At 69.4% G+C, this 112489-nt stretch carries 102 protein-coding genes, 2 tRNA genes and 1 pseudogene (1 of these 105 running past the window's edge); 38 read left to right on the top strand and 67 right to left on the bottom strand.

Translation table 11 applies throughout. From position 1 onward, the window contains the following. A protein-coding gene (locus tag EU555_RS11625; protein ID WP_135414797.1) for an indolepyruvate ferredoxin oxidoreductase family protein crosses the window boundary here: on the bottom strand, positions 1-3284 show its 5' portion. It extends 208 nt beyond the left edge of the window; only the first 3284 of its 3492 coding nucleotides appear in the window; the start codon lies at positions 3282-3284; its stop codon lies beyond the left edge, outside the window. 224 nt (positions 3285-3508) lie between these two features. Between EU555_RS11625 and EU555_RS11620 the strand changes: the two genes are divergently transcribed. Then, positions 3509-4549, top strand: coding sequence for a cysteine synthase A (locus tag EU555_RS11620; RefSeq protein ID WP_135414796.1), 1041 nt, complete (start codon positions 3509-3511; stop codon positions 4547-4549). 768 nt (positions 4550-5317) lie between these two features. Next, positions 5318-5578 carry a helix-turn-helix domain-containing protein gene (locus EU555_RS11615; RefSeq protein ID WP_135414795.1) on the top strand — a complete coding sequence of 87 codons (261 nt, stop codon included), beginning with the start codon at positions 5318-5320 and terminating at the stop codon, positions 5576-5578. A 222-nt stretch (positions 5579-5800) separates the two neighbouring features. Here EU555_RS11615 and EU555_RS11610 read toward each other — a convergent pair. After that, positions 5801-5876 (bottom strand) — tRNA-Asn (locus tag EU555_RS11610). Positions 5877-5978: 102 nt separating this feature from the next. Beyond that, complete coding sequence (locus EU555_RS11605; RefSeq protein ID WP_135414794.1) at positions 5979-6413, bottom strand: hypothetical protein; 435 nt, start codon at positions 6411-6413, stop codon at positions 5979-5981. 265 nt (positions 6414-6678) lie between these two features. Here EU555_RS11605 and EU555_RS11600 point away from each other — a divergent pair, with 265 nt between their 5' ends. Continuing rightward, positions 6679-7035: a hypothetical protein gene (locus tag EU555_RS11600; protein ID WP_135414793.1), complete on the top strand. Its 357-nt coding sequence runs from the start codon at positions 6679-6681 to the stop codon at positions 7033-7035. Between the two features lie 3 nt (positions 7036-7038). Beyond that, positions 7039-9597 (top strand): PBP1A family penicillin-binding protein, encoded by a 2559-nt coding sequence (locus tag EU555_RS11595; protein WP_135414792.1) that lies wholly within the window; start codon positions 7039-7041, stop codon positions 9595-9597. 68 nt (positions 9598-9665) lie between these two features. Here EU555_RS11595 and EU555_RS11590 read toward each other — a convergent pair whose 3' ends face one another. The 3 genes from EU555_RS11590 to EU555_RS11585 form a co-directional block, all read right to left on the bottom strand. Continuing rightward, positions 9666-10244 carry a hypothetical protein gene (locus EU555_RS11590; protein ID WP_135414791.1) on the bottom strand — a complete coding sequence of 193 codons (579 nt, stop codon included), beginning with the start codon at positions 10242-10244 and terminating at the stop codon, positions 9666-9668. A 90-nt stretch (positions 10245-10334) separates the two neighbouring features. After that, positions 10335-10469 carry a hypothetical protein gene (locus EU555_RS37480; protein ID WP_281041282.1) on the bottom strand — a complete coding sequence of 45 codons (135 nt, stop codon included), beginning with the start codon at positions 10467-10469 and terminating at the stop codon, positions 10335-10337. 143 nt (positions 10470-10612) lie between these two features. Continuing rightward, a complete protein-coding gene (locus EU555_RS11585; RefSeq protein WP_135414790.1) occupies positions 10613-10828 on the bottom strand; it encodes a hypothetical protein in 216 nt (71 codons plus the stop codon). Positions 10829-11066: 238 nt separating this feature from the next. Here EU555_RS11585 and EU555_RS11580 point away from each other — a divergent pair, with 238 nt between their 5' ends. Further along, entirely contained in the window at positions 11067-11312 is a 246-nt protein-coding gene (locus EU555_RS11580; RefSeq protein WP_245524255.1) for a DUF6894 family protein, read from the top strand. A gap of 415 nt (positions 11313-11727) precedes the next feature. On the opposite strand, the gene glyS is transcribed toward EU555_RS11580, so the two are convergent. The 3 genes from glyS to EU555_RS11565 all read right to left on the bottom strand — a co-directional run bounded on the left by glyS (position 11728) and on the right by EU555_RS11565 (position 16050). Continuing rightward, entirely contained in the window at positions 11728-13842 is a 2115-nt protein-coding gene (gene glyS, locus EU555_RS11575; RefSeq protein WP_135414789.1) for a glycine--tRNA ligase subunit beta, read from the bottom strand. Positions 13843-14008: 166 nt separating this feature from the next. Further along, entirely contained in the window at positions 14009-14941 is a 933-nt protein-coding gene (locus tag EU555_RS11570; RefSeq protein WP_135414788.1) for a cyclase family protein, read from the bottom strand. Between the two features lie 179 nt (positions 14942-15120). Next, complete coding sequence (locus EU555_RS11565; protein WP_135414787.1) at positions 15121-16050, bottom strand: glycine--tRNA ligase subunit alpha; 930 nt, start codon at positions 16048-16050, stop codon at positions 15121-15123. Between the two features lie 191 nt (positions 16051-16241). Between EU555_RS11565 and EU555_RS11560 the strand changes: the two genes are divergently transcribed. After that, positions 16242-16457 (top strand): hypothetical protein, encoded by a 216-nt coding sequence (locus tag EU555_RS11560; RefSeq protein WP_135414786.1) that lies wholly within the window; start codon positions 16242-16244, stop codon positions 16455-16457. Positions 16458-16581: 124 nt separating this feature from the next. Here the strand turns inward: EU555_RS11560 and EU555_RS11555 are convergent, their stop codons facing one another. The 3 genes from EU555_RS11555 to EU555_RS11545 form a co-directional block, all read right to left on the bottom strand. Then, a complete protein-coding gene (locus EU555_RS11555; RefSeq protein WP_245524254.1) occupies positions 16582-17481 on the bottom strand; it encodes an SDR family oxidoreductase in 900 nt (299 codons plus the stop codon). 84 nt (positions 17482-17565) lie between these two features. Next, positions 17566-17781, bottom strand: a complete 216-nt coding sequence (locus EU555_RS11550; RefSeq protein ID WP_135414785.1) for a DNA gyrase inhibitor YacG — start codon at positions 17779-17781, stop codon at positions 17566-17568. 19 nt (positions 17782-17800) lie between these two features. Then, a complete protein-coding gene (locus EU555_RS11545; RefSeq protein ID WP_135414784.1) occupies positions 17801-18448 on the bottom strand; it encodes a Maf-like protein in 648 nt (215 codons plus the stop codon). 331 nt (positions 18449-18779) lie between these two features. Here EU555_RS11545 and EU555_RS11540 point away from each other — a divergent pair, with 331 nt between their 5' ends. Beyond that, positions 18780-19676, top strand: coding sequence for a GGDEF domain-containing response regulator (locus EU555_RS11540; protein WP_135414783.1), 897 nt, complete (start codon positions 18780-18782; stop codon positions 19674-19676). A 30-nt stretch (positions 19677-19706) separates the two neighbouring features. On the opposite strand, the gene EU555_RS11535 is transcribed toward EU555_RS11540, so the two are convergent. Both EU555_RS11535 and EU555_RS11530 read right to left on the bottom strand, forming a co-directional pair. Next, the gene (locus tag EU555_RS11535) at positions 19707-21341 is read right to left on the bottom strand and encodes an ABC1 kinase family protein (RefSeq protein WP_135414782.1); all 1635 of its coding nucleotides are present in this window, start codon (positions 21339-21341) and stop codon (positions 19707-19709) included. 383 nt (positions 21342-21724) lie between these two features. After that, positions 21725-23026 carry a hypothetical protein gene (locus tag EU555_RS11530; RefSeq protein ID WP_135414781.1) on the bottom strand — a complete coding sequence of 434 codons (1302 nt, stop codon included), beginning with the start codon at positions 23024-23026 and terminating at the stop codon, positions 21725-21727. 346 nt (positions 23027-23372) lie between these two features. Between EU555_RS11530 and EU555_RS11525 the strand changes: the two genes are divergently transcribed. Beyond that, complete coding sequence (locus tag EU555_RS11525) at positions 23373-25424, top strand: transglycosylase domain-containing protein (protein ID WP_245524253.1); 2052 nt, start codon at positions 23373-23375, stop codon at positions 25422-25424. A gap of 12 nt (positions 25425-25436) precedes the next feature. On the opposite strand, the gene EU555_RS11520 is transcribed toward EU555_RS11525, so the two are convergent. The 6 genes from EU555_RS11520 to EU555_RS11495 form a co-directional block, all read right to left on the bottom strand. Next, a complete protein-coding gene (locus tag EU555_RS11520) occupies positions 25437-26147 on the bottom strand; it encodes an ABC transporter ATP-binding protein (RefSeq protein WP_135414880.1) in 711 nt (236 codons plus the stop codon). A gap of 5 nt (positions 26148-26152) precedes the next feature. Further along, positions 26153-26962, bottom strand: coding sequence for an ABC transporter ATP-binding protein (locus EU555_RS11515; protein ID WP_135414779.1), 810 nt, complete (start codon positions 26960-26962; stop codon positions 26153-26155). Between the two features lie 5 nt (positions 26963-26967). Further along, positions 26968-27807, bottom strand: coding sequence for a branched-chain amino acid ABC transporter permease (locus tag EU555_RS11510; RefSeq protein WP_135414778.1), 840 nt, complete (start codon positions 27805-27807; stop codon positions 26968-26970). 5 nt (positions 27808-27812) lie between these two features. Next, positions 27813-28694, bottom strand: a complete 882-nt coding sequence (locus EU555_RS11505) for a branched-chain amino acid ABC transporter permease (RefSeq protein ID WP_135414777.1) — start codon at positions 28692-28694, stop codon at positions 27813-27815. A 270-nt stretch (positions 28695-28964) separates the two neighbouring features. Further along, complete coding sequence (locus EU555_RS11500; RefSeq protein WP_245524252.1) at positions 28965-30095, bottom strand: ABC transporter substrate-binding protein; 1131 nt, start codon at positions 30093-30095, stop codon at positions 28965-28967. A gap of 213 nt (positions 30096-30308) precedes the next feature. After that, positions 30309-30797, bottom strand: a complete 489-nt coding sequence (locus EU555_RS11495; RefSeq protein ID WP_135414775.1) for an META domain-containing protein — start codon at positions 30795-30797, stop codon at positions 30309-30311. A gap of 257 nt (positions 30798-31054) precedes the next feature. Here EU555_RS11495 and EU555_RS11490 point away from each other — a divergent pair, with 257 nt between their 5' ends. Both EU555_RS11490 and EU555_RS11485 read left to right on the top strand, forming a co-directional pair. Further along, entirely contained in the window at positions 31055-31348 is a 294-nt protein-coding gene (locus tag EU555_RS11490; protein WP_245524251.1) for a helix-turn-helix domain-containing protein, read from the top strand. Between the two features lie 167 nt (positions 31349-31515). Continuing rightward, on the top strand, positions 31516-33201 hold the full coding sequence (locus tag EU555_RS11485; protein ID WP_135414774.1) for a methyl-accepting chemotaxis protein: 1686 nt from the start codon (positions 31516-31518) through the stop codon (positions 33199-33201). 13 nt (positions 33202-33214) lie between these two features. On the opposite strand, the gene EU555_RS11480 is transcribed toward EU555_RS11485, so the two are convergent. From EU555_RS11480 to EU555_RS11460, 5 genes are all read right to left on the bottom strand, one after another. Further along, positions 33215-34441, bottom strand: a complete 1227-nt coding sequence (locus EU555_RS11480; RefSeq protein WP_135414773.1) for an NAD(P)/FAD-dependent oxidoreductase — start codon at positions 34439-34441, stop codon at positions 33215-33217. An 89-nt stretch (positions 34442-34530) separates the two neighbouring features. After that, positions 34531-35541, bottom strand: a complete 1011-nt coding sequence (locus tag EU555_RS11475; RefSeq protein ID WP_135414772.1) for a zinc-dependent alcohol dehydrogenase family protein — start codon at positions 35539-35541, stop codon at positions 34531-34533. Between the two features lie 279 nt (positions 35542-35820). Further along, complete coding sequence (locus EU555_RS11470; RefSeq protein ID WP_135414771.1) at positions 35821-36615, bottom strand: ABC transporter ATP-binding protein; 795 nt, start codon at positions 36613-36615, stop codon at positions 35821-35823. Continuing rightward, positions 36615-37388, bottom strand: coding sequence for an ABC transporter permease (locus tag EU555_RS11465; RefSeq protein WP_135414770.1), 774 nt, complete (start codon positions 37386-37388; stop codon positions 36615-36617). Before EU555_RS11465 ends, EU555_RS11470 begins: the two co-directional genes overlap by 1 nt. A 5-nt stretch (positions 37389-37393) precedes the next feature. Further along, positions 37394-38335: an ABC transporter substrate-binding protein gene (locus tag EU555_RS11460; RefSeq protein ID WP_135414769.1), complete on the bottom strand. Its 942-nt coding sequence runs from the start codon at positions 38333-38335 to the stop codon at positions 37394-37396. Positions 38336-38517: 182 nt separating this feature from the next. On the opposite strand from EU555_RS11460, the gene EU555_RS11455 reads away from it, so the two are divergent. Next, positions 38518-39546, top strand: coding sequence for an SDR family oxidoreductase (locus tag EU555_RS11455; RefSeq protein ID WP_135414768.1), 1029 nt, complete (start codon positions 38518-38520; stop codon positions 39544-39546). A gap of 88 nt (positions 39547-39634) precedes the next feature. Here the strand turns inward: EU555_RS11455 and EU555_RS11450 are convergent, their stop codons facing one another. From EU555_RS11450 to EU555_RS11435, 4 genes are all read right to left on the bottom strand, one after another. Beyond that, a complete protein-coding gene (locus EU555_RS11450; protein WP_135414767.1) occupies positions 39635-39907 on the bottom strand; it encodes a hypothetical protein in 273 nt (90 codons plus the stop codon). A gap of 214 nt (positions 39908-40121) precedes the next feature. After that, a complete protein-coding gene (clpA, locus tag EU555_RS11445) occupies positions 40122-42587 on the bottom strand; it encodes an ATP-dependent Clp protease ATP-binding subunit ClpA (protein WP_135414766.1) in 2466 nt (821 codons plus the stop codon). 21 nt (positions 42588-42608) lie between these two features. Continuing rightward, complete coding sequence (gene clpS, locus EU555_RS11440; RefSeq protein WP_048433572.1) at positions 42609-42986, bottom strand: ATP-dependent Clp protease adapter ClpS; 378 nt, start codon at positions 42984-42986, stop codon at positions 42609-42611. A 293-nt stretch (positions 42987-43279) separates the two neighbouring features. Then, the gene (locus EU555_RS11435) at positions 43280-43741 is read right to left on the bottom strand and encodes a phasin family protein (protein ID WP_135414765.1); all 462 of its coding nucleotides are present in this window, start codon (positions 43739-43741) and stop codon (positions 43280-43282) included. Positions 43742-44049: 308 nt separating this feature from the next. Between EU555_RS11435 and EU555_RS11430 the strand changes: the two genes are divergently transcribed. Further along, positions 44050-45540, top strand: coding sequence for a D-alanyl-D-alanine carboxypeptidase (locus EU555_RS11430; RefSeq protein WP_135414764.1), 1491 nt, complete (start codon positions 44050-44052; stop codon positions 45538-45540). A gap of 459 nt (positions 45541-45999) precedes the next feature. Here the strand turns inward: EU555_RS11430 and EU555_RS11425 are convergent, their stop codons facing one another. The 4 genes from EU555_RS11425 to egtB all read right to left on the bottom strand — a co-directional run bounded on the left by EU555_RS11425 (position 46000) and on the right by egtB (position 49812). After that, positions 46000-46746, bottom strand: a complete 747-nt coding sequence (locus EU555_RS11425) for a DnaJ domain-containing protein (protein ID WP_135414763.1) — start codon at positions 46744-46746, stop codon at positions 46000-46002. A 43-nt stretch (positions 46747-46789) separates the two neighbouring features. Next, positions 46790-47488, bottom strand: coding sequence for a vWA domain-containing protein (locus EU555_RS11420; RefSeq protein WP_135414762.1), 699 nt, complete (start codon positions 47486-47488; stop codon positions 46790-46792). 10 nt (positions 47489-47498) lie between these two features. Next, positions 47499-48488 carry an L-histidine N(alpha)-methyltransferase gene (gene egtD, locus EU555_RS11415; RefSeq protein ID WP_135414761.1) on the bottom strand — a complete coding sequence of 330 codons (990 nt, stop codon included), beginning with the start codon at positions 48486-48488 and terminating at the stop codon, positions 47499-47501. 70 nt (positions 48489-48558) lie between these two features. Then, on the bottom strand, positions 48559-49812 hold the full coding sequence (gene egtB, locus EU555_RS11410) for an ergothioneine biosynthesis protein EgtB (protein ID WP_135414760.1): 1254 nt from the start codon (positions 49810-49812) through the stop codon (positions 48559-48561). Between the two features lie 227 nt (positions 49813-50039). Between egtB and murI the strand changes: the two genes are divergently transcribed. The 3 genes from murI (at position 50040) to rpsD (ending at position 52537) form a co-directional block, all read left to right on the top strand. Then, positions 50040-50906: a glutamate racemase gene (murI, locus tag EU555_RS11405; protein WP_135414759.1), complete on the top strand. Its 867-nt coding sequence runs from the start codon at positions 50040-50042 to the stop codon at positions 50904-50906. Then, the gene (locus tag EU555_RS11400) at positions 50903-51724 is read left to right on the top strand and encodes an alpha/beta hydrolase (RefSeq protein WP_245524250.1); all 822 of its coding nucleotides are present in this window, start codon (positions 50903-50905) and stop codon (positions 51722-51724) included. The genes murI and EU555_RS11400 overlap by 4 nt, the downstream gene beginning before the upstream one ends. A gap of 195 nt (positions 51725-51919) precedes the next feature. After that, positions 51920-52537: a 30S ribosomal protein S4 gene (gene rpsD / locus EU555_RS11395; protein WP_048433566.1), complete on the top strand. Its 618-nt coding sequence runs from the start codon at positions 51920-51922 to the stop codon at positions 52535-52537. A 185-nt stretch (positions 52538-52722) separates the two neighbouring features. Here rpsD and EU555_RS11390 read toward each other — a convergent pair whose 3' ends face one another. The 4 genes from EU555_RS11390 to EU555_RS11375 form a co-directional block, all read right to left on the bottom strand. Continuing rightward, positions 52723-53154 (bottom strand): HIT family protein, encoded by a 432-nt coding sequence (locus EU555_RS11390; RefSeq protein WP_135414758.1) that lies wholly within the window; start codon positions 53152-53154, stop codon positions 52723-52725. A gap of 155 nt (positions 53155-53309) precedes the next feature. After that, positions 53310-54479 carry a M20 aminoacylase family protein gene (locus tag EU555_RS11385; protein ID WP_135414757.1) on the bottom strand — a complete coding sequence of 390 codons (1170 nt, stop codon included), beginning with the start codon at positions 54477-54479 and terminating at the stop codon, positions 53310-53312. A gap of 121 nt (positions 54480-54600) precedes the next feature. After that, positions 54601-55962: a serine hydrolase domain-containing protein gene (locus tag EU555_RS11380; RefSeq protein ID WP_135414756.1), complete on the bottom strand. Its 1362-nt coding sequence runs from the start codon at positions 55960-55962 to the stop codon at positions 54601-54603. Between the two features lie 84 nt (positions 55963-56046). Continuing rightward, complete coding sequence (locus EU555_RS11375) at positions 56047-57297, bottom strand: GNAT family N-acetyltransferase (RefSeq protein WP_135414755.1); 1251 nt, start codon at positions 57295-57297, stop codon at positions 56047-56049. A 122-nt stretch (positions 57298-57419) separates the two neighbouring features. Between EU555_RS11375 and EU555_RS11370 the strand changes: the two genes are divergently transcribed. Next, positions 57420-57797 carry a hypothetical protein gene (locus tag EU555_RS11370; protein WP_245524249.1) on the top strand — a complete coding sequence of 126 codons (378 nt, stop codon included), beginning with the start codon at positions 57420-57422 and terminating at the stop codon, positions 57795-57797. Positions 57798-57803: 6 nt separating this feature from the next. Here the strand turns inward: EU555_RS11370 and EU555_RS11365 are convergent, their stop codons facing one another. After that, a complete protein-coding gene (locus tag EU555_RS11365; protein ID WP_167858515.1) occupies positions 57804-59192 on the bottom strand; it encodes a polysaccharide biosynthesis/export family protein in 1389 nt (462 codons plus the stop codon). Positions 59193-59488: 296 nt separating this feature from the next. On the opposite strand from EU555_RS11365, the gene EU555_RS11360 reads away from it, so the two are divergent. The 3 genes from EU555_RS11360 (at position 59489) to EU555_RS11350 (ending at position 62196) form a co-directional block, all read left to right on the top strand. After that, positions 59489-60277: an exopolysaccharide biosynthesis polyprenyl glycosylphosphotransferase gene (locus EU555_RS11360; protein WP_135414753.1), complete on the top strand. Its 789-nt coding sequence runs from the start codon at positions 59489-59491 to the stop codon at positions 60275-60277. A gap of 303 nt (positions 60278-60580) precedes the next feature. After that, the gene (locus EU555_RS11355; RefSeq protein WP_135414752.1) at positions 60581-61777 is read left to right on the top strand and encodes a glycosyltransferase family 2 protein; all 1197 of its coding nucleotides are present in this window, start codon (positions 60581-60583) and stop codon (positions 61775-61777) included. Positions 61778-61983: 206 nt separating this feature from the next. Next, positions 61984-62196, top strand: coding sequence for a DUF2934 domain-containing protein (locus EU555_RS11350; protein ID WP_135414751.1), 213 nt, complete (start codon positions 61984-61986; stop codon positions 62194-62196). 26 nt (positions 62197-62222) lie between these two features. Here EU555_RS11350 and EU555_RS11345 read toward each other — a convergent pair whose 3' ends face one another. Together EU555_RS11345 and bcp are read right to left on the bottom strand one after the other, a co-directional pair. After that, positions 62223-63476, bottom strand: coding sequence for a M23 family metallopeptidase (locus EU555_RS11345; RefSeq protein WP_245524248.1), 1254 nt, complete (start codon positions 63474-63476; stop codon positions 62223-62225). A 349-nt stretch (positions 63477-63825) separates the two neighbouring features. Continuing rightward, complete coding sequence (bcp, locus tag EU555_RS11340) at positions 63826-64290, bottom strand: thioredoxin-dependent thiol peroxidase (protein WP_135414750.1); 465 nt, start codon at positions 64288-64290, stop codon at positions 63826-63828. 257 nt (positions 64291-64547) lie between these two features. Here bcp and EU555_RS11335 point away from each other — a divergent pair, with 257 nt between their 5' ends. The 3 genes from EU555_RS11335 to EU555_RS11325 all read left to right on the top strand — a co-directional run bounded on the left by EU555_RS11335 (position 64548) and on the right by EU555_RS11325 (position 68801). Continuing rightward, positions 64548-67985, top strand: a complete 3438-nt coding sequence (locus tag EU555_RS11335; RefSeq protein ID WP_135414875.1) for a YhdP family protein — start codon at positions 64548-64550, stop codon at positions 67983-67985. Between the two features lie 63 nt (positions 67986-68048). After that, positions 68049-68123: transfer RNA gene (locus EU555_RS11330), tRNA-Gly, on the top strand. Positions 68124-68273: 150 nt separating this feature from the next. Beyond that, positions 68274-68801: a hypothetical protein gene (locus tag EU555_RS11325; protein WP_245524247.1), complete on the top strand. Its 528-nt coding sequence runs from the start codon at positions 68274-68276 to the stop codon at positions 68799-68801. A 394-nt stretch (positions 68802-69195) separates the two neighbouring features. Here the strand turns inward: EU555_RS11325 and EU555_RS11320 are convergent, their stop codons facing one another. The 7 genes from EU555_RS11320 to EU555_RS11295 form a co-directional block, all read right to left on the bottom strand. Continuing rightward, positions 69196-70203 (bottom strand): hypothetical protein, encoded by a 1008-nt coding sequence (locus tag EU555_RS11320; protein ID WP_135414749.1) that lies wholly within the window; start codon positions 70201-70203, stop codon positions 69196-69198. A 415-nt stretch (positions 70204-70618) separates the two neighbouring features. Next, the gene (locus tag EU555_RS37705; RefSeq protein ID WP_135414748.1) at positions 70619-71629 is read right to left on the bottom strand and encodes a winged helix-turn-helix domain-containing protein; all 1011 of its coding nucleotides are present in this window, start codon (positions 71627-71629) and stop codon (positions 70619-70621) included. Positions 71630-71971: 342 nt separating this feature from the next. Then, positions 71972-72280: a hypothetical protein gene (locus EU555_RS36110; protein ID WP_167858514.1), complete on the bottom strand. Its 309-nt coding sequence runs from the start codon at positions 72278-72280 to the stop codon at positions 71972-71974. Between the two features lie 3 nt (positions 72281-72283). Then, the gene (locus EU555_RS37475; protein WP_281041281.1) at positions 72284-72409 is read right to left on the bottom strand and encodes a hypothetical protein; all 126 of its coding nucleotides are present in this window, start codon (positions 72407-72409) and stop codon (positions 72284-72286) included. A 3-nt stretch (positions 72410-72412) separates the two neighbouring features. After that, positions 72413-72604, bottom strand: a complete 192-nt coding sequence (locus tag EU555_RS11305) for a hypothetical protein (protein ID WP_135414746.1) — start codon at positions 72602-72604, stop codon at positions 72413-72415. A gap of 42 nt (positions 72605-72646) precedes the next feature. Further along, positions 72647-72910: a hypothetical protein gene (locus tag EU555_RS11300; RefSeq protein WP_135414745.1), complete on the bottom strand. Its 264-nt coding sequence runs from the start codon at positions 72908-72910 to the stop codon at positions 72647-72649. Between the two features lie 70 nt (positions 72911-72980). After that, positions 72981-73286 carry a helix-turn-helix domain-containing protein gene (locus tag EU555_RS11295; RefSeq protein WP_167858513.1) on the bottom strand — a complete coding sequence of 102 codons (306 nt, stop codon included), beginning with the start codon at positions 73284-73286 and terminating at the stop codon, positions 72981-72983. Between the two features lie 153 nt (positions 73287-73439). On the opposite strand from EU555_RS11295, the gene EU555_RS11290 reads away from it, so the two are divergent. The 6 genes from EU555_RS11290 to EU555_RS11265 all read left to right on the top strand — a co-directional run bounded on the left by EU555_RS11290 (position 73440) and on the right by EU555_RS11265 (position 77385). Then, the gene (locus EU555_RS11290) at positions 73440-73991 is read left to right on the top strand and encodes a hypothetical protein (protein WP_135414743.1); all 552 of its coding nucleotides are present in this window, start codon (positions 73440-73442) and stop codon (positions 73989-73991) included. Positions 73992-74080: 89 nt separating this feature from the next. Next, positions 74081-75700 carry an AAA family ATPase gene (locus tag EU555_RS11285; RefSeq protein ID WP_135414742.1) on the top strand — a complete coding sequence of 540 codons (1620 nt, stop codon included), beginning with the start codon at positions 74081-74083 and terminating at the stop codon, positions 75698-75700. 14 nt (positions 75701-75714) lie between these two features. Then, positions 75715-75969 carry a hypothetical protein gene (locus tag EU555_RS11280; protein WP_135414741.1) on the top strand — a complete coding sequence of 85 codons (255 nt, stop codon included), beginning with the start codon at positions 75715-75717 and terminating at the stop codon, positions 75967-75969. A 16-nt stretch (positions 75970-75985) separates the two neighbouring features. After that, the gene (locus EU555_RS11275; protein WP_135414740.1) at positions 75986-76456 is read left to right on the top strand and encodes a hypothetical protein; all 471 of its coding nucleotides are present in this window, start codon (positions 75986-75988) and stop codon (positions 76454-76456) included. Positions 76457-76600: 144 nt separating this feature from the next. After that, positions 76601-76972, top strand: a complete 372-nt coding sequence (locus EU555_RS11270; protein ID WP_135414739.1) for a hypothetical protein — start codon at positions 76601-76603, stop codon at positions 76970-76972. After that, on the top strand, positions 76969-77385 hold the full coding sequence (locus tag EU555_RS11265) for a hypothetical protein (protein ID WP_135414738.1): 417 nt from the start codon (positions 76969-76971) through the stop codon (positions 77383-77385). The genes EU555_RS11270 and EU555_RS11265 overlap by 4 nt, the downstream gene beginning before the upstream one ends. Positions 77386-77722: 337 nt before the next feature. On the opposite strand, the gene EU555_RS11260 is transcribed toward EU555_RS11265, so the two are convergent. Together EU555_RS11260 and EU555_RS11255 are read right to left on the bottom strand one after the other, a co-directional pair. After that, a complete protein-coding gene (locus EU555_RS11260; protein WP_135414737.1) occupies positions 77723-78220 on the bottom strand; it encodes a hypothetical protein in 498 nt (165 codons plus the stop codon). Then, on the bottom strand, positions 78217-79989 hold the full coding sequence (locus EU555_RS11255) for a hypothetical protein (protein WP_135414736.1): 1773 nt from the start codon (positions 79987-79989) through the stop codon (positions 78217-78219). Before EU555_RS11255 ends, EU555_RS11260 begins: the two co-directional genes overlap by 4 nt. Before the next feature lie 502 nt (positions 79990-80491). On the opposite strand from EU555_RS11255, the gene EU555_RS11250 reads away from it, so the two are divergent. Then, positions 80492-80998, top strand: a complete 507-nt coding sequence (locus EU555_RS11250) for a hypothetical protein (protein ID WP_135414735.1) — start codon at positions 80492-80494, stop codon at positions 80996-80998. 72 nt (positions 80999-81070) lie between these two features. Then, a pseudogene (locus EU555_RS11245) lies at positions 81071-81580 on the top strand (DUF3780 domain-containing protein); the annotation flags it as partial. A gap of 190 nt (positions 81581-81770) precedes the next feature. Here the strand turns inward: EU555_RS11245 and EU555_RS11240 are convergent. The 8 genes from EU555_RS11240 to EU555_RS11205 form a co-directional block, all read right to left on the bottom strand. After that, positions 81771-83207: an ATPase domain-containing protein gene (locus tag EU555_RS11240; RefSeq protein ID WP_135414734.1), complete on the bottom strand. Its 1437-nt coding sequence runs from the start codon at positions 83205-83207 to the stop codon at positions 81771-81773. Positions 83208-83764: 557 nt separating this feature from the next. Continuing rightward, positions 83765-83941, bottom strand: a complete 177-nt coding sequence (locus EU555_RS36105; protein ID WP_167858512.1) for a hypothetical protein — start codon at positions 83939-83941, stop codon at positions 83765-83767. A 45-nt stretch (positions 83942-83986) separates the two neighbouring features. Further along, the gene (locus EU555_RS37700; RefSeq protein WP_355291264.1) at positions 83987-84184 is read right to left on the bottom strand and encodes a DUF6481 family protein; all 198 of its coding nucleotides are present in this window, start codon (positions 84182-84184) and stop codon (positions 83987-83989) included. 309 nt (positions 84185-84493) lie between these two features. Beyond that, the gene (locus EU555_RS11230) at positions 84494-84703 is read right to left on the bottom strand and encodes a cold-shock protein (protein ID WP_135414733.1); all 210 of its coding nucleotides are present in this window, start codon (positions 84701-84703) and stop codon (positions 84494-84496) included. Positions 84704-85440: 737 nt separating this feature from the next. Next, entirely contained in the window at positions 85441-87483 is a 2043-nt protein-coding gene (locus EU555_RS11225) for an ATP-binding protein (RefSeq protein ID WP_205820884.1), read from the bottom strand. Between the two features lie 2 nt (positions 87484-87485). Then, entirely contained in the window at positions 87486-89006 is a 1521-nt protein-coding gene (locus EU555_RS11220; RefSeq protein ID WP_135414731.1) for an ATPase domain-containing protein, read from the bottom strand. 562 nt (positions 89007-89568) lie between these two features. Further along, entirely contained in the window at positions 89569-89817 is a 249-nt protein-coding gene (locus tag EU555_RS11210) for a hypothetical protein (protein WP_048435260.1), read from the bottom strand. A 147-nt stretch (positions 89818-89964) separates the two neighbouring features. Beyond that, on the bottom strand, positions 89965-90783 hold the full coding sequence (locus EU555_RS11205; RefSeq protein WP_135414729.1) for a transglutaminase-like domain-containing protein: 819 nt from the start codon (positions 90781-90783) through the stop codon (positions 89965-89967). 100 nt (positions 90784-90883) lie between these two features. On the opposite strand from EU555_RS11205, the gene EU555_RS11200 reads away from it, so the two are divergent. Together EU555_RS11200 and EU555_RS11195 are read left to right on the top strand one after the other, a co-directional pair. Further along, the gene (locus tag EU555_RS11200; RefSeq protein ID WP_135414728.1) at positions 90884-91102 is read left to right on the top strand and encodes a hypothetical protein; all 219 of its coding nucleotides are present in this window, start codon (positions 90884-90886) and stop codon (positions 91100-91102) included. Between the two features lie 27 nt (positions 91103-91129). After that, positions 91130-91474 carry a hypothetical protein gene (locus EU555_RS11195; RefSeq protein ID WP_135414727.1) on the top strand — a complete coding sequence of 115 codons (345 nt, stop codon included), beginning with the start codon at positions 91130-91132 and terminating at the stop codon, positions 91472-91474. Positions 91475-91979: 505 nt separating this feature from the next. Here EU555_RS11195 and EU555_RS11190 read toward each other — a convergent pair. The 4 genes from EU555_RS11190 to EU555_RS11175 all read right to left on the bottom strand — a co-directional run bounded on the left by EU555_RS11190 (position 91980) and on the right by EU555_RS11175 (position 93973). Continuing rightward, entirely contained in the window at positions 91980-92312 is a 333-nt protein-coding gene (locus EU555_RS11190; protein WP_135414726.1) for a hypothetical protein, read from the bottom strand. Positions 92313-92488: 176 nt separating this feature from the next. Further along, positions 92489-92755, bottom strand: a complete 267-nt coding sequence (locus tag EU555_RS11185; protein WP_135414725.1) for a hypothetical protein — start codon at positions 92753-92755, stop codon at positions 92489-92491. A 2-nt stretch (positions 92756-92757) separates the two neighbouring features. Then, positions 92758-93216: a hypothetical protein gene (locus EU555_RS11180; protein WP_135414724.1), complete on the bottom strand. Its 459-nt coding sequence runs from the start codon at positions 93214-93216 to the stop codon at positions 92758-92760. 514 nt (positions 93217-93730) lie between these two features. After that, a complete protein-coding gene (locus EU555_RS11175; protein ID WP_135414723.1) occupies positions 93731-93973 on the bottom strand; it encodes a DUF6894 family protein in 243 nt (80 codons plus the stop codon). Positions 93974-94256: 283 nt separating this feature from the next. Between EU555_RS11175 and EU555_RS11170 the strand changes: the two genes are divergently transcribed. After that, entirely contained in the window at positions 94257-94505 is a 249-nt protein-coding gene (locus EU555_RS11170; RefSeq protein WP_135414722.1) for a hypothetical protein, read from the top strand. A gap of 878 nt (positions 94506-95383) precedes the next feature. Here EU555_RS11170 and EU555_RS11165 read toward each other — a convergent pair. Continuing rightward, positions 95384-95635 carry a hypothetical protein gene (locus tag EU555_RS11165; protein ID WP_135414721.1) on the bottom strand — a complete coding sequence of 84 codons (252 nt, stop codon included), beginning with the start codon at positions 95633-95635 and terminating at the stop codon, positions 95384-95386. Positions 95636-96675: 1040 nt separating this feature from the next. On the opposite strand from EU555_RS11165, the gene EU555_RS11160 reads away from it, so the two are divergent. Continuing rightward, on the top strand, positions 96676-98127 hold the full coding sequence (locus EU555_RS11160; protein WP_135414720.1) for a sensor domain-containing diguanylate cyclase: 1452 nt from the start codon (positions 96676-96678) through the stop codon (positions 98125-98127). Positions 98128-98451: 324 nt separating this feature from the next. On the opposite strand, the gene EU555_RS11155 is transcribed toward EU555_RS11160, so the two are convergent. Genes EU555_RS11155 through EU555_RS11145 form a run of 3 tightly spaced genes read right to left on the bottom strand, consistent with a single transcriptional unit; the run spans position 98452 to position 100708 of the window. Beyond that, positions 98452-98835, bottom strand: a complete 384-nt coding sequence (locus EU555_RS11155; protein ID WP_135414719.1) for a response regulator — start codon at positions 98833-98835, stop codon at positions 98452-98454. Positions 98836-98851: 16 nt separating this feature from the next. Further along, complete coding sequence (locus tag EU555_RS11150) at positions 98852-99433, bottom strand: sensor histidine kinase (protein WP_281041280.1); 582 nt, start codon at positions 99431-99433, stop codon at positions 98852-98854. A gap of 9 nt (positions 99434-99442) precedes the next feature. Then, positions 99443-100708 carry a PAS domain-containing protein gene (locus EU555_RS11145; RefSeq protein ID WP_135414717.1) on the bottom strand — a complete coding sequence of 422 codons (1266 nt, stop codon included), beginning with the start codon at positions 100706-100708 and terminating at the stop codon, positions 99443-99445. Positions 100709-101101: 393 nt separating this feature from the next. Here EU555_RS11145 and EU555_RS11140 point away from each other — a divergent pair, with 393 nt between their 5' ends. Together EU555_RS11140 and EU555_RS11135 are read left to right on the top strand one after the other, a co-directional pair. Beyond that, positions 101102-101311 carry a ribbon-helix-helix domain-containing protein gene (locus EU555_RS11140; protein WP_135414716.1) on the top strand — a complete coding sequence of 70 codons (210 nt, stop codon included), beginning with the start codon at positions 101102-101104 and terminating at the stop codon, positions 101309-101311. Positions 101312-101314: 3 nt separating this feature from the next. Continuing rightward, the gene (locus EU555_RS11135) at positions 101315-103369 is read left to right on the top strand and encodes an ATP-binding protein (RefSeq protein WP_135414715.1); all 2055 of its coding nucleotides are present in this window, start codon (positions 101315-101317) and stop codon (positions 103367-103369) included. 123 nt (positions 103370-103492) lie between these two features. Here EU555_RS11135 and EU555_RS11130 read toward each other — a convergent pair whose 3' ends face one another. After that, positions 103493-105907 (bottom strand): hybrid sensor histidine kinase/response regulator, encoded by a 2415-nt coding sequence (locus tag EU555_RS11130; RefSeq protein ID WP_135414714.1) that lies wholly within the window; start codon positions 105905-105907, stop codon positions 103493-103495. A 282-nt stretch (positions 105908-106189) separates the two neighbouring features. Then, positions 106190-108424, bottom strand: coding sequence for a CHASE3 domain-containing protein (locus tag EU555_RS11125; RefSeq protein ID WP_135414713.1), 2235 nt, complete (start codon positions 108422-108424; stop codon positions 106190-106192). A gap of 283 nt (positions 108425-108707) precedes the next feature. On the opposite strand from EU555_RS11125, the gene EU555_RS36100 reads away from it, so the two are divergent. Next, a complete protein-coding gene (locus EU555_RS36100) occupies positions 108708-108983 on the top strand; it encodes a hypothetical protein (protein WP_167858511.1) in 276 nt (91 codons plus the stop codon). 282 nt (positions 108984-109265) lie between these two features. Continuing rightward, a complete protein-coding gene (locus EU555_RS36655) occupies positions 109266-112058 on the top strand; it encodes a PAS domain S-box protein (RefSeq protein WP_205820883.1) in 2793 nt (930 codons plus the stop codon). Positions 112059-112489 lie beyond the last annotated feature (431 nt).

The following is a 112489-nucleotide window of genomic DNA, read 5'->3' as shown; positions in this document are numbered from 1 at the left end:
CGCACGAGGCGCCGCTCCTCGCGCCGCTCCTGCGTGTAGCCGAACGGATCGAAGGCCGTGCCGCGCAGGCGCTTCATCCGGGCGAGGTAGCCGAAGGCCGTCATCATCCACGGCCCGAAGGTCATCTTGCGCGGCCGGCCGGTGGCGGGGTCGCGGCGGGCGAGGAGCGGCGGCGCGAGGTGGAACTCGTAGCGCAAGGCTTCGCCCTCGAAGGTACGGGCGACCTGGGCCTGGAAGCTGCCGTCGGTGTAGAGCCGGGCGACCTCGTACTCGTCCTTGTAGGCCATGAGCCGGAAGAGCGAGCGGGCGGCGGCGTCCGTCAGCGCCGTCTGGCCGGGCAAAACCGCCGCCTCCCGCGCCCGCACAACCGCCACCGCCTTGGCGTAACGCTCGGCGTAGGCCGCGTCCTGGTAGGCGGTCAGGAAGGCGACGCGCTTGGCGATCACCGCGTCGAGGTCCGGCGCCAGGTCCGGGGCCGGGGCCTCGACCGCCCGCATCGTGTCGGGGGCGGCGGCGGCGCGCCGGCCCCAGGCGAAGGCCGCGAGGTTCATCGCCACCGCCTCGCGGTTGAGCTCGATCGCCCGCAGGAGCGCGGCCCGCGACAGCGGCACCCGCCCGCGCTGCCAGGCATAGCCCAGCATGAACATGTTGGCGGCGAGCGCATTGCCGAGCACCGAGACCGCGAGGCTCGTGGCGTCAGTGAAGTCGGCGTTCTCGGCGCCGGCGGCCTCCCGGATCGCCCGCTTGATCCGCTCGGCCGGCAGGGAAAAGTCGGGCCGGCGGGTGAACTCGCCCGGCATCACCTCGGCCGTGTTGACGACGAGGTGGGTGCGGCCCTTGGCGACCGCGGACAGCACCTTGCGGTTGCCGCTCACCACGAGGTCGCAGCCGAGCACGAGGTCGGCGGCACCCGCCCCGACCCGGATGGCGTGGATGTCCTCCTGGCTATTGGCGAGCCGCACGTGGCTGAACACCGCGCCGCCCTTCTGGGCGAGGCCCGCCATGTCGATCATCCCGAGGCCCTTGCCCTCGAGATGGGCCGCCATGCCGAGGATCGCCCCGATCGTCACCACGCCGGTGCCGCCGACGCCGGTGACGATCAGGTTGTAGGTGCCGGCGATCTCCGGGATCGTCGGCTCGGGCAGGCCGGCATCCGGCGCCACGTCGGTCGACACCGGGAGGCCGGCAGGCTTGCTGCGGGGCTTGGCGCCGTGCACCGTCACGAAGGACGGGCAGAAGCCCTTGACGCAGGAAAAATCCTTGTTGCAGCCCGACTGGTCGATGCGGCGCTTGCGGCCGAACTCGGTCTCGACCGGCTGCACCGCGACGCAGTTCGACTGCACCGAGCAGTCGCCGCAGCCCTCGCAGACCAGTTCGTTGATGATCACCCGCTTGTCGGGATCGGGGAAGGCGTTGCGCTTGCGCCGGCGCCGCTTCTCGGAGGCGCAGGTCTGGTCGTAGATCATCACCGAGACGCCCGGCACGGTGGCGAGCTCCCGCTGCACCGCGTCCAATTCGTCGCGGTGATGGATCGTGAGACCGTCCGGCCAGCGGGTGGTCGTCGGGTACTTGTCCGGCTCGTCGGTGACGAGGGCGATGCGGTCCACGCCCTCCGCCCGCACCTGGGCGGCGATGCGGTCGACGGTGAGGGCGCCCTCGTGCGGTTGGCCGCCGGTCATCGCCACCGCGTCGTTGAACAGGATCTTGTAGGTGATGGTGGTGCCGGTATCGACGGCCCAGCGCAGCGCCAGCGAGCCCGAGTGGTTGTAGGTGCCGTCGCCGAGGTTCTGGAAGACGTGGCCGCGCTTGGAGAAGGCGTTCTCGCCGATCCAGTTCGCGCCCTCGCCGCCCATCTGGGTGAAGCCGTCGGTGCCGCGGTCCATCCACTGCGCCATGTAGTGGCAGCCGATCCCCGCATAGGCCCGCATGCCCTCCGGCACCTTGGTGGAGGTGTTGTGCGGGCACCCGGCGCAGAAATGCGGCGTCCGGGTCGCGATGTCGGCCGTCTGCGCCAGCCGCTCCTGCGCTCCCTTGAGGCGCGCGACGCGGCCCGCGAGATCGTCGTTGCGGTGGTAGCGCAGCAGCCGCTCACCGAGCGCCACGGCGATGTCGTTGGGGTCGAGCGCGCCCTTGACGGGGAAGAGCCAGTTCCCGGCCTCGTCGCGCTTGCCGATGCAGACCGGCTGGTTCGCCGTCCCGTACAGCTCCTCGCGCAGCTGCACCTCGATCAGCGAGCGCTTCTCCTCCACCACCATGACGAGGTCGAGGCCCTCCGCGAAGGCGGCGAGCTCGCGCCGCGACAGCGGCCACGGGCAGGCGACCTTGTAGAGGCGCAGCCCCATGTCGTTGGCCTTGACCTCGTCGAGGCCGAGGTCGTCCATCGCCTGGCGCACGTCGAGGTAGGACTTGCCGACCGTGATGATGCCGACCTTCGGCTGGCGCCCGCCCGAGAGCACGATGCGGTTGAGGTTGTTGGCCCGCACGAAGGCCAGCATCGCGTCGCGCTTGAAGTCCTGGAGGCGGGCCTCCTGCTCCAGGATGCCGTCCGGCGTGCGGATGTTGAGCCCGCCCGGCGGCATCAGGAAGTCGTCGGGGAGCTGAATCTTCACCCGGTCGAGGCGGGCATCGACGCTCGCGGTCGATTCGATGTTCTCCTTCACGCACTTGAAGGCGATCCAGGTGCCGCAATAGCGGCTCATCGCGTAGCCGTAGAGCCCGTAATCGAGGATCTCCTGCACCCCGGCCGGGTTCAGGATGGGGCTCATCACGTCGACGAAGTGGAACTCCGACTGGTGCGCGACGGTGGAGGATTCCGCCGTGTGGTCGTCGCCCATCAGCGCCAGCACGCCGCCGTGGCGCGAGGTGCCGGCCATGTTGGCGTGGCGAAACACGTCGCCGGAGCGGTCGACGCCCGGCCCCTTGCCGTACCAGAGGCCGAACACGCCGTCGTAGCGGCCCTCGCCGCGCATCTCGGCCTGCTGCGAGCCCCAGATGGCGGTGGCGGCCAGCTCCTCGTTGAGCCCGGGCTGGAAGACGATGCCGGCCTGGTCGAGGACCGTCTTCGCCCGCACCAGGTTCTGGTCGAGCCCGCCGAGCGGCGAGCCGCGATAGCCGGAGACGAAGCCCGCCGTGTTGAGCCCGGCCGCCCGGTCGCGGGCCTGCTGCATCAGCAGCATCCGGATCACCGCCTGGGTGCCGGTGACGAAGACCTGGTCGCGGGAGAGATCGTACTTGTCGTCGAGGCTGACCGACCGAAGGGACGGGGTGGTCGCGGACGAGCCCATCGCGTGTTCCTCCTGCGCGCGCGGTGGGGGCCGGTTCCGCCGGCCTCTCGGGACCACGCCGATATGTCAGGAATGCTGACATTTTCGGGATCGGCCGTCAACGCGGCCGGGAGGCCTTCCAGCCGCGCGCGGGCCTTGCCCGGCGCGAGCCTTGCCGCCTGCCCGGTTTCGCGGCATCACCGCTTCCCCCGCGGGCACCTGCGCCCGCTCCGGATGCCATCGCGATGATCCGCCCCGACATCCTCGCCGCGATCGGCGGCACGCCGCTGATCCGGCTGAAGCGTGCCTCCGAGGAGACCGGCTGCACCATCCTCGGCAAGGCCGAGTTCATGAATCCGGGCCAGTCGGTGAAGGACCGTGCCGCCCTGTTCATGGTCGACGCCGCCGAGCGCGCCGGAACCCTGCGGCCGGGCGGCACCATCGTCGAGGGGACGGCGGGCAATACCGGCATCGGGCTCGCGCTCGTCGGCGCGGCGCGGGGCTACCGCACCGTGATCGTGATTCCGGAGACCCAGTCGGCGGAGAAGAAGCAGGCGTTGCGCCTCGCCGGGGCCGACCTCGTCGAGGTGCCGGCGGTGCCCTTCGCCAACCCGAACAACTACGTGAAGGTGGCCCGGCGCTTGGCCGAGCGCCTCGCCGCGACCGAGCCCGGCGGCGCCTTCTTCGCCGACCAGTTCGACAACACCGCCAACCGCGAGGCCCACATCGCCACGACCGGCCCGGAGATCTGGGCGGCGACCGGGGGCCAGGTCGACGGCTTCATCTGCGCGGCCGGCACCGGCGGCACGCTCGCCGGCACCGCGGCGGCCCTGCGCGCCCGCAACCCGCGGGTGACGATCGGGCTCGCCGATCCGGACGGCTCTGCCCTTCATCCCTACTACGCCACCGGCGAACTCAAGGCGTCGGGCAACTCGATCACCGAGGGCATCGGCCAGGGACGCATCACCGGCAACCTCGACGGCTTCCGCCCCGACGTCTCCTACGCGATTCCCGATGCGGAGGCGCTGCCGCTGGTCTTCGGCCTCCTGGAGGAGGAGGGCCTGTGCCTCGGCGGATCGTCGGGCATCAACGTCGCCGGCGCGATCCGCCTCGCCCGCCATCTCGGCCCGGGCCACACGGTGGTGACGATCCTGTGCGACTACGGCACCCGCTACGCCTCGAAGCTGTTCGACCCCGACTTCCTGCGCGCCCGCGACCTGCCGGTGCCGCACTGGCTCGAGAGCCCGCGGGCGATCGATCCGGGACTGGTGCCGACGGGGGCGTGACACAGCCTTACCGAAGGCCACATCCCAGCAAGAAGACGCGCCTCTCTCCTCTCCCCGCGGGCGGGGAGAGGGCTGAGCCCCTGTCCAAGGGGCACAGCAAGCCCGCAGGGCGAGGGTGAGGGGGTGTTTCCGGAGGGAGACTCTTCCGGCACCTCCCCCTCACCCCCGGCTATCGCCTCGCTCCGTCGACCACGAGATCGCCGGAGCCCTCTCCCCGCCCGCGGGGAGAGGGGAAGGGCGCCTGAGTTCGAAGAGGTGCCGCACCGCTCTGCGATGCTTCCTTCGGCGGAGCCGGGGACCGCTCCGACCATTGTCGCGTGCCGGAATGCCCTCGGTGCTTTTCGTGGCGTAAGTCTCGCCATCGGCCCGAGCGAGGTGAAGCGGCGATGGGCCGGGCTCGGCGTCGTCCTGCGCTGCCGAACCGTGCCGTGCCGCCGGGGCCGGCGCCGATGTCCGGGCCGCCCGGGCGAGTGGACGGCGGGGGTCGTCACCCCGTGTCTTGGGCCGCCCCGTCGGGTGCATTCCGGCGGTCTGCCATGCCGGCCCGCCGCATCGGGCCGGGTCGCCGCTCGTCCATTCGACGACTTTCCTTCATCTGGCAAAAATTCATCGTATTGCCGCCGATCAACGTCGCGCATCGCAAGCACAAACCCGTGCCATAGCCTCAGGATGGCGTCATTAACGGCCTATTAACCATGATTGCGCAGCTTTTCCGGGTCACAACAACAAGCACGCCCGGGGGCCCTTCGTCACCAGGAGGACAGCAGCATGGCGCCAGCGACCACCCTCGCGGATGCCGAGCGCAAGCTCGTCATCGAGACCCTCATCCGTTGCCGCGGCAACCGCACCCACGCCGCCAAGATGCTCGGCGTCTCGGTCCGCACGGTGCGCAACCGGATCGCCGAGTACCGGAAGATCGGCGTCTGCCTGCCGATCTATCGGGACGTCGTCTGGTCGGACTGGCCGGAGGGGGAGTTCTCCCCGGAGGAGGCCGGGATGCTCACGGCGCCGGCGGAGCCCTGCGCCTGAGCGGGGGGTGATCGCAGCCGGATCCCATCGGTCGGGACACGATGCGACACCCTGGATCGGCCTCCCGCGTTCCCCCGCGTGGACTTGCCGAACAGGCATGTCGAACAGACTTGCCGCGCGGATTTGGGATGCCGATCCGGGAATGCGGACGGCGCGCCCGCAGGACATCGCGGCCGCGGGAGCGTCGACGCCGGGTCCACATCGATGGTCGGAATGAGGGAATGGCTCCCCGAGCAGGACTCGAACCTGCGACAAGGCGATTAACAGTCGCCTGCTCTACCAGCTGAGCTATCGGGGAACGTCGCTGCCGGCGCCCAGCGGGTGCCGACGGGCGCTTCTTAGCCAGTTCACCCCAGGGGCGCAACCCCGGTTCGCCCCATGGGCGCGCGGATCCCACGCCTCAGCGCGGCGGGCAGGCCGGGCCGGCGGGGCCGACCACGAGGTCGCCGTCGCGGGGGTTGTTGAGCACGAAGGGCTCGGTGCCGCCCTGGCCGAAGCCCATCAGGCCGAGATCGTAGTAGCACCGGTCGAGGACCGCCGTGAACGTGTAGCTGTCCTGTGCCACCGGGGGCCCGACCGGGACCAGCCGCCCGCGCCGCCCCCGCGCAGCGCAGTGGGCCGCGATGTCGACCCGGCCCGGCGCCAGCATGCGGATCGAGCGCGAGGAATGCGGCGGGATGCCGACGCTGGGGCCGCCGTTGCGGCTCGCCACCGCGAAGTAGGGCGAGCGGTTGATGACGCGCCGGACGCAGCCGGCCTCCGCCGCGCTGACCGCGCCGGCGAGCAGGGCCGCCGCCGCCGACCACAGGTAAAGCCGCTTCACGCCCGGCCGCATGGCCTCACCTCTCTTCCCCGCGAAGGACCTCGCGACACACGACAACCTAAGGCATCGCCGATGAACGGCCAGGCGCGGGCGAGATCCGGTCCGGGAACGGAACGGCAGAGCTTGGCGTTGAGTTCCGATCCTGCGTGCGGTGACGGCATTTCGGTGCCCGGCCGCCCCGCGTCGTGTCCCGATCGCTCACCGAGACGATTCCCCGCCCAGAAGATCCCTCGCCCAGACGATCCCTTGCCCAGACGATCCCTTGCCCGGAGCCCCGATGCGCATTCGTTCCCTGCTGCTGGCCCTCTTCCTGCTCACCGGCCTCGGCGGTCTCGCCGGCGCCTCGCCGCTGATGCCGAGCGCCGCCGTCACCACCGCGCTGGACCAGCCCTCCACGGTCGAGACCGTGCGCTGGCGCCGTCACCGTCACTGGCATCGGCGGCACTGGCATCGCCGTCACTGGCACCATCGCCGCCACTACCGCCGGCACTGGCACCACCGGCGCCACTACCATCGGCATTACCGGCGTCACCACCATTACCGCGGCCACCGCCACGTGCGGCGGCTGCAGTTCAGCCGCCCGGCCGCCACCCGGCCGGTGCGCTGGATCGAGCCGCGCCAGGCCGGACGCTGAGCCTTGAGCGAGTGGCCGCCCGAGTCCGGACCTGACGGACGCCCTCGCGACTGGCTCGATCTCGGAGGCCCGGCCCGGCCGGCCGCCGAGACCGGAGCCTCGCAGGCCCAAGCGGCATCGGCGCACGTTGCGCCGGCTCACGCCGGACAGGGTCATGCCCCGCAGACGGCCGCCGCGGCGCCGGAGGCCCGCTTCGCGGGCTTTGGCCGTACCGCCGCGGGTTTCGGCGCCCGCCTCGGCCCGGCCCTCAGGGGCGGCGTCCTGCGGGCGCGGGCGACGGCCGGCCGCCTCGCCGGCCACCCGGCCACCCGCCGCGCCGCCGCCGCCACGGCGGCGGCTTGGCGGACCGCTTGGCGCCCGGCCGCCGCGCTCGCCCGGCGGGTGCCGTGGCTGCGGGTGACCGCGGCCGCGGCCGCCCTCGTGGTCGGCCTCCTCCTGACCTACACGATCTATGCGCTCGCGACCCTGCCGGTGAATGGCGGCCTCACGGTCGAGCCCACGGCGTCCGCCCTGGTGGTGCGGGCCGCCGACGGGCAGGCCTTCGCCACCCGCGGCGTGATCAAGGGCGCGAAGCTCGCCCCCAAGGAGGTGCCGCCGGTCCTCGCCAAGGCGATCGTGGCGATCGAGGACCGCCGCTTCTACGACCATTCCGGCATCGACCTGCGCGGGCTGTTCCGCGCCGCCCTGCGCAACGCCGCCGCCGGCGGCACCCGCGAGGGCGGCTCGACCCTGACCCAGCAGCTCGTCCGCATGAGCTACCTGTCGCAGGACCGCACCCTGAAGCGGAAGGTCCAGGAGGCGGTGCTGGCGCTCTGGCTCGAATCGCAGCTGCCGAAGGACGAGATCCTCACCCGCTACCTCAACGCCGCCTATTTCGGCGCCGGCGTCTACGGCGCCGACGCGGCGACGCAGCGGTATTTCGGCAAGCCGGCCAAGGACCTGACCTTGAGCGAGGCCGCCATGCTGGCGGGCCTGGTGCGGGCGCCCTCGCAGCTCGCGCCCCACCGCAACCTCGACGGCGCCCGCGGCCGTGCCGCCCAGGTGCTCGACGCGATGGTGGAGACCGGCGCGGTCACGAAGGCCGAGGCCGACGCCGCCAAGCGCGCGCCCGCCACCGTCCGGGTGCCGACGGAGACGCCGGTCGGCACCAACTACTTCGTCGACAACGTCGCCGATTCGGTCCGCACCCTGATCGGCGCCGGGCCGGCGGATGCCACGGTGCGCACCACCCTCGACCTGACGCTCCAGAACATCGCCGAGAGCGTGATCGCCCGCCGCCTCGACCAGGACGGCGAGCGGCGCAAGGTCTCGCAGGGCGCGCTCGTCGCGATGGCGACGGACGGGGCGATCCTGGCGATGGTCGGCGGGCGCGACTACGCCGACAGCCAGTTCAACCGCGTCACCCAGGCCAAGCGCCAGCCCGGCTCGCTGTTCAAGCTGTTCGTCTACCTCACCGCCCTGCGCGAGGGCTACCGGCCGGATTCGACCCTCGTCGACCGCCCGACGCAGGTCGGCGAGTGGGAGCCGGAGAACTATGGCGGGCGCTACCGCGGCGCCGTCACCCTGCGCAGCGCCTTCGCCCACTCGATCAACACCGTGGCGGTGCAGCTCGCCGAAGCGGTCGGGATGCCGGCGGTGATCGAGACCGCGCGCGGCCTCGGCATCACCTCGGACCTGCCGAACCTCCCGAGCCTCGCCCTCGGCTCGGCCGAGACCACCCTGCTCGAACTCACCCGCGCCTACGCGGCGGTGGCGGCCGGCGCCGAGACCGTCGAGCCCTACGGCGTGCGCCAGATCCTCGCCCGCGAGCAGCCGCTATACACGCGGCCCCAAACCGCCCCGACGCCCGCCCGCGACCAGGCCGCCCGCACCGGGATGCTCGACCTCCTGAGCGCCGTGGTCCGGGAAGGCACGGGCAAGAACGCCCGCGTCTCGGTGCCGGCCGGCGGAAAGACGGGCACCACCCAGGACAGCCGCGATGCCTGGTTCATCGGCTTTGCCGGCGACCTCGTGGTCGGGGTCTGGCTCGGCAACGACGACAATTCGCCGATGGCCGGCGTCACCGGCGGCGACCTGCCGGCCCTGATCTGGCACGACTTCGTCACCCAGGCCCTCGCGGCCCGCGCCAAGGCCGGCAGGCCCGAGACGGCGCGGCCGGCCCCGGCGCCGCCGGCCCCGCGGCCGGAGGCGGCGAGCATCGCCGAGCCGGAGGCCGATCCGCGGGCGAACCGGGATCAGGCCGCCCGGGCGGTGCTGCGGGGCACGCCGGGGGTGATCGATACCGGCACCCTCGACTTCGACGGGCGCACGGTGCGGCTGATCGGGGTCGACGGCCTGTCGGGCCGCAACGCCCGGGAGCTCGGCCGCTACCTGCGCCGGCGCGACGTCGCCTGCGCGCCGGCCGGGGAGGGCGGCGCCTATCGCTGCTCCCTCGACGGCCAGGACCTCTCCGAGCTGATCCTGTTCAACGGCGGCGGCCGCGCCAGCGCCGACGCCACGCCGGACCTGCTCGCGGCCGAGGAGCAGGCCCGCTCGAACCGGATCGGGATCTGGCGGCGCTGACGGGCGTGCCACCCGGCGGGCGTGCGGCGGCTTCTCTCCGCCGCTTCGTCCGGTGCTCAGCCCCGTAGTCAGCCCTTCGGCTTGGCTTTGCCGTCCACCTTCAGGCAGGGCGCGAGCGCGGTCTTGAGCCGGTCGGACTCGGCGGCCGAGATCGACACCGTCACGACGAGCGGGCTGTCGCCCTTGCGTGGGCTCTCCTGACGCCAGCGCAGGCTGCCCGGCCCGGCGCCCGCGGCGGCGACCACGCTCCTGAGCTTCGCCAGCTCGGCCGCCTCGCCGCGCAAGGACGCTCCCGCGCCGAGCGCGAAGGTCGTGCCGTCGACCTTGATGGCGCCGTTCGCCGACACGCGCACAGGTTGCCCAACCGTGATCTCGGTCAGGGGCCTGCGGGTGCCGCTCGGCCCCTCGAAGGCGCCGAAGTCGAACCGCTTCTCCAGCGCCTCGAAATTCGGCACCTCGAAACCGATCGACAGGCTGCCGGTTTCCGTGCGCGACCGCGTGTCGGTGCATGTGAACGCCATCGCGACGTCCCGGCTCTCGGGGCCGACCACCGCCCTGCCCGTTAGGCTGACCGTGCCGTCGGCCGCCAGGGCGGGGCCGGTCCAGGCCATGCAGGCCGCCAGCAGGATGCCTCTGCGTGTCGTCATCACCGGGTCCTCGCGCGAACCGGGGAGGCTGTAGCCGATTCGACGGTCCAGGGCATGACGGGTCACGCCGAAGCGCGTCCCGCCGCGCGTTCAGATCAGGACGGCGTTGAGCGCGACCGTCAGGGCTGCGCCGACGGCGGCGAAGCCGAGCAGCACGAGGCTGCTGACCTGATCTGCGGCGTCGACGTCGTGGCCGACGCGGTGCTCGGAGGCGTTGCTGCTCATGGGGGTTCTCCTGTGTCGGCGTCGCTCGCGCCGGGATGTCCCGGCCAACGCCGCCGCCGCCCGGGCGGATCGGCCGTCCCCCGGCAGCTTTTCGACGCAGGAGATTTCGACGCAGGAGCAGGACAAGGGACGCCTCCGGCGGATCAGCCGGCGTGCGTGCCGCCCTCGTGGCCGTGGCTGGTGCCGATCACGCAGAGCGCCAGGCCGGCGATGCCCCCGAGGGTGCCGATCGGGGTCTGGTACCGCCAGGACGCGTAGTAGCCGGCACTGCCGATCACGACGCCGAGGAGCGTGAGCATCACGCCGCGGGCCGAGACGCGGGGCTTCTCGTGGGGGGAGCGGGCTGCAGCCTGGTGCATCGTCGTGGGCCTCCGCCGCGCCGGGGCCGCTGCCCGGGTGCGGGCAGGGGAGCGGGGGCGGCGGCCCTCTCCCTTCGGAGGAACGCGGCAGGCGCGGATTCGCTCACGGCTCGGCCGCAACTCGCCTTTTCCCTGACATGCCAGCCTGGAACCGCGCTGGTAACGTCAGGGGATCGCACCGCTCACAACCGATCGGCCGCGGGCCGATCGGCGACGCCCCGAGCCGCGCGCCTCGCCCGTGCCGCCCCCGACCGTGGTCAGCCTCATGCCGCAACGCTACTTCTTCAATCTGGTCGGTCCGGTGCGTGCGATCGAGGACCCGACGGGCGTCGAGGCCGACACGCCGGACCAGGCCGAGGCGGAAGCGCGGGCGGTCATCGCCGAGATGCGGGCGAGCGGCGACCTGCCGGAGCTGGGTCCCGGCTGGCGGCTCGAGATCCGCGACGCGGCCGGCCGGCTGGTGCGATCAATTCCGCTCGACTGAGGCGCGGGGTCCGGCCCGCTCAAGCACCTGGCGCACATGGGCGCGGATGTCGGTGCGAACCGCCGCGTCCCGGCGCTCTGCCGTCTGCGCGGAAGCCTCCGGCGTCGGGGGACCTGCCTGCCCCGTGGATTGAGCCTTACCGCCGAGCGACATCGTGCGTGCCTCCTGCCTCAAGTCCCGATCCAGCTTCGGACCGTCACGGAAGTGTACGGACCAGCCGCGACACCTCGCGGTGCGCGGCAGCACAGTCCGCTCCCTTCGCCGGAAACCGGCGCCGATCGTATCCTGATGGAGAGAATCGTACGCGAATCGTTTGTACCGGCTCGCGCCGACCGCAAACAATGAAAATTCCCCTAAAACCGTTCCACAGTAACGTGCTGAGGCGCTTCTGCAACGCATCTTTTGTTAGAGATCATCACCGCCCCTCGCCGCCGATGCGGGAGAAATCGGCCACTTCCCGGGTCGCGACCCGCAGGGCATTGAGCAGGGCGAGGCGGTTGGCGCGCAGGGCCGCGTCGTCGGCGTTCACCGTCACCGTGTCGAAGAAGGCGTCGACCGGGGCCCGCAGGGTCGAGAGCGCCCGCATCGCGCCCTCGAAATCCTCGGCCGCGACCGCCCGGCCGGCCTCGGCGCCGGCGCGGGCCAGGGCCTCGGCGAGGGCCGCCTCCTCCGGCTGGCTCAGCAAGGCCGGATCCGGCGCGGCGTCGTAGGCGCGGCCGTCCTTCTTCTCCTCGATGCGCAGGATGTTGGCGGCCCGGCGATAGCCGGCGAGCAGGTTCCTGCCGTCCTCGGTATCGAGGAAGCGGCCGAGCGCCTCGACTCGGCGCACCACCATCAGGAGGTCGTCCTGGCCGGGCAAGGCGAAGACGGCGTCGATGAGGTCGTGGCGGGCGCCCTGGTCGCGCAGGTAGACCTTCAGCCGGTCGGCGAAGAAGGCGAGGAGGTCGTCCGCGAAGCCGCCTGCCTCCTGCCGGTGCCCGGCGGCCGCTGCGGCGATCTGCGCCCAGAGGGGCAGCCGCGCGGCGCTCGCCAGGATCAGACGGATGACGCCGAGGGCCGCCCGCCGCAGGGCGTACGGATCCTTGCTCCCGGTCGGCGTCTCGCCGATGGCCCAGAAACCCACCAGCGTGTCGAGCTTGTCGGCGAGCGCCACAGCGACCGAGACCGGCCCGGACGGCACCCGGTCGCTCGGGCCGAGCGGCTTGTAATGCTCCTCGATCGCCGCGGCGACCGCCGCGTCCTCGCCCTGCTCGGCGGCGTAGTAGCGGCCCATCAGGCCCTGCAGTTCCGGGAACTCGCCGACCATCTCGGTGACGAGGTCGGCCTTGGCGAGGCGCGCGGCGCGCCCGGCGAGGTCCGGGTCGGCCCCGACCACCGGGGCGAGCGCCCGGGCCAGCGCCGCGATGCGCTCCACCCGTGCGCCCTGCGTGCCGAGCTTCTCGTGGAAGACGATGCTCTCGAGCTTGGGCAGCCGGTCCTCGAGCCGCACCTTGCGGTCGGTCTCCCAGAAGAACGCCGCGTCGGAGAGCCGCGCACGCACCACCCGCTCGTTGCCGGCGACGATCGCCGCGCCGCCGTCGGAGGCGACCAGGTTCGAGACCAGGATGAAGGCATTGGCCAGGCGCTCGCGCCCGTCCGGGCCAGGCGCCCCACGCAGCACGAAGCACTTCTGGTTCGCCCGGATCGTGGCGCGGATCACCTCCGGGGGGATCTTCAGGAAGCGCTCGTCGAAGGCGCCCATCAGGGTCACCGGCCACTCGACGAGGCCCGCCACCTCCTCCAGCAATCCCTCGTCCTCGACGAGGTCGAGCCCGCGCGCGAAGGCGAGGTCGCGGGCGTCGTGCAGGATGATGTCCTTGCGCCGCTCCGGATCCAGCACCACGAAGGCCCGCTCCAGGGCCGGGAGGTAATCGGCGAAGCGGCGCACCTCGATGGCGTCGGGCGCCATGAAGCGGTGGCCCCGCGTCGTCAGCCCCGCCTCGATCCCGTCGACGGAGAAGGGCACCACCTCCGGCGTCTCGGTCTCGGGTCCGAAGCTCGCGACGATCGAATGCAGCGGCCGCACCCAGCGCAGCGAGCCCGGCTCGCGGGATGCGGCGCCCCAGCGCATCGATTTCGGCCAGGGGAAGCTCTTCACGATGGCCGGCAGGATCTCGGCCAGGACCGCGATCGTCTCGCGGCCGGGCCGCTCGATCACCGCGACGTAGAACTCGCCCTTCTTCGGGTCGGAGACGATCCTGGCCTCGTCGAGGCTGGCCAGCCCCGCGCTCTTGAGGAAGCCCTGCACCGCGCCCTCGGGGGCGCCGACGCGGGGCCCCTTGCGCTCCTCGCGCACGTCCTGGCCGCGGGCTGGCAGGCCGGCGACGTGGAGGGCGAGGCGCCGGGGCGTCGCGAAGGCCTTGGCGCCCTCGTACAGGAAGCCGCGCTCGACCAGGGCGTCGGTGACGAGCTTGCGCAGGTCCTCGGCCGCGCGCCGCTGCATGCGGGCGGGGATTTCCTCGGAGAAGAGTTCGAGCAGGAGGTCGGGCATCGTGCGGCCTTGTGGCTCCCCGGCAGAGAGCCGGGCGCTCCCGGAGGGCCTTGGCCCTCCGGAGCCCCGAGCCCCTCCGCCGGAGGGCGCGGGACGGGTCGAGCCGCGGGTGTAGCGCCCGCGGAGGCGGAGCGCTACCTCGCCGAAGACCGGCCGCGTCAGGCCGCTACCGGATCGCCACCGGGTTGATGATCGCCTGGATCGACCCGACGTAGCGCGGGGCGCCGAGCACGAACAGGAACTCGCTGACGCCGTCCCGGATCAGCGCCCGGGTGTCGAGGGTCTCCAGGATGTAGATGCCGTTCTGGGCGAGCAGGATCTGGTGGCCCTCCCAGACCCGGTCGCCCTTGAACGGCACCGCCTCGACGCCCCAGGTGTCGGCGCCGACCGCCACCACGTCCTTGCCGGCGAGGTAGCGCGCGCCCTCCGCGTCGATGCCGGGCTCGCCGGCGCCGAATCGCTTGGCGTCCTCGCCCAGCATCGAGAGCCAGCCGGTATGCAGCACCACGACGTCGCCCTTGCCCGGGGTCACGCCGGCGGCCTTCTCGGCGGCCTTGATGTCGTCGACGGTGACCAGCTCGCCCTCCATCAGCCGGTCCTTGCCCTTGGCCTTGGCGACGTCGAGGAGCACGCCCCGGGTGACGATCGGCGGGATCTTGTGGGCGCCGAGCTTCTTCACGCCGGTCGTGTCGAAGATGTCCTTCATCCGGTTGCGATTGTAGAAGGTCGAGTCGGTGCCGAGATGCGCGAGCCCGTCGATCTGGGTGCCGACCCCGAGCCACCCCGTCACCATGTCGTCGAGGTAGCTCATCTTGTTCGCCCCGAAGGTGACACCCTCGGGCTGGTTGGGCGCCATCACGGTCACGGCGAAGTTGCGCGGCGGGAAGGCCGGGGTGCCCCGGTCGATCGGGATGCCCAGCGCGTAGGTCTTGCCCGTCGTGACGAGCTTGACCGCCTCCTGCACCTTGGCGGGCGAGAGGTGGTTGGCGGCACCGATCTCGTCCTCCGCGCCCCAGCGCGAGACCGGGATCTCCTGCGCGCCGGCGCAGGTCGCGGCGAGACAGCCCGCCGCGGCGGCGAGCGCGATCACGAACCTCATGGCGTGTCCTCCTGGCGGCGCGCCGGGCGGCGCGACCCGTCGACCCCGCATCTGCGCGCGGGCGCCTCCAGGGTAAGGTCGGGCTCGCGGCCTGTCCAGGCGAGCGCGCGCGCGCGACGCCCAGGCGAGGCCGCAAGCCTTTGGTCCGTCGACGCTTTCCAGGCCAGGCCGACCGGGCTTCAGGCGCCGCCGGCCTCCGTGCGCCGCCAGGCCTCGCCGCAGGCCTTGGCGAGCTCGCGCACCCGCAGGATGTAGCTCTGGCGCTCGGTCACCGAGATCACCCCGCGCGCGTCGAGCAGGTTGAAGACGTGGCTGGCCTTGATGCACTGGTCGTAGGCCGGCTGCGCCATGCGGTGGCGGGTGTCGTTCCCTCCCGGCCCCGGCTCGCCGGCCTGGAGATAGGCCCGGCAGGCGGCCTCGGCGTCGCGGAACTGCCGAAACAGCATCTCGGTGTCGGCGGATTCGAAGTTGTGGCGCGAATATTCCTGCTCGGCCTGCAGGAACACGTCGCCGTAGGTGACCGTCTCGTCGCCCTCGCGGCCGTTGAAGTTGAGGTCGTAGACGTTCTCGACGCCCTGGACATACATCGCCAGGCGCTCGAGGCCGTAGGTCAGCTCGCCGGCGACCGGCGCGCATTCGAAGCCGGCGACCTGCTGGAAGTAGGTGAACTGGCTCACCTCCATCCCGTCGCACCAGCATTCCCAGCCGAGGCCCCAGGCGCCGAGGGTCGGGCTCTCCCAGTCGTCCTCGACGAAGCGGATGTCGTGCAGGCGAAGATCGACCCCGATCGCCTTCAGCGAATCGAGGTAGAGTTCCTGGAGGTTCGGCGGGTTCGGCTTCAGGATGACCTGGAACTGATAGTAGTGCTGCAGCCGGTTCGGGTTCTCGCCGTAGCGCCCGTCCTTCGGCCGGCGCGAGGGCTGGACGTAGGCGGCCTTCCAGGGCTTGGGGCCCAGCGCCCGCAGGGTGGTGGCCGGATGGAACGTGCCGGCCCCGACCTCCATGTCGTAGGGCTGCAGGATTACGCAGCCCTGTGCGGCCCAGAACCGCTGGAGCGTCAGGATCAGCCCCTGGAACGAGCGGGTCGGCTGGAGGTCGGTGTCGGTCATGGGCGTGAGGCAGGCTCGGCGGGGCGGTTCTCAGGCCGGACCCTTAGAACCGGCGGCCCCCGAGTCAAGCGCGGGTGCGCCGCCGCACGAGGCCGCCGGGGCGCCGGAACCGGATCACGGTCAAGCTCGTTGACAGTACAGATCCGACAACGACGCTGCCGCAGGCAGCCGAAGACTTGAGGGGACTGACCGTGACCCAGCGCCTGACCCTGGTTGCCGCCGCCGCGCTCCTGTCCCTGGTGGCGACCCCGCTGGTGGTGCGGGCGGGCGCGAACGCCCCGAAGCGCGAGCCGGCCCCGGTGGCCGCCGCCGTCGAGACGCCGGTCGTCGCCGAGGCGGCGGCCCCCGCCTGCCGGTCGGTGCGGGTCGTGTATGCGGGTTATGCGGCGCCGGCCTGCGGCAAGTGAAGCCTGTTATCCCCCACAGATCTGGCACGCTCCGCGTCATCCCGGGCTCCGCTGCGCCGTCCCGGGATGACCCTGTGGGTTGGAGGTCGCCCACGTTATCTGGCAGTCGTCTGCGAACCGCCCCTCACAGCACCGGCATCGCCCCCGCCACCGTGACGAGCGCCCCCGAGGTGTAGCTGCTCTCGTCGGAGGCCAGCATGACGTAGGCCGAGGCGAGCTCCGCCGGCTGGCCCGGGCGGCCGAACGGGACCTGGCTGCCGAAGGATTTGACGGAGTCCTCCTCCATCCCGGCGGGGATGAACGGCGTCCAGATCGGGCCCGGCAGCACGCCGTTCACCCGCACGCCCTTCTCGGCGAGCAGCTGGGCCAGGCTCAGGACCAGGTTGCTCAAGGCACCCTTCGTGGCGCTGTAGGCGAGCAACGACGGCATCGGGTGCTTGGAGTTCACCGACGAGGTGAAGATCACCGAGGCGCCGGGCTTGAGATGGGCGAGCGCCGCCTTCGTCACGTAGAACGACCCGAACACGTTGGTGCGGAAATGGTCCTCGAAGACCTGGTCGTCGATCGCGTCGAGGCCCTGGTTCGGCTGCTGGAAGGCGCCGTTGTTGACCACCACGTCGAGCCGGCCGAAGGCCTCGGCGGTGCGGGCGACGATCTCGCGGCCGTAGGCCCGCTCCTTGAGGTCGCCGGGCAGCAGCAGGGCCCGGCGCCCGGCCTTCTCGATCCACTTCGCCACCGCCTCGGCGTCGCCCTGCTCGGAGGGCAGGTAGGCGATCGCGACGTCGGCGCCCTCGCGGGCATACGCGATGGCGACCGCCCGGCCGATGCCGGAATCGCCCCCGGTGATCAGCGCCGCCCGGCCGGTCAGCTTGCCGGAGCCCCGGTAGCTGTCCTCGCCGTGGTCGGGCTCGGGCTTCATCCGGCCGGTGAGGCCCGGGAAGCTCTGCGGCTGGCCCGCGAAGGGCGGACGCGGGTACTTGGTCAGCGGGTCGGGCAAGTCGGACGGCATAGTATCGGACGACATGAGGGACGGCCTCCGGCTGTCGGTGGGTCAGGCCGCCGTCAACCGGGGAAGCCCCCGGCCGTTCCAACTCTCCCGGAGTATCCCTTACTCCTCCCGCGAGCCGTCGTCCTGGCCCAGGGCATCCTCCTCGCGGCCCGGGATGGCGTAGCGCCCGCTGAGCCAGCGCTGCAGGTCGACGTCGGCGCAGCGCTTGGAGCAGAATGGCGCATAGGCCGGCGCCGGCGGCTTGCCGCAGATCGGGCAGGCGGGGCCGGCCGTCTTCGGTGCGTCGTCCTTCGGGGTGTCGTCGCGCGTCGTCACTCGCGCCTCCTGTCCGATGTCAGGCCGCGTCGCGCCAGGCGCCGCGGACCGGAAAACCCTCGCCCTCGAGCAGCCCGACGGTCTCGTAGAGCGGCAAGCCGACCACGGCGCTGTAGGAGCCGACGAGCTTGACCACGAAGCTGCCGGCGAGCCCCTGGATCGCGTAGCCGCCCGCCTTGCCGCGCCACTCGCCGCTGGCGAGGTAGCCGTCGATCTCCCGGGCCGACAGTCGCTTGAAGCGCACCCGCGTCTCGACCAGGCGCTCGCGCGGCCGGTCCTTGGGGCCCATCACGCAGATCGCGGTGTAGACCCGGTGGGCCCGGCCGGAGAGGAGGCGCAGGCAGGCCGCCGCCTCGTCCGTCACCTCGGCCTTCGGCAGGATGCGCCGGCCCACCGCCACGACGGTGTCGGCCGCCACCACGTAGGAGTCGCGCAGCTCCTCGCCGGCCCGCGCCGCCGCGACCGCCACGTCGAGCTTCGCCCGGGCCAGCCGGCGCACCAGGTCCCGGGGCTTCTCGGCCTTCAGCGGCGTCTCGTCGAGGTCGGCCGGCAGCAGGGCGTCCGGCTCGAGCCCCGCCTGCTGCATCAGGGCGAGGCGCCGCGGCGAGGCCGAGGCGAGGACGAGCTTCGGGCGCGCGGCAGGCGGGATCGGGGAGGTCTCGGTCATGAGGCGCCGTGTCTCGAGGGGGGGTACCGCCCGATGCCCTATCTGGCCGGCGAAATCCAGCATGTCGGTCCAACATGGGGGACCGCCGTCGTGCCGGTCCGCGCCTTCGACGCGGCCCGGCGTGGGGTCGAGAGAACCCGCGATGCAGGCGCGTTTGGCCCGATGCGTTCGGCGCCATCCGAACGAGCGGACGTGCCGAGACAGGTGCCATCCCGCGGCACCGGCCTGATCCGTGACCTTAACCGGCCCTTATGGTCTGGTGTCCTATCCCAGGATGCAGAGCTTCATCGATGGCCGGGCGCGAGCGCGGCTGCGTCCCCTGCAAGGTCCGATGCGCGTCGTCCTCGTCGAACCCGGCCTGATCCTGCGCAAGACCGTCGCCCGGCTCATCGAGGAGGGGGGGCATCAGGTCGATTCGTTTTCCGATTCGGAGCAGGCGCTCGCCCACGTCGCCGCCCACGAGGACGTGGCCTGCGTCATCACCAGCCTCGAGGTCGGGCCGATCTGCGGCCTGGAGCTGTGCTGGTCCCTGCGCACGCTGGCCGGCACGGTGCGGCCGCTCGCCGTGATCGCGATGTCGACGGACCGGGCCGGCCGGGGCCTCGGCGAGGTGCTCGACAGCGGCGCCGACGATTTCATCTCGAAGCCTCCGGAGGCGGTCGAGCTGCATGCCCGCCTGCGGGTGGTCGAGCGGGGCCTCGGCCTGCAGCGCCAGCTGATCCGCGAGGCCGACACCGATTCCCTGACCCAGCTCCTGAGCCGCGGCGGCTTCATGCGCCGGGCCGGCGCCGCCGTCGCGGCGCTCGCCCCGCAGGACCTCCTCACCGCCCTGATGATCGACATCGACAGCTTCAAGGCGATCAACGACCGCCATGGCCACGACAGCGGCGACCGGGTGATCCGCAGCGTCGCCGACGTGCTCAAGGAAACCGGGGCGCTGGCCGGCCGGATCGGCGGCGAGGAATTCGCCGTGCTGATGCCCGGCCACGGCCTCGGCAGCGCCGGGGTGGTGGCGGACCGGATCCGGGCCGGCTGCGCCCGCCTGCGGGTGCCGGGCCGCCGCGGGCCGATCCCGGTCACCTGCAGCCTCGGGCTCAGCGCCTTCGCCGAGGGCGACACGGTCGAGACCCTGCTCGCCCGGGCCGATCACGCGCTCTACGCGGCGAAGGCGGGCGGGCGCAACCAGGTGATGTCGGCGGCCGGACGGCAGCTCGATCGGGTGAGCTGACGGCGGCGGCCGGGCGCGACCACCGGTCGGTCAGCGGTTCCTGGCGAGCAGCAGGATCCAGCCGATCCCGATGGTCAGCACCAGGATGCCGATCGTGGCGAAGGCCGGGGTGCCGTGCTCCATCAGCCGGGGGGCGAGCTGGGTCGCGAAGGCCGCGACCACGAGGCCGACCGCCACCCGGGCGGCCGCGCGCTCGATGCCGCGGGTCAGCTTGTCCATCCCCTTGAGCTCGATCTCCACCGTGACCCGGCCCTGCTTGAGGCGCACCAGCATCAGGTGGATCAGCGTCGGCAGCTCGGAGGCCGCGCCGTAGAGGCCGGTCGCCAGCCCCTGGAACCGGCCCTTCAGGTCCTTCAGCGAGAACTGCGCCCGCATGTGCCGGCGCACGGTGGGGCCGGCGGCCGCGAACAGGTCGAAGGCGGGGTCGAGCTGGCGCATCACGCCGTCCGCCGTCACCAGGCCCTTGAACAGGATCGCGAGGTCGGTCGGCATCGCGAGGTCGTTCTCGCGCGCCATGGTCATGAAGTCGGTGAGCACGAGGCCGAGATTCAGCGTCGCGCCGTTGTGGCGGGTGACGAAGGCCTGCGAGGCGGCTTCCAGCCGGGTCAGGTCCGGGTTGCTGGCGCCGCTCCAGTCGAGCAGCACCGCCATCAGCCCGTCGGCATCCTCCTGCAGCATCGCGCCGATCAGGACCAGGAGCTGCGAGCGCCGCCGCTGCGACAGGCGGCCGACGATGCCGAAATCGATGAAGGCGATCCGGTTGCCCGACATCGCCAGGAGGTTGCCCGGATGCGGGTCGGCGTGGAAGACGCCCTCGATCAGCGCCATCTGCAGGAAGGCGTCGACGCCGCGCTGGGCCAGCACCTTGCGGTCGAGCCCCGCATCCTCCAGGCGCCGGACATCCGTCGGCGGGATGCCGTGGATGAATTCCTGCACCAGCACCCGCTCGGACGTGTACTCCCAGTAGACCTTCGGGAAGACGATGTCGTCGCGGTCGGCGAACAGGGCGGCCAGCATCTCGCAGTTGCGGCCCTCGTTGGCGAGGTCGAGCTCCTCGCGCAGGCCGTTGGCGATGTGGCGCATCTGCTCGGTCGGCCGGTAGCGCGCCATCTCGGGCCATTCCGACTCGACGATGCGCGAGGCGTGCGAGAGCAGGCGCAGGTCCGCCTCGATGATCTTCTGCAGCCCCGGGCGCCGGACCTTGACGATCACCTCCTCGCCGCTCTCGAGCCGGGCCCGGTAGACCTGGGCGATCGACGCCGAGGCGATCGGGTCGGTGTCGAACTCGGAGAAGATCGCGGAGGGCGGCGCGCCGAGATCGGCCTCGAGCTGCGGCCGGATCACGTCCCAGGGCAGGGGCGCGACCTTGTCGTGCAGCTTGCCGAGTTCCTCGGTCCATTGTGGCGCGAGCAGGTCGGCGCGGCTCGCCAGCACTTGGCCGAGCTTGATGAAGGTGGGCCCCAGGGCCTCGATCGCCCGGCGCAGCCGCTCGGGCTGCGACAGCCGGGCGAGGTCGACCGCCGGGGCGCTGCGCCAGGCGAGCCGCGGGATCGCCCGCAGGCCGAGCCGGTCGACGACCTTGTTGACGCCGAAGCCGATCAGGATGCCGGCGATTTCCTGGAGGCGCTGGCGGTCCCGCGCCGCGACGATGGCGGTTTTCAGCATCTGCGCGTCGAATCTGCTCGGCTGGCGTGGGAGGGAAGGCCGGCCGGGGCGACCCGGTCGGGCAGGAGGGCGAGAGCGCCGGCGCCGCGGACGAGGGTCCCGTCCGGACTGGCCATGGGAGGGGGCGCACGCATCGGCTTTCTGGTCCTCCCCTGTCCCGTTCCCCGCGACGCAGTCTGTCGCCCCCATGCGGCGTCAACCGGGCGGGACTGGGGCGGCCGGCGGGCGAGTCAGGCGGTAGCGCATGACCCGGATCGGCACAATCTCAACTGGCCGCCGCAGCCTCGGCGATCGGTCGCGGGCCGTCCCGCCCACGCGAGAAGGCCGGCCCCGGGATACCCGGGACCGGCCTCGTTCGCCGTCAGGTGATGGAGGTTGACGGATTACATCCGGCCGCCGCCATTGCCCGCGCCGCCCGGCTGGCCGGCACCGGCGCCGCCGCGCGCGCCGCCCCGCTCCTGGCCCGGCTGGCCGCCGCGCTGGGTGCTGCCGGTCGTCTCCGGACCGTTGCCGCGGCCGCCCATCTGGCGGTCGCCGGCCTGGCGCTCGTTCATGCCGCGCTCCTGCATGCCGCGCTCCTGCCCGCCCCGGCCGGGCTGGTTGCCCGCCGCCTGCTCGGGCCGGCCGCCGTTGCGCTCGCCCATCTCGCGACGGTCCTTCCCGTCGTTGCGCATGTCGCCGCGGGACATCTCGCGGTTGCGCTCGCGGTCCATGCCGCCGTCGCGGCGCTGCTCGCTGCGGCTCATCCGGTCCTCGCGCTGCTCGCTGCGCACGTCGACGCGGTCGCGGCCCCGGACGCTGCCGGTGACGCTGGTGCGCTCGCTGACCGACAGGCGGCGATACTCGGGCGACCCGTAGAGGACGCGCCGGCCGGCGATCGTGACGTAGCGGTCGGCGCCGCCGCGCTCGGTCACGATCAGCCGGCGGTATTCCGGCGAGCCGTAGAGCACGCGCTGGCCGCGCACCATCACGTAGCGGCCCGGGCCGCTGCGCTCGCGGATCACGAGGCGGCGGTACTCGGGCGAGCCGACGCGCACCCGGCGGCCCTGGATCGTCACGAACTCGACACGACCGGCGCGCACGCCGCGATTCTCGCGCTGCTCGACCACCACGAGGCGGCGATATTCGGGCGAGCCGTAGAGCACCCGCCGGCCGGAGATCGTGACGTAGCGGCGGCCGCCGACGGTCGAGATGCGGTCCTCCCGCGCCTCGCTGCGGAAGCCCGTCCGGCCCTCGCGCTGCTCGAAGCGCTCGGCGCGGTCGCCGCGGCGGTCCATCCGGCGGTCGCCGTCGCGGCGCTCGTCCATCGCCCGGCGGTTGTCGCGGCCCTCTGCCCGGTCGGCATTGCGCTCACCCGGGCGGGTGCCGGTCTCGGCGCGGTCGCGGGTCCCGTTCCGCTCGCCCGCCATGCCCTGGTTCATGCCCTGGCGGTTGCCGTCCGGACGGCCCGACTCGGCGCGGGCGGCGCCGGCCTGCCCGTCGGCCTTGCCCATCTCGCCCTTGCCCATCTCGCCGCGGGCCTGCGCCCCGCCGCCGCCCGGCCCGGCCTTCGGGCCGGACTGGCTCATCTCGCCGCCGCGGCCCGCCGCGCCGCCGGGAGTCCCGCCCGCCGGGCTCCCGGCTGTCTGAGCGAAAGCCGAAGTGCTGAGGAGCAGCGCGGCCAGTCCAACTGTCAGTCTGTTCATGATTCTCTGCCTCCCTGCGCGACGGCACCCGATGGGGCGGCGCGTCGAAGATGCTTCAAAACGCCGATTTCACGTTATCGTTCCGGACTATTCGCTTGCTGCGCGGGACAGGCACCGGTTAATGGTCAAGCTTTGAGCCGAAGACTTGCTGCTCTGTGGCAAGACACAGCGTCTATTGCTACATCCGCACTGGCCGGAACGGCGTCCATCCGGCCCGGGAACCGTTCCCTCGGGGCCCACGTTGCTGGTGACCGTAGCTGTTTGCCGGCCCGGGGCCTCGCCCGCGCCGGGCTTCGGGCTGCGGCCTTGAGACGGGAGACGATCGGGCAGGATGGTAGCGGAGCCGATGACGACGCAGCCCGGACGGGACTGGCTCGACCTCGCCAGCCCGCCGCACCCGCCGCCGGAGGTCCCGGACGGGGCGGGCCCCGCCCGCGTCTCCGCCAGTCACCGGATCGGTGCGCAACTCGCGCAAGTCCGGGCCGGTGCGGCCCGGGCCGGGAGCGCCGCGGCCGGGTACCTCGCGCCGGCGATGGCGGCGGCAGCCGTGCCGCTGCGGCGCGTCGCGCCCGCCTGGCAGGGCGCGGCCGAGCGGGTCGGCGCCCATCCGCTCGCGGTGCGGGCGGCCGGCGCGGCGCGGCGGGCCGGGGATCTCCCCTGGGGCCGCGCCCTCGCGCTCACAGGATTGGCTGGGCTCGGGGCCGCGGCCCTCTTCCTCGTCTGGTGCGCCGCGACCCTGCCGCCGCTCTCCGGACCGTCGCACCAGGCCCGCACCCTCACGGTCCAGGCGGAGGACGGGACGCCGATCGCCCGGCGCGGCACCGCCCGAGGACAGGCCCTGACGGCCGAAGCGGTGGCGCCGGCGATGCGCCAGGCCTTCCTGGCCGCCCAGGATCCGTGGTTCGAGGATCCGTACCGGCTGGACGCGGCCGGAATCGCGGCGGTGATCGGGGGGGCGCTCCGCGACACGATCAGCGACGGCCCGAGGGCCGGCAGCCCGCGCCTGACCCAGCGCCTCGTGCGCCGCGACCTCATCGGGGCGGCCCCGGGCGACGACAGGAGCCTCGCCGACCGGGTGCGGGAGGCGATGCTGGTGCTATGGCTCCAGGCGCGGGAGGACCGGCCGCGGATCCTCGCGCGCGCCCTCGACCTCGCCCCCTTCGGCGCCGGGCTCACCGGCATCGACGCGGCGGCGAGGGCGCTGTTCGGCAAGGAGGCGGCGTCCCTCGGCACGGCCGAGGCGGCCTACCTCGCGGGCCTGACCCTCGCGCCCGACCTCGAGCCGGACCGGGACGTCGCGGCGGCCCGCGCCCGCGGCCGCGAGGTGCTCGACGCCATGGTGATGCGGGGCAGCCTCTCGGCCGCGCAGGCCGCCGAGGCCGCGCAGGCGCTCGACGGCCTCGCCCCGACCGGGACCTCGCCGGTGACCCGCAGCGGCGTCCCGGACCTCGTCCTGGCGGAGGCCGCCGACCGGATCGGATCCGCGCCGCGGGAGGCGGTGGTGCGCACCACCCTCGACCGCGACCTCCAGGCGATGGCCGAGAAGGCGGTCGAACGCCGCCTCGACGCCGCCGGCCGCGGTGCCCGGGCCGGCCTCCTGATCCTCGGGCCGGACGGCGCCGTGCAGGCGGTGGTGGCGGGCGGCGCCCCGCTCACCGACACACGGGCGGCCCGGCGCGCCGCGGCCGCGAGCCTGCGCTACCTGCGCCGCGACGGCCGCCCGGTCTATGACCGGCTCGTCGCCGGGCCGATGCCGGCGGCGGAGCGGCGCACCGCGCTCCTCGGGCTGCTCGCCGACCTCGCCCGGCCGCCCGAGGGCGCCGACGATCCTGGGGTCCGGGACGGGCTCTTCGTCGGCACGACCGGCGACCTCCTCGTCGGCGCCGTCGTCTCGGCCGGGTCGGCGGAGAACGGCGCGGGCGACGGGCCGGAGGCGCTCTTCCAGGACGTCGTCGCGCAGCTGGCCAAGGCCCGTCCGGCACCGCCGGCCGCGGAGGCCCGCGAGGGCGCCCGCGAGACCGGCAGCACGCCCCGCAGCCCGGCGCGGCCCGCCTGGCAGAATCCGGGCGAGCGGTCGCCGCCGGTCGCCGCCTTGCGCGGCGTGCCGCGGGTGATCGACACCGGCCGCCTGCGCCTCGACGGGCAGGCCGTGCGCCTCGCCGGCGTCGAGGGCCAGGGCGGCGCCTATGCCCGCGAGTTCCGCCAGTACCTGCGCCGGCGCGAGGTGACGTGCCAGCCCGCCGGCGGGCCGGAGGTCTATCGCTGCCGCGCCGGCGAGCAGGACCTGTCCGAGGTGGTGCTGTTCAACGGCGCCGGCCGCGCCGCCCCGGGCGCCCCGCCGGAGCTGCAGGCCGCCGAGGCGAACGCCAAGGCGCGCAAGGCGGGTGTGTGGCAATGAGGGCTTCCGCCCTCACACCCCCAGATAGGCCGCCGTGACCTCCGGGTTCCGGGCGATCTCCGCCGCCTGGCCCTGCAGCCGGATGCGGCCGGTCTCGAGCACGTAGGCGTAGTCGGCGATGGCGAGCGCGGCGCTCGCGTTCTGCTCGACCAGCAGGATCGTGCGCCCTTCCGCCCGCAGGGAGGCGATGATGGAAAAAATCTCCTCGACGATCAGCGGGGCGAGGCCCATCGAGGGCTCGTCGAGGAGGAGCAGCACCGGCTCGGCCATCAGGGCGCGGCCCATCGCCAGCATCTGCTGCTCGCCGCCCGAGAGGTAGCCGGCCTGCTGGCGCAGGCGCTCGGCGAGCCGCGGAAACCGCGCCTCGACCGCCTCTTGGCGCCGCGCGGCCTCCGGCGTCGGCACGTGGTAGGCGCCGAGCCGCAGGTTCTCCGCCACCGTCATGTTGGCGAAGACCTGGCGGCCCTCCGGCACCTGCACGATGCCGCGACGGGCGATGCGGTGCGCCGCCTCGCCGGCGATGTCGACGGCGGTGCCGTCGCCGAACAGCACTCGGCCGGCACGCGGCTTCATCAGGCCCGAGAGGCTGCGCAGGATCGTGGTCTTGCCGGCGCCGTTCGAGCCGATCAGCGACACGATGCTGCCGCGCCGCACCGTCAGCCCGATGCCGTGGACCACGTCGGCCCGGCCGTAGCCGAGGCGCAGGCCCTCGACCGCCAGCAACTCGCTCACGAGACCGCTCCCCGGCTGACGCTCACCTCGTGGCTGCCGGTGCCGAGATAGGCCTCGATCACCGCCGGGTGGGCGCGCACCTCCGCCGGGCTGCCGTCGGCGATCCGGCGGCCGAAATTCAGGACCGTCAGCCGGTCGCAGAGGCTCATCACCAGGGGCATGTCGTGCTCGACGAGCAGCAGGGTCAGGCCGCGCTCGTCGCGCAGGCGCCGCAGGAGGCCGAGGAGGGCGTGGGTCTCGGCCGGGTTCATGCCGGCGGCGGGCTCGTCGAGGAGGACGAGGCGCGGCTCGCAGGCGAGCGCCCGGGCGATCTCGAGCCGGCGCTGGTCGCCGTAGGGAAGGTCGCCGGCGCGGCTGTCGGCGGCGTCGAGCAGCCCGACGAAGGCCAGGAGGTCGCGCGCCTTCGCCTTGGCCTGGCGCTCCTCGGCCCGGAAGCCGGGGCTGCGCAAGAGGATGCCCCAGGTCGCGGAGAGCCGGGTATGCAGCCCGGTCATCACGTTCTCGAGCACCGTCATCTCGCCGAAGATGCGGATGTTCTGGAACGTGCGGGCGAGTCCCAGCGCCGTGCGCCGGTAGGGGGCCAGCCCGTCGAGGGGCTGGTCGCCCAGGCGCACGCTGCCGGCGCTCGGCGCGAGCACGCCGGAGACGAGGTTGAACAGGGTGGTCTTGCCGGCGCCGTTCGGGCCGATGAGGCCGTGGACGGTGCCGGGCTGGACCGTGAAGTCGACCGCATCGACCGCGACGAGGCCCTGGAAGCGGCGCGTCAGGCCCTGGACGGTGAGCAGTGCCGAGGAGTGCTGTCCCATGGCGGTCAGCCCGTCCGGGCGATGCGCCAGGGCAGGATGCCCCGCGGCATGAACAGGACGGCGAGCACGATGATCAGGCCGTTCACCATCAGCCGGAAGTCGGCGAGCGGGCGCAGGACCTCCGGCAGCAGGGTCAGGATGGTCGAGCCCAGCACCGGTGCGAGCGGCGAGCCGATGCCGCCGAGGAGCGCGTAGCTCAGGATCGTCACTGCGGCCTCGAAGCCGTACTCGTTCGGGCCGATGAACGAGGAGACGTGGGCCGAGAGGCACCCCGCCACCCCGGCCATGGCCGAGGAGACGACGAGGGCGACCAGCCGGTAGCGCGGCAGGTTCACCCCCATCACCCCGGCCGCCGCCTCGTCCTCGCGCATCGCCTCCATGGCGCGGCCGATGCGGGAGCGCGCCACCAGGGTGAGGCCGACGAGCAGCACCACCAACGTACCGTAGATCGCCGCGACCCCGCCCCGCTCCGGGATGTTGGAGAGGCCGAGCGCCCCGCCGGCATAGTCCCAGTTGAGGAAGACGATGCGGGTGATCTCGCCGAGCCCGATCGTCGCGATGGCGAGGTAGACGCCGGTGAGCCGCAGCGTCGGCCCGCCGACGACCAGCGCCAGCAGCGCCGGCACCACGGCCGAGGCCAGCATCGCGACGCCGAACGGCATGCCGAACTTCACCGAGAGCAGGGCGCCCGTATAGGCGCCGACGCCCATGAAGGCGGCCTGGCCCAGCGAGAGCTGGCCCACCGCCAGCACCACGTAGACGGAGAGCGCCAGGATGCCGTTCACCCCGATGCCGTGGATCAGGCTCTGGTAGGTCCAGTAGAAGTCGTCGAGGGCTTCCCACATGACGATCAGGCCCGCTTGGCGGCGGCGCGGCCGAACAGGCCGAGCGGGCGGAACCACAGGGTGGCGACGAGGAGCGCGAAGGCGATCATGTCCTTGAGGGTCGAGGAGAGGTAGGCGGCGGTGAGCACCTCGGCGAGGCCCAGCAGCAGGCCGGCGAGCAGCGCCCCGCGCAGGTCGCCGAGGCCGCCCACGATGATGACCGCGAAGCCGCGCAGCATCATGTGCTCGCCCATGAAGGGCTGGATGGCGTTGAAGTTGAGCCCGACGAGGACGCCCGCCGCGCCTCCGATGGCGCCGGACAGGAACGACACCACCCGCAGCATCAGGGCGCCGTTGATGCCCATCAGGGCCGCCGCGTCCGGGTTCTCCGCCACCGCCCGGATGGCGAGGCCGATCCGCGAGCCGCGCACGAGCGCCAGCAGCGCCAGCATCAGCACGATGGCGGCGGCGAGGATCAGGAGCTGGGTGGTGGCCACCCGCACGTCGCCGAGGCTGTAGGCGCCGCCGGAGAACACGGCGGCGGGAAAGCGCCGGATCTCGGTGCCGAGCGCCGCCGCCATGCCGGCATAGAGGAAGAGCGTCGCGCCCAGCGTCACCATCAGCGAGGCGAGCTCCGGCGCCTTGGCCTTGCGCAGCCGGGTGAGGAGGAGCGTGTCGAGGACGACCGCCAGCACGCCCGCGATCAGCGCGCCGAGAGGCAGCGCGGCCCAGATCGGCAGCCCCAGCCCTTGCGTCGACCACAGGGCCGCGAAGGCCCCGAGGGCGAAGTAGACCCCGTAGGTGAGGTTGATGACGCCCATCACCCCGAACATCAGCGTGAAGCCGATGGCGAAGAGGGCGTAGGTCGCGCCGAGCACGACGCCGTTGACGAGCTGCTGCTCAAGCATGGGGGGCTTGGGAATTTCGGTGGGCGTCCGACGCCCGCTTCGGCGCGGCCTCAAGGGCCGAACAGGATGGCGATGGCGCGACGTGGCCGATATCGCGCGGCGGGTCAATCGGTGGGGATCGGCGGCATCATTTCAGAATAAGGCGCGTTCCCCTCCCCCCTGTGGGGAGGGGTTAGGGGTGGGGGTGGTGCCGCGTAGAGCTCGACGCTTTTTCCTGCACCACCCCCACCCCCTGCCCCTCCCCACAGGGGGGGAGGGGAGGTGTTCCGATTACTGCAGCAGCTGGAACTTGCCGCCCTTCATCACCAGCACCACCACGCCCGACGTGTCCGCCGGGTCGCGGGTGTCGGAGAAGGAGAACGGGCCCATCACGCCGGTGTGCTTCACCTTGATCAGCGCGTCCTTGATCTTTTCGGAGTCGGGCGCGCCGGCGGCGTCGATCGCCTTGGCGACGATGAACAGGGTATCGTAGGCCTGGGCCGCGAACTGGTCGGGCAGGTCGCCGCCGTACTTGTCCTTGAAGGCGTTGACGAAGGCCTGGTTCGCCGCGTCCGGCTTGCCGATGAACCACGGGCTGCCGACCAGCGTGCCGTCGGCGGCCTTGCCGGCGATATCGCCGAGCTTGGGCGAGTTCAGGCCGTTGCCGCCGATGAAGAACACCTTGTCGGGGATGCCGAGCTGGCGCGCCTGCAGCTCGATGCCGGACGCCGCCTCGACCAGCGCCGACAGCACGATCGCGTCGGGGTTCAGCGCCTTGATCTTGGTGAGCTGGGCCGAGAAGTCGGAATCCTTCGAGCCGAAGGTCTCGGTCGTCAGGGTCTCGATGCCGAGCTTCTCGAGCGAGGCCTTCATGACGTCGTAGGCCGACTTGGTGAAGGCGTCGTCGTTGCCGTACATCACGGCGACGCGCTTGATGCCGAACTTGTCCTTGGCGGTCTTGAGGGTGACCGGGATGACGTCGGATTCCGGCAGCGACGTGCGGAACACGTAAGGCCCGATCGCCGTGATGCCGTTCGCGGTCGTCGAGGTGCCGACGATCGGGACCTTGCGGTCGTTGGCGACCGGGCCGGCGGCGAACATCTCGTTCGACAGGGTGGGGCCGAGGATCAGCGGGACCTTGTCGCGGCCGATCAGCTTGCGGGCGGCGTTGAGCGCCTGCTCCTTGGCGCCCGCCGAGTCCTCGTAGGCGAGGGCGAGCGGCCGGCCGCCGAGCACGCCGCCGGCCTTGTTGATGTCCGCCAGCGCGAGGTCGAAGCCGCGCTGGATCGCGATCCCGTAGCGGCTGTTCGGCCCGGTCAGGATCTCGATCGCGCCGAGCTTCACCGGCGACTTGTCCTGCGCCTGCGCGCCCGCCAGGCTGCTTCCCAGCAGCACTGCCGCCAGCAGCATCCTCCTCGACATCGCCCGCATCCCGCTTCCTCCTCGCATCCGCTGCTTATGGTTCTCGCCGTGCGCCCGCGCCGCGCCTCGCGACGGAGGCCGGATCGTCGCGCTGGATAGGAGAGCGCCATAAAGCACGGGGGAGCGGCGGTAAATCCGTTCCGGCCACCGCGCACATGCGAGAACGGCCCCGCTGGGCAGCGGGGCCGTCCTGCCTTCCGGTCGGGAGGGTCGTCAGAGCGCGCGGTCGAAGCGCAGCTCGCCGGCCTGGCTCTTGATCACCAGCTGCGAGCCGACGAGATCCCACTGGCCCGAGGTGCGGAGTGCCGTCAGGAACTGCATCTCGGAAGCGCCGACCGCCTTGTCGCAGCTGCGCTTGGTCAGCGCCAGCGGCCCGACCGCGAGGTGCTGCTCCTTGAGCGGGAAGGCGGTCGCCGCGAAGGTGTTGCAGCCGCCGAAACCGCGGGCGCGGTACTGCTTGTCGATGATGAAGCTCGGCCGCTCGGCCCCGGCGAACGGCTTGCCGTTCAGGCTGACCGCCGTCCAGGTCGAGTCCAGCGGGAAGACCTTCTCCTGGGCCTTGACCGGCGGAATGTATTGCGGCTGGCTGGCCTTGTCCCGGTTCTTCTGGCCATAACCCAGCATGTTCTGCGCCGAAGCCTGCGTGGCCGACGCCAACAGCGCGACGGCCCCGACGGCCAGCGCAACCCGCATCGCCTTCATCGCATTCCCCATCGTAGTCTGTCGTGTTGGTCGCGGACTCTAGAGAGACCCCCTTGCGCCGGCAACCCTGGCGGTCGGGGATGACGGATCCTTGCGGGCGACTGTTGCAATTTTGCGGCAAGCTTGGCCGTAATGCGGATCGACTCGGGAAAGCTTGCCGGTGTGGCAACGAAAGCCGGGCCTCGCCGTTAGCCAAGGCGCCGCGGGCGACCGCACCCGGCGTTTCGAGGATCGACGAGGAAGGGACGGGCGAGACAGTGAGCGGCGAAGACGACATCACGGCGGCGCAGCTGCGCCGGGCGCGCGACCTGCTCGGATGGTCGGAGGACGACCTGGCCCTGCGTGCCAACGTCGACGCGGGCAGCATCCGCCAGTTCGAGGCGGGCCGCTACCCGCCCTCGCCCGAGCAGCGGGCCGCGATCCGCGGCGCCCTCGTAGCCGCGGGGGTGGAGCTGACCGACGGCGCCTATCCGGACGCGCGACTGCGCCCGGACGACGCGCCGGACAAGGGCATCCACCCGAGCGAGCTCACCACCGAGAACGACCGCTGAGACGCGCGGGACGGTCGCGCAAGTGGCCGCTCCGGCACGCGCCTGCACGACCCGTGCATCTGGGTTGCAATAATATATCGCGCAACCAGATCGCCTCATTGCGTGATTTTTAACAGTTAAGAGCAGACATTTTCCCTGGGGAAGATAACGAACGACCCGAGGGGAACATGGTCTTACAACTGCGCATCGGCGCGAAGATCGCCGTGGTCACGACGCTGCTCAGCCTGATGGCCGCCGGGGCGCTCTGGTATGCGACGCAGCAGATGACCGAGAGCGGCGCGCGCTACCACCACTTCATCGAGCGGGAGGGCCGCGCCGGCACCGGCGCCCAGAGCGCGGCGCGCTACGTGCTTGCCATGAGCTACGCCCTGGACCGGGCGGCCACGGCGCCGGACGCCGCCGCGCGGCAGCGGTTCCTGGCGGAGTTCGACGGGGTTCACCCGAAGCTCCAGCAGATCATGGCCAGCCTTCCGGCCCAGGCCCCGGCCTTCGGGCCCCGGATCGCCGCCGCGGCGGGCGACGTCGAGCGGCTGGTGGCCGAGAGCGTGGCGGCGCGGCGGATGATCGAGGCCCGCGACGCGACCCGCGCGGCCGACCACATCCGGCAGACCGTCGATCCGCTGACCCGGGCGGCCTACGAGACCTGCGGGACACTGTCGGCCGACCTCCTCGCCGGCACGGACGCGACCGTCGCTCGCCTCGCCGAGGACACCCGCGCCGCGCGGAGCACGAGCCTGCTGCTCGGCGTCGGCGCCGTCGCGGCCGGCTTCGTGATCGCCATGGCCCTGTCGGCCTTCGGCATCACCCGGCCCCTCGGCCGCCTCGTCGGGGCGATGGACCGGATGGCGCAGGGCGAGGTCGAGGCGCGGCTCGCGGAGGCGCAGCGCGGCGACGAGATCGGCGCGGTGGCCCGCGCGGTCGAGGGGATCAAGGCCATGGTGGCCCGCAAGGCGGTGGAGGAGACCAGCCGCGGCCACGATGCCGCGAGCGCCGCGTCGCAGGAGCGCCGCCGCACCCTGATCGGCCTCGCCGACGGGTTCGAGAAGGTGGTGGGGGGCATCGCCGGCGAGATCGCGGCCGCCTCGTCCCTGCTCCAGGACGCCGCCCGGACGATGAGCGTCACCGCCTCCGAGACGGCGAGCCAGTCGACGACCGTGGCCGCCGCCGCCGAGCAGGCCGCCGCGAACGTGCACACCGTCGCGGCGGCGGCCGAGGAGCTCGGCACCTCGGTCGAGGAGATCGGCCGCCAGGTCGACGGCTCGGCCCGCCTCGCCGAGGCCGCGGTCGCGGAGGCCGGCCGCACCACCGAGGTCGTGATGGGGCTCAGCCAGGCGGCGGCGCGGATCGGCGACGTGACGGCGATGATCTCGTCGATCGCCGCGCAGACCAACCTGCTCGCCCTGAACGCCACGATCGAGGCTGCGCGCGCCGGTGCGGCCGGGCGCGGTTTCGCGGTGGTCGCCGCGGAGGTGAAGGCCCTCGCCGACCAGACCGCGCGGGCCACCGCCGAGATCGCCGGCCAGGTCGGGGCGGTGCGCAGCGCGACCGGCTCGGTGGTCGACGCCATCGACGGGATCACCACCAGCATCCGCGAGATCTCGGGCGTGGCGACCTCGATCGCCGCGGCGGTGGAGGAGCAGGGCGCGGCGACCCAGGAGATCGTCCGCAATGTCTCCCAGGCCGCGACCGGCACCGGCGAGGTCACGGGCAATATCGGCAGCGTCGCCGAGGCGGCGGAGGGGACCGGCCGCGCGGCGAGCCAGGTGCTCGGCGCGGCCTCCGGGCTGTCGCGCCAGTCCGACCGCCTGAGTACCGAGGTGGCGCACTTCCTGGAGACCATCCGGGCCGCCTGAGCCGCGCCCCTCGTCAGCCCCGGCCGAGCGCCAGGGCCTTGAGGTCGAAGCCGGGATCCGCCGCCTCCTCGGGCGTCGGGCCCCGGCCGGCCTGCAGCAGGCGGCGGGCCACCATGTGGTCGGCCGGGCGGTTGAGCGACTCGACGCCGACGAGGCGGTCGCCCCGGTAGCAGAACACCGAGACGCCGCCGGATTCCGGATCGCCCCGGCGCACCGTCCGGTCGTGCGGCTGGCACAGGCCGGCGATCTGGAGCTTCAGCGGGCCCTGGTCGCTCCAGAACCACGGCACCGCCTCGAAGGCGGCGGGCCGGCCGGTGAGGCGGGCGGCGACGCAGCGGGCGCCGTCGACGGCGTTCTGCACCGATTCGATCCGCACCCGCGCGCCCCCGGCATGGGGGGAGGGGAAGCTGGCGCAGTCGCCGATCGCCGAGATCCTGGCATCGTCGGTCGCCAGCATCGCGTCGACCGCGATTCCGTTCTCGATCCGCAGATCCGCCGCCGCCGCGAGTTCATGGTTCGGGATGACGCCGATCCCGACGAGGACGAGGTCGGCCGGGATCTCGCGCCCGTCCGCGAGCGCCACGGCCCGGGCGCGGTCGGAACCCGTGATGCCCGCGACCGCGCTGCCAAACAGGAAGCGCACGCCGGCCCGGACGTGGGAGGCCTCGATCAAGGCCGCCATGCCGCTCGAGACCGAGCGGGCGAGGGGACGCTCGAGCCCCTCGATCACCGTGACGGCGAGCCCCTTCTGGGCGCAGACCGCCGCGAATTCGAGCCCGATGAAGCCGGCGCCCACCACCGCGACCGCCTTCGCCTCGGCGAGGGCCGCCTTGAGGGCGTCGGCATCGGCGAGCGTTCGCAGCTGGTGCACCCCCGGGAGATCGGCGCCCGGGACCGGGAGCGGGCGGTTGCGCGAGCCCGTCGCCAGGACGAGGTGGTCGTAAGGCAGCACCTCCCCGGAGGCGAGGCGGAGGATCGATGCTCCACGGTCGATCGCCGCCGCGCGCTCGCCGGCCCGCATAGTCAGCCGGTGCTCGGCGAAATACGCCTCCGGCCGCAGGGCGAGGCCGGCCGCATCGGTCTTGCCCAGCATGTAGGCCTTCGACAGCGGCGGCCGGCCGTAGGGCAGGCCCGGCTCCTCGCCGACGAGGGTCACCGGCCCGGCATAGCCGTTTTCCCGCAGGGAGGCCCCGAGCTGAAAGCCGGCCTGGCCGGTGCCGACCACCACGATCCCGTTCATCGCCAGGGCATACTCCCCACGCCGCGCCGCCGTCGAGCTTTCGCGTCGAACGCGTCCCGGCGCAAGCTCCGCGCCGCGGGCCGGGATCGCTACCAGGCGACGCAGAGCTTGCCGAAATGGCTCCCGCTCTCCTGGTGGCGGAAGGCGTCGGGCAGCTCGGCGAAGGCGTAGGTCCGGTCGATCACCGGGCGGATGCCGGACCGGCTCAGCGCCGCGACGTAGTCCTGCTGCTGGCGCCGGCTGCCGACGATCAGGCCCTGGAGGCGGGCCTGCTTGGCCATCAGCGCCGAGGTCGGCACCTCGCCGGCCCGCCCGGTGAGCACGCCGATGAGCGCGATGTGGCCGCCGACGCGCACCGCCTCGATCGACTGCGCCAGGGTGCCGGGTCCGCCGACCTCGACGACGTGGTCGACCCCGCCGCCGGTCCAGTCGCGCACCTGCCGGCCCCAATCGGGATGGGTGCGGTAGTTGATCGTGTGGTCGGCGCCCAGCGCCCGCACCCGCTCGAGCTTGGCGTCGGACGAGGAGGTGACGATCACGACGGCGCCCATCCGCTTGGCGATCTGCAGGGCCGCGATCGCGACGCCGCCGGTGCCGAGGGCCAGCACGGTGTCACCGGCCTTCAGGCCGCCATCGCCGACGAGGGCCCGCCAGGCGGTGAGGCCGGCGGTGGTGATGGTGGCCGATTCGGCATGGCTCCAGCCGCTTGGCGCGTGCGTGAAGGCGCCGACCGGCCGCACCGCATGGGTGAGCGCGAAGCCGTCGACCCCGTCGCCCGGCACCTGCGCGAAGTTGCCGACCGGCGTCCGCGGCGACCCATCGGCCCAGTGCGGGAAGAAGCAGGAGACGACCGCGTCGCCGGGGGCGAACTCGGTGACGCCGTCGCCCACCGCCTCGACGATGCCGGCCCCGTCCGACATCAGGATGCGGCCGTCCGCGGCGGGCGAGCGCCCGCTCGCCACCAAGAGGTCGTGGAAGTTGAGCGAAGTCGCCCGGATCGCGACCCGGATCGCGCCGGGGCCGGGCGGGCCGGGATCGGGCCGCTCGGCGATCTCGAGACGGTCGAGGCCGCCGGGGCTGCGGACGACGAAGGCCTTCATGCTGTCCTCCTGACCAGTCGCGCCGGGACGCGGGCGACGGGGTTCGGTGAGGGACGGAGATAGAACCGGAGGCGGGGGATTCGAGGCGGGGGAATTCGTCACCTGCCTCATCCTACCTGCGCCCTCATCCTGAGGTGCCGGGCGATCGAAGATCGCTTGGCCTCGAAGGAGGACTCCAGAGATCGCGGAGGCTTCTGGAGCCCTCCTTCGAGGCCGCTACGCGGCACCTCAGGATGAGGGCGTGAATAGGAAGAGGTGAAGCAATCCGTTTATTGCTTCTCAATGCTCCCGCGCCGCCAGCACCGCCTCGGCCCGGATCTCCTCGGTGAGCTGCGCCTTCAGCCGCGAGAATTCGGGACTCGTCTTGACCGTGTAGTGGCGCGGATGGCCGAGATCGACGGGCATGTCGGCCTTGATCCGTCCGGGCCGGGCCGTCATCACGATCACCCGCGAGGCCATGAAGATCGCCTCCTCGATGTCGTGGGTGACGAAGATCACGGTCTTGCGCTCACGCTCCCAGATGCCGAGCAGCAATTCCTGCATCAGCCCGCGGGTCTGGTTGTCGAGCGCGCCGAACGGCTCGTCGAGGAGCAGGATGGCGGGGTCGTTGGCGAGCGCCCGGGCGATGGCGGTGCGCTGCTGCATGCCGCCGGAGAGCTGCTTCGGGTAATGCCCCTCGAAGCCGCGCAGGCCCACCTTGTCGAGATAGGCCGAGACGATCTCGCGGCGCTCCGCCGCCGGCACGCCGCGCTCGCGCAGGCCGAAGCCGATATTCTCCGCCACCGTGAGCCACGGAAAGAGGGTGTAGGACTGGAACACCATGCCCCGGTCGGGGCCGGGCCCGCGCACCTCGCGGCCCTCGACGAGGACGCGGCCGGCGCTCGGCCGGTCGAGCCCGGCGACGATGCGCAGCAGGGTCGACTTCCCGCAGCCGGAGGGCCCCAGGATGGTGATGAAGTCGTTCTTGGCGACCGTGAGGTCGGTGGGGCTGAGGGCCTGGACGGGCTTCGCGCCGCGGTTTCCGGGGAAGGTCCGGGCCACCCCCTCGACCGCCACCTCGATCGTGTCCCGCATCAGGCGAGCTTCCAGGGAAACAGGAGCCGGTTGCCCGCCTTGAACAGGAAGTCCGAGACGAGGCCGATCAGCCCGATGACGATGATGCCGAAGATGATCTGCCCGGTGGCGAGCAGGGCCTGGCTCTCGATGATCATGTGGCCGATGCCCGACGAGGAGCCGATCAGCTCGGCGACGATGACGTAGGTCCAGGCCCAGCCAAGCACGAGGCGCAGGATCTCGGCGATCTCCGGGGCCGTCGCCGGGATGAGCACCCGGCGGATGATGCCGGAATCGCGCGCGCCCAGCGTATAGGCCGCCTCGACGAGGTCGCGCCGGACGTTGCCGACCGCGACCGCGATCATCAGGATCAGCTGGAACACCGAGCCGATGAAGATCACGAGAAGCTTCTGCGTCTCGCCGATGCCGGCCCACAGGATCAGCAGCGGCACGAAGGCCGAGGCCGGCAGGTAGCGGGCGAAGGACACGAAGGGCTCGAAGAACGCCTCGATCGGCTTGTAGGCCCCCATCATCACGCCGAGCGGCACCGCCACGAGTGCCGCGAGCAGGAAGCCGCCGACGACGCGCCACACCGTGATCCCGATATCGGAGGCGAAGTCGAACCGGGTCAGCAGCAGCCAGCCGTCCTGGACCATCGTCACCGGATCGGCCAGGAAGGTCCTGGGCACCAGCCCCCCGAGGGTCGCGGCGGCCCAGGCCGCCACGAACAGCACGAAGAAGCTCAAGCCCAAGGCGGCCTTGGCCGGGCCGCCGACCGGCTGCAGTGGACGCAAGCGGTTCACTGCGCGAAGCGGGCGTCAAAGAGCCCGGCGATGTCGGGCTTCTGCCGGATCACCCCGATCTCGAGCAGCAGGTCGGCCGCCTGCTCGGAGAACTTCTGGATCTCGCCGCTGAAGAACGCCTTGTTGGCGGCGCGGTCCTGCCAGCGCAGGAACTTTGCGGAGTTGCCGAAGGCCTCGCCGGTCTGCTTCACGTCGGCGCCCATGATCTCGTAGGACTTCTGCGGGTCCTTGGCGATCATCTCGAGCGCCTCGAAATAGCTCTCGGCGAGCGCCTTCGCGGCCTTCGGGTTCTGGTCGAGGAACTCGGGCGTGCAGCCGAAGGTGTCCATCACCATCGGGTAGTCGAGGGTGGTGGCGATGATCTTGCCAGATTGCGGCGCGGCGCGGACCGACGACAGGTAGGGCTCGTAGGTCATCGCGGCGTCGTTCTGGCCGGCGATGAAGGCCTGTGCGGCAGGTCCCGGCTCAAGGTTGACGACCTTCACGTCCTTGAGCGAAAGGCCGTTGGCCTTGAGGATCCAGGCGAGCCCGAAATACGGCGCGGTGCCGGGCACCGAGGCCGCCACGGTCTTGCCCTTCAGGTCCGCGATCGACGCGACGTCGTTGCGCACGGCCAGCCCGTCGGCGCCGTAGGACTTGTCGAGCTGGAAGATCTGCTTCGTCGGCACGCCGTTGGCGTTCCACACCACCCAGGTCTCGACCGTGGTGGCGGCGCATTGCACGTCGCCGGAGCGGATGGCGAGGTGGCGGCTCGCCTGCGGGATCTTCTTCAGCGAGACGTCGAGGCCGTTCTTCTTGAAGATGCCGGCCTCCTTGGCGAGCGTCAGGGGGGCGAAGCCGGTCCAGCCCGACAGGCCGACCGTGACCTTCGTCTCCTGCGCGGCGGCGGATCCCGCCAGCGCGAGTGCGACCATCAACCCTGCGGCAACCGCCCTCATCGTTCCCTCCCGATCCCTGCCAAGCCTCACGCCTGTCGTACCGGCGGCGGGCCTTTGTGTATAGACATAATAGCGGGCAGCCTGCCCGCGGATCCGGCAGCCTCCCTTCGCGTCACCCCGCCTGCACCCGAACGGCCGCGGGCGCGTTGTCGGGTCTGGCATCGTGAAAAAGGAGAGGTCGCATGAGCCGAACGACGCGCCCCACCGTCGTGGTGACCGGCGGCAGCGCCGGAATCGGGCGCGCGGTTGCGGTCGCCTTCGGGCGCCGGGGCTGGAATGTCGGCATCCTGGCGCGAGGCCGGGCCGGCATCGCGGCGGCGGTCGAGGAGGTGCGGTCGGTCGGCGGTCGGGCGCTCGGCTACCGGGCCGACGTCGCCGATCCGCTTGCGGTCGACCGGGCGGCGGATGCCGTCGCGGAGGAGTTCGGCGGCCTCGACGTGTGGGTCAACAACGCCATGGCGACGGTCTATGCCGAGGTCCAGGACACGACCCCGGAGGAGTTCCGGCGCGTCACCGACGTGACCTATCTGGGCCAGGTCCACGGCACCCTCGCGGCCCTGCGCCACATGCGGGAGGCCGACCGCGGCACGATCGTGCAGGTCGGCTCGGCGCTCGCCTACCGGTCGATCCCGCTGCAGGCGGCCTATTGCGGCGCCAAGTCGGCGGTGCGCGGCTTCGTCGACAGCCTGCGCACGGAGCTTTTGCACCACCGCAGCGGCATCCGCCTCACCATGGTGCAGCTGCCGGCGGTCAACACGCCGCAATTCGACTGGGCCCGCTCGCGCCTGCCGCGCCGCCTGCGGCCGGTCCCGCCGATCTTCCAGCCCGACGCGATCGCCGAGGCGATCGTGCGCGCCGCCCACGACGCGCCGCGGGAACTCTGGATCGGCACCCCGTCCTGGCTGGCGATCCTCGGCGCACAGGGCGCGCCGGCCTTCACCGACCACTACCTCGCCCGCAACGGCTACGAGGGCGAGATGACGGACGAGCCCGCGGATCGCGGCCGTCCCGACAACCTGTTCGACCCGCTCGATTCGCACCGCGACCACGGTGCCCATGGCCGGTTCGACGCACAGGCGACGGACGGCGTGGTCGCCGCCGACCCGATGTGGCTGCATCTCGGCATGATCGCGGCGGCGGGACTGATCGGCGGGGCGGCGCTGGCGGCGGGGCGGCGCAGCGGACGGCGGGATCCCCGCATCGCCGGGTGAGGCGCGGGGCCTCCCCTGCCATGCGACACGTGCCGGAGGCGGCCCCGCCGATCACGGCTCGCGCCTGGCCGGGCCGGGCTCCGTGCCCCTACATCGACCCGCGCTTCTCGAGCGCGCTCTTCACCTGCTTGAGCTGGTCGAACACCGCGCCCGGGGTCGTGCCCAGGGCGGCGAAGCCCGCATTGATCGCCCAGTAGCCGGCGAACAGGATCAGCGGCACCAGGATCCAGCCCAGGATCTCCTCGCCGATCTTGCGGCGGCGGCGGCGCTGCCGCCGCCTCTCGCGCCGGGTCGCCTTGGGGGAGGGCGGGCTCACCGTCGTGGCCGGGGCGAGGGGGCCCTCGTTGAGATCACCGCTCATCGGGATCGTCTCTCGCGTCTCCTGGCGCAGGCGAGGAAGGTGTTGTCCCGACCTGCGGATCATCCTCGAACCCGCCCCGTCTCCAATTCGGCAGGGCCACGGCTTCAAACGCGCATCCCGGCGGGGAGGGCCCGCCGGGATGCGCGTCTCGCCAGGCGTCATACACGGGACGAGGGCCGGGATCGAGGGGTCGAAATCCCCGATCCCTGCCGGGTCAGGCCCGCACCAGCGGCACCTTCGGCACCGTGCGGACCCCGCCGCCACCGCCGCCCGAGCCGCCGTCCTTGGGCTTCTTCGGCGCGGCGCGCGGACGCTTCTGCTTCTTGGCGGCCTTCTTGGCCGCGATCGTCACGTCCTTCTCGGGCCGCGGCGTCACCGGGCCGGCCGGGAAGACGAAGCCGAGGCTCGGCTTCTCGCCGTCGGGCCGCTTGACGATCACCCGGACGGCGCCGCCGTCCTTGAGCTTGCCGAACAGCACCTCGTCGGCGAGCGGGGTCTTGATGGTCGACTGGATCAGGCGGGCCATCGGGCGGGCGCCCATGGCCTCGTCGTAGCCGTTCTCGACCAGCCAGTCCCGCGCCTCGTCGGACAGCTCGATGGTGACGTTGCGGTCGGCGAGCTGCGCCTCGAGCTGGAGCACGAACTTGTCGACGACCTTGGCCACCACCTCCTTCGGCAGGTGGCCGAAGGACACCACCGCGTCGAGGCGGTTGCGGAATTCCGGGGCGAACAGGCGGTTGATCGCCTCCTGGTCGTCGCCGGTGCGCTTGTTCTGCGTGAAGCCGAACGCCGCCCGGGCGAGGTCGGCCGCGCCCGCATTCGTCGTCATGATGATGATGACGTTACGGAAATCGACCTGCTTGCCGTTATGGTCGGTCAGCTTGCCGTGGTCCATCACCTGCAGCAGGATGTTGAACAGGTCCGGATGGGCCTTCTCGATCTCGTCGAGCAGCAGCACGCAATGCGGGTGCTGGTCGATGCCGTCGGTGAGGAGCCCGCCCTGGTCGAAGCCGACATAGCCCGGAGGGGCGCCGATCAGCCGCGAGACGGTGTGCCGCTCCATGTACTCCGACATGTCGAAGCGCAGCATCTCGACGCCGAGGCTGGAGGCGAGCTGCTTGGCGGCCTCCGTCTTGCCGACGCCGGTCGGGCCGGCGAACAGGTAGGCGCCGATCGGCTTGTCGGGGTCGCGCAACCCCGCCCGGGCCAGCTTGATCGAGGCGGTCAGCGCGTCGATGGCGGTGTCCTGGCCGTAGACCACCCGCTTCAGGTTGTCGGTGAGGTGGGCGAGCACCTCCGCGTCATCCTTCGAGACGGTCTTGGGCGGGATGCGGGCCATCGTGGCGATGGTCGCCTCGATTTCCTTGACGCCGATCGTGCGCTTGCGCCGTCCCTCCGGCACCAGCATCTGCGAGGCGCCGGTCTCGTCGATCACGTCGATCGCCTTGTCCGGCAGCTTGCGGTCGTTGATGTAGCGGGCCGACAATTCGACCGCGGCCTTCACGGCTTCCGTCGTGTACTTGAGCTTGTGGAATTCCTCGAAGGAGGGCCGCAAGCCCTTGAGGATCTCGATCGCGTCCGGGATCGACGGCTCGTTGACGTCGATCTTCTGGAAGCGGCGGACCAGCGCCCGGTCCTTCTCGAAGTACTGGCGGTACTCCTTGTAGGTGGTCGAGCCGATGCAGCGCAGGGTGCCGGAGGCGAGCGCCGGCTTCAGGAGGTTCGAGGCATCCATCGCGCCGCCCGAGGTCGCCCCGGCGCCGATCACCGTGTGGATCTCGTCGATGAACATGATGGCGTTGGGATGCGCCTCGATCTCCTTCATCACCTGCTTGAGGCGCTCCTCGAAGTCGCCGCGGTAGCGGGTGCCGGCGAGCAGCGTGCCCATGTCGAGGGAGAACACGGTGGCGTCCGCCAGGACCTCCGGCACCTCGTGCTGGATGATCTTGCGGGCGAGCCCCTCCGCGATCGCGGTCTTGCCGACGCCGGGGTCTCCGACGAGCAGCGGGTTGTTCTTCTGCCGGCGGCAGAGAACCTGGATCGTGCGCTGGACCTCGTTCTCGCGGCCGATCAGCGGGTCGATCTTGCCCTCGCGGGCCTTCTTGTTGAGGTTGACGCAGTAGGCGTCGAGCGCGTCGCCCTTCTTCTTCTGGCCGCCGCGCTCGTCCTCGGCCCCGCTTGGACGTTCCGTCTGACCCTCCTCGTCGGCGCCGCGCACCGGCTTGCCCTCGGACAGGCCGGGGCGCTTGGCGATGCCGTGGCTGATGTAGTTGACCGCGTCGTAGCGGGTCATGTCCTGCTCTTGCAGGAAGTAGGCGGCGTGGCTCTCGCGCTCGGCGAAGATCGCCACCAGCACGTTGGCGCCGGTGACCTCCTCTCTCCCCGAGGACTGCACGTGGATCACCGCGCGCTGGATCACGCGCTGGAAGCCCGCCGTGGGCTTCGCGTCCTGCCGGCCGTCGCCCGTGAGGTTGGCGAGTTCCGTGTCGATGTACTCGACGAGGTTGCGCTTCAGCAGGTCGACGTCGACGTTGCAGGCCCGCATGACCGCCGCCGCGTCCTGGTCGTCGACCAGGGCGAGCAGGAGATGCTCGAGCGTGGCGTATTCGTGCCGGCGCTCGCCGGCGAGCGCCAGGGCGCGGTGGAGAGCTTGTTCAAGGCTGCGTGAGAAGCTGGGCAAAGCGGGCCTCTTTGCTGGTGCCTATTTCTTTTCCATGACGCATTGCAGAGGATGTTGGTGTTTCCGCGCAAAGTCCATGACCTGCGTCACCTTGGTCTCGGCGACCTCGTAGGTGAAGATGCCGCACTCGCCGACGCCGTTCTGGTGGACGTGCAGCATGATGCGGGTCGCGTCCTCGCGCGACTTGTTGAAGAAGCGTTCCACCACGTGGACGACGAACTCCATCGGAGTGTAGTCGTCGTTGAGGAGCAGCACGCGGTAGAGGTTCGGCCGCTTGGTGCGCGGCTTCGTCCGCGTGATCACGGCGGTTCCCGATCGCCCGTCGCCGTTGCCGGGAGCGCGGGGATTGGCCGCGACCGGCCTGGTGGAGGGTTCTCCCTGCCTCGGGACCTGAGCCATCTGAATCGTACCGACCTCGCTCTGGCGACCGCGCCGAGCCGCCCCCCGTCTGACGGGGGCTCGAACGGCGATGCGGGTCGGCAGCCTATCACGTCGGCTGCCGGTGCCGAGCCTAATCTATAGGCCGTCTCCGCGCTCCGCCAGTCGGCTGCGCGCTCTTGTCGTGCGGGCCTGTCCGAAAACGCGGGCGACCGGCACGGGCGTCCCGTGCCGGTCGCGGCCAAGATCGGCTGGGTGCGGTCCGGCGCGAGGCCGGACGGGGCGACCGCGAAGGGCCGCCCTCTGTGTCGCGCTTACGCCGCGTCCTTGGCGGCGTCGTAGGCCTTGCCGGCCTCGTCCTCGACCTTGGTCACGCCGTCCTTGACCACCTTGAAGGCCCGGTCCTGCGCCTTGGCGAACTGGTCCTGGGCCTGCGCGACGAGACCCTCGAACGGCTTCGCCATCTCCTTGGCGAGGTTCTGGTAGAGCTCGGTCATCTTGGTGGTCTGGGCCACGAGACGCTCGTAGGAGGTCTTCATGTACTCGGTCTGGATCTCGAGCGCCTTGTCGAGCGAGCGCACGCCGGCGAGCTTCTCCAGGGTGGCGGTGCCGTGCTCGAAGGACTGCTTGGCAAAGTCGGTCGCCTCGACGGCGATCGCCTGGCTGGCCTTCGACAGGGTGCCGAAGCTGCGCAGCATCGCGTCCATGCCGTCCTTGCCGAACTTCTGGGCCGCTTCGGCCTGCTTCTCGACCTGATGGCTGATGTTCTGGTTCATGGTGGCCTGGCACCCCGAAGCGGGCGCCCCTCCTCGCGCGGCGTTTCAGGCTATCGCGGGGCGCCCGCGCGTCGCGCCCCGCTGGCCGCAATATGTGCACCGCACAAAATTCGTCAAGAGCCTATTGTGCGTCGCACAATGAGGCGAATTCGAGCGGTGGAATGCGACTCCGGTTAACCGGGGCGTAACCGCGCCTGCCTAGCCTGATTGACAGTGATGCCGTCGCGCCACGCCGTCCCGCAGGGCGCCGCCGGTCCAGGGCGCCGCCCGTGAAGCGGGCGCCCCACAGTCAACGGGGTATGTGCGTGATGCGTTGCGTTCACGGCCAATCTGGACCCGCGCTGCCGGCCGTGCTCGCCGCCGCGGCGGTGCTGACGGCGCTCACCGCCTCGCCCGCTGAGGCGCGCCGGCGCCATCACGGCGGCGGCGGGGGCTACAATCCACCCTACGCCGCGATGGTGGTGGACGCCAAGACCGGCCGCGTGATGCACGCGGTCAACGAGGACGCCCTGCGCCACCCGGCCTCGATCACCAAGGTGATGACGCTCTACCTGCTGTTCGAGCAGCTCGAGCGCGGCAAGATGGACCTCGACTCGGCCCTGGAGATCTCGGCCAACGCCGCCCGCCAGGCTCCCTCGAAGCTGGGCCTGCGCCCTGGCTCGACCATCACGGTCGAGGAGGCGATCAAGGCGCTGGTCACGAAGTCGGCCAACGACGTCGCCTGCGCCATCGGCGAGAACATCGCCGGCTCCGAGCCGGCCTTCGCCGAGATGATGACCCGCAAGGCGCACGCCCTCGGCATGAGCCGCACGCATTACGCCAACGCCTCCGGCCTGCCCGATTCCGACCAGATCACCACCGCCCGCGACCTGACGATCCTCGCCCGGGCGATCCAGGACCGCTTCCCGCGCTACTACCGCTACTTCCAGACCCGCTCCTTCGCGTTCCGGGGCCGGGTGATCGGCAACCACAACCACCTGCTCGGCCGGGTCGAGGGCGTCGACGGCATCAAGACCGGCTACACCCGCGATTCGGGCTTCAACCTGATGACCTCGGCCCGCAGCGGCGACCGCCACATCGTGGCGGTGGTGCTCGGCGGAAAGTCGGGGGCGAGCCGCGACGCCATCATGGCCAGGCTCGTCCAGGCCAGCCTGCCGGCGGCCTATGCGGGCGCCCGCACGACCCCGCCGGTGGTCGAGGTGGCCGAGCGGCCGCGCCCCGCCGTAGTGGCCGAGCGGCCGGTCGCCACACGCACCCTCGTCGCCTCCGCGGACGACGACGAGGGAGTCGAGACCACGAACTCCACCGGCCAGCCCCTCGACATCGCGCCCCGCGGCGGCGCGACGCCGCAAAGCGCGCCGAAATGGCGCGCGGGCGCACCCGCGGTCCCGGCGAGCGCCCAGGCCTACGCCCCGGCCGGCGCCTCCGCGGCCTTCCCCGCCCCGGCGCCCGGCGGAAAATACGCGTCGCGCCTGCCGGCGGCCGAGCCCGGCGAGGCCCGGGCGCCTGCCCCGCGCGAGGCGGCGGCGCCCGTCCAGAAGCCCGTCACCGTGTCGCCCTGGGTGATCCAGCTCGGCGCCATGGACGACGAGGGCAAGGCGAAGTCGATGCTCGCGGAGGCGCGCCAGCGCGGCGGCGGGGCGCTTGCCAAGGCCGCCCCCTTCACCGAGCGGGTGACCCATGGCGGCACCACCCTGTTCCGCGCCCGCTTCTCGGGCTTCTCCGAGGCCGAGTCGGCCCAGGACGCCTGCCGGACGCTCAAGCGCAACGGCTTCACCTGCTTCGCGACCCGGAGCTGACGTTTTGCCTCACGAAGAGGGCAGGGCCGTCCGGAAGCAGGATTGAGCGAAGGTTCCCCTCTCCAGGCAATACCGGGCTTGCCCGGAATTGCTGCCGGGTGTGGGAGAGGGGCCGGGGGATCGAAGATCCCGCACGGGCCTGCGGCCCGCGTTAGGGTGCTACGGTCCTGAGTCAAACTCAGACCGTCGTGCCGGCAGCGGAACGGCCGAGAGTTGTTCGGCACCGTCTCCACCCCCACGCGGGCCGCAGGCCCGTGCGGGATCTTCGATCGCCCCTACTCGTCTCCCACACCTTGGAGCGATACCAGGCAAGCCTGGTATCGCCTGGAGAGGGGATCCCGCGCCGGGCGCCATCCGCGGATGCGTCTCTCGGAAGCGGGCCCAATTCGCAAATACACCCGAATACACCCCCGCCGCGGCGCGTCCCTGCCGCGGTTCCGTCGACACGCGCGTGGAGTATCAGCGATGTCGGTTGAGCAGAAAATCCTTGGCCGCGTTGACGCGGGCCGCCAGGTAGTCGGACCCGCCCTGGTCCGGGTGAAGCCGCTTCATCAGGGTGCGGTGCGCCCGGCGCACCTCCTCGAGGGGCGCCCCGCGCTGAAGCCCCAGGATCTGATAGGCCTCCTCCTCCGTCATCGGCCCTGGCTGCGCCGCACCGCCCGGCCGCGGGTCCGCGTGAGCCTCAGCGTCTACGCGCCATCCGGCAAACCGGCGGTCCAGATAAGCCTCTAGCAGCCGGGCGCCGTCGGGGTCCCCGGCGCGGCACTCGGACAGGAGCCCGGTGAGGCGCGGGAGATCGAGGCCGTCGAGGGCCTGGCCCGCGAAGGGGCCGGACAGCACCGTGCCGCGCATGGCGCCGCTGGCGTGGTCGAGCTCCATCTCGAGCCGGGCGGAGCAGACCCGCGAGACGGCCTCCGCCCGCGGTGCCGCCGGGCCGAGACCGAACCGGCCGAACCCGAACCGGCCGAGGCCGAAGGGGAGGGGCGAGCCCTGGCGCCAGCCGAGGAGCCACGCGCCGCCGAGGCCGAGCGCCCCCGCCATGTCGAAGCGCCCGCGCAGGAACAGGAAGGCCGCCGCCGCGAGCGCGAGCCAGCCGCCGGCCTGGCGGACCGCCCGCGCGATCGTCGCAGGGTTCGCGGTCGCGTAGTGGCGGCCGAGCCACCACAGGCCGACGAGGACCAGGACACCGAGGCCGAGGGCGATCATCCGTCTGTCCGTCACCCTCGGTTCGCGCAGGAGACGACCGTGTCTACCCGCCGGTCATGCCGGCGAGGAGCCGGCGCGCCGCCGCATCCTCATGCGCGGCCAGGCGCAATCCGTCGAGTCCCCGGGTGGCGTAGATCGCCGCGGCGCGAAGCAGCGCCGCCAGCACGTCGGGCGCCGCGAGGTCGAAGCGGGCCGAGGCGCCGCCGCTGAGCCGGGCGATCTCGGAGAAACCGGCTGCGACCGTCGGGTCCGGCCCCTCATGGAAGCAGAAGGCCGGCAGGCCGAGCAGGCCCAGCTCGCCGGCGACGCCGCAGAGGTCGTCGAGATCCTCCTCGATGGCGTCGCCGACCAGCACCAGGGCCTTGACCGGGCCGCGCCCGGCCTCGTTGCGGGCGTGGCGCAGCACCCGGCCGATCTGCGTCCGGCCGCCCTGGCAGGTTACCACCTGCATCAGTCCCGTGAGCGCCCGCGCATCGGCGACGAAGCGCGAGGCCCGGCACTCGGCGAGGCCCCGGAAGTAGACGAGCTGCACCGCGAGGCCGCCGAGCCGCGCCGTCGCCTCGAACATCGCGGCCTGGACCGCGCAGGCGAGGTCCCAGGTCGGCTGCCGGCTCATCGTGGCGTCGAGGGCGAAGACGAGGCGCGGGGCGTCCCCGGCCGGCGGGGCGACGCGCCGCGCCGTCTCGAGGAACGCCTCGACGGCGCCCGAGGCGGACGGGCCGAGATCGCGGGAGCCGCCCATGCCGTCCCCGTCAGTGCCGCCGGATGGTGCTGGCCTTCAGCGCGTGGACCGAGAAGAGCCCGTCCGGATCGGTCCAGACGCGGGCATGCTCCCAGCCGGCAGCCCGGGCGAGCGCCCGGAAGCCCGGCACCGTGTACTTGTAGCTGTTCTCGGTGTGGATCGTCTCGCCGGAGGCGAAGTGGAACGGCACCCCGGCCACGGTGACGAGCTGGCTTTTCCGGCTCACCAGGTGCATCTCGATCCGTCCCAGGTTCTCGTCGAAGAAGGCCTGGTGCGAAAACCCGTCGAGGTCGAAATCGGCGCCGAGCTCGCGGTTGATCCGGGTGAGCAGGTTGAGGTTGAAGTCCGCCGTCACCCCGGCCGCGTCGTCGTAGGCGGCGTCGAGCACCGCCTTGTCCTTCACGAGGTCGATGCCGACGATCAGGGTCGAGCCCGTCCCCAGGGTGCGGGCGAAGCTGCCCAGCAGCGCGGCCGCCGCCTCGGGCTCGAAGTTGCCGAGGGTCGAGCCCGGGAAGAAGCCGGCCTTCGGCGCGTCCTTCAGGTCGTCCGGCAGGCCGAAGGGCCTGGTGAAGTCCGCCGCCACCGGCTCGACGCGCAGGCGCGGGAAGTCGCGGCCGAGCTCGTCGGCCTCGCTGCGCAAAAACTCCTCCGACACGTCGACCGGCACGTAGGCGGCGAGATCGGGCAGATGCGGCAGCAGGCGGCGCACCTTGGTGGTGGAGCCGCTGCCGAACTCCACCAGGGCCGCGCCCGGTGGCAGGCCGGCGGCGATCTCGGGGCCGTCGCGATCGAGGATCGCGAGCTCGGTGCGGGTCGGGTAGTATTCGGGCAGGCGGGTGATCGCCTCGAACAGCTCGGAGCCGCGCCGATCGTAGAAGTACTTGGCCGAGAGCTGCTTGCGCGGGGCGCCGAGGCCCGAGAGCACGTCCTGCAGGAAGCTCCGGTCGGGACCGCCGTCGAGCGGGGCGGCCGGCGCGAGATGGGGAATCGGGGCGTTCACGGGCAAAACTCCGAGGTCGTGCGGGCATGTCGCGGGTCCTCGCGGCACCCGCGTCGAGGCGCGTCACGCCTCACGCACCGTACTGAGATAGACGCAGGCCGGTGAACTGCCAGCGCTGGTGGGGATAGAAGAAGTTCCGGTAGGTCGGCCGGCTGTGACCGTCGGGCGTCGCCACCGAGGAGCCGCGCAGCACGAACTGGCTGACCATGAACTTGCCGTTGTACTCGCCCAGGGCCCCGGGCAGCGGGCGGTAGCCCGGATAGGCGCTGTAGGCGCTGCGGGTCCATTGCCAGACATGCCCGAAGGCGGCGTCGAGGGCGCCGCTCGCCGCCTCCCACTCGGCTTCCGTCGGCAGGTCGCGCCCGGCCCAGCGGGCGAAGGCGTCTGCCTCGTAGTAGCTGACATGGGTCACCGGGAGGGCCGGATCGACCGCCTTCAGCCCCGCGAGCGTCATGCTCGACCACACGCCGTCGGCCTGCCGCCAGTAGCCCGGCGCCTCCCAGCCCTCGGTCTGCGCCGCCACGAATCCGTCCGAGAGCCACAGCTCGGGCCTGGCGTAGCCGCCGTCCTGCATGAATTCGAGCCACTCGCCGTTGGTGACGAGGCCGCGCTCCAGGCCGACCGGCCGCAGCAGCACGTCGTGGCGCGGCTCCTCGTTGTCGAAGTGGAAGCCCTCGCCGGCATGTCCCATCTGGGTCACGCCGCCGTCGAGGACGACGCGGCCCGGCTCCTGCGACAGGCGGGGCCAGCGCCAGCCGGCGTCGTAGGCCGGCAGCAGCGGGTTCTGCGCGAAGGCGTGCAGGATGTCGGTGAGCATCAGCTCCTGGTGCTGCTGCTCGTGGTTGAGGCCGATCTCGACGGTGGCGACGATGTCCGGAAGCTGCCCCTCGGGCGCATCCGCGATCAGGCCGGCGACGGCGCGGTCGACATGGGCGCGATAGGCCGCGACCTCGTCGCAGGTCGGCCGGGTCACGAGGCCGCGGCTGATCCGCGGCGCGCGCGGACCCGCCTGCACGTAGTAGGAGTTGAACAGGTAGAAGAACCGCTCGTCGAAGACCCGGTAGCCCGGCACCCGCTCCTTGAGCAGGAACTGCTCGAAGAACCAGGTCGTGTGGGCGCGGTGCCACTTGGTCGGGCTCGCATCCGGCATCGACTGGATCTGCTGGTCTTCCGCGGAGAGCGGGGCGGCGCGGCGCTCGGTCTCGTCGCGCACGTGGCGGAAGGCTGCGATCCAGGCGCCCCGGTCGACCGGACGGGCCGCGGCGGGGGGCGGAGGAAAAACGGGGCGCGTGTCGGTGACCTGCGCGGTCGCGGTCGCTGCCATCAGATCTTCCCTCATGCGTAGACTGATTGTCCACGGCTAACGCGGGTCCGGGGAACTCGTTTCTCCGGCGCGGCGTTACCGCGCAGCTTGTGCTGCGGTGCGAGAGGGCCGGATCGTGTGCACCGCGGGGGAAGCGGGGCCATTTTGCCGCCGCAGTGACCAAGCCTTAACGACCCCGCCGGACTCTGGCCGGCACTCGATTCTCTGCCTCTCGGTCTAGACCTCCCATGCGGTTCGATCTGATGGCCGGCACTGCCGCGGCGCCCCTGGCGCCGATCGCGCGCACGCCGGTGGTTCTCGTGTTCGATTCCGGCCTCGGCGGCCTCACGGTCCTCGCCGAGGTGCGGCGCGCCCGGCCGGACGCCCGGGTGGTCTATGCCGCCGACGACGCGGCCTTTCCGTATGGCGGGCTCCCGGAGGCGGTGGTGCTGTCGCGGGTCCTTGCCGTGATGGAGCGCCTGATGGCGCTGCACGCGCCGGATCTCGTGGTGATCGCCTGCAACACCATGACCACGCTGGTCCTGCCGGCCCTGCGCGCCCGCTTCGCGGTGCCGTTCGTCGGCACGGTGCCGGCGATCAAGCCCGCCGCGGCGGCGACCCGCTCGGGGCTCGTCAGCGTGCTCGCCACCCCGGGCACGGTGCGGCGCGACTACACCCGCGACTTGATCGACACCTATGCCGGCGGCTGCGCGGTCACCCTCGTGGGCGCGACGGGGCTCGCCTCCCTCGCCGAGGCGGACCTCTCCGGCCTGCCGGTTCCGGACGCGGCCATCCTGGCCGAGATCGCACCCTGCTTCGTCGAGACGCCGGCGGGCCGCACCGACGTCGTGGTTCTGGCCTGCACGCATTATCCGCTGCTGCTCGCCCGGTACGCGCGCATCGCCCCCTGGCCGGTGACGTGGATCGACCCCGCCCCGGCGGTGGCCCGGCGCATGGTCCACCTCCTCGGCGGCCCGCTCCACGATGAACCCGCCGGTCCGGTGGCGGCGACCTTCACCAGCGGTGCCCGCCTGACGCCCGCCCTGCGGACGGCGCTCGGCGAGCGCGGCATCGCCGAGGTGGCGGTCGAGGCGATGCCGCTCGTGCTGCAGTGAGCGTCCGGCAGGCGGCGGTGGTCGCGGCCGGCCTGCTGCTCGCGATCCTTGTGCTCTACGCCGCCGTCGTGGCGGCGTTCTGGTGGTTCCAGCGCGGCCTGCTCTATCCGGGGCAGGGCGGCCGGGTGCCCGTGGCCGGCGCCCGCCTGCCGCCGGAGGTCGAGCGGATCACGATCACGACCCCGGACGGCGAGCGCCTGCGCGCCCTGTGGCTGCCGCCGGCACCCGGCGCCGGCGTGGTGGTGAGCTTCCACGGCAACGGCTCGCTGCCGGAATGGCACGCCGAGCGGTTCGCCGCGGGGCCCTGGCGGCCTCACGGCTGGGGGGTGATGGCGCCGGCCTACCGGGGCTATCCGGGCTCGACCGGGCGCCCGAGCGAGGCCGGGCTGATCGCCGACGGGCTCGCGGCCCTCGCCGAGGCACGGCGGCGCGCGCCGGGGGCCCCGGTGCTGCTGCACGGCCATTCCCTCGGGACCGCGGTGGCGGTCGCGGTGGCTGTCCGGGCCGGCGCGGCGGGCATGCTCGGCCTCTACCTCGAGGCGCCGTTCGACTCGATGACCGCGATGGCGCGCCACCATTTCCGCCTCCTGCCGGCAGGCCTGCTCGCCGATCCCTGGCGCACGGACCGGATCATCGGCGCGGTTGCGGTGCCGATCCTGATCGTGCACGGCGACGCCGACCCGGTGATCCCCGTGAAGTACGGCCTCCGCCTGGCCCGGGCCGCGCCCGCCGGAACCTCCTTCGTCGCGGTGCCGGGCGACCACGAGTCGATCCTGGGCGCCCGGGACGCGGAGGCCGAGAGGCGGTTCCGGCCGTGACGCGCGCGCCCTGACGCTTGACCGAACAGGCCTCGTCGCTTATGAGCGCCCGGTTCGCGGGGCTCCGGTTCGGGGCCCCGCAGCATTTTGCGCACCCGCGAGCGGCTCGTCACGGCCGCTCTGTCGCCCCGGATTCGGGGGGAGGAGGGCGCGTTCCTCTCATACGTGATGCGATAAGTTCTCAGAGGACACGCGATGTCGAAACGCGTTCAGGCGAAGCACAAGCTCGATCGCCGCATGGGCCAGAACATCTGGGGCCGCCCGAAGAGCCCCGTGAACCGCCGCGAGTACGGCCCGGGCCAGCACGGCCAGCGCCGCAAGGGCAAGATGTCCGACTTCGGCACGCAGCTGCGCGCCAAGCAGAAGCTCAAGGGCTACTACGGCAACATCACCGAGAAGCAGTTCCGCCGCTACTACGCGGAGGCGATCCGCCTGCGCGGCGACTCGGGCGAGAACCTGGTCGGCCTGCTCGAGCGCCGCCTCGACGCGGTGGTCTACCGCTCGAAGTTCGTGGCGACTCCCTTCGCCGCCCGCCAGTTCGTGAACCACGGCCACATCCGGGTGAACGGCGTGCGCGTCAACATTCCGAGCTACCTCGTGAAGCCGGATGACGTGATCGAGATCAAGGAATCGTCCAAGCAGCTCGAGATCGTCGTCGTGGCGAGCCAGCTCGCCGAGCGCGACGTGCCCGACTACATCGAGGTCGACCACGGCAAGATGACGGCCCGCATGACCCGCGTGCCGACCCTGTCCGAGGTGCCCTACCCGGTGCAGATGGAGCCGAACCTGGTGATCGAGTTCTACTCGCGCTGATCGCGCGACGCAGAGCGAGACGACAGGAGAGCCGCCCGAGAGGGCGGCTTTTCTTTTTGGATGCTCACGTCGGATCGAAGTGCGCCTCAGAAAAAGAAGAGGCGTAGGTCGCTCCTCTCGCCGCTGGCGGGAAGAGGAGAATCCTCGCGCCTGTCCTGAGCTGCGTTGCGTCAGTAACGACCGGATCAGCCCTCGAGCGCCGTCCGGATCCGCTCCGCATGCTCCGCCAGCACCGTCGGGTCGGCCATGCCGCTGACGTGGCGGCGCGGGGCGACGCCCTCGTGGCGGGGCAGGACGTGGACGTGGAGGTGGAACACGGTCTGGCCCGCCGCCGCCTCGTTGTACTGGTAGACGGCGACGCCGTCGGCCGAAAAGGCGGCCTTGGCGGCCCGCGCCACGATCTGCACGGCGGCGTAGAGATGGCCGAGCGTGGCCGGATCCGCGTCGAGGAGGTTGCGGCTCGGGGTCTTCGGCACCACCAGGGTGTGGCCGTCGGCCTGGGGCATCACGTCCATGAACGCGATGACGTGCGCGTTCTCGTAGACTTTGTGGCAGGGCACCTCGCCCCGCAGGATCTTGCCGAAGATGTTCTGGGGGTCGTAGGCGGTCTCGGTCATCGCACGTATCCCTGTCGAAGCCTTCCGCGGCGCAGTCGCCGGCCTTGCCGTCCTCGGCGCCGTCCCGGGACCCCGCCTGGCGCGAGCCCCGGGATGACGCTGAGGGATGTGGGGCCGGGACCCTATCCGACCCGCGGCGCGATCGAAACCGGCGCTCAGCCGGCGGTCGCCGCCGAGCGCCGCTCGACCAGCCGGGCCAGGTAGGCGGCGCCGAGCGGGATGATCGCGTCGTCGAAGTCGAAGGCGGCGTTGTGCAGGTTCGCCCCGGCCTTGCCCCCGAGCCAGGCATAGGCGCCCGGCACCGCGTGCAGCATGTCGGCGAAGTCCTCGCTGCCCATCTTGGGCTCGGGCGCGGTGTCGACCTGGGCGGATCCGAACAATTCGCTCGCGATCTCGGCGGCGGCCTGCGTCTGGGCCTCGCTGTTGCGCAGGACCGAGAAGATGTCGCGGATCTCGACCGTGATCTCGGCCCCGAAGGTCGCCGCGACGCCGGCCGCGATCTCGCGCATGCGCCGGGCGACGAGCGCCCGCACGTCGTCGTCGAAGGTGCGGATCGTGCCGGCGAGGTGGGCCTCCTCCGGGATCACGTTGTAGGCCGCCCCCGCATGGACCTGGGTGATCGACAGGACCGCCGATTGCAGCGGGTTGGCGTTGCGGCTGACGATCGTCTGGAGCGCCTGGACCAGGGCGGCCTGGACCACCACCGGATCGATGCCGCGGTTCGGCTGCGCCCCGTGGGCGCCGCGGCCGATGATGCGGATGTCGAAGAAGTCGGCGGCGGCCATGGCCGCGCCGGCCCGGATCGACAATTCGCCGGTGCGCCCGCTCGGGTTGTTGTGCAGGCCGTAGACCTCGTCGCAGGGGAAGCGCGCGAAGAGCCCGTCGGCCAGCATGGCGCGGGCGCCGCCCAACCCCTCTTCCGCGGGCTGGAAGATGAACACCGCGGTACCGTCGAAGTCGCGGGTCTCGGCCAGGTACTTGGCGGCGCCGAGCAGCATCGTGGTGTGGCCGTCATGGCCGCAGGCGTGCATCTTGCCGGGCACCGTCGAGCGGTAGGGGAGGTTGGTCGCCTCCTCGATCGGCAGGGCGTCCATGTCGGCGCGAAGCCCGATGCGCCGGTCGCTGGTGCCGCGGCCCTTCAGGATGCCGACGACGCCGGTGCGGCCGATCTCGCGATGGACCTCGATCCCCCACGAGGCGAGCTTCTCGGCCACGATGCCGGAGGTGCGCACCTCCTCGAAGCCGAGCTCGGGATGGGCGTGGAAATCGCGCCGGATGGCGGTGAGCGCCTCGAGGTCGGCACGGATGCGGTCGATCGGTGACATGCGGCGTAAAGGCTCCCGGACAGGGCCCGGGTCGCGCCCGGGCCGGACGGGGCGCATCCTCGGGTGCCGAATTCCGCGAGTCCAGGGGCGCGGACGCATGCCCGCCCGCGCCCCGGCCCGCTCAATCGGCGATGGCGCCGTAGACGAGCTGCTTGATCTCGCGCCGGTAATAGGCCCGGCTCGGGCCCGGCGCCTGGGTCATCATCACCACCGCCAGGTCCTCCTTGGGATCGACCCAGAAGAACGTGCCGGCATAGCCCGCCCACATGAATTCGCCCTTCGAGCCCGGCACGCCGGCGACGCCCGCCTCCTTGCGCACCATGAAGCCGAGGCCGAAGGTGTAGCCGGGCACGCCCATCAGCAGCTCGCCGGGGCTGACCACCGGCTTGATCCGGTCGCCGAGATGGTCGGCGGTCATCAGCTCGACGGTCGTGCGGCTGAGCACCCGGGCCCCGTCGAGGCTGCCGCCGTCGAGGAGCGCCTGGGCGAAGCGCAGGTAGTCGCCGGCCGTGCCGTAGCCGCCGGCGCCGCCGGAATCGTTCTTCGGTGCCGCGCCGTCGATGAGCCGGTTCGGCGCGCCGGTGGCGGGGTCGGTCGGCAGCGCCTGAGCAATCCGGCCGGCCTTGTCGGCCGGCACCGAGAAGCCGGTCTCGGTCATCCTGAGCGGCCGGAAGACACGCTCAGCCAGGTAGTCGCCGAGGCGCTGGCCGGAGGCCTTCTCGACGACGCGGCCGAGCACGTCGACCGCGAGGCTGTACTGCCAGACCGTGCCGGGCTGGTAGGCGAGCGGCGCCGCGGCGATCCGCGTCGTGAATTCCTCCGGCGTCAGGTCGGTGGTGTTGTAGTCGAAATCGGGCTTGAACAGGCCGGCCTTGGTGTAGGCCGCCTTCACCGCCGGGTTGGTGGTGATCTCGCCGTAGGCGAGCCCGGCGGAGTGGCGGAGAAGATCCTGCACGGTGGGCGCGCGCTCGGCCGGCACGAGGTCGGGAGAGGCTTCGCCCAGCACGTTCGGGCGGCTTGCCGCCACCTTCAGGTCCTTGAACTCCGGCAGGTATTTCGACACCGGGTCGGTGAGCTGGATGCGGCCGTCCTCGACCAGCGTCATGGCGCCGACCGAGGCGAGCGGCTTCGTCATCGAGTAGATGCGGAAGATCGCGTCCTTGGTGAGCGGTGCGCCGGACGCCTTGTCGCGGAAGCCGACGCTCTCGGCGTAAGCGAGGCGGCCGCGCCGGGCGATCATCACCACGGCGCCGGGCAGGCGCCCGGCCGCCACCTCCTCCTCCAGCACCCGCTTGATGCGGCCGAGGCGCTCGGCGGAGAGCCCGACCTCCTCCGGCCGGGCCGGCGCCAAGGCCTCGCCGCTGCGCGGCCGCAGGGCCTGGTCCGCCAGGGCCGGCGTGGCGAGCACCACGGCCGCCGCCCCGATGCAGCCCAGCATGAACCGGCGGGACGCGCGCCCGCGCCCTTCCTCGCTCCTCGACATGACGGTCTCGCTCCCGAACCGGAGCCTCTGGCGGGCCCCGTGCGCGAAGCGTAGCCGCCCGGGCGGTGCCGCGCTACGGCGCTGTCAGTCCTCGCCCCTGACATCCTCTTCTTTGCCGTTCTCGCCCTTGCGGAACGGCGTCGCCGCGTCGAGGGCTTCCGCCGCCGCCTCGACGTGGCGCGCCTCGCGGGCGAGGTAGTCGGCGATCGCCGCGCGCAAGGACGGATCGGCGATATCATGGGCCGAATGGGTGATCACCGGCCGGTAGCCCCGGGCGAGCTTGTGCTCCCCTTGCGCGCCGGCCTCGACCCGGGCGAGCCCGCGGGTGATCGCGAAGTCGATCGCCTGGTAGTAGCAGACCTCGAAGTGAAGGAACGGGTGGTCCTCGATGCAGCCCCAGTTGCGGCCGTAGAGGGCCCGGTCGCCGATCAGGTTGATGGCGCCGGCGACGTATTTGCCCTCGCGCCGGGCCATCACCAGCAGGATGCGCTCCGGCATCCGCTCGCCGATGAGCGAGAAGAAGCGGCGGTTGAGGTAGGGCCGGCCCCACTTGCGCGAGCCGGTATCCATGTAGAAGCGGTAGAACGCGTCCCAGTGCGCTTCCGTGAGGTCCGAGCCGGTGACCCACTCGATGGTGAGCCCGGCCGCCAGCGCGTCGCGGCGCTCGCGCTTGATCGCCTTGCGCTTGCGCGAGGCAAGCGCCCCGAGGAAATCGTCGAAGGTACTGTAGCCGGCATTGTCCCAGTGGAACTGCTGGTCGACCCGGCGCAGGAAGCCGAGATCGCCGGCCCGCTCGGCTTCCGTCTCGGGCAGGAACGTGGCGTGGATCGAGGAGGCCTTGACCTGCTGGCGCAGCGCCCGCAGGCCCGCGACGAGCGCGGCGGTGGCCTCGTCGGGATCCTCGCCCGGGGCGATCAGAAAGCGCGGGCCGGTGACGGGCGTGAACGGCACGCTGATCTGCAGCTTCGGGTAGTAGCGGCCGCCGGCGCGCTCGAAGGCGTCGGCCCAGCCGTAATCGAACACGTACTCGCCCTGCGAGTGGGATTTCAGGTAGCAGGGCACGTAGCCGATCACGCGGCCGTCCCGCTCGACCGCGACATGCAGCGGCAGCCAGCCGGTGCGGCCGCCAACGCAAGCGGAATCCTCGAGCGCCGACAGGAAGGCGTGGCTGACGAAGGGGTTGTGGCTCTCGGCCGCCCCCGCCAGCGATTCGGCCGAGAGGGCGCAGCGATCCCAGTCCGCCGCCGCGACCTCGGAGATGCTCTGGACGACGCGGACCTGCAAGGTGCCCGCCGCCGGGGTGGCGCCGCACCCTGCTTCGCCGGTATTCTCCATGAGGCCTGGAGTTAGGTCGCGGGCCGGGGCTCGGCAATGCGGCGCGGCCTCGCAGGGTGCGCAAACGCGTGCCGCGCGGCGGCGCGGAACCGTTGGGCCGTTTTGCCGCTTTGTTTCCCATCATGATCAGCCACGACACCACCCGCGCCCGCCCGCCCGCCACGGCGCAAGACCCTGCTCAAGGATCCCCGAACCCGCTGGCCGCGGCCTGGGACGCCCGGATCGCCCGGCTGCTCGAACTCCTGCCGCGACGGGTCGGGGACGCGGTCACCTGGCTGCGGGCGCCGTCGCGGCGCTGGGTCCGGATCCCGGCCGCGCTCCTGCTGATCGTCGGCGGCTTCCTGGCGATCCTGCCGGTCTTCGGCCTGTGGATGCTCCCCTTGGGCCTCGCCCTCCTCAGCGAGGACATCCCCGGCATGAAGCCGTCGCTCGAGCGAGCGGCGCGCTGGCTCGAGGCGAAATGGACGCGCGTCGTCGCGTGGTGGCGCGGCCGCGGTTGAGCGCCCTCAGTTCAACGACGTCATCGCCCCCGTCCGCGGCGAGGCCGGCCAGGACACCGCCGGCAGGTCGGCGTTCGGCAGCTCGACGCTGACGGCGTCGCCCGGCAACAGGGGCGTGCCCTCCTCGGCGCCCACCTCTTGCGTCCCCGCACCGCCCTGGCGGGTGATGCGGTAGGTCGGCTTCGCGCGGCGGGCCTGGGCGCGGTCGCCGAGGTAGCGCGGGGCCGAGACCTCGGCCTCCAGGATCAGCCGCTCGGCCGTCTCCATCCGGGGCTTCAGCTGCTCGAGCTGACGCTGGGTGTCGCGCAGCTCCCCCGTGACCTCGGTGGCGCGCCGGCTGCGCAGCTCGAGGATCGCGAGGTCGGTGCGCGAGATCGCCTCGCGGGCGCGCAGGAGCTCGGTGGTGGTGCGCAGCTTCTCGCTTTCCATCTGGGCCATCGCGCGGCCGGCCGCGATGGTCCGCTGCTGCGTGGCGAGGCCGCGTTCGGCGAGCTGCTCGTTGCTGCGGATCTCGGTGGCGATCAGCTTGATCTGGGTGTCGATGGTGGCGAGCTGGCCGTTCAGGGCGTCGATCTGCTGGCGCAGGAACCGCTTCAGGTCCTCGATCGCGTCGACCTGGGTCGCGAGCGCCTTGCGGCGCGCCTCGAAGATCGAGGTCTCGCGGTCGATGAGCGCCAGAAGGCCGGGATCCGGGCGGGCGGCCAGCTCCTTCGGGTAGTCCACCTTCGGCTTGTCGTCGCGCTCGGCGGCGAGGCGCACGAGGCGGATGGTCAGCTGCTCGCGCTCCTTGTGCAGGCCGGCGAGGTCGCCCCGCGCCGTGATCGCGTCGCGCTCGAGGCGCAGGAGGCCGCCATCGGCGATGCGCGGCGGTCCGCCCGCCAGCGCCACCGCCTTGGCTACGGTCAGCCCCGGCCGGAAGGCGTATTCGCCGGGCTTGTCGACGCTGCCGCTGATGTAGAACGGGCGGTACTGGGCGATCTCGACCGCGGTGTCGGGGGCGTCCGCCAGCTCCATGCGGTCGCGCAGGCGCCGGGCCACCAGCCGGCCGACCTCGCGGGTCGGCAGCCCGGCCACCGGGATGTCGCCGACGATCGGCAGCGACAGCGTGCCGTCCGCCCCGATGGTGAACTCGTCGTTGAGCGCCGTCCAGGCGAAGATCTCGTCGCGGCTCGCCCGCCACTCGAACACCCGGAGCCGGATGCGGTCGAGGGGCCCGAGGGCGTAGCCCGCGAGGCTGCCCGCGGCGGCCGCGGCGACGCCCGGACCGGCCGCGGCCGGACCCGGCGGCCCGCCCGCGGCACCCGCCGGCAGGCCCGCCAGCACGGCCGGCAGGGACAGCGCGCCGAGGACGAGGCCGCGGCGGAGGGAGGCGGGAAGACGGGAGCGTGCGCGCATGCGGGTCAGGCCTTCTCGTCCCGGCAGGCTCGACGCCGGACATCGCCGAGGGTTGGCCGAACCTCGACCGCCCCGACGCCCGGCGCAGCCTCCCAATAAGCGGTAGGCAGGCCTGGGTGCCCGGCCCCGGCCCACCCGGCGCACCGGTCGCTTCGTGTCTTCTGGTGTAATAGTCATTCTCCGAAGGGAGTAATTCAAGATGAAGCGACGTATGTCGGCCTGATATTGTGGTGAAATTGACCTGATGGTCGCGCCTCTGCCTATCGTTAACCACTCGTTAACGGTGGAGACGGCGCATGGCTCGTGGAGCACGACCGCAATTCCGCGCGGGCGGCGATGATGGGATCGGGAGGGGTGGGCTCGACGCTGGCGGGCTTTCCGGCGGCAGCCTCGCCCTGCTTTTCGCCCCGGGCCTGCCGACCCTGGCGCCCGCGGGCGAGGCGGTCGCGGGAACGGCCGCCCGGGCGTTCGTCACGAGCATGCCGCGGCGCGGGATGGGCCCCGCGCTCAAGCGCGCCCTCGACATCGCCGGAGCGACGGCCGGCCTCCTGCTGCTGCTGCCGCTCCTCCTCGCCATCGCGGTCTTGATCAAGTGGGATTCTCCCGGGCCGGTGCTGTTTCGCCAGAGCCGCATCGGGCTCGGCAACCGGCCGTTCCGGGTCTGGAAGTTTCGCACCATGACCTGCTGCGAGAACGGCGCGGTGGTCCGGCAGGCCCGGCGCGACGACCCGCGGGTGACCCGCATCGGCCGCATCCTGCGCCGCACCAGCCTCGACGAGCTGCCGCAGCTCGTGAACGTGCTCCTCGGCTCGATGTCCCTCGTCGGGCCGCGGCCGCACGCCGTGGCGCATGACGCGCAGTTCTCGGGGGTTGTCGCCCGCTACGCCGAGCGGCACGCGGTGCGCCCCGGCATCACCGGCTGGGCGCAGGTGCGCGGCTGCCGGGGCGAGACGCCGAACGCCGCGGCGATGCAGCGCCGCGTCGACCTCGACCTCGCCTACATCGCGCATTGGTCGCTGCTCCTCGACCTCGTCATCCTGGCGCTGACGCTGCGCGAGGTTTTTCGCTCGCAGGCCGCGTACTGAGAGCCTGTTTGACCCACCTGGCAAATTTATCCCATCCTCAACCTCATCCTGAGGTGTCGGCGATCGGAGATCGCGCACGATTGAAGATCGAGTGACCTCGAAGGAGGCCTCCAGCAATCTCTGTGATATCTGGAACACTCCTTCGAGGCTCCTTTCAGTCGCACCTCAGGATGAGGTCGTAGATGGGATGGATCAATTCTGTCTGATATCCTTGTCGGCAGTCAAACAGGCTCTGAGACCCTTTCCCTTCCGTCTCGTGCCCCGGCCGTGCCCCCGCGCGGCCGGGCGAGGATTTCGCCGCCCATGACCCTGATCGATTTCCTGCTCTGCGCCCTGGCGCTCGCCGGTGCGGTTCCGGTCCTCGTCCTCGCGGCAGAGGTGCTCGCTTCGCTGCCGCCCGTGCGGCCGGGGCCGCTGCCGGCCCGGCGCCCGTCCCTGGCGGTGCTGGTCCCGGCCCATGACGAGGCCGGCCTGATCGCCGGCACGGTGACGGCCCTGCGCACCGGCCTCCGCGATGGCGACCGCCTTCTGGTGGTGGCCGACAATTGCCGCGACGCCACCGCCGCCGAGGCCCGCGCCGCCGGGGCCGAGGTGGTGGAGCGCCACGATCCGGTGCGGCGCGGTAAGGGCTATGCCCTCGACCACGGGCTCCGCCACCTCGCCCGCACCGGCCTGCCCGAGGCCCTGGTGGTGGTGGATGCCGACTGCACCCTGGCGCCCGCCAGCCTCGACCGGATCGCTCGCGTGAGCGCCGCCCTCGACGCGCCGGTGCAGGCCGCCTACCACCTCGCCTCGCCGCCGCAGGCCTCCTCGTCCTTGCGCCTCGCGACCTTCGCGACGGAGATCAAGCAGATCGGCCGCCCCCTCGGGGCCAGCCGGCTCGGCTGGCCCTGCGGCCTCTCCGGCACCGGCTTCGCGGTGCCGGCGCGGCTCCTCGGCACGAACGGGCTGGCGAGCGGGCACCTCGCCGAGGACCTCAAGCTCGGCCTCGACCTGGCGCTCGCCGGCCATCCGCCCCGCTTCTGTCCGGAAGCGGAGGTGGACAGCATCCTGCCCGCCGGAGCCGCGGCGCGGCACGCCCAGCAGACCCGCTGGGAGCACGGCCACGTCTCGCTGATCCTGCCCTATGCCGGCGCCCTGACCGGCGCCGCCCTGCGTCGCGGCGATCCCCGGCTCCTCGCCCTCGCCCTCGACCTCTGCGTGCTGCCCCTGGTGACGCTCGGCCTCGTGCAGGCCGGGCTCCTGGCGGCGGCGCTCGCGTGGTGGACCCTCGGGGGCGGAGCGGCGCCCCTGCTCGTCACCGGCGCGAGCCTGGCCCTCCTCGTCGTCACCTTCGGTCTGGCGGTCGGGCGCTGGGGACGCGGCATCCTCGGCTGGCGCGACCTGCGGGCCTTGCCGGGCCTCGTCGCCGGCAAGGCCGGCATCCTGGCGCGCCTCGCCCTGGGCCGGCCGGCCCAATGGGTGCGGACCGAGCGGGCGGGGGAGGGGCCATCGGCCTGACGGTCGTCATCGCGGGTTCCGTTCCGCGGCCCCGGGACGACCGGCGGCCTCGGGCCCGCCCGGTCCAGACCAACACATGTTACCGTCGAGGCGCGAACGGCCGCCCGCCCGGCCGTTCCGTCGCGACAGTGATACCAACCCACGGTATAGGGGCCCCGTGAAGCCGGCCGCCCGGCACGGGATCCGGCGTGGAAGAGGTATCGGAGATGCGTGAGATTCCCCTGGCGGCGATCCGGGCCCGCGCCTACGACCTGTGGGAGCGCAATCACCGCCCGGACGGGTTCGAGATCGAGTTCTGGCTCCTGGCCGAGCGCGAATTGCGGGCCGAGCAGGAGAACGGGCGCGACGCCGCGGCGGCGGAGAGATCGGCCAGGATGACGAGCAACGGGCGCGCCGCCGCCGAAACGGCCACCGGATAACGCCGCCGGCCGGGGCGGGCGCCGGGTCAGCGTGCCGCCAGCCTCGCCCCCGCCCGGAGGAACCGCTGCGGATCGACCGGCTCGCCGTCGATGCGGGTCTCGTAGTGCAGGTGCGTGCCGGTGGAGCGGCCGGTCGAGCCGACCCGGCCGACCATCTGGCCTGCCGTCACCGCTTGGCCCGGCACCACCAGGATCTGCGAGAGATGGGCGTAGCGGGTGACGAGGCCGTGGCCGTGATCGACCTCGACCATGTTGCCGTAGCCGCCCGCGTAATCGGCCTGCGTCACCGTTCCGGCGGCGGTCGCCCGCGCCGGGGCGCCGTACTCGGACTTCAGGTCGATGCCGGTGTGGAGGGCGAGCCCACGGGTGAAGGGATCGGCCCGGTAGCCGAAGGTGCTCGACAGGCCGGCATCGACGACGGTCGGCCGCCGCAGCGGCAGCGCGCCGACGATCCGCCGCAGGGTGTCGCGCTCGCCGAGATCGTGCTGCGCCTGGAGGATCGCGGTCTCGAACGGACCCGAGCCGGCCGGCACCAGCGGGCCGCCGACGCCGCCGGTCCGGGAGGCGGGTGCGAAGCGCCGGGCATCGAGCCCGGTCTCGGCCATCACCACGCGCAGGCGCGCCGCCTCGCTCCGGCCCCGGGCGGCGAGGCGGCCGACCACCAGGCTCTGGCGCGCCTCGAACCCGTCGAGGGCGTGCTCCAGCATCGTCATCCGGGTGGAGACGCCGGGGGCCGGGGCGGGCGCGACCTCGTCGGCCTGCGTGCGCAGGCCGAGCGCCTCGGGCGTGGGGGTCGGCGCCGGCTTGGCCTCGCGCCCCGGCCAGGTGCCGGGAAGCGGTGCGCCGCCGCCGTCGTCGCCCGCCAGGGCCGCGGCCCCGCCGGCCTGCTCGGCGAGGCCCAGCAGCATCGCCTGCCGGCTCTCGAGCGCGACCTGGCGCCCGGCGAGATCGGCCAGCCGCGTCTCGACCCCGTCCTGCTCGAGGAGCTTCTGGGTCGCGACCCGGTCGAGCCGGGCCCGCAGGGCGCTGATGCGCTCCTCGTAGGCGTATTGCATCGCGCCCTGGCGCTCCATGAACCGGGCCAGGGCCTCGTCCCGGAAGACGATGAACCAGGTCGCCGCACTGGCCCACACCGCCAGGGCCCCGAAGACCAGGGCGGCGAGCGCCAGGGTCCGGCGCCCCACCACCCACACCCGATCCGGTCCGCCGGGCGGGCGGGCCGGGGCCAGGAGCGGGGCCAGAAACGGGGCGACGAGGGACGAGAGGCGGGAAGGGAGCATCGAGACGGTCCGGTAACCTGACCGGGACCGTCGCGGGTTAAGGTTAAGGATGTTTCAAGATCGTCGGAAGAACGATGTCCCGCAACGGTGTCGATCCGCTGTCGCCCGGCAGGGGGTGGGCAGTGGATCCACCGCGCCACGAAGTCTCCGTGAGATCCTGGTTCTCGCTCGGGCCGACAACCCGCGATCGATGACCGCGGGCGTGTCTTCGACCGGGCGAACGGCCTCCCGGTCTCATCCTGCATCGCCGGCATCGAGGGGGTGCGGGTTGCGGGCGCGGGCCCGGAACGACGGGGCGGGGGCGGAAATTCCGTCGCGCCGATCGATCACGATGACGCGACGTCCCGCGTCACAAGGCCCGGGCCGCCTCCAGCACCGCGTCGGCGTGACCCGGCACCTTCACCTTCTGCCAGACCTTGGCGATCGTGCCGTCGCGGTCGATCAGGAAGGTCGTGCGTTCGACGCCCATGTACTTCTTCCCGTACATGCTCTTCTCGGCCCAGACGCCATAGGCCTCGAGCATCGCCTTGGTCTCGTCGGAGGCCAGGGGAAAGTCGAGGCCGTACTTCTCCCGGAACTTGTCGTGGCTCTTCATCGGGTCGGGCGAGACGCCGATCACCGCCGTGTCGGCCTCCGCGAAGGCCTGCCTCAGCCCGTTGAAGGCCTGGGCCTCCAGCGTGCAGCCGCTGGTGTCGTCCTTGGGGTAGAAGTACAGCACGGCCTTGCGGCCCTTCAGGCCGGACAGGCTCACGGTCTCGCCGCCGGTCGCCGGCAGGGAGAAATCGGGGGCAGGGTCACCCGGGTTCAGCGCCATCGTGCCTTCCTTTCGGCCGATTGATGGTGTGCCTCTCCAGAGAGGCGCTCGTGGCGCCGCGGCGGGCGTGGAACCGACCCGGCGCGCGGCCCGACGAATTAGCGGCAGGACGTTACCCTCTGGTCACCGGACCGGGCAATCATTGGCAGGGGTCTCAGCACCCGGAGCGTGACCGTCACGCCCGGGCGGGCCCCGAACGGCGGCGCGCCGGGAGCAGCGACGGGCGAGTGACGACAGGCCGAGTGACCACGACGGGCATGGATCACGCCACCGAGCCGGGGCCCGCCGCGCCGGGCCCGGCCGCGTGCGCGGCGCCGATCAAGGCGGCGCACCGCTCGCTGCTGCGGACCTGCCTCCGCGGCGTGCTGGTGCTCAAGCTCGTGGCCGTCCTGCTCCTGGGCTTGAGCCTCGGCCTCGGCTACCTGCGCCTGGCGAGCGGGCCGGTGAGCTTCGCCTGGCTCGAGCCCCGGGTGGCCGCCGGCATCGCCGAGCGGCTCGGGCCCGGCTGGAGCGCGAGCCTGCACGACAGCGCCATCGAGATCGACCGCGACGGGGCGCTGGCCCTGCGCACCACCGGTCTCGACATCCGCAACCCGGAGGGCGACCTCGTGGTGCGGGCGCCCCTCGCGGTGGTCGCCATCGACCTGTGGTCGCTCTTCGGCCTGTCGGTCCAGGCCCGCTCGGTCGAGTTCCGCGACCTGCAATTGCGGGCGCTCCTGCACCACGACGGCTCGATCGCCTTCGCGGCCTCGGGCGACCCTGCGGAAGCCAAGCCCCACACCCCGCCGGTGGTGGTGGCGGCCCGCGGCACGGTCTCCCCGGTCTCCGCCACGGTGGCGTCGATCCTGAGCCTCGTCCTCGATCCGGCCGGGGTGATCGGCAGCCTCGACCGCGCCCGCCTGACCAATGCCCGCCTGACGCTCCTCGACGAATCCGGCGCCGAGCGCGTGGTGTTTCCGCGGGTCGACGGGCTGTTCAACCGCGACGCGACGCGGCCGGCGCGGGTGTTCGAGGTGCGCATCGTCGGCCCGCACGGCCCCTGGCGCTTCGGCGGCGACGTCGAGCAGGCCCCGGACGGCGGCCGCCACGGCGTGCTCACCCTCGACGACCTGCCGGCGACCGACCTCATGCTGCTCTCCGGCCAGTCGCGCCTGCCGCTCACCACCGACCTCAAGCTCTCCGGCCGCGCCCAGGTGGCGATGCACGGCGCGCGCCTCGACGGGATGACGCTCCGCCTCGTCACCAGCGAGGGCAACCTCCTGATCGAGGAGAAGGACTTCAACCCGGTGACGATCGAGGCGGTGACGGTCGACGCCGCCTGGGACGAGGCCCGCCGGGCGCTGAAGGTCGATGCCCTCGACTATCGCGGCGCCGGCAACCGGGTGCGCCTCGCCGGCGAGTGGGCGGCGGGGCCGGACGGGGCCGGGTCGGGCTGGACCGCGACCTTGTCGGGCAGCGACGCGACCTTGCGCGGCGCGGCGCCCGGCGACGCCGCCGTCAGGATCGCCAAGGTCGACGCGAAGCTCTCGGGCCGCGACGACGGCGTGCAGATCGACAGCCTCGCGCTCGCGGGCGACGGGGTGCGCGGCACGATCAGCGGCACGCTCGGCACCCGCGCCGACGACGGCGGCCTGACCCTGCGCATCACCGCCGAGCGCACCGACGGGCGCGCCGCCCTGCGGCTCTGGCCCGAGAACGTCGCCCCGCCGATCCGCACCTACCTCGTCGACAACCTCAAGGCCGGGCGCCTCGACAGCCTCGACATCCTGGTCGACATGAGCATGGCCGAGTTCGCCGCCGCGACCCGGGGCGAGCCGATGCCCGACCAGGCGGTGCGGATCGCCTTCGCGGTGAGCGAGGGCGGCCTCGTGATCTCCCCCGACGCGCCGCCGCTCTCCCGCGCTCGGGTCGCCGGGCTCGTCACCGGCCGCAACACGACGATCCGGGGCGCCAATGCCGAGATCCGCATGCCGGACGGCCGGGCGCTCGGCCTCCAGGACGGCTCCTTCGTCATCAAGGACGCGGTGCCGCACAACGTCAGCGCCCAGATCGGGCTGCGCCTCGTGGGTGGTGCCGACGCGCTGGCCTCGCTGCTCCAGACCCGGCTCTTCCGCCCGCTCACCGGCACCGAGCTCGACCCCGCGACCCTGCGCGGCCAGGCCGACCTGCGCGTCGACTTCCCCCTCTCCCTCGAGGCGGTGCCCGACATCGCCGACTTAGCCGTGACCCTGTCGGGCAGCCTCACCGACATCACGGCCGAGCGCCTCGTCGGCAAGGACAGGCTCGAGAACGGCCGCTTCGCGGTCGCCTACGACCGGAACGGCTTCAGCCTGAAGGGCGACGGACGCCTCGCCGGCGCGCCACTGACCGTCGACCTGCACCAGGCCAAGGCCGGCACGCCCGGCGAGGCGGTGGTGACGCTCGCCCTCGACGACGCGGTGCGCGCCCGCAAGGGCCTGCCGGCGGCTCCCCAGCTCGCCGGGCCGGTGACCACGCGCTTCACCGTGCCGGTCGGCCGCCCGGGCAAGAACCCGATCCGGGTCGAGGCCGACCTCGCCCGGGCGAGCATCGACGGGCTCCTGCCGGGCTGGACCAAGGCCGCCGGCAAGCCGGGCCGCCTGTCCTTCGCACTCACCGATACCGGCCAGGGCAGCGAGCTGCGCGACATCGTGCTCGAATCCGGCCCGGTGCAGCTGCGCGGCAGCGCGACTGTCGGAGCCGAGGGCACCCTCGAGCGGGCCGACCTCACGAGCCTCAAGCTCTCTCCCGGCGACGACATCCGCGCCCAGGTGGAGAGGAGCGGCGCCGGCTACCGCGTCAGCGCGAGAGGCGGCGTCGCCGATGCGCGGCCGTTCCTGCGCGCGCTCACCGCGCCGCCCCGCAAAGGCGGCAGGGAGGCGCCGGCCCGCGACGTCGAGGCCGACCTCAGCTTCGCGATCCTGACCGGCTTCAACGAGGAAGCCCTGACCAATGCCAGCCTGAAGCTGTCCCTGCGCGGCGACGACCTGCGCCAGGCCCGGATCCAGGGCCGCCTGCGCTCTGCCGGGGTGAGCCTCGAGGTCTCGAAGGCGGAGCGCGGCAGCCCGCCGGTGCTCAACGCCGAGACCAGCGACGCCGGCGCGGCGTTGCGCTTCCTCGACATCTACAAGCGCATGCAGGGCGGCTTCCTGTCGCTGCAGATGACGATGAATGACGGGCCGCAATCGGGCCTCCTGCAGGTGCGCTCCTTCGCGCTGCGCAACGAGCCCGCGCTCGGCCGGATCATGGCCCAGGGCGACACCGAGGACCGCCGCAGCGACGCCAACGACGTCGGCTTCGACCGCCTGCGCGCCGCCTTCCAGCGCGCCGGCACCCGCATCGCCTTCACGGACGCCGCGATCTCCGGCCCGGCGATGGGCTTCACGCTGGGTGGCTGGATCGACACCGGCAAGGACCGCACCGACGTGTCGGGCACCTTCGTGCCGCTCTACGGCCTCAACAACGTGGTGTCGCAGGTGCCGATCTTCGGCCCGCTCCTGGGCGGGGGCCACAACGAGGGCCTGTTCGGCATCAACTTCCGGGTCGCCGGCGCGATGAGCACCCCCAACATCAGCGTCAACCCGCTCTCGGCGATCGCCCCGGGCTTCCTGCGCAAGCTCTTCGGCGCCGGCGGCGGCGACCCCAACGCGACGCAATCCCAGCGCATCGAGCGCTGACGCTCCGAGCGCGGCTTTTCGGGGTGGACAGCGCCGGAGCGACCCCGTATGACGATCACCGCCGCGGGCGTAGTTCAGTGGTAGAACGTCAGCTTCCCAAGCTGAATGTCGTCGGTTCGATCCCGATCGCCCGCTCCAATCGCCTCATGCACTTAGCTGGGGTCCGTGGTATCCCGAAAACGAGGGATACCACGGGGATACCACCGTCAGGTCATCCTTCCGCGTCCAGGGGCACTCGGTTAACCGGGGCGTAGCCGCGATGCGCGCCAGCAGGTGACGGAGGCGGACGTGCTTCAGGTGATCAATGTCTCGCGGGGTGCCTTCCGGCTCTGGGTCGTGCTGACCGGACTGTGGCTCGCGCTCGTGGGATTCTTCGCCTGGGACGAGGTCACCAGGACGACGCGTGGCCATTACCAGTACGCGGCCGAGCTCAAGGAAAAAGTGGACCCGTGGGAGGCATACCAGAACAAGAGGCCAATCGCCGAGCTGTTCAAGAAGCCGTCCGAGACCAAGTGGGCGGCGAGCTTCTCCAAGATCGAATACCAGTACCAAGCGGGCTACGACGCCGCCGTGAAGGAAGGCAGCCAAGTCGTGGTCGACTTTCCCGACGGCAGCACGCTCAACCTCTACACGGCCTTCGCCAAGCCCGAGCAGGAGCTCGTCGGCCGCTGGTTCTGGGAGAACCGCTGGCAGCGCCGGCTTGACGCCTTGAGCCAGCAGGGGCCGCTGCTCGCGATCGCCCTCGTCCCGCCGCTGTTGCTTTTGGCAGTGTGGTTCGTCGGTCGGTGGGTGCTCGCGGGGTTCCGCCGGGCGTAGCCCTTACGGACCCCGATTCGAGGGCGATCTTCCCCGAATGCGGGATGGCAAGCCCCTCGTCACGCACCGGCGAGGGGGGAGCGGAGGACGCTCTGGCACGCCTCGACAACGCCATGCGGTTGGGTGACAGCCGGAGAGACGGCACCACTACCGCCGGGACCCCGGGCGTGGGAGAGCCGGCGCCATCGGGCCTACGGACACGGTCCCCTCGGACGAGTGGTAGGGTATCCCCCAAGAGCTTCGCCCTGAGGCCGCAGGGCCGGACGGCCCCTTTGGGACTTGCTCTCGTTTCAGGGGTTGGCCGCAAGGGGAGGCTGCGGCCGCCCGCGCCGCCTGATCCGCCCGCTCAGAAAGCGAATCCCCCCGGGCACGCCCGGGGGGATTCGCGACGGCTTCAGGAAAGCCCGATCAGCGAGCCCAACGCCATTGCGTACGGGGCCAACGTCTTCCCCGCCTCCACAACCGTCCCAAGGTGGCCCGCGTATTCAATGACCTTGCCGATCTTGACTGGAGTCGGATCGGCCTTGGCCGCATTGACGTGTTCCAAGGCAGTCGATTTTTGCTCGGCATTAAGCTCGGAGCCATGAACAGCTGCTTCGAGCCGTGCAAGTTCTCCCTGTACTTGTTCAATCTTCTGAGGGCTCAGGACTTGAACGTTCGTCGTTCCGTAGTTTGTTGCCGCTCCATCTCCAACAGCAACGGCGCCACCTTGCACACTGCCAATGTTGAATTGATTCTTGACCATCGTGACATTTCCTCCGCCGCTAAATAAGTCTGGCGTGCCTGCATCCAAGCGTTTGAACTTGGTGTATATGGGTGTCTGTATGGCATTTGCCTGCATGCTCTGCCTGAGCATTGAACCTTCGGCCTCTGCCTCGTATATTTCAAGCGCATAAGCTTCATATGTAGGACTATGCGCTGCCTGGCGGACGATGTGTCCCAGGAGATGCTGGCTGACTTCCGGATCCGTCTCAGTCGTGATCCATTCCATCACCCAGGGCTCGAACACATCGACGAAGGAATGCGCCAGCCCTTGAGCCAGGCCCTTGCGCGCCTCGGCGGCAGGATCATCAATCCCCAGGCGAATTATCTCCCAATGCGGCTGGTGATCGGTTGCCTCCATAGCTAGCAACTGGAACATCCAGGCTCTGACATTATCAGGCTGGCCCTCAATATCCTGAAGCGGCACGCCCAAATGAGCTAAACCAAGCTTGTCGTTCTCGGTAATAGCCCAAACGGTATACTGAGAGACGATCGGGTCTTCATGCCGTCCCAGTGCTCGCACCATCTCGCCGTCGCTATGACGCGGATTGAGCAGATTCTCGGGCGACCGGCCAAGACCGACGACGAGAAGGGCAAGCCTTAATACATCTGGCGTAGCACCATCGACATCGATAGGCAATGATCCAAGATCCAAGTCTCGTGCTGGCACATGTTGCAGTGCTGCCAAAGTTCGCATTTGTGGATCGAAATTTAGTCGCTTCAGAACATCATTTGCCTTATCTCGCCTGCAGAGCTTGTAGACAGCGGCAATGCCAGATGCGACTGTTTGTGGCTCGCCTGGATGCCTGTCTAGTAGGTAAAGGACTGCTGGAAGAGCAATGGGCTCCTTTGCAATGCGAGCCAAGGTGTTCAGGACCCATCTCCTGACCTTCTCATCGATGGTGTCGCGATAGGCCGTGCCTGTGACAGAGTTTACGACACCAATAAGCTGATCTGGTCGGATACTGACACCTCGCCTATATGCCTTACAAAGGCTCTGGAGAGCACTTTTTATTCGAGTGTTGTCGTGGTGATCGATTTGGGCGCGTAGATAGTCACTCTCGACTCGTTCGAGAATAACCTTCCTTGGTACGCGCAACCCGACCTCCCTTGCATAATTTTCCTGCGAGTACACTCGCGAGCACTTTTTGCGACCAGGGGTCGAAGTCTTCTATGTTGTTGACGGATCCAGGCTCTTCGAGCCAGCTCACGTCATTTAAGGCTAGCCTTCTTCTGGTCGGCTCGAACCAAGGTGGGCATTCGAAGCAGATAACGGCAAGCAGGTCCCCACCATTGGGTCCTGAGCACCAAATAAAATGAGATAACGCGGCATCTATTCTGCCGCCAGGCGCATCGGAGGGCACATCAGGTATGTCAAGGTCTACCTTCGTGGCCCGTACACCCGATTCAACTATACCGAGATCGGACCGCGTGAAAAGGGTGTGTTCGAAGTCATGCACAAGAGTGGCAAATCCGACACACCGCTTATGCATGAACGCATCGCGGCTCTCTCGGTAGCGGCCTAGCCTATACGTGAGAATTTCTTTGTTGCGCTGGACGCACACGAAAGCTCTGAAGAATACACTTCCATCGGAGCGTCGGCGAGGATCCTCGTAATGATAATTATCGCTCCGTAATAATTCAAATATTACATTGGGGGCTATGGGCTGACCCTCGGATACCTTACCTGCCAAGTCGCTCTTGTCCAAAGCAAGAGCTGGCCCCATGACGAGCTCTCTGAAGCGACGCCTCGTCGGAATTGGGCGCCGATGTTCCTCAGGAATCGACGTATCAGTGAGGAATTCACGCAGGAAAAAGCGGCCGGGCGCCGGCCTGAAAAAAAGGCTACGTTCAGATCTTTGAACAATGTCGACGCTTAATCTTGCGCCGAGTGTCTTATGCTGTGTTTTTCCGTATAGTCTGTGCTCGACAATCCCGTATTGATATGCGACGGCCATGATTGCGCGCGGCGTCATTGGGCGCCGTTCTGACCGTAGGACCTCTTGGGCGATGTCGAGATATGCGTCCACAGTATGATGTCCGACCCACGGTTGAGCGTAGGCCATGTTTGCTTACCAGACAACGAACGGAACCCCATAGCTCGCCGGGGTGCGACGCCATGGGATCCCATTCGTAGTGGAAGGCATCGCGTAGAGCTCAGTGGCAACAGGAGGCGGTCCTTGGCAATGTCGTGGAACAGCCATGATCCAGGCCAAGCCATCAGGGGTTCCGCCAATCGTAGTCCGTGACGAAGACGTCTTCGCCGATCTGCACGAATGGCTCAGGCCCCGTGTGCTATTCGCTCATAGCCTCCCCTTGCTGAGCTTGCCGACGAACTCGGCCAGCAGGAACGATGAGACGCTCTTCTCGCCTGCGGCGCGCTCGGCCGAGAGCGTCTGTCGCCTTCTTCAGGTTCGCGACCGCCTCGTCCCGCGCCCGGCAAATGCGCTCGTGCACCGTTCTGCCAGCCCGTCCATGCGTCCCCTGAGCGTCTGGAACGCCGCCAGGCAGGCCCGGTCAGCCTCCGCCCATCGCTCGCCGACGCGCAACGCGCAGAAGGCGATGCTGGTGTCCTCGACGCCGTAGTCGTCGACCATGATGTGGAGAGGCCCGCAGGGGTTCGCGTCGTAGGAGAGCCGGGCGGCCTCGACGACGGCGGGCGTGATCTCGGCGGCGCCGAACTCCGCGCGATCCCGCAGGAAGCAGGTGTGGCACATGGCTCAGGCCCTCCGACGCGCGCGGCGGGTGCGCAGGCCTTCGACCGCCTTCGCAAAGCCAATGGCGGTGAGCCCCACGACGAGGCCCGTAAGACCGATGATGTCGCCGATGTCGTAGACGAACGTCACGGCTCAGGACCTCCGCCCGGCGAGGCGCTGCAGCATCTCCGCCCGGTGCGCGTCCCGCATCTCGTCGGGGACGAGGGCCGCGACATGGGCGAGGAGCTTGGATGCTTCGAAAGGGCCCATCTCGTGGACGGCGCACGAGGCGATCTGGTCGCAGAACGCCTCCCACGACCCGCAGGCGGCCACGCCGTCTGCCATGGTCCGGATCGGGACGTCCCGGAAGCGGAAGGCCGCCGGCGGCTACGGCGGCACCCGCACGAACCCGGCGTCGCGGAGCACCTGCAGGGCGACGTCGCTGTCCCACCGCTCCGGGTACTCGACGGCGCTCGTCATGACCTCGCCGATGACGTCGTGGTCGTTCATCGCCCGCAGCCTGGCGATGCGCTCCGCCTCGGCCTTGGCCCGGCGGCGCTCCCGGACCGCCCCTTCCAGGCGCCCGGCATCCTCGTCCCCGAGCCCGGCGACGGCGCGCGCGAGCTCGTCCAGTTCCGTGTCCGTCAGCATGTCGATCCCCGGTCCCCCCCCCGGGATTCTGCGGGGATTGCGCGATTCGGGGAGGGACGCCGCAGGGGGGCTACCAGCGCGGCTGGGGCAGCCCGCGGCGCGCGTTCCGGGCGTCCTCTTCGGCCTGCTCCGCCTGAAGGTCGTCGAGCGTCGGGCACCCGTCGTTGAACGTCGACAAGCGGAAGTCCAGCCCCACGGCATTCAGCATGTGGATGACGGTGTTGATGCTTATGTCGGGCGCATACCCGTTCTCGAACGCGATGACCCTCGACCGGCTGGAGCCGATCATCACGGCCACCTGGCCCTGCGTCAGGCCTCGCTCGCGCCGCGCTTCCTTAACGCGGATGCCGAGTTCGACGAGGTCGATTTGGCTCATATACGCGACACCCATTCTCGACCCGCAGAGCGCGAGGGCAAAACCGGTGACGCGTTTATGCGACCTCGGAATGGCTCCCAGGCTACCGCCAGGCCTCGAAAGCGACCATCGTCGTTAACTACGCCGGCCGCCGGCCGTGCTATCCCGGCGGGCATGGAGATCGTGCTCGAATACCTGCCAGCCGACCTGTGGCCGTGCCCCGTTGGATGGACCATCGTCGGGCGCGTCGGCAGCCAGGCGCTCGCCTATGACCCAGAGAGGCGGCCGTTCCTCCTCGGGGACGGGGAGCCGCAACCGCTCGACCCGGCCGAGGTCAACGCGGCTCTCGTCGACGCCGTCGCGGCCGCGGCCATCAAGGTCTGGCCGGGGGGGTGGACGAACGCCTTCCCGCTCGCGTTCGGCCTGAACCGACGCACCACGCAGCCGGACAAGATCGCCAAGAAGGGCCTGAACCCCGTCGTGCTCAGGTCCCTGGCCTTCGCGGCGAAGGATTACGATGCCCCCGGCATGGGCGCCCTGCTGTCGGCCATCGCGTTCTATGCCGACCGGTTCGGCACCCAAAGCAACACCAGTGCACACCCGCACGAGAACCTCGCCGACGCCGAGATGGCTGCCGACAACGCGTTCGCCCTGCTCCGCGAGGTCAGGCAGGGAAAAACGCTCGCGATGCTCAGACGCGACCGGGAAGAAAGATCGGACTCATAATCCTTTAACGAATAGGGTGCTAAGGGGAGCATCCCTAGCCTGGGTGACGAACTCGTTTCGCGCCAAGGCCAACACGGTGTCTTCCGAAAATGAAGAAGCCCCTCAGGGCGGCTTTCGCGCCGACGCGCGAGCTCTATGCCTGCACCGCATCCCTCATCGCCGACAGCGTCGCCCAGGACGGCGCCGCTTGGGTCCGCCACACGCTGGCGACCGGGCCCGAGCTCGACATCGCGACCAGGTCATGGACCGACCCCGTTGTCCTGCCGTTCCTCCGCGGTGTCGAGAGGTCGTTCGCCGACTGCCGCAATGCCGGCGAAACGCCCGCCGCCAAGGAGATGCTCTCCGAGCGCATCGTCGACTACCTCCGCCTCGGCCATGACGTCCTCGTCGACGACGACGGCTTCGACCGCCCCCTGATGCCGGGGGCCCTGGCTCGCCTGGCCTACTACGGCGTGTCGTACGGCGCGCTGATGGCGAAGCCCTACGCCCAGGACGCCCTCATCGATATGGCGCGCTTGTCGCCGCCGGGAGACGCCATCCACTACGTCGCGTACGGGCTGGCGTTGATGACGGACGCCCATCCGCACTTCGCGATGCCGAACGACTTCTCGACGCGCGACGTCTGCCTCGTCGTCCCGGCGGCGCTCGCGCTCGGGCTGGAGCACCTGCCCGGGACCACGCCGGCCGCGGCGGCGGCCGCGCCCCTCGACGAGGAGGAGCGGCTCGACATCGAGGAGGACCGCGCCGGTATCGTGCGCTGGCGCCAGGCTCCCCCGCCGCGGCCGCGCCCCAAGGCCGAGCCGGTCGGCGAGGTGGCGGAGCCCGCCGGCCCCGGCGCGGTCATCTTCCCGGAGACGATTGTCGAGCGGCACAAGCCCGACCTGCGCCGGGACATCAAGGCGGCCCTCGGGCTGGCCCTGGGGGCGCACCTGCGCCACGTCCCGGTTCCGCGGGACTGGTCGGCGTGGACACGGGAGCGGCTTGAGGCGTTCCCATGGATGGGCGAGGCCATCGAGGCCTTCCGCGAACTCCAGGGCAACCGGGAGCATTTCGGTGGCGGCGTCCTCGGGCTCGTCGGCACGACCGGCTGTGGGAAGTCGGCCCTGGCGGCGGAGCTCATTACGAGCAGCGGCCTGCATCTCGTCCGCTACAACGCAGACGCTGCGAGTGAGAATTCCTTCCTCGGAACTCCCGCAAGGTGGGTCTCGGCTCATTTGGGCATTCCCGAGAAGGCCCTGGCGGACGCGATGGCGACTTCGGCCGGCATCTTGGCAGACGAACTGGAAAAGGCTTCGGGCTCGCGCAACTCGAACGGTGGGCGCCTCCACGACGGGTTGCACGGAGTCTGGGAGGCGGAGACCGCGCGTGCCTGGCACTCGCAGTTCCTGCTTCACCCGGTCGACGTCAGCGGCCTCGTCTACGTCTGCACGATGAACGAGGACACGCTGCCCGCTAGCCTGCGCGACCGCATGAAGATCGTGCGGGTACCCGAGCCGGGTCCGGAGCACCTCGGCGTCCTGGCGCCCCGGCTCGCCCGGGCGGTCTGCCGCGAGACCGGACAGGACGAGCGCTTCGGCGAGCTCGACGGCGACGAAATCTCGGCCCTGGCCGACGCTTGGCGGGGTGGCTCGATCCGCCGCCTGCGCCGCTTGGTCGAGACGGTGCTCCGGGCGCGCGAGGGCGGCCCCGCGGCGATGCCCCGCCACTGATCTCGGAGAGCCCCATGCCCCCCGAATTCCAAGTGGTCGCCGACCGCCTGCGGACGGCTGCCCGCTCCCGCGACGCGAACGGCGTCCTCGCCGGTGGCGTCGGCATCATCCTCCAGCGCCTCGCCGACCGCGTCGCGGCCGGCCTGGATGACCCCGCCACGGCCCTCGCGACGGCGCTCGCCGCCGAGAAGGCCGCCCTTTCCATCCCCGATGTCCAACCAGTGGAGACACGTTATGTCCAGTCAAGCTGCCACCATTCCTTTCTCTGAGAGGAAGAAGCCAAATATGTCGTTGGATGACATCGAGATGTTGAAGCCGCTCATCCTCTTCAATATCGCGGCGGGCAACCGCATCGAAAGTGCCGTAAAGGCGGGCGAGATCTGCGATCTGGCCGCCCCCGGCTTCAAGCGCCGCTGCACCCGCGTGATGGAACTCGCGACGCGCGGACAGATGTCGCCGCGGGAGGCGGCCCTCGAACTCATCGTCGCCGAGCAAACGGCCATGGCGACGAGGCCGCTGCAGGAACGCGACAATGCGTTGCTGCCCTGTGTCGTACCGCGCATGGGGCTCGATGTCCGGTTCCATGCCGGCGAGTCCGAGGGACTTGGGCCCGTCAACTCGCCGCCACGGCCTAACCCTGCTTTCCACATGAAGGAACAGGGCGACGAGTACGACCAGGCCATGGGGGAGGAGCTCGCGCGCGGCCCCGACGGTCCCCCCGAGGACGACATGCCGGATGACCGCCATGCCGCGTGAAGTCGCCTCCGCCGCGGCCGCCCCGATAGGGCGGCCCAACTCGGGGGCTGCCCGAATAGGGGGCCCCCGACCCGCCCAGGCCGGCATGCCCTTCCCCGGCGCGTCCCCCCGCGCCGCCGTCGCCATCCTCCCGGAACGCCCGCGATGACCACGCCATCCCACGAGCACGTGTACTACAATCGCAGCCGTAAGTTGTGGTCGATCCGCAGCAACGGCATCGTCATCGGCCACGCCCCGTCCCTCGCGCTGGCCGGGTGCGTCCTCCACGCCGGCGAGAGCGCCCGTCTGCGGTGCGTCAGCACCGGCCAGCGCGACGTCCACGCCTGGATCAAGGGCACCCTGGCCGATGCCCCTCGGGCAGCCGACGCGGTGCGGATCGGCTACCGCCCGGCGCAGCCCGGCTTCCGCCGCCGCGACACCGGCGCCGTCGTCACCGCCGCCGCGACCGTCTGGTTCGAGCCGGACGGCTCGGCCTGGGCGGCATCCCCCACCACCATCCTGGAGACCCTGTCGTGATCAGCACCCGCATCCTCCTCGTCCTCCTCGCCCTCGTCGCAGCCGCCCCGGGCAGGGCCGCCGAGGCCCCGTTCCCTGCTCGCGGAGACATCTGGCACTACGGCGTGCAGGCCCCCGGGGGCCACGGCGTCACGCGCTACGCCACCGTCGAGGCCAGGCCGGCGGGCGTGGACTGGACCGTCGTGGTGACCTGCGGCACGCACGACGCCAAGACCGGCAAGATCCTCTCGCGCCACGTCGGCAAGGGCACGAGCGAGCGCGGCCGCGGCCCCGGGCTCGGCGGCACATACGTCGTCAAGGGCGTCAGGCAGAACTTCATCGTCACGCTCAAGGGCGAGCAGCTCGACCTGCCGTCCCAGTTCACCGACCCGCGGTGCGCGAGCGGGATCGGCCAGCTTTCGACGGGTGACTGAGGCCCCCGCGCCATGGCGCCTCTCCCGGGATCCGCGATCATGCCGGCGAGGCAGAGGACATCCGTGAGACGATGGGGGCGATGACGTTCGCCATCGCGACCCGCGCGCTCAGGCTGGAAAGCGACCGACGCTTGCGCGGGTCGTCCAGCCGGTTGGGGGACGAAGCAGCGCCAATTGCGGCGGTTTGTTCCATGCAGCGACGCTGCGCGCGCCCCGGATTCGCATAGGGGAGCGCAACCGGAACGCGCGCAACCGCGTCGCTTCGCGCGGTCGAAACCATGCAGTCGTCGGAAGGACGGACTGGCTTAACCTTGGCTGCCTGTCCCGTCGGCCGGTGTCAGCCCCAGACCCGGGCGGCCGCTTCCCATGACCACGGCGCCGGCGCCGGCCGGGCCAGCAGTCGCTCGCGGCGGGCGTCGAGGTTCGAGACGACGTGAGACATGGCGTATCGCAACAGGAAGTCGGCACGCTCCCGGGCGTCGTCGTCCGGCTCCCCGGCGAGCAGCGTCCCGGCCGCGACGAGGGCACGTCGCGCCGGGCCGCCCTGCTCGTCGTCCCAGGCCCCAAGCGCCGCGTACTCGCCATCCCCTCGCAATCCCCGCAGGATCGTCCGAAGCGCAGCCTGGCCCGCGGCGGGGGCCGGCAGCGGCAGCAGGGGGGCGTGGTCCTCCGTCAGGTAGGCGGGCCGGTCGTGGGTGTAGACCCGGCGACCGTGCGGGCTGGCCGGCTTGGCGCCGCCGTACCAGGCGTCGAGGGCCCGCTGGCGCAGCGCCTGGAGCTCGCGGCGACGGAGGTCGACGGCGCTGCGGTGGTCGATGACGAGGGGGCGGTTCATGCCGACACCTCTTCGGGAACGGAAACGCCCGCCGGGCCGTGAGGCGCGCAGCGGGCGTCGTCTGGGAGGTAGGTGCCCTTCACCGTGACATCTCCAGTATAGGCCTCCCCCTCGGGCGCCACAAGCGCGACGGTCGCATCGCCGGAAGTATTTCCGACCTTCGCGCGTGAAGTACCCCGTGACGAACCATGTGAACGGCGCGGCTTGATCGGCTTGTCCGGGGCGGTAACCGTGCCGATGGTCTCGATGGCCTTGGCGTCGCGCAGGGCGGTGTCGAGGTAGCGGGTGGTGACGCCGAGCCGGGCGGCGATGGCGGGGCGGTCGAGCCCCTGCTCGCGGCGAAGGCGCAGGGCCTCGACCCCGATGGCGAGCCGGGCGCCCTGCTGATCCGTGCGGGCCTTGGCCCCCCGGGACCGGCGCAGGGTGGCTTGGCGGTCCGCCACGACGTCCCGCCTCCGCTCGGCGGTCACCAGGATGCGCAGGTCGGCGGCGCCCATTTCGGCCGGCTGCACCTTGAGGAGCTCGATCAGCCGCTTCGGGCCCGGCCGGTAGCGCGGGTCGACCTCCTTCTTCAGCCACGCCTTCCGTTCGCCGTTGGCAGCGTCCCGGGCGGCCTTGCGGACACCGCTCGTGCAGGACAGGGCCTCCTCCTCGTCGAGCCCCCAGGCGTGCGCCTGGTCCCGGACCCACCCGTCGAGGTCGCACGCCGGCAGAAGCCAGGCCTGGACCATCGTCGCCGCGAACGCCATGGTCGAGCGACCGGTGTCCTCGACCATCCGCTTCCCGCCGAACCGGTGGGCGCGCAGGCGCTCGATGTCGGCGGCGATGGCCCGCCAGTACGAGCGGCCGGTCAGGTGGCCGCCCACCCGCTCGCGCTTCTTGCGTGCCGGCGCGGCAGGGGCGGTGGTCGGGGCCACCTCCTCCTCCCGCCGCGCCCGGTCACGCCCGGCCTGCTTGGCGGCCCGCTTGGCGATGCCGTCGAGCTTCTCGGCGACGAACAGCTTCGCCTTGCGCCGCGAAACCGGCATGACCGCGGCGGCGAGCTCGTCGAACGTCCCCCGGCGGACGTCGGCGGTGTAGTACGGCCACATCATGAAGGCCGGGGCGAGGGCATTGGGGTTGTAGCTGCCCGAGTACCGGTAGAGGTGCGTCGGCGACATCCCGGTGGCGTCGTGACCGAGGTCCTCGAACTCGCGGTTCAGGGTGCGCTGGACGGCGCGCCACCGGGGCAGGATCTCGCGGGGCGCTACCTCGTAGAGCCACACGATGAGCATGCCCCTTCCGGACGACATGACGTAGCTCGGAGCCGGCCAGCGCTTCTCCTCGCAACGGCGTTGGACGATGTCGAGCACGTCGCCCTTGGACAGCCCCGCGAGGCCCTGGACGCCGTAGTAGTCGAGGTCGATCCAATTGGCGCAGATCGAGGTGAAGTTGGCGTCCGACGCCTCCGGGACGGGCTCGCCCGGCTTCGGGTAGGGGAACGTGCAGAAGGTGTGGAAGCTGAGCTCCTTGAGGGCGCTCACGACAGAGGCGTGCCCGAGGCGGATGCGCTTCACGCTGAAGCGGCGCTCGCGGAACACGTACTTCGCCTTCCGGCCGGTGCCGATGTTCACCCGCGCCGCGATGCGGACGACGCCGTGGCTGCCGACGGGATGGATGAAGCGGAGGTAGTCGAGGGCGGTGAAGTCGCGGGTCTCGGATGGCATGGCGCGGGCGGGCCATGCCTCCGGGGGCACGGCATGGCCCCGGATCTCGTTAAGGGTGGTCACGGTGGTCTCCGGGTTGGGGGACCTCGTCGGGGGCACCTCTGCACCGACAAGGACCGGGTTTGGGGGATGTTCAGGAGCGACAGCCCGACTACGGGCACGGCAAGGATTGACCTCGACCACGAGAAGGTCAACGGCCCTCGAACGTCCATGATTAACGCCAGAACCGGAACCCAATACTTGCCTGTAGGTGGCACAGAAACGGGGGCTACGCGCCTCACCGGCGAACGCCCGTGTCCTACAGGGGTGACGCGAACCCCCCGGCCAGGAGGGCTTCCCTGCGCCTTCCAGGCCCATGTCGGGTTTCGGCATCAACCCGGGGCTGATCGACCGCGACCTCCCTCTATGGCCCCTGCGGGGCCGGGGGAGGCGTTCCCCGTTACGAATCGTGTAAAATGGGCGTTTTCCCTCTGCGAACCGTGTGAACCGGCCGTGCCTCGGGACAGGCCATCCGATCCTCGAACCGGCCCTGGTGGCTTGCTGCTCGCGCCGGCATCCTACTGGCATGACCGAGCCCCATCCCACCGACCGCGAGACCACCGCCGCCGCACGCCGCCGCGTCGCCGCCGCCGACCGCGCGCGCCGGTGGCGCGAGGAGCATCGCGAGGCCGAACTCGCCCGCATCGCCGAGCTCGATGCGCTGCGGGCCGAGGTCGCGACGCTGCGGGCCGAGCGCAAGGGCGTCGAGAACGAGGCCGCCCGGCTGCGCGCGGAGCTCTATGCCGTCCGGGACGAGCTCGGCCGGCTGCGGGCGCACCTCGACATGTTTGCCCGGGCCTTCACAGTCGACGAGGACCTGGCGAGAGCCCTTATCAAGATGGGCGCGATCCGCCGTTCCCCGGCTGGTCCGCTCGCCATCGGCCGGCCCACGGTCTCGGTAAGCGAAGTCATCAATGTGGCGGGCCTGGTTCGGTGCGGCGGACAGAAAGCCGGGCAGGCGGCGTACGACGCGGCACGCGCCCGTGTCCTTGAGCGCGTTGCCATGCTCGTCCCGCCGCCCAACGATGCGTAGGGGCAACCACCTGCGTCGCGCGGAGCCTCGGCTACGTCACTCGCGACGACCGCCGCCCGTCGCGCTTCCTCCGACGAAGCCTTTGATGCCTCGGCCTCGCGCTCCAAGTGGGACGCCATCTCGGGCGAGGTCCGCTCCGAGTTCAACAGGCGCCTGAAGGCCGAGCGCAAGCGCTCCGGATCCTGGGCGCAAGGCAACGACGGCGTACAGCGCCTCCTGGGTAAGGAACTTCTCGTCCTCGTCTGGGCCATCGAGCAGGACGACGTGTCAATCGAGCAATGCGACGTCGCCATCAGGAACTGGCTCGGCCTCAAGCCGGAGGAGCGGTGGTGGCTATACACCATGACCGCCGCCTTGACCGGCTACGCGCACCAGACCGGCATGGGTTGGCGCGACGCCCTCCGCAGGGCTCTGTGCTTCGGGACGAAGCGCGACGTGTTCTCGCTCGGGGTGATGACTGGCCGGGGCCATCTGCCGTCTGGTGGTGCTCGCGCAATCCATGCTGTTGACCCCTTGCGGACATTCGCTTTCAGATTGGGAACGTCCGGTGTTCATTTTTACCAGACATTCATTTGCGCATAAAAATATTCAATGAAAGAATTATGTATATTTCAAACAGATTTGGCAGATAAAATCAATTTAATAGGATCATTATACGATATATTAGCGCCACGTATCAGTTGTATGATTTCGATATCTTAAATTATGTTCGAAGCAATATATATTTTTATACTGATAATAAGAGTCTATAGAAGTGACAACGAACATACGCTCACTGCCACAATGCATCTACGAGTTGTCTGCCGACGTGAAGTCCATCAGCATCAATCCAGAATTCCCGGATGGTGTCGTCGTGCGGTCCGATCCTCTTCTTGATCACCGACACCGCCCGGCGCAAGTGCCCATCCGCCTCGAAGAACCGAAACAAAAGTAGGGTGTCAGCAAGGTAGGTAGGATCAATCGCGGCCGAAATCTGTCCCACCAAGCCGTGCTGGACCAACATGAGTAGCGTCGTCACCCTCTGCTGGTTCAGGTAGGTCAGGATCTCGTGCATATGAGGCAGTAGGTACTGCTCGTCCGGCATCGCGTTCTGATAGCCGGTGAGCGAGTCGATCAGCACGAGCCGCACGCCCTCGCGCTCGACAGCGTCGCTCACCATGGCGGCGAGCTCGCCCGGCGAAACCTCCGCCGGGTCGATCTGCTCGACCCGCAGGCGCCCCTCCGCGACCGCATCCGCGATGTCCATACCGAGACCGGCAGCCCGGCGCATCAGGATCCCTGTCGGCTCGTCGAAGCTCAGGATGAGCCCGCGCTCGCCCCGCGCCAGCGCCGCCGTCACGTAGGCGAGCGCGGTCGACGACTTGCCGACGCCGGAGGGGCCGAGAAGCATCGTACTGGTGCCTCGGTCGAGTCCGCCGCCGAGCATCGCGTCGAGGGCGCTATTACCGCTGCTGAGGCGGTCGACCTCATAGGGATGGCCGTGCTCGGCCGCGACCAAGCGCGGGAACACCGAGAGGCCGCCGCGACGGATGACGAAGTCGTGGTAGCCGCCGCGGATATGCGTACCGCGCATCTTGATCACCCGCAGGCGCCGGCGCTCGCCGCCATAGAGGGGGACAAGCTGTTCGAGCTGGATCACCGCGTGGCAGAGATTGTGCAAGTTGAGGTCGTCCTGGTCGACGGTGAGGTCGTCGAGGAGGAGCGCGGTGGTGTCGTGGATGAGGAGATAGCTGCGCAAAGCCAGCACTTGGCGGCGGTAGCGTAGGGAGCTCTGCGAGAGCAGGCGGATCTCCGACAGGCTGTCGAACACCACCCGTTGCGGCTTGACCCGGTCGATCTCCGCGATGGCGAGCCGCACGGTCTCGCCGAGCTCGAGGTCGGAGGAATGGACGAGGCTCTGCTGCTGGCGCGGGTCGAGGCTGAGCTCGGGCGGCACCAGCTCGAAGATCTCGATGCCGTCGAGCGACCAGCCGTGGCGGGAGGCGACGGAGGCGAGCTCGCGCCGGCTCTCCGAGAGGGTGATGTAGAGGCAGCGCTCGCCGAGCCGCGCCCCGTCGCGGAGGAATTGCAGCGCGAGCGTGGTCTTGCCTGAGCCCGGCCGCCCCTCGACCAGGTGGGCACGGTTGGCCGCGAAGCCGCCCCCCAGAATGGTGTCGAGGCCGAGTGCCCCTGTTGCGACAGGGGAGGCATCGACGCGCTGAGTGGGCATGGGAATACTTTCAGAGCATGGTGAGCTTCACCACGGCGCTTGCAGGGTAGAAGGACAAATATGCCATCTATTTTTCAGGATATGTTAAATTGCTTATCCGGTGCCGTCCAAAGGACGCTCCCGCGGCTGCCATGCAAATGGCTTTTTCCAGGATTTTTGCCTATGCTTATTTGTCGGAAGCCCAGCGTATGAGGGCATTTCCGTTAATTTTTCAATGCGCCGACGAAATTCTTCATTGGAAGGACTGCGCGCTGAACCAGTGATGAAATTCTTTGCCATGAAAATTTTCTCCCGATAAGTTATATATTATAAACGCTATGATCTACCGCATCGCCGGCTTGATTCACTAGAAAATAGCGGCAATCTCACTTTCTCTGACAGCGCGATCTCCCATACGAGATCGGATACGGTACGACGCCTCCCCACTCCGATCCTCTGGCATGAGCTGCACAATTTCGAAAGTATCTCCGCTGCTCGTCAACCTGTCGGAGAAGCCGCCTTGAACCATGCGGACTTGTTGGCGCAGTTTGAATTTATGGGACACGTGGCTTGATCCTTTATTCATGATCGGGAAGATCTGCTAGTTCCGCCAAAATGCATTGCAACCACATCTGAGCTTGCGCCTTGCGGGCATCTCGCGCGGCCTGCTGCTTGGCACACAGCTTAACTTTAGCGACTGCGGCATCGGCAGCACGCAGCATTTCCTCAGGCGCCGCAAGCTCGCGCTCACGCACTTGCTGGGCTTCTGCTCTAGCCTACTGGATAATCCGAGTTACTTTTCAAGCAGCTCGTTCTGTCTCTCGCTCGGTCAGACGAATAGCTCTCGCTGCGAAGATAGCCCGCCGTTCGGCTTGCCTGTCCGCAGAGGCCAGGTCGTTCTTGGCGCCCCCCGCCTGAAACCAGGCTTGCAAGGTCTGGCGTGCCGCGGAGGCGGAACCCAGCCTTTCACCCAGAGGCGCTTCATTGCATTTGCCCATGGCTCAGGCTCGGTTCCTGACGAGGGATCGGATTGGGGACAAAAACCGGTTTGAGGCGTGTCAGTGCGGTTCGTGGACCGAGTGATCGCAGTAGGTGCGATCGGATAGTTGACGCCGCGACGCTGGTCGCCAACCTATTGCGAGTATCGATTGCCGAGAAGCGGCGACAGCTTGATTGCTACAACGCAAAGAACGAATTATAGATTTTCTCAAAATTTACGCCGCTTTTTCGCTTAAAAAGCTACCGACACCTTAAGTTTAAGCAATGAAAGTGAGGACAGATATGTCCTCACCCCAATGTAGTGAATTTTATGCCGACTGCAGATTGCCGGCAGACTGCTTGCCGCTGCGGCGATCGGTTTCCATTTCGTAGGAGAGTTTCTGTCCATCGGTAAGGGTCTGCATGCCAGCCCGCTCGACTGCTGAGATGTGGACAAAGACATCCTTGGTGCCATCATCCGGCTGAATGAAGCCGAAACCCTTTTGCACGTTGAACCATTTCACGGTGCCGATGCTCATCGTCATCTCCATATTTCCCAGGTGCATGCATGAACTCAGCGCGCCACAGCGTCGCTAAAGCTCCAACTATCGGCAGATCTGGAGAGAATAACAGAGCGGACGCCCGGGGTAAGCGGAACGAAAAGCCCGGCAATCCGGCCAATGATCAACTCGTCTCATATGGTTCGGATCAGGCGAATTAGCAAGGGCGCAGAGAAAAAACTTTTTGCGCGTTCGGTTTGTAATACGAAATCTTGCAAAGGTGGCCTCATCGCGCAGCTGTCCGCTTCGACATAAGATGCCAGGATTGTACCCTCTGCCTCGTCGGGCCTCTTCGCGCCGAGGCCGATCTCCCCGCCGATCGGTGTCGTCATACGAGCTCGGTAGCCTATCGAAAGCAAAGGGCTGCGTTGAATTGCGCTGTAACGTCATTGGTGAGGATTAGCCCAAATTTTACTACCTATCCTGGCGCGATCACGGAGCATTGACGATCATATGCCGATCGATATGTCGAGGCTGTAGCTCATTTTTGATCAAGAAGACGCCGGTGATGAGATCAGGCTGATCTTTTTTCAGACATGTTTGACTATTTTTGTTGCGTTGTCTAAGTACGGATTTACCGATGAGCCATGGCTTCATCCGATAGTTTGATTATTTTACGGTCTTTCACATAAAAATATAATTCATCGGAAAATAATTGGATGACGATCGTGGAGGCATCTCCGAAGGCTGGCACCGGATCGTCATTGGTGACGCCTTCAGCGTCTTTCGCCGCCAAGCACCAGCCGGAGCGAGCGGGCGAGTTCGTCGCGGCGATAGGGCTTGCTCAGCACCGGCAGCTCGCCGCGCCCGATGACCTGCCCCTCGTCGAGATTGGCGACATAGCCCGAAGTGAGCAGGACCTTGATGCCGGGACGGAGCCGTTGCGCCTCGACGGCGAGCTGCGAGCCGTTCATGCCGCCTGGCATCACCACGTCCGAGAACAGGATGTCGATGCGCTCCACCCCCCTGAGGTGCTCCAGCGCCTCCGCGGCGTTGCGTGCGACGACCACCCGGTACCGCAGCTCCTCGAGGCTCTCGACAGCCATGGCGAGCACTGGCTCGTCGTCCTCCACGAGCAGCACCGTCTCGCCCGCGCCGGCTCGGCGGAGCGGAAGGGCGCTGACCGGCCCGGTCCCAGGCTCCTCGCCGGCTGGATCGGTCGAGCGTGGGAAACACAGGCTGACCGTCGTGCCCCGCCCGACCTCGGACTCGATGCGTGCGAAGCCGTTGGCGCTGCGCGTGAAGCCGTAGACCTGGCTCAATCCCAACCCTGTTCCCTTGCCGACCTCCTTCGTGGTGAAGAAGGGCTCGAACACGCGCGGGAGCGCGTCGGACGGGATGCCGCTGCCGGTGTCCGTGACCGACACCGTCACGTAGGGACCGGGCGGCACCCCCTTGTCGGCGACGGCCGAGGTACCGAGGTGGATGTTCCGGCTCGTCACGGCGATGCGGGCGGGGCCGTCCCGTCCCTCCATCGCATCGCGCGCGTTGACGACGAGGTTGAGCACCGCCGCTTCGAATTGGGCCGGATCGATGCGGATCGGATCAATCGCGGGATCGAGGTCGAAGGCCAGCTCGACGGCTCCGCCGGCCGCCCGCTCGGCGAGTGGCTTGAAGTCCAGGAGCAGCCGGTTCGGGTTGAGCGTCTGCGGCCGCAGCATCTGGCGCCGGGAGAAGGCGAGAAGCTGCTGGGTCAGCTGCTCGCCGCGCCTTGCCGCGCCCATGGCCGCCTCGGCCAGGCGCTTCACGCGCTCGACCTGCTCGGGCCGACGCAGCATCATGTCGAGCCCGCCGACGATGACGGTGAGCAGGTTGTTGAAGTCGTGCGCCACGCCGCCGGTGAGCTGCCCGATCGCTTCCATTTTCTGGGCTTGGCGCAGAGCCTCCTCGGTGAAGCGCTGGTCGGTGCGGTCCATCAGGATGCCGGCGATCCGCGTCGCCGTATCGCCCTCGTCGCGGACTCGGCCCCTGAGCGCGATCCAGCGCACCTGTCCGTCGGCGCGCCGGATGCGGCACTCGAGGTCGAGCGTGCCGGTCTCGCGGGTCGCCGCGAAAGCGCGCTCGGCGATGTCGCGGTCCTCCTCGACGACGTGCGCGATCAGGCTCTCTCTGTCCCAGTGCGGGCCTGCCTCGCCGTACCCAAAGACGGCGTCGAAGCGGGGCGAGCGCCGCGCCGCGCCGGTGCGGTCATCGAGGTCCCAGGACGCCATGCCGGCGGCGTCGAGGGCGAAGGCGAGGGTCTCGTGAGCGGTCTCGACCTCCCGCGTGCGCTCGGCCACGCGCCGCTCGAGATCCTCGTTGGCGAGCCGGAGCTGCGCTTGAGCCCGCTCGCGCTCCAGGAGATGCTCACGAGCCTGGTACTGGCGGCGGCGCGCCCGAAGGGCGGAGGCCGCGGCGCTGACGAGCGTCTCGGCATTCACCGGGCGCTCGAGCAGCACGACATTGGCGAGCCGGGCGAGCCGCTGCGACGCACGCTCGGAGCGGCGGCCGGCCTGGCGGGTCGCCAGCACGATGAAGGGGAAATCCGACCAGGCCGGTTGCGCATCGAGCCACGCGAACAGGTCGGTGAGGTCACCTTCCAGCGCCTCCTCGGTGACGAGGGCGGCACCAGCGCCGTCCCGCAGGCCGTCGAGCCAGCCCGTCAGGTTGGGACAGGCTTGTGCGGGCGTGCCGGTCCCGGCGAGCACCTGCCCGATCACTGCGGCATCGCGCCCCCGCGGCGCCAGGATCAGGATGCGTTCCTCGTGCGCGACCGGCATGCTCACGCCTCGCCACCCGCCGGAGCCTGACCCGTCAGCATCGCCACCTTGCCCCGGTAGGCCGGCAAGCCCGTGAGCACCCCTTCGAAGTCCTCGAGCGCCTGGCCGACCTCGAGGCCGCCCTCGGATAGCTTCAGCTCGCGGATGGTGCGCTCATGCGCGTTGACCCGGCTCTTCATCACCGAGAGGGCGGTGCGAACCATGCCCTGAGCCTCGAAGAACCGGAACAGCAGGATGCCGTCGCTGAGATAGCTCAGGTCGACATCCGTCCGGACCTCGCCGACGACGCCGTGCTGGCCGAGGACCAGCAGGGTGGTGATGCCCTGCTGGTTGAAGTAGCTCAGCAACTCGTGCATCTGCAGGACCAGGAATTCCTCGCCCGGCATCGCGTGCAGGTAGGCGTTGAGGCTGTCGATGACGACGACCGACGACCCGCGCTTCTCGACCGCCTCCCTGGCCATGGTGGCGAACTCGCCCGGCGAAACCTCGGCGGGGTCGATCTGGGTGATGGTCAGCCGCCCGGATTCGACATGCGGTCTGAGATCCATGCCGAGCGTGGCCGCCCGGGTCATCAGGGTCGCGAGTCCCTCATCGAACAGGTAGTAGGTCGCCGTCTCGCCGCGCTCCAGCGCCGCTTTCATGCACCGGACCGCGGTCGTGGTCTTGCCGACGCCGGAGGGCCCAAGCAGGAGCATGTTGGTTCCGGGTACGAGGCCGCCACCGAGCAGCAGGTCGAGCTCGGCCGACCCGGTGGACTTGGCCACCGGGTCGAAGGCCGCGTGGTGCTCGGACGCGATCAGGCGCGGGAACACCCGGATGCCGCCGGTCTCCAGGGCGAAGTCGTGGTGGCCGCCGCTGAACTTGATGCCGCGCATCTTCACGATCCGCAGCCGTCGCCGCTCGGACCCGTATTCGCGCGCCATCTGGTCCAGGGAGATCACGCCGTGCGCGATGCTGTGCAGCTGGACATCCCCCGTCTCCGAGGTCTTGTCGTCGAGCAGCAGCACCGTGCAGGCGCGCTTGGCGAAGAACCGCTTGAGCGCCAGGATCTGACGCCGGTAGCGCAGCGGGTTCTGAGCGAGCAGGCGCAGCTCCGAGAGACTGTCGAACACGACCCTGTCGGGCTTCGTCTCGCCGACGCGGGCAATGACGTCCTTGACGGTCTCGCCGAGTTCGAGCTCGGAGGGATGCAGGATCGATTGCTCGCTGTCGGGATCGAGGCCCATCTCGTCGACGAGCTCGTAGAGGTCGATGCCGTCGAGCGACCATCCGTGCGTCGCGGCGGCGGCGCGGAGTTCGTCCGAGGTCTCGGACAGGGTGACGTAGAGCGCCCGTTCACCGCGGGCCGCCCCCTCGCGGAGGAACTGGAGCGCGATGGTGGTCTTGCCCGTGCCCGGGGTGCCCTCCAGCAGATAGAGCCGGCTCGGGGTCAGGCCGCCGCAGAGAACGTCGTCGAGACCGGGCACGCCGGTCGAGATCCGGGGCTCCTTGCCGGGCGTCCGGCGCGTTGCGGGTTCGGTCATCGCGGAGGGTCCAGGTTCCTTGGGGCCGGTGGAGACCGCCGCCCGGCACGGCGGCGGTCCTTCCGGTCCCTCGTGGGTGCTCGCGAACGGTATGTCGGGAGTACCGGAGGACGCGGCATACGCCGAGAGAGGGTGTCAGGATACATCCCTGGAGATTCCACGGACGACCGTCCGGCGGTCAGCTACCCGAGGTCCGGCCGTCCGCCGGTCCCCAGGTGACCTTGCCCGGCTCGTTCGCACGGCGACCGATACCGGTGGAAAAGCGAGCGTTCGAGTTCGTCCGACGATCATGCCGCGGAGATCCCGCGGGCCCTGACCTGCCGCCAAGCCGCTACGGCGGCTCGTCGGGCCTCGTACGCCATACGCTGCGGCGTCCCTGGCTCACCCCTGCCGAGGGGGCCGTAGCCGTGGAGCAGGACGCCGTCGGGCCCATGGAGCCGCTGCACCTCGGCCCGCCACGCGCGATCGGCGAGGGCCAGTCGGTGCTCGGTCTCCACCAGGCGCTGCGCGTTCATCGCGACGCTCGTTGCGGTCACTTCTGAAGCGGACACTCCCGAGGCGGTCATGGCGCCGCGAGCCGCTTGGTGTTCGCCGCCACGTGCTCGCGGTAGCGGGCGACCACCATCTCGGGCGACCCGCCGGACGAGAGCGTCACCATCGCCTCGCCGGCCGCCGAGACTTTCTCCGTCACCATGGACTGAGCCTCGGCCCACCCCTCGGGACCGCCCCAGGCCAGCCGGACCATTCGCAGCTCGACGACCTTCTGGGCTTCGATCGCGAGCATCATCGAGGACAGCAACAGGTTGATCATGTCTCGCTCCGCACCGCGGCAGATGCGGCACGGCGTCAACCCGCCGCGATGCAGGATTGATCCGGCCCCGAAACGCAGCGCAGACCTGCAAGCCGCCCCGTGACCAAGGGGCGACCTGCGCGAGCCCGCGAGCCGGGCCGGATCGTCTCATGTCGTGAGCGGCGTCGCCTCCTCGGTCGTCACCCGGAAATCCACGAGGGTGTTCGGCCCGAACGTGAGCGTCAGGGGCACGTCGGCGGCGTCGCGTCCGTAGGCGATCAGGATTCTGCCGATTCGCGAGCTGTTGTTGCGCGGATCGAAGGTGTGCCAGCGGCCGCCCAGGAAGACCTCCATCCAGGCCGCGAAATCTCCCGGAGCATGCGGCAACGGCAGACCGATGTCGCTGACGTAACCGGTGCAGTAGCGAGCCGGGATGTTGAGGCAGCGGCAGAACGCGATCGCGAGATGGGCGTAGTCGCGACAGACACCGCGACGTTCCTCGAAGGCCTCCAGCGCCGTCCGGGTGGGCCGGGAATGCTCGTAGCCGAAGGCGATGCGATCGTGAACGTAGTCGCAGATCGCCTGCACCCGCGCCCATCCCGGTGCCATGGCGCCGAACAGGTCCCAGGCGGTTTGCGACAGGCGATCGGTCTCGCAGTACCGGCTCCCGAGCAGGTAGAGCAGCGTGTCGACGGGCAGGCTGCGCACCTCCTCCTGCCGTGCGACCGTGTCGGTCATGTCCCCGTTGCCGTGGTCGCGGACGACCGTGTCGGTCTTGAGCGTGAAACGCCCGGCTGGCGCGACGAGCCGGTTGCACCAGTTCCCGAACGTGTCCCGATAACCTTCCAGGGGCACTGCCGGCACCGTCAGCAGATAATCCGGTCGCTCAAGATCGGAGAACCGCGACGCGTGGACGTTGAGCATCGTGACGACCGGCGTGTCCTGCACGAAGTCGTAGGTCATTTCACAGCCGACGTGGATGCGCATCGCGTGTCTCCAGAGGGACGGCAGGGTCGCGCTCTCCCTGAACGCGGGTCGGCTCGCGTCTCCGGTTCACGTGGCTGCACTCGAACGATCCATGACACGAATGGGCGATCTGTACAGCACGAACGAAGAGCTTTTCCGTTCGCCGGACCGGAACGTGATCATCGAAGCCACAACCGGCCCCCGGCAGGGCAGCGGTCGGTCGCTCTCTCCCATCGCGGCATTCGCGGTGGTGGCAGGCATTTGGGCGTCGTGGTCCCCATGGGCCGAAACCCGCGACGGCGTCGGAATCCAGCCGGCACCCTTTCATGTCAAAACATGATAGAGTGGGTTTTTAGAAGGTCCCTCGATGAACCGTCAAAATAATGCAGTGGTGTTTCTGGCCACGCTGATCTGCGCGGCTGTCCTCTCCAGCACCTGGTCGAGCGCCGGAGCGCGCCCGCCCGGTGCCGGGACCGGTTCTGGGCACTCCACCGAGCGATCCGTCGATGAAGCCGCTTCCAAGGTCAAATTGGATCCCGCGAAAATCGAAGACCGCGCGAGAAAAAGAAGGGAGGCCGACCGCAGGCGCGACGAGCGCATGAACAAGCTCGGTGCCTCGATCTGCACGGGCTGCGGCGGTCCCGTCGTTCCCTTTGACCCAAGCGGAGGCGATCTGAGCATCAACGGCAGATCGAAACCGCAAAGGCGCTGAATGGTCGACAGGAGTTCGTCATGATGTGCGCAGCCGGGCAAGAGGCGGGCGGAAACCATGACGACACGCCATTGGCTTCGCGCGATGGATCGGCACCGATGGTCCGTAGCCGCTTGGGCGAGATCGGGTGCCAAGCCTGTATCGCGATCGAGGAGCGGGATGTCCCCGCTCGCCGACGCGCCACTTCGTGAGACCGAGGCGATCGTCGGACCATCGCTGCATGGGTTCGATGTCGCAGCCCGGATGGCAGCGTGACGGCCACGCTCACCTCCGGCTCGAAAGCCGGCTATCGGGTATCGGCCGCCTGCCGCCACCACGGGACGGCAAGGCACTCAGCCGGTCGTTCGAGCCCGGACGGGCTACCGTTTCACGCCGGGCTTGCCGTTCGCCACGACCTGGCCCTTCGTGCTCGGTGCCGCCGCGATGACTTTCGGGGTTTCCTTCTTCGGCTTCTTGGCTTCACGGTTTCCACGAGTTCGATCGCTAGTCATCTGGACTTCTCCGGTCAGATGTTGGGAGCCTGCGGGTCTTGCGCCTCGGGCTTGGTCGGCCCCGACAGACGCGCGAAGTCGGACAACACGGCGGTGACCATGCTCTGCAAGCGAGGATCATCGCACGAGAGCGTCGCGGCAAACCTTTCGAGCAGATACTTCGCCTTGTCGGCGGCCTCCGGCCATGTCGTCGCCTCGGCCGCGAACAGGTGGGCTTCCAGGTCGTGCTGGCGCGCGACGAGGCCCGCACGTTGCGCTTTCACCGCAGCTCGCCTGCGGCGCACCTTCGTCGCCTTCTGGGCGGCCATGCCGCGCCGTTCGTCAAGCTCGATCGGACGATCCGTCATCCAGCCAACCCTCTGTGCTGCGTTGCTGGCTCTTCGCCGCCGGGATGCGAACGCGGGTGCTCCGAGGGACCCTCTCGGACCGCGGCCGACGGAGCCGCGGAAGGGGGCCATGGCCTTGACACCCTGATATGCGGGGCACTGGACCCACGCACGTACGTTCCTTGCGCGAACGAGGTTCAGGGACCAGGAATGGCCATGGCTACCGGTAACGACGCCAAAGAATTCGGGTCACGCGTGGAGCTCGTGCCGATACCGCTGAGCAAGCGCTCAATCAGCATCGTCGCTTCATGGATCTGCATTGCCGCGCCTCTGATCGTCTCGAGACTGGCTCGCCCAGGCTCGTCGGCACTCCACCAGCGGCCATTGTCGATGGCTTGAAGCAGGCGGCCGATCCGTCTGTGATCCCGCTCGATTTGTTCGATAACCTCAGCACCGTAGGGCACGACTATCTCCTGGAATGAAACGATAGTGAGATCTGCTGCCAAAGGCGCACCGTGCGATCATATGATATTTGGCCGACAGCATGAGAGCGATCATAACCGCGACGGTTTCCCTGCATGCGTGCCAGTTTCAGCCGGCCGACGATCCTGTCGAGACGCCGCTCCTCGCGTGCAATCCTCGACAAGATGTCGCGGGCGCGATCGCAAAACACGTCCTTGGATTCGACTGTGGTTATTCGGTTCGCACTCGGCAGTGCTCCCGGACCTGATCCTTCTGACGTGCGACGATGCAGTTCGGCCCAGGCATTCAGGTGGAGCAGGAGCCTGATGTGATCGCGTTCCTCAAGCGCCTGTTCGATGCGCCAGCCGAGCAAACGGAGCCGCAGGTTGACGATGACGGCACGCAGGGTCGATCGACCGTAATCTGGGGAACGCTGCCGGCGAGAAGGAAAGTCGGTGGGCATGGCGCCCTCCGGTGCAGTCCTGGCCCATCGCCACGACACCAGTACGTATATGGTGTGCAGTGAGCGGATAGCAACTCAAATACGAAAATACTCAAAAAATCACCGTGCGGCCAATGAAGTTGTAGGCCATGAGAATTTTTCTTACCCCACGGCTGCTGGTCATCGAAGCTGAGCAATATGGACGTCGACGATCGCGCTTCTCCAGCGAGCCCGGGACGCTATCGACGCGCAAAGCGCGTTCGAGCGGACTCCGCTCGCCGCCGTGCCAATGGGCATGAGATCGCTCAAGGGCGGCGACGATGCGAACGAACTCCGCTGCGTTCGCAAGGAAATGGCATACAGCTCCTAAGGCGTCGCAAGTCGCCAACTCATCATGATCGATTAAGTATTTTAACAAAAATGCTATAGATTTTTCCTATTGAATAAATTCGCGATGCAGACAATAATTCAGCAAGGACTCGAAGCAGCAGATTTGGCCATCTCGTGTTAGGTAACGCTGCTCTACGTTAAAATCTCAGGCTGTGTCAATCAACCATTCCGCGCTAAGAATGAGAGAGGCTGCGAATAATGCCTGCCCTGTTTCGTCGCGCATCAGCACCGCAACCTGCCGGCTTTTACCCAGACTCATTTCCTCACGCGCGATATCTGGCAGAATACGGATCGCGGCATCGCGGGCAGCATGAGCGTTAGGAAACTCGGTTCCCACGTCGTCGGGGATCAGTTGGCCGTCTTGGATGTCGAAAAAGAAACGCGGCATCGCATGCTCCGCTCGTGTAACCCGGGAGCGCGCATGTCTCACAGCCGCCAAGGGGCAAAACAGGTTTTGGCGATGATGTGCCCTTATCTCGAAAGAAATCGAGGTGCATTAACATAAAGCAAGCCAGGTGGATCGCAGCCGCTGCCCCGCCTCCCACAAGACCGATGCGTGAAAATTTCTGCCCGACTATGGTCGTTTTAGCTCACTAAGCGCGTTGCGTTAAGCGAACCCACCTGCCGTGAGTGACAGTGGGCGTAGCGTTCAGCGTGGGAGACGAAAAACGATGTCCATCACATACGACGAAGAATGGAAGCCCGGCTCCGACAAACATTCAAGCGTGAGGCAGGTTTATCGCGATGGGAAGCGGCTCGGCCGAGTACGATCCTGGAAGGCAGAAGATCCTGGCGAGTTGACTGGTGAGTGGTTCACTGTCGAACGATGGGAGAAGGGTCTGCATGTTCCTCAAGAAGGAATGTATGTTGATTTCCAAGAGGCTCTGGAGCGGGTCGCGCTCTACAATGTAACGCACTAAAAGTAAGCGCTTGTGTCATCAATACTGGCATTTTCCACCTAAGTGCTCTTTCATATTTCTTATGCTAAAGCAAATTTAAAAAAAATTTACGATTAATCTATTTTAGTTTCGTTGTCTCAGATTTACAAACACAAGGCTTAAAAGGTCCAAAATTATAAATGGCAATAAGTGGTCTGGTTTGCTCTAGCAACTTACGAGATTTTGCTATGATTTCATGCGATGATTCAATTAGCCAGGCATCGTATTCTGAAGCTGTGAGACGCTTGTGAGATGACATTGCCATGACAGCGCTCCTCGCGATGCAGGCGGGAGCGCACGTCTCTCTCGGCCACCAGCGCCTACAGGTTAAAACGGCTGGCGATGGCGGTATCCTGCGCCTGCATTGCGGATTATTCAAGTGAGGTGGCACAGAATATTTGTAAATAGATCAGAAAATTGAGTCCCTTTGGCATCTTGTTGGACAGTTCTATGACATGCAGCGAAAGCATCTCGGACTTCGTCAATCAGACGCGTGTCTTCCACATCACCTTGCGCCCTTCCAGCAGTAGTGGCGCGATTGAGGCGGGCGGCGAGGGGGCTGGATGAGAAAGCAGATCGGCACTCCATCCTCCCGCTGAGCCAGTACTGTCAAACTGCGCCGCTCCGACCATAGCCCAGGCGCGCATGCGAACTTATCCAGAACGCTTGGCTCAAGAAAACTTGCTCAAGAGAGATCGGTGACCCTCAAGGATAATCCGCTTTGTCTACGATCGAGCTCGTGACCTCATTGCCGCGAACATTAATGATGAAGTGTAAGCGCTTCGTTAGAATTGCCTGGCGATCTTACATCTTCGCGCCGCGTTCAGGGAAATTTTCTCTCTCACATATTTGTTTTCTATCTAATGAATGCTAGCAGACGATATTTTGTATTTTGTTCTTAGTTTTTTTAATATCATAACTACATAATCAGCAAGCATTACGTCTTCTACATCGGATGTTTCTTCTGTATCCATTACAAAACTAGCCATGCTGTTATCATCATCAATATCTTTGAATTCAATCCAAAGCAGATTGTGGCCGCAAGGAAAATTCTTGATCTGTTGTAGCACCATGATCGCGATCTGCGGCCACGTTTTCCATTCGCGTTGCATGCGCTCGTTCCGGAGGCGGCAGACACTGCTGCGCCACTGCAGACCCACAGTCAAATTGAAAATTCCGTTTTCCTACAATCATACCCTTATGCCGCACCCTCGATCACCGATATTCGCCATCAAACAGAGGGCAAAGAATTGAATTAATGTCATTTATGATCAAATTTTTACTTATGAATGTCGATATATTATTTTCCGACACTACACGTGCAATGGTCGCAAATCTCGCTGTTGACCCCCCCTTCGAACACAATACGGGTGAGCTCGACACGTCTGTCATCAAGCTGGAGCAAATCTATCGAGCAGGTGTTGCGTGGTGCGATGGGCAATCGCAGCTCCCTCAGAACGGAGCCCGCCAAGATTCTAAATCTCTGGCAGTCGTTGTGCTGCCGGAACCGGATTGGCAGCCGAACATTGACCCAGCAGTCACACCAGCCTGCCCCCTCATGGCCGCTCGGCTGGCGTCACCGGCGGGCCGGGTCTCCGTGACGGGGAAAACGCTTCCGGTCCGCCGCGCGGTCGGCGTTCTGCCTAAGTCGTGTTCAATTCTGGACAAGCTAGATTTTCCCGCAGGACGCAGGTCCGGTGCGTGATATGTGACCACCCGCACCTGCAGAGAGTTTCCCGCCTCGGCAATGATTGGTGGTAATACGCTGCAAACTCGACTTGTCTCGATCGCGAGGATCACCGGTTCCGGCAGCGGCCGCGTGATGAGGACTTGCTCGCCCGCGTTTCGTCGCATTGATGGTGCCGACGGTAGCCCGCCGCAACCACGACACGGCCAATATTCAGGATACCAACCTGGCGGCGCGCTGCCAGCGCTGTCACATGTTGCGCAATCGCGATAAGCATCAGAGCTGCCACTGGCTCACTCTGTTTCGGCGCAAAGCCATGGGTGACATGTACAGGGACGCTACCGACTTGCCTCAACTCGGCCGAGCCGACTCGATCACTCCGGTGGCGGCTCCTGGTCAAAACGTTAGGAACGGGACATTCATCAGTGCCAAGGTAGCTATGGCGGAGGAACGTGGCGAGGGAACATGTCAGACAGCCAACGAGAAGCGGTGCGCCAGAAGGCGCTCGCTGAGATCGCGCTGCTCGACACGGCCCCGGAACGCGAGTTCGACGCTCTGGCGAAGCTCGCTCAGCGCATGCTCGGCACCCGCATGTCCTCGATCACGCTCATCGACCCTGAACGGCAATGGTTCAAGGCGCGATGCGGTCCCTTGGCGTCCGAGACGCCTCGTGCCGGAGCATTTTGCCCGGTTGTCTTCGAGACCGAAGCACCTTTGACCGTGGCCGATGCTCGACTCGATCCACGCTTCGCGTCGAGTCCGTTTGTCATTGGCGCCCCTAACATCTGCTACTATGCCGGGGTGCCCGTCCGGGTCATGCAGACCGGTGGTGATGCGGTCGTCGTCGGCACCCTCTGCGTGCTGGACGATAAGCCTCGTGAACCCTGCGCCTCTGATGTGGAGGTTCTCTCGGAACTGGCCTGCATGGCCGAAGCGCTTCTTGAGGCGAGAATGGCCGCGTTACATGCGGCCGAAGCGGCCGAGGATAGACGCCTGACCGTCGAGCACCTCGAGCGCGAGCGGCGGCAGTTCAAACAGGCGGAGCGCATGGCCGTGATGGGCTCCTGGCGCTACGATCTCGGACTCCGCGCCGCGACCTGGTCAGACGGCATCTTCGCGATCCATGAGCTGCCCGTGAGCGGCGGTGTGCCGAATGACGAGATTATGAGCTTCTTTCCGGAGCCGGATAGAAGCGCGTTTCTTGCCGCGGTGATGCGCACGCTCAACACGGGTCTGCCCTTCGAGCTGGATGCTGACTTGATGACGGCAAAGGGCAACCGCCGACGAGTTCGCTGCCTCGCGGAGATCGAGGTGACGAAGGGAAGGCCTGTCGCGCTGATGGGCCTGCTTCAGGATATCACCGAGCAGTATCATATGGAGCAAAAGCTACGACAGACCGCTCGCACCGACGATCTTACTCAGCTATCAAACCGGGCGGAGTTCAACCGGGTTTTGGACAGCCGCCTGCGGGAAGCCGACGCCAGGAATACGGAATTTGCGGTGCTGTTGATCGATCTCGACGGCTTCAAGGACGTGAACGACGCTTTGGGGCACGCCGCAGGCGACGAAGTGCTGCGCCGCGTGGCGGACCAGCTCCGTGCCGAGTACCTGAGTTCGTGTGTTCCGGCACGGCTTGGAGGCGACGAGTTCGCCGTTCTGGTCCCGCCGACGGTGGGTCGAGGAGCCATTGAGGCCCTGGTGCAAAGGCTGCTTCACAGCCTCCGCATCGTGGCGGATGGGCCTGGGCAAATTGCGAGCGTCACGGGGACGATCGGGGTCGCCTGGTCTGGCGGGGAAGCGCGGAGCCGAACAGAACTCCTTCGTAACGCAGATACGGCTCTCTACGAGGCCAAGCGCACGTGCAAGGGTACCGCCTGCACCTATTCGGGGGCATCAGATCGCCGCACCGCCGGCTGAACAAGGGCGTCAAACGGTATCCAAACGGGGTTCATCCGCACTTTCAGCGCTGATGACTCGCCGTCCGATTAACTGCCGTCGGTCTCGGTGGAGATCAGGAACTGTGCGACCGATCATACGACCTTGATCAGAGGTCCGAAAGTCGGTGCATCACCGTCCGGCCGGGCAGAGGAGGGGAGGATGTCGTCTCTCCTACCGGCGCGCCTAGCATCGCAGGTCCCGGTTCGTTTCCACTCCCTGAGCAGGTCAGAGGCGTCCTGAGCGGTGGCCCCGGACGCCGCCTTCGTCGATTTCGTCGGGGCATCGGTTCGCCCCGGGCCGGGGCTAGCCCACGACCTGGGCGGCGATGCCGTTGAGGGCCTTGACGATATCGTCCGGCGGGTATGGCTTGGCGAAGAACAAGCCATTGTCGGGCAAATCCTCCTTGGTCATCTTGCGCCGCCCCGACGTGACCATGATGGCGACCGGGGGCCAGCGCTCCCGCACGGCGTGGGCCAGCTTCAAGCCGTCCATCGAGCCCTCCATCTCGATGTCGGTGAACAGGACGCGGATCTCGGAATGGCGTTCGAGGAGTCGGATGGCCTGGTCGGCGTTCCGTGCCTCATAGGTCGTGAAGCCCGCCTCGATGCAGAGGTCGACGGCCTCGGCCCGAAGCAGGGCGTCGTCCTCGACGACGAGGACGGCGACCGGATTGAAGGACTGTCCCATTATGCAACCCGAACCATCATGCCTCGACCGCGATGCTGCCGGGCACGCCCGTCAGCCTGAACCTGATGCCCGCCGGGTCGAAATCCAGGTGGCCCTCCCCCTCGAAATAGGCTGCCACGATCCGTTCGATCAACTTGGAGCCGAAGCCCCGGCTCCCGGGCGGGACGACGGGAGGCCCGTCGGTCTCGACCCAATCGAAGGCGAACGCGCCATCCTCACACCGCCACGACATCGCGACGCGGCCGGCCTCGTTCGACAGGGCGCCGTACTTGACCGCGTTGGTCGCCAACTCGTGGACCGCGAGCGAGAGGCCGAGCGCCCGCTGCGCGGTGAGGATCAGGGGCGGGCCGGACCAGGAGATGCGGTCCCCGACGACTCGGTACGGGTCGATGGCGGCCGCGACGACGTCATGGATGTCGGCCTCGGTGAAGTTCGATCGGGTGAGGATGTCCTGCGCCCGACCGAGGGCGGACAGGCGCTGCCCTACCGCCGCACGGGCCTCTTCCATCGACTTCGCCTGGCGCAGCGTCTGGGTGACGATGGCCTGCACCATGGCGAGCGAGTTCTTCATGCGATGGGCCAGTTCCTGGGCCAGCACTGCGCGTGCCTACTCCGCCACCTTCAGGTCGGTGATGTCGCGCGAGATCGACAGGATGCGCTCGGGCTTCCCGTCCGCTCCCAGGATCGGGGAGACCTGCACGTCCCAATACCGGCGGTTGCCCTTCATCGTGTCGGCGTAGCCCTGGAATCCGGACGCAACGCCCGCCCTGGCCGCGGCAACGGCTTCCTTGGCGGCGAGGTGGCCCTCGCCTTCCCAGAAGCTCGGCCAGGGACACCCGGCGACGGCGTTGAAATCAGAGACATCCATGACGCGCTTGCCTCCCTCGCTCATGAAGGTGAGCCTGGCGTCGAGGTCGAGCACCTTGATACAGTCGCTGGAGGCGGCGAGCACCCCGCGCATGAAGGATTCGCTCTCGCGCAACTGCTCCAAGGCGCGATGCCTCGCGGTCGCGTCGGCGGCCATGCCGAACCATTCCGTGACGCGGCCCTCGCCGTCTCTCACGGGGACCGCGCGTGAGAAGATCCAGCCCGTGCTCCCGTCGGCGAGGCGCACCCGGTGCTCCATTTCGAAGGGCTCGGTCCGCGCGACCGCCGTCGCGATCCTGTCGCTGACCTCGGTCCGGTCCTCCGGGAGCAGGTATTCGTCCATCCAGCGCACGCTCGGCGCGTCGGCGTCGGTGATGAAGCCGCGACCCTGCAAGGTGCGCATCTCCTGCCAATCCGGGCTCATCGAGTACAGGCTGTCCGAACTCGCCTCGACCAGCGCCGCCAACCGCTTCTCGCTCGCGCGCAACCGTTCAATGGCCGCGTCGCGCTCCCGCTGCGCGACGACCCGGGCCGTGCAGTCGGATGTCACGTTGAGCAGGCCGACGACTTCGCCTCGCTCGTCGCCAACAGGCGAATAGGCGAAGTCGTACCAGACCTGCTCCTCGAAGCCGTTGCGCATCATCGTGAGGGGCTGGTCGCGGAACGCGCAGCTTTCCCCTCGGAAGGTTCGGTCGATCAGGGGAACGAGGTCGTCCCACAGTTCCGGCCATACGTCCTCGGTCCGGAGGCCCAGGGCGCTGGGGTGGCGCGCTCCCAGAATCTCGGCATAGCCGTCGTTGTAGAGGAAGATGCGCTCAGGTCCCCACATGACGCACATCGGGTGCAGCGACGCGAGCATCAGGTCGACCGTGGTACGCAAAACCGCGGGCCAGGTCTCCCGCTTCCCCAAAGGCGTCGACGCCCAGTCGTAAAGACGGAAAAGGTCCGCCATCCGCAGTGAACCGGTCCGTCCAGCATCCGTGCCAAGCTTGGCGTGTCGCATCATGCCTCGTCTCGCGAGATACCCCGTTCGGCGAGCGACCCGCCTGCACCATCTCTAGACGGTCACCGGCGCGCCAGGAAGGGAGGTGCGCCCACCTCTTCGTGAGGCGGGCTGCCCGGACTCGGCGACACGCCAACGCTTCCATGCCCCGGCGATCTCCCGGAGAAGGGCTTCGAGAATCCCTGCCGGCGCGACAAGGTCTCGGACGCGATGCGGCACAGGAAGGCCGCCCAAGGTCAAAACCCAACTCGCTTGACTGTAAGAGGGTCTACTCCCGACCGTTCGGGCTTTTGGGGTGCCCGCTTCGCGGCCATCCCGCCGCATTCCTCCTTCCGGGTCCGGGGTGTCCGGTTGGCAACCTTTGACGGTCTCACCCGAGCGTGACAGACCGTTGGCATGCCGAACACGCCGACCCGCAACGTCTCCCTGGCGACCGAGTTGACCACCTTCATCAACGCTCAGGTCGCATCGGGTGACCACTCGAACGCGAACGAGGTGGCGCGAGCCGGACTGCGCCTTCTCATCGAGGGTGACCATGCTCCGACCACGGATGGGCGCCCGGCAGCCCACGAAGCGGCCCGTGCAGACCATCGTCCGGGTCGCTGATCGATGGCCGACCCTCGACCTGCCTCGACGCTCCTTCAAGGCTTCCTCACCGACGTCGTCGCGGTCGAGAGCATCGCGGCCGTGCCCACGATCCTCGACGTGGTGTGCCAAACCACCGGAATGGGGTTCGCTGCCATCGCGCGCGTCACCGATGACCGCTGGGTCGCCTGCGCGGTCAAGGATGACATCGCCTTCGGCCTCGAGCCTGGCGGTGAGTTGAGCCTCGAGACGACCATCTGCCACGAGATCCGGCAGAGCGGAACCGCGGTCGTGATCGACCACGTGGCCGAGGACCCGGCCTTCTGCGGCCACCACACGCCCGCCCGCTACGGATTCCAGAGCTACATCTCCATGCCCATCGTGCTGCCCGACGGCACGTTCTTCGGCACGCTCTGCGCCATCGACCCCAAACCCGCCAAGCTGAACACGCCCGCCATCGTCGGCATGTTCAAGATGTTTGCCGACCTGATCGGCTTCCACCTCGATGCCAACCAGAGCCTCGCCTCGCGTACCGCCGAGCGCGACCTGTACGAGAACATCGTCCAGTCCGACACCGCGCCGATCTGCGTCTTCGACACGGAGTATCGGCTGATCGCCTTCAACAAGGCCCACAACGACGAGTTTTTCCGCGTCAACGGCTTCACCACGAAGGTCGGCGACATCTTCCCCGACCTGTTCATCCCCGAGCAAGCCGCCGTGATGCGCGCCAACATGGCCCGGGCGCTGGCCGGTGAAGCGTACAAGGTCGAAGCGGTCTTCGGCCGGGCCGAGTTCGGCCAGCCATGCTGGGAGATCACCTACACGCCCCTGCGCGATGCGGCGGGCAAGGTCTTCGGCGCCTTCCACCAAGCTCACGACATCAGCGCGCGGCTCAGGGCGGAAGCTGAGCTTCAGGATGCGCAGGACGTGTTGCGCCAGTCGCAGAAGCTGGAGGTTATCGGCCAGCTCACCGGCGGCGTGGCGCACGACTTCAACAACCTGCTTACGGTCATCAAGTCCTCCACCGACCTCCTGAAGCGCCCGGATCTCGCAGAGGCACGGCGCGGCCGCTACATCGAGGCGATCTCCGACACGGTGGATCGCGCCGCGAAGCTGACCGGCCAGCTCCTCGCCTTCGCACGGCGGCAGACACTCCAACCCAAGGTGTTCGCAGCCTGCGACAGCGTGCGGGTACTCTCCGAAATGCTAGGCACGCTCACCGGCTCGCGCATCAGGGTCGTGACCGAGCTGCCGGAGAACGACTGCTTCGTGAACGCTGACCCGAACCAGTTCGACACGGCGCTGGTGAACATGGCCGTGAATGCGCGCGACGCGATGGAGGGCGAGGGGCAACTCACCGTTCGCGTGCGGGCCGTCGAACGGATGCCACCCGTGCGCGCCCACCCTGCGGTGGATGGACCGTTCGTGGCGGTGTCGATCAGCGATACCGGCGTCGGCATGACACCGGAGACGCTGGGACGGATCTTCGAGCCGTTCTTCACCACCAAGGCGGTCGGGCAGGGCACCGGCCTTGGGCTCAGCCAGGTGTTCGGCTTCGCCAAGCAGTCACAGGGCGAGGTCGTGGTGGAGAGCGTGGTCGGGCAAGGTACGACCTTCACACTCTATCTTCCCCGCGTGGGTGGCGCGATCCAGGCCCCGGAACGGGGCGAGCCGACGCCCGTGGTGGATGGCCATGGCACCTGCGTGCTTGTGGTCGAGGACAACGTGGAGGTGGGCACGTTCGCCACGCAGGCTCTGGCCGAACTTGGCTTTGCCACGGTCTGGGCGGCCGATGCCGGGGAAGCTCTGGCGGAGCTGGCCGACGACGCGGGTCGGTTCGACGTGGTGTTCACGGACGTGATGATGCCCGGCATGAACGGCGTTGATCTCGCCCGTGAGATCCGGCGTCGTCATCCCGGTTTGCCCGTCATCCTGACCTCCGGCTACAGCCACGTTCTGGCCCAGACCGGCACCGGCGGGTTCGAACTTCTGCAGAAGCCCTACTCGGTCGAACAGCTCTCGCGCACCTTGCTGGCGGTTGCCATGCCCGATCGCACTAAGCGCATCAGTGATGAATAGCGTCCGGCAACAAGCTGCAGCTCATTTCGACTGTCCACTCCGAGCAGTCCGTCGCCCACAGTGGCCCCTCGCACGGTCAAGCTGATCGAGTCGAGACCGGTGTCCGCGGCAGCCCGCACGGTGTCAGGCTCCGCCCCTGAGCCCGACGCAGGCGTCCTGGACGGCACGGCGGAGGATGCGCGACAGATCGGCGACCGAGTAGGGCTTGCGCAGCAGGTCGAAGCCGTGCGTGCCCTCGGCGGCGAGCACGTCGCTGTAGCCGGAGGTCAGCACGACCGGGATGTCCGGCCGGCGCCGGCGTATCTCGCCCGCGAGCTCGACGCCGTTCATGCCGGGCATCACCACGTCCGAAAACACCACCTCGAACTGCGAGGAGTCGCGCTCGATCTCGGCGAGCGCCTGATGCGCATCCTTGGCCCAGACGGTGACGTAGCCGAGCTCGCGCAAGGCCTGCTCGGCGAAGGCGCCGACATCGAGGTTGTCCTCGACGACGAGGACCCGGGTCCCGTGCCCTTCGGCCAGCGCCTCCGGCTCCTCCACCGGCCCAGCGGCGCGTGACGGGCCGACCCGCGGGAGATAGAGGGTGAAGGTCGTGCCTTCGCCGAGCGCGCTCTCGACGGTGATTTCGCCGCCGGATTGCTTGGCGAACCCGAACACCTGGCTCAGCCCCAGTCCCGTGCCCTGGCCCACGGTCTTGGTGGTGAAGAACGGCTCGAAGATGCGCTCCAGGTTCTCGCGGGCGATGCCCGCACCGGTGTCCGAGATCGTGACCGCGACGAAGTCGCCGCGCCGCGGCGGATGCGCCCGGACAGAGGGGATGCGGGATGCACGGCGGAGCCCGATGCGCAGGCGGCCCTCGCCGTCCATCGCGTCCCTGGCATTCACCACGAGGTTTACCAACGCCGTGTCGAACTGGCTCGGGTCCGCGTTGACGTGAAGGTCGTCCTGTTCCCCGTCGGGCATGCCGAGCTCGACCCGGATGCGTGATCCGGTGAGCGTGCCGACCATGTCGGCGAGCGCCGCCACGGCGCGGTCGGCCGCGAAGGTCTCCGGCCGCAGGGCCTGTCGGCGGGCAAAGGCGAGGAGCTGACCGGTGAGCTTGGCGGCCCGGTCGACCGTGTCGGAGATCGCGCCGACGTAGCGGAGCCGGCGCTCCTCGGCGAGGCCGGGCCGCTTCAGCAGGTCGGTCGAGGACTTGATGACCGTGAGCAGGTTGTTGAAGTCATGGGCCACGCCCCCGGTCAGTTGCCCCACGGCCTCGAGCTTCTGCGATTGGCGCAGCTGCTCCTCGAGCGCCCGCCGTTCCGTGACGTTTCGACCGGCGGCGTAGAAGTGGTCCCCCCGGGGAATGGCGTTCCAGGAGATCCAGCGATGACCGCCGTCTCTGGCGCGGACGCGCACGTCGACGTCGTGCAGCGCCAGCCCGCCCGTGACCCGCTCGAAGGCCGCAGCCGCCTCCGCCCGGTCGTCGGGATGGACGAAGGCGTCGAAGCGGGCGCCGACGACGTCGGTCTCCTCCCACCCCAGCATCTCGGTCCAGGCGGCGTTCGCCTTGCGGAAGAAGCCGTCGCGTCCGCAGACCACGAAGAGGTCGCGGCTGGCTCGCCAGACCATGTCGCGCTCGTTGGCCTGCTCCTGGGCGGTGGCCTCCAAGTGGTTTTCAAAGCGGCGCCGGTCGGTGATGTCGTTGAACAGGATGGCGACCCGGTGCTGCTCGGGGTCGCCCACCCTCAGGACGTGCACGTCGTACCAGCGTCCCATCGCAATGGACCCGCTCTCGAACCTCACCGGCTGGCCGGTCCGCGCGACCGCGCCGTAGGTGTCGAACCAGGAGCGTTCGAGCCGGGGCACGAGCTCGCTCGCCCAGCGTCCAGCCGCATCGTGCAGGCCCGTCTGCGCCGCGAAGGCGGGGTTTACCTCGACGAAGCGGTAATCGACCGCGCGGTCGTCCGCGTCGAAGCGCATCTCGATGACGCAGAAGCCGCTGTCGACGGCGTCGAACAACGCCCGGTACCGGGCTTCGCTCTCGGCGAGTACGCCCTCCGTGGTCCGGAATCGGGTGACGTCGAGCTGGCTGGCGAAGAAGTAGCGGAGTTGTCCCTCAGCGTCGAAGACGGGGCTCACGTAGAGCTCGTTGCGGAAGGGTGTGCCGTCGCGGTGGTAGTTCAAGATCTCGACCACGACGTCGCGCCGGGCCACGATGGCGTCACGGACCTTTGCCACGTCGGCGGGGTCCGTGTCCGGGCCCTGGAGGAAACGGCAGTTTCGCCCGATCACCTCGGCAGCGTCGTAGCCGCACAGGTTCTGGAAGGCCCGGTTGGCGAAGACGATGGGATTGTCTGGCTGGTTGGGGTCGGTGATGATCTGCGGCATGCGAGTCTTCTCCGCCGCCGTGAATAGCAGGTCGGTCGATGCCGCCGAGGTTCGCTGCCCACGGTCCGGCCGGCGCAGGCCGTCACCCAGTTGGGCTTCAAGCCTCGCGACGCGGTCCTCGAGTTCGCGCTCGCGCCGCCGCAGCCTCTCGATCTCTGGGTCCATGGCCCCTCCCTTGGCGTGAGTACCTTCCGCACCGGCGCGGGACAACGGTCCGGGTCGGATAACGCGACAGCGGCGTCCAGGTGGCGAGGCGTAGAGTGCGACGTTCGACGGCGTCGTCCGTTGGCGTTTGCCCTAACCCGGGGGCGCCTGAGGGAAGGACGGCATGCAATCGGATACGCCATGGCCGGGAGGCGACCCGCCGCCGAACCGGCCCGCCAGGCGAGGCCCCAACACCCCAGCCTCCTGGCCCGATCAATCGGCGCTAGGCCCCGGACGTCGACGTCACAGCCCTGTACCCTTGACCGGGCGCAAGGCCACCACGTTCGCGGCCTCGGGCATCTCCGCTCCGGCGGGTCCGAGCACCTCGGCGACCTTTCTGGCGAGTTGCTCGCGCTTGAACGGCTTGGAGATGAGATGCACCCCGTCGTCGACCCGGCCATGATGAATGATGGAGTTCTCGGTGTAGCCGGACATGAACACGATCCGGACCTCGGGCCGCAGTGCCTGTACCCTCTCGGCGAGTTCGCGACCCCGCACCTTGCCAGGCAGGATCACGTCGGTGAGCAGCAAGTCGATGGTCGCGACGTTGGCGGCAAAGACCCTCAGCCCTTCCTCGCCGTCGCCGGCTTCCAGGACGCGGTAGCCGAGATCGGCCAGGATCGCGCAGGCGATTTCGCGAACCGCCGCCTCGTCCTCCACGACCAGGATCGTTCCCGATCCGCGTGGCAGATCGACCGGACTGCCGGACCGCTGGCCCGTCGCCGCCGCGGCCCCGACCGCACGCGGCAGGTAGAGCTTCACCGTCGTGCCCTCGCCGGGCTCGGAATAGATTTTCACGTGTCCGCCGGACTGCTTGACGAACCCGAACACCATGGCGAGGCCGAGCCCCGTGCCCTTGCCGTCGGGCTTGGTCGTGAAGAACGGCTCGAACACCCGCTTGACGATGTCGGGGGTCATGCCATGGCCGGTGTCGGAGACCGCCACCATGGCGTAGTCGCCGGGCACGGTTTCGGCGTGCCGGCGGACATAATCGTCGTCGAGGACCTTGTTGCCGAGCTCGATGGTGAGGCGGCCGCCGCCCGGCATCGCGTCGCGGGCGTTGAGCGCGAGGTTCAGGACCGCGCTCTCCAACTGCGCCGCGTCGGCCATCGCGGGCCACAGCCCGACGGTCTCGACGTAACGGACATCGATGGTCTCGCCGAGGGTCCGCCGCAGCAAGGGTATCAGGTCCGGCATCGTCGCGGCGAGGTCGATGGCCGACGGCGCGAGCGGCTGCTTGCGGGCGAAGGCGAGGAGCTGGCCGGTGAGCGTCGCCCCGCGCTGGGCAGCCCAGGATGCCCGCTCTATCCGCGTCTGGAGCCTGGCGTCGCCGTCGAGTTTCGCCCGGATGAATTCCAGGTTTCCGAGGATGACCTGAAGCAAGTTGTTGAAATCGTGCGCGATGCCGCCGGTGAGCTGGCCGATGGCCTGCATCTTCTGAGCCTCGCGCAGCACGCCCTCGGCCTGGGCGCGCTTGGTCATGTCCGAGATGGTCAGCACGAAGCCGCCGTCGGGCATCGGCGTCCGGCGGATCTCCAGGTGGTGCCCCTCCGCGTTCTCCCGCTCGTAGGTGACGGCCTCGCGGGGATTCCGGCTGCCGTGTCGGACCTGGTCCTCGGTCTCCAGAGCGGGACGCCCGGGTTCGCCGGTGTGCTCGACGAAGGCGCCGTAGGTCGTGCCCCGTCGGACCATCGCCTTCGGCAGGTCGAGTAGCACTTGGAAGCACTCGTTCCAGTTCGCGAGCTTGCGGTCGGGCCCGAACACCGCGACGCCCTGGCTGAGGCTGTCGAGGGTGGTGCGCAGGCGCAGGGCCACAGCCCGCTGTTCGGTCTCGGTCCTGTAGGAACGCGACCACGCCTGGTTCAGGAGGCGGGCCGCCCAGAGCAGGGTGAGGACCGCCAGCACGGAACCGGCGATGACCATCCAGCGCACCCAGGTCGCACGGGCGTCGTTCTGCACGAGGCGCTCGTCGAGGAGCCGCTGCTCGTCGGCGAGCATGGTCGCAAGAATGGTTTCGGCCTCGCGCATGTGGTTGCGGCCGGCGTCGCCGTTGATGATGCGCAGCGCCGCCTCCAGGCCACCGTCGCGGCGCGCCTGAAGCGTCTGGGCGAGTTCCTCCAGCTTGTGCTGGATGGCCGGGGCCAGCGCCCGGATGCGCTCCTGCTGCGCGGGGTTGTCGGCGGTCAGCTTCTGGAGCTCGCCCTGGAGAAGGCCGAGGCGGTCGCGCGCGACGTCGTAGGGGCCGAGGTACTCGGCCCTGCCGGTGAGGACGTAGCCGCGCTGGCCGCGCTCGGCGTCGCGCAAGGCGATGGCGAGGTCCTTGGTGGTGTCGAGCACCTGATAGCTGTGCCGCGACCAGGTGCGAGCGTCGCGCGAGGCGTTCAGCCGCTCCCAGGTCGCCGCACCGACCAGGGCGAGGATGGCGATCAGCACGCCGAGGACGAGGACGTTAGCGCGCCTGACGAGGTACTGGGTCATGGTATCCTAGTTGCGGCCGCAGCTTACTATTTGGTTCACGTCAGCGAGCGCGGTGCCATATTGGTCGCTAGTGAGACCTTGAGGCAATGCCCACTCGTGCGTCCAAGGTCAGCCCATGCGCCGCGATGCGGGCCTTTTACGGGCGCCGCGAACCGGGATCGTGGGACGCATCCCTCCGCGGACGCACTGAGTTTCCTGCTCTCAGCCGGCCCAGCGGGCATACCGGCCCTCGTTCCACGGTTCGAAATAACGCCCGAACGAGACCCGGACGTCCATCTACGCCTTGAGCATGACCGGTGTGGTGGGTTCATCGTTGCAGCGCGGCGCCGCGGATATCAGGGCCCGTGGCCCGGCAGACTCTCTGACGGCGTCAGGGGGAACCCCGCTCTACGAGAAGCTCGGCTATTTCCTTTATGATGCGGTCCGAGAACTCCTCGGCGCAGAAGCGGTCGAGCTGGATCTCGACCTTGGCGAGCTAAGCCTGGACGCGGACGTCCTCGGCCTAATCGGCTTTGGACCGGGCGTCCAGCGCGTCGTTCCCGGCATAAGGATCTTGTAGCCTCCCGTCCCGACCACTCCGTGCAGAGGCAGCTTGCGGTCGGATAGCGGATATTCAAGTAATTGTAGCTGAAGGTCCGCTAATGGCGCACAGCCGACGAGGCGGCATGCGAACTGCTGGCCCCACGCGAAACTGCGATCCGCCGCCACCAAACGACCGCATGGGGTGGGAGGCGGCTGTTGGTGATGGGGCGGGAAGCGGACATAGCACAGTGCCTCTATCATGGAGTCGAAGATAACATGTGTTAATTGACCTTCGCTCGTGCCCCTGCCTCTTGGCTTCATGATGCAGATCGACACGCGATGGCCATTCGGCGACGGGGAGATGGTAGAACGCATCCGTGACTTCGATTGGTCGGCAACGCTGCTCGGGCCGATCGCAGACTGGTCGGAGCGCTTGAAGCTGGCAGTCGAATTCATGCTTGCCAGCCCGCTTGTGTCGACCCTCACGTGCGGGCCACAGCGCCTCCTCCTCTACAACGCCGCTGCTGCCCGGCACCTCGGCGACCACCATCCCGCCGCGCTCGGCCGCCCCCTGCCTGAGACCTTCCCTGCGGGATGGGCGACCGTGGCGCCCTACTACGCGCGCGCCTTCGGCGGCGAGACGGTGAAGGTCAGCGGCCAGCCACTGGACACGCGCGGCGAGGGCGTTGTGACGGATGTGTTCGACGCACTGCTAACGCCCGTGCGCGAGAGAGACGGATCCATCGCCTACGTCCAGATGACGGGTGCTGAAGTGGGCGACCGCGCACGGATCGAGGCGGCGCTGCGCGAGAGCGAGACCCGGCACCGCCTTCTGATCGAGAGCTGGGCGCAAGCCGTGTGGGAGACCGATGCCCACGGCGTCGTTGTCGCCGACAGCCCGAGCTGGCGGGCCTATACGGGCCAGACTGTGGAGGAGTGGCTCGGATACGGCTGGTTGAACGCGATCCATCCTGATGACCGGGCCTATGCCGAGCAGCAGTGGCGAGAGGCGATAGAGGCTCGCGCGCACGTCAATGCCGAGTTCCGCCTCCGGGCACCGGAAGGTGGCTGGCGTTGGACCAACCTCCGCGCCGCTCCCGTCCTCGATGCTGCTGGACGCATCGAGAACTGGGTCGAGGTCAACATCGACATCGACGCCCGCAGGCGCGCCGAGATGGCGCTGCGTGAGAGCGAGGAGCGGCAGGCGTTCTTGCTGAAGTTCTCTGACGCCTTGCGTGGGCAGATGGACGCGGACGCGACTGCGAACCGAGCGCTGCATTTGCTGTCCCAGCACATGGGGCTCGACCGTTGCTACATCGCAGCCTTTCATATCGAGAGGGATTGGGCCGAGTATCTTCATCAGGTGGGCAACGACCGAATACCGCCGATGCCCGAGGGTGTGCGCCTCTCCGACTTTCCGAAGGGGATGCAGGTCGCAGCCGACCGCTCGCTGGTGATCGACGATCTCCTGGACGATGTCTCATTGACCGAGATGGACCGGCAGAGCATCGGCGCGTTCGCCCACCGGGCATTGGTCGCCGCATTTCTACGCAAGGGCGAACGGCACGTGCTTTGGACGCTTTGCGCGGTAACGGCCACTCCACGGCACTGGACACGGGGGGAGATCGCGCTGATCGAGGAAACCGCTGAGCGCACCTGGGCTGCCATCGAGCGGGTGCGCAGTGAGGCGGCGTTGCGCGAGAGCGAGGGGCGGTTTCGAGAGTTCGCTAACGCTTCGCTGGCGGTCCTTTGGATCAGGGACGCCGCGACGTTGTCCATGGACTACGTCAGCCCCGCGATCGGCACGATCTACGGGATCGAGCCGGACGCGCTTCTCGGCTCCGTCGAGAAGTGGGCCGCCCTGATCGTGCCCGATGATCGGGACATCGCGCTCGCAAACATCGAGAAGGCTCGCAGCGGCGAGGCCGTGATCCACGAGTTCCGCATCCAGCGACCGGCAGATGGCGCCTTTCGGTGGATTAGAACCACCGACTTCCCGCTGCGCGACAACGGCAACATCCCGCGGATCGGCGGCATCGCGGATGACGTGACCGAGGCCAAGCTCGCTGCCGAGCACTCCGCTATCCTGCTGGCCGAGTTGCAGCATCGCGTGCGCAACATCATGGCGCTTCTGCGCTCGATCACGAACCGAACCGCTGAGCACGCCGACAGCGTGTCGGAATATCGGGAGCTTATGATGGGACGGCTGCTCGCCTTCGCCCGGGTCCAGGCGCTCCTCACCCGGGGCGCCAACGCTCGCGTCGGTATCGCGACCATCGTGCACGACGAGGTCAGCGTGCAGGCCCAACACAAAGGTCAGTACATCCTCGACGGTCCTGACATCGAGCTGTCACCGAAGGCCGCCGAGGTGCTGACGTTGGCGATCCACGAACTGGCGACCAACGCCGTGAAGTACGGTGCCCTCTCCGTGCCGACCGGCACGGTGACGGTCGAGTGGTCGACGTTCGAGAAGCGCGGTGGGCCGTGGCTGGCCTTCAACTGGACCGAGGAAGGCGCTCCTTCACGCCCAGCGCCCGACCCTGACGCGCCGCACCGCCGCGGCTTTGGCTCAGAGCTGATCGAGGCGCGTATCCCCTACGAGTTACGGGGCCGCGGGCAGGTCACCATCGAGCCCGGCGGCGCTCGCTGCCACCTGGAGTTCCCGCTGCAAGACGGGGCCAGCATTCTTGAGACTGATGCCCCGCCGCGCGCAACAGTGTTCGGAGGAGCGATCGACATGACGGGTGAACCTGACCTGACCGGCTGTCGCGTGCTGGTGGTGGAGGACGACTACTACCTCGCGACCGATACGGCACGGGCGCTGCGCGGTGCAGGTGCAGAGGTCATGGGCCCATGTGCAACCGAGGAGGACGCTCGGGTGGAATTGGCGGAGCAGCGGCCCGACGCTGTGGTGGTCGACATCAACCTGGGGCCAGGACTGTCCTTCAAGCTGGCTGAGACCTTTAAAGATCGTGGCATCCCGTTCGTGTTCACGACGGGCTACGACGCCGAAGTGATCCCAGCAGAGTTCGAGGGTGTGGAGCGATTGGAGAAGCCGCTTCAGCTCCGGCAGATTGTCGGCGCGGTCGCAAAGCTGACGAAGGCCGCGTAGCCCGGAAGCGGACCTTCCCAGGGTCTGCAACGGGTCGGGAGCGGCGGTTCCGCGCCAGAGGGCCTCGGATCGGTTCATGCCGCCAGGCGGCAGACGAACTCCTGACCCGAAGCGGCCCTTCATGATGCGTATAAGAAACGTCCGGTTGCAAGCAGCTTCCGGACATTTGGGTTCGAAAATGTCGCAAAGGCATATAGCACATGGCCCGGTGAGATATGCGACTTATATTATAGGTATTGATATCAAATTTTCAGCGAAGCGATACACACTTCAGAGGCCGTTGACAGCTTTAGGAATCGTGAATTTCCACCACATGTAGTATAGACACCCCTTTATCCTGATGTCTACGATGAATAATGAGCGCTGATCGACCCCTTCACGACCCTTTATCGAGCGGCCGCCTCCCAGCTCCCGATCAGATTATTCGCTAC

It is taken from the genome of Methylobacterium nonmethylotrophicum (assembly GCF_004745635.1).
In the GTDB taxonomy this organism is placed as follows: Bacteria; Pseudomonadota; Alphaproteobacteria; order Rhizobiales; family Beijerinckiaceae; genus Methylobacterium; species Methylobacterium nonmethylotrophicum.
The sequence above is the reverse complement of the archived record's forward strand: the minus strand, read 5'-3'. Positions and strand labels throughout refer to the sequence as shown.

Excerpts from the sequence above, each read along its gene's own strand:
- EU555_RS11540 (WP_135414783.1), top strand. The coding sequence starts at position 18,780 with ATGCGCGTCGTCCTCGTCGAACCCGGCCTGATCCTGCGCAAGACCGTC.
- EU555_RS11535 (WP_135414782.1), bottom strand. The coding sequence starts at position 21,341 with ATGCTGAAAACCGCCATCGTCGCGGCGCGGGACCGCCAGCGCCTCCAG.
- EU555_RS11240 (WP_135414734.1), bottom strand. The coding sequence starts at position 83,207 with ATGCCCACTCAGCGCGTCGATGCCTCCCCTGTCGCAACAGGGGCACTC.
- EU555_RS11370 (WP_245524249.1), top strand. The coding sequence starts at position 57,420 with ATGATCAGCCACGACACCACCCGCGCCCGCCCGCCCGCCACGGCGCAA.
- EU555_RS11170 (WP_135414722.1), top strand. The coding sequence starts at position 94,257 with ATGTCCATCACATACGACGAAGAATGGAAGCCCGGCTCCGACAAACAT.
- EU555_RS11500 (WP_245524252.1), bottom strand. The coding sequence starts at position 30,095 with ATGTCGAGGAGGATGCTGCTGGCGGCAGTGCTGCTGGGAAGCAGCCTG.
- EU555_RS11350 (WP_135414751.1), top strand. The coding sequence starts at position 61,984 with ATGCGTGAGATTCCCCTGGCGGCGATCCGGGCCCGCGCCTACGACCTG.
- EU555_RS11505 (WP_135414777.1), bottom strand. The coding sequence starts at position 28,694 with ATGCTTGAGCAGCAGCTCGTCAACGGCGTCGTGCTCGGCGCGACCTAC.
- EU555_RS11430 (WP_135414764.1), top strand. The coding sequence starts at position 44,050 with ATGCGTTGCGTTCACGGCCAATCTGGACCCGCGCTGCCGGCCGTGCTC.
- EU555_RS11605 (WP_135414794.1), bottom strand. The coding sequence starts at position 6,413 with ATGCGGCCGGGCGTGAAGCGGCTTTACCTGTGGTCGGCGGCGGCGGCC.
- rpsD (WP_048433566.1), top strand. The coding sequence starts at position 51,920 with ATGTCGAAACGCGTTCAGGCGAAGCACAAGCTCGATCGCCGCATGGGC.
- EU555_RS11515 (WP_135414779.1), bottom strand. The coding sequence starts at position 26,962 with ATGGGACAGCACTCCTCGGCACTGCTCACCGTCCAGGGCCTGACGCGC.
- EU555_RS11460 (WP_135414769.1), bottom strand. The coding sequence starts at position 38,335 with ATGAGGGCGGTTGCCGCAGGGTTGATGGTCGCACTCGCGCTGGCGGGA.
- EU555_RS11200 (WP_135414728.1), top strand. The coding sequence starts at position 90,884 with ATGGGCGATCTGTACAGCACGAACGAAGAGCTTTTCCGTTCGCCGGAC.
- EU555_RS11390 (WP_135414758.1), bottom strand. The coding sequence starts at position 53,154 with ATGACCGAGACCGCCTACGACCCCCAGAACATCTTCGGCAAGATCCTG.
- EU555_RS11275 (WP_135414740.1), top strand. The coding sequence starts at position 75,986 with ATGTCGTTGGATGACATCGAGATGTTGAAGCCGCTCATCCTCTTCAAT.
- EU555_RS11295 (WP_167858513.1), bottom strand. The coding sequence starts at position 73,286 with ATGAGCCAAATCGACCTCGTCGAACTCGGCATCCGCGTTAAGGAAGCG.
- EU555_RS11385 (WP_135414757.1), bottom strand. The coding sequence starts at position 54,479 with ATGTCACCGATCGACCGCATCCGTGCCGACCTCGAGGCGCTCACCGCC.
- EU555_RS11525 (WP_245524253.1), top strand. The coding sequence starts at position 23,373 with ATGACGACGCAGCCCGGACGGGACTGGCTCGACCTCGCCAGCCCGCCG.
- EU555_RS11360 (WP_135414753.1), top strand. The coding sequence starts at position 59,489 with ATGGCTCGTGGAGCACGACCGCAATTCCGCGCGGGCGGCGATGATGGG.
- EU555_RS11205 (WP_135414729.1), bottom strand. The coding sequence starts at position 90,783 with ATGCGCATCCACGTCGGCTGTGAAATGACCTACGACTTCGTGCAGGAC.
- EU555_RS11335 (WP_135414875.1), top strand. The coding sequence starts at position 64,548 with ATGGATCACGCCACCGAGCCGGGGCCCGCCGCGCCGGGCCCGGCCGCG.
- egtB (WP_135414760.1), bottom strand. The coding sequence starts at position 49,812 with ATGGCAGCGACCGCGACCGCGCAGGTCACCGACACGCGCCCCGTTTTT.
- EU555_RS11585 (WP_135414790.1), bottom strand. The coding sequence starts at position 10,828 with ATGCACCAGGCTGCAGCCCGCTCCCCCCACGAGAAGCCCCGCGTCTCG.
- EU555_RS11285 (WP_135414742.1), top strand. The coding sequence starts at position 74,081 with ATGAAGAAGCCCCTCAGGGCGGCTTTCGCGCCGACGCGCGAGCTCTAT.
- EU555_RS37480 (WP_281041282.1), bottom strand. The coding sequence starts at position 10,469 with ATGAGCAGCAACGCCTCCGAGCACCGCGTCGGCCACGACGTCGACGCC.
- EU555_RS11210 (WP_048435260.1), bottom strand. The coding sequence starts at position 89,817 with ATGATCAACCTGTTGCTGTCCTCGATGATGCTCGCGATCGAAGCCCAG.
- EU555_RS11485 (WP_135414774.1), top strand. The coding sequence starts at position 31,516 with ATGGTCTTACAACTGCGCATCGGCGCGAAGATCGCCGTGGTCACGACG.
- EU555_RS11180 (WP_135414724.1), bottom strand. The coding sequence starts at position 93,216 with ATGCCCACCGACTTTCCTTCTCGCCGGCAGCGTTCCCCAGATTACGGT.
- murI (WP_135414759.1), top strand. The coding sequence starts at position 50,040 with ATGCGGTTCGATCTGATGGCCGGCACTGCCGCGGCGCCCCTGGCGCCG.
- EU555_RS11615 (WP_135414795.1), top strand. The coding sequence starts at position 5,318 with ATGGCGCCAGCGACCACCCTCGCGGATGCCGAGCGCAAGCTCGTCATC.
- EU555_RS11165 (WP_135414721.1), bottom strand. The coding sequence starts at position 95,635 with ATGCAACGCGAATGGAAAACGTGGCCGCAGATCGCGATCATGGTGCTA.
- EU555_RS36110 (WP_167858514.1), bottom strand. The coding sequence starts at position 72,280 with ATGTGCCACACCTGCTTCCTGCGGGATCGCGCGGAGTTCGGCGCCGCC.
- EU555_RS11250 (WP_135414735.1), top strand. The coding sequence starts at position 80,492 with ATGACCGAGCCCCATCCCACCGACCGCGAGACCACCGCCGCCGCACGC.
- EU555_RS11620 (WP_135414796.1), top strand. The coding sequence starts at position 3,509 with ATGATCCGCCCCGACATCCTCGCCGCGATCGGCGGCACGCCGCTGATC.
- EU555_RS11495 (WP_135414775.1), bottom strand. The coding sequence starts at position 30,797 with ATGAAGGCGATGCGGGTTGCGCTGGCCGTCGGGGCCGTCGCGCTGTTG.
- EU555_RS11290 (WP_135414743.1), top strand. The coding sequence starts at position 73,440 with ATGGAGATCGTGCTCGAATACCTGCCAGCCGACCTGTGGCCGTGCCCC.
- EU555_RS11140 (WP_135414716.1), top strand. The coding sequence starts at position 101,102 with ATGCCGAACACGCCGACCCGCAACGTCTCCCTGGCGACCGAGTTGACC.
- EU555_RS11420 (WP_135414762.1), bottom strand. The coding sequence starts at position 47,488 with ATGGGCGGCTCCCGCGATCTCGGCCCGTCCGCCTCGGGCGCCGTCGAG.
- EU555_RS11365 (WP_167858515.1), bottom strand. The coding sequence starts at position 59,192 with ATGCGCGCACGCTCCCGTCTTCCCGCCTCCCTCCGCCGCGGCCTCGTC.
- EU555_RS11305 (WP_135414746.1), bottom strand. The coding sequence starts at position 72,604 with ATGGCAGACGGCGTGGCCGCCTGCGGGTCGTGGGAGGCGTTCTGCGAC.
- EU555_RS11125 (WP_135414713.1), bottom strand. The coding sequence starts at position 108,424 with ATGACCCAGTACCTCGTCAGGCGCGCTAACGTCCTCGTCCTCGGCGTG.
- EU555_RS11565 (WP_135414787.1), bottom strand. The coding sequence starts at position 16,050 with ATGACCGACACCGACCTCCAGCCGACCCGCTCGTTCCAGGGGCTGATC.
- EU555_RS36655 (WP_205820883.1), top strand. The coding sequence starts at position 109,266 with ATGATGCAGATCGACACGCGATGGCCATTCGGCGACGGGGAGATGGTA.
- EU555_RS11195 (WP_135414727.1), top strand. The coding sequence starts at position 91,130 with ATGAACCGTCAAAATAATGCAGTGGTGTTTCTGGCCACGCTGATCTGC.
- EU555_RS11600 (WP_135414793.1), top strand. The coding sequence starts at position 6,679 with ATGCGCATTCGTTCCCTGCTGCTGGCCCTCTTCCTGCTCACCGGCCTC.
- EU555_RS11380 (WP_135414756.1), bottom strand. The coding sequence starts at position 55,962 with ATGTCGAGGAGCGAGGAAGGGCGCGGGCGCGCGTCCCGCCGGTTCATG.
- EU555_RS11300 (WP_135414745.1), bottom strand. The coding sequence starts at position 72,910 with ATGCTGACGGACACGGAACTGGACGAGCTCGCGCGCGCCGTCGCCGGG.
- EU555_RS11355 (WP_135414752.1), top strand. The coding sequence starts at position 60,581 with ATGACCCTGATCGATTTCCTGCTCTGCGCCCTGGCGCTCGCCGGTGCG.
- EU555_RS11510 (WP_135414778.1), bottom strand. The coding sequence starts at position 27,807 with ATGTGGGAAGCCCTCGACGACTTCTACTGGACCTACCAGAGCCTGATC.
- EU555_RS11590 (WP_135414791.1), bottom strand. The coding sequence starts at position 10,244 with ATGACGACACGCAGAGGCATCCTGCTGGCGGCCTGCATGGCCTGGACC.
- EU555_RS11435 (WP_135414765.1), bottom strand. The coding sequence starts at position 43,741 with ATGAACCAGAACATCAGCCATCAGGTCGAGAAGCAGGCCGAAGCGGCC.
- EU555_RS37705 (WP_135414748.1), bottom strand. The coding sequence starts at position 71,629 with ATGGCCTACGCTCAACCGTGGGTCGGACATCATACTGTGGACGCATAT.
- EU555_RS11175 (WP_135414723.1), bottom strand. The coding sequence starts at position 93,973 with ATGCCGCGTTTCTTTTTCGACATCCAAGACGGCCAACTGATCCCCGAC.
- EU555_RS11225 (WP_205820884.1), bottom strand. The coding sequence starts at position 87,483 with ATGCCGGTCGCGCACGAGGAACGCATCCTGATCCTGGCGCCGCGGGGG.
- EU555_RS11570 (WP_135414788.1), bottom strand. The coding sequence starts at position 14,941 with ATGAGGTTCGTGATCGCGCTCGCCGCCGCGGCGGGCTGTCTCGCCGCG.
- EU555_RS11555 (WP_245524254.1), bottom strand. The coding sequence starts at position 17,481 with ATGTCGTCCGATACTATGCCGTCCGACTTGCCCGACCCGCTGACCAAG.
- EU555_RS11425 (WP_135414763.1), bottom strand. The coding sequence starts at position 46,746 with ATGATCGCCCTCGGCCTCGGTGTCCTGGTCCTCGTCGGCCTGTGGTGG.
- EU555_RS11280 (WP_135414741.1), top strand. The coding sequence starts at position 75,715 with ATGCCCCCCGAATTCCAAGTGGTCGCCGACCGCCTGCGGACGGCTGCC.
- EU555_RS11270 (WP_135414739.1), top strand. The coding sequence starts at position 76,601 with ATGACCACGCCATCCCACGAGCACGTGTACTACAATCGCAGCCGTAAG.
- EU555_RS11345 (WP_245524248.1), bottom strand. The coding sequence starts at position 63,476 with ATGCTCCCTTCCCGCCTCTCGTCCCTCGTCGCCCCGTTTCTGGCCCCG.
- EU555_RS11530 (WP_135414781.1), bottom strand. The coding sequence starts at position 23,026 with ATGAACAGACTGACAGTTGGACTGGCCGCGCTGCTCCTCAGCACTTCG.
- EU555_RS11155 (WP_135414719.1), bottom strand. The coding sequence starts at position 98,835 with ATGGGACAGTCCTTCAATCCGGTCGCCGTCCTCGTCGTCGAGGACGAC.
- EU555_RS11135 (WP_135414715.1), top strand. The coding sequence starts at position 101,315 with ATGGCCGACCCTCGACCTGCCTCGACGCTCCTTCAAGGCTTCCTCACC.
- EU555_RS11220 (WP_135414731.1), bottom strand. The coding sequence starts at position 89,006 with ATGACCGAACCCGCAACGCGCCGGACGCCCGGCAAGGAGCCCCGGATC.
- EU555_RS11160 (WP_135414720.1), top strand. The coding sequence starts at position 96,676 with ATGTCAGACAGCCAACGAGAAGCGGTGCGCCAGAAGGCGCTCGCTGAG.
- EU555_RS11450 (WP_135414767.1), bottom strand. The coding sequence starts at position 39,907 with ATGAGCGGTGATCTCAACGAGGGCCCCCTCGCCCCGGCCACGACGGTG.
- EU555_RS11190 (WP_135414726.1), bottom strand. The coding sequence starts at position 92,312 with ATGACGGATCGTCCGATCGAGCTTGACGAACGGCGCGGCATGGCCGCC.
- glyS (WP_135414789.1), bottom strand. The coding sequence starts at position 13,842 with ATGCCCGACCTCCTGCTCGAACTCTTCTCCGAGGAAATCCCCGCCCGC.
- EU555_RS11230 (WP_135414733.1), bottom strand. The coding sequence starts at position 84,703 with ATGAGCATCGGCACCGTGAAATGGTTCAACGTGCAAAAGGGTTTCGGC.
- clpS (WP_048433572.1), bottom strand. The coding sequence starts at position 42,986 with ATGGCTCAGGTCCCGAGGCAGGGAGAACCCTCCACCAGGCCGGTCGCG.
- EU555_RS11470 (WP_135414771.1), bottom strand. The coding sequence starts at position 36,615 with ATGCGGGACACGATCGAGGTGGCGGTCGAGGGGGTGGCCCGGACCTTC.
- EU555_RS11545 (WP_135414784.1), bottom strand. The coding sequence starts at position 18,448 with ATGACCGAGACCTCCCCGATCCCGCCTGCCGCGCGCCCGAAGCTCGTC.
- EU555_RS11455 (WP_135414768.1), top strand. The coding sequence starts at position 38,518 with ATGAGCCGAACGACGCGCCCCACCGTCGTGGTGACCGGCGGCAGCGCC.
- EU555_RS37700 (WP_355291264.1), bottom strand. The coding sequence starts at position 84,184 with ATGGGCAAATGCAATGAAGCGCCTCTGGGTGAAAGGCTGGGTTCCGCC.
- EU555_RS11130 (WP_135414714.1), bottom strand. The coding sequence starts at position 105,907 with ATGGACCCAGAGATCGAGAGGCTGCGGCGGCGCGAGCGCGAACTCGAG.
- EU555_RS11480 (WP_135414773.1), bottom strand. The coding sequence starts at position 34,441 with ATGAACGGGATCGTGGTGGTCGGCACCGGCCAGGCCGGCTTTCAGCTC.
- EU555_RS11475 (WP_135414772.1), bottom strand. The coding sequence starts at position 35,541 with ATGAAGGCCTTCGTCGTCCGCAGCCCCGGCGGCCTCGACCGTCTCGAG.
- EU555_RS11375 (WP_135414755.1), bottom strand. The coding sequence starts at position 57,297 with ATGGAGAATACCGGCGAAGCAGGGTGCGGCGCCACCCCGGCGGCGGGC.
- EU555_RS11145 (WP_135414717.1), bottom strand. The coding sequence starts at position 100,708 with ATGATGCGACACGCCAAGCTTGGCACGGATGCTGGACGGACCGGTTCA.
- bcp (WP_135414750.1), bottom strand. The coding sequence starts at position 64,290 with ATGGCGCTGAACCCGGGTGACCCTGCCCCCGATTTCTCCCTGCCGGCG.
- EU555_RS11260 (WP_135414737.1), bottom strand. The coding sequence starts at position 78,220 with ATGAACCGCCCCCTCGTCATCGACCACCGCAGCGCCGTCGACCTCCGT.